The sequence below is a fragment of the Paenibacillus sp. PsM32 genome (assembly GCF_030433815.1).
Classification (GTDB): domain Bacteria; phylum Bacillota; class Bacilli; order Paenibacillales; family Paenibacillaceae; genus Saccharibacillus; species Saccharibacillus kyungheensis.
The window spans coordinates 1-115,343 of sequence record NZ_JARUWY010000012.1; the positions used below are offsets into that span (position 1 = coordinate 1).

Consider the following 115,343-nt stretch of genomic DNA (forward strand, 5'->3'; position numbering starts at 1 on the left):
AAGTAACAAGTAACAAGTAACAAGTAACAAGTAACAAGTAACAAGTAACAAGTAAGCAAAAGCACTAAGCTACCATCATCTCTAAAATCCCTACCCTGCCCACTCCCACCCAAGATTTGAGGGTTTATCTCTGATCATTTAAAATGTAAATTGATATCCTACGCCAGCGGAGGGAATCGTTATTCTGAAAGAGCGAAGCGCTCGCCTTTAGAACGTAATCCCCACCGCAAAGCGGTCAATCAAGGGATTCCGTTCTACCAGCGACGACAAGAATAACAATTGCCGCAGCGCCAGTATCTCAAAACAGTACAAATGTACCTCTTTACCCACAAATCCGCCCAATTTATGATAATCATTCTCAGAATTGTCCGCAAAACTATTGACCATAATTTTAAATGGATTTATACTTATTCTAAAATCAAATTAAGGGAATGATCCAAATGAAAACAATCAACTTGACGACACAGCGCAAAGCTGTATACGAAATCGTCTGCGAAGCTGCGGATCACCCGACTGCTGCTGATGTTATGAATCGGTTAGTAGAGCGTGGTCATAATTTTGCTTATGGAACCGTATATAACTCTTTACGATATTTATCAGATAAAGACTTGATTCGCGAATTGAAGTTAGGTGAAGCGGCAAGTCGCTATGACGGAAAAATGGATGATCACCAACACATTGTGTGTGAAAACTGTGGAGCTGTAGATGAAGTGATGACAGACGCACCTGTAGAATGGTATGCAGCCGTAGCCGAAGAAACGGGATATGATGTACACCATGCTCATGTCGTATTTAGAGGAGTGTGCACGGAATGTCGAAACAAATCACGAAAATAATTGATAATGATTATCATTTAGGTGCAACAGACAAATTAATGAACTGGTCTGTAGCTGAACGAAATATGCGTAATACAGCCGATCTGATTGCTCATTCTTGTCCGATTACAAGACGTGTCGTCATTATCAGTCCAGCACCGAGTCGTGTTCATGAACTAACTCGTACATTATCGGATAGCTGTTTTGATGTAATGGTATTTCATCGTTGGGAAAGTAATGGTGCAGGAGCTATCAGCGCCGATTTATTTATCTTTGATCTGATCTCTTCATCAGGTAGTCAAGATATCGAATCTGCCAAGTTGCAGTTTAATGAGAAAAATTCTCATTTACCAACTTTGTTCTTGGTACGTGAAGATATGTTGTCTACTGGTCTAAACGAATGGGCAGAAGAAGAATTGTTAGTCTGGCCTGCACGTCCGCAAGAAGGATTGTATCATGTGGAACGTGTGATTCGTGCTGGAAGTAATCGTCCTGCGGCACCTGCAACAGGAGATACGGAACATCGTACTGTTTTCAAAGACCTATGGATCGATCGGAAAAAAATGACTGTTCATCGTGCGCAACAACGAATTGAATTGACCAAAACAGAGTATGACCTCTTATTAATGTTGATCGAAGGCGAAGGCGGAGTACTGTCTCGTGAAGATTTGATGAGCGAAATTTGGGGCACTCAATTTTTCGGTGGAAGTAATGTAGTTGATGTTCATGTGAAAAGTCTACGTAAAAAAATCGGTGATAATGCTTCTGCACCGCAATATGTAGAGACCGTGCGTGGTGTAGGTTACCGATTGGCAGATTAAGCACCTCTTCATCATTTCTTCATCGAAGGCTCACAGGTAACTCATGAATGACGGTAAGTGAAGATGTTAGAATGAATCTAATCTTTGGAATGAGTCTAATTATAAATTTATTTATACATTAGATTGATGACCATTTATGATGAGAGGATGATTTCTAACGATGACAAACAACGACCACCGTCTAACGACTAACCAGGGTGCACCTGTAGGGGACAATCAGAATTCCCGTACTGCAGGTCGTAGAGGACCTACTTTATTAGAAGATTATCATTTGCTAGAAAAAATCGCTCACTTTGACCGTGAACGTATTCCAGAACGTGTGGTTCATGCTCGTGGAGCAGGCGCTCATGGAGTATTTCGTGTCGATCAAAGTATGAAAGAATACACCAAAGCTAACTTTTTACAAGAAGTAGGCACAGAAACACCTGTTTTTGTCCGCTTTTCGACGGTTATTCATGGTGTAGGTTCACCAGAGACAGCACGCGATCCGCGCGGTTTTGCTGTTAAGTTTTATACGAATGAAGGCAACTACGATATCGTAGGTAACCATTTGCCTGTATTTTTTATCCGTGATGCGATCAAATTCCCGGATATGGTACATTCACTCAAACCTGATCCGCAGACCAATTTACAGACACCTGCACGTTATTGGGACTTTATGACACTCACTCCAGAATCTACGCATATGATGACCTGGTTATTTTCAGATCATGGCACACCGGCAAATTATCGTGAAATGGATGGATTCAGTGTTCATGCGTTCAAATGGATTAATGCTGAAGGTAAAGTTACTTATATCAAATACAAATGGGAAAGTGTACAAGGCGTGCGTACATTCTCTGCTGATGATGCTGAAAAGCAACAAGGTAAAGATTTCAATCATGCGACACGTGATCTATTCGAGCATATCGAAAAAGGTGAATTCCCGGAATGGACATTGAAAGTCCAATTTATCCAACCCGAACATATAGACAATTATGCGTTTGATCCGTTAGATCCGACTAAAGTATGGCCAGAAGATCAATTTCCTTTCCATACGGTTGGCACAATGACACTCAATCGCAATCCAGATAACTTTTTTGCAGAAGTAGAGCAATCTGCGTTTTCACCAAGTGCTCTAGTGCCTGGTATTGAACCTTCTGAAGATAAATTGCTTCAAGGACGTCTGTTCTCTTACCCAGATACACAACGTCACCGTCTAGGAACGAATTATTTACAAATTCCGATCAACTGTCCGTATGCGCCTGTTCGTAATCAACAACGAGATGGACAGATGAATACCAAGCAAGATACATCAACCTACAATTACGAGCCAAACAGCTATACCGATGGCCCTACAGAAGATCCGCATTATCGGGATTCTGAAGTGGAATTGGAACAAGGACATGTAACCCGTCAAAAAATAGCCAAAACCGATGATTTTGCTCAAGCTGGAGAACAATATCGTTCATATAATGCTCAAGAAAAAGAGAATTTATTGCAAAATTTGGTTAATGATTTAAAAGAGGTTAAAAAAGATACTCAATTGCTTGCGATCTGTAACTTTATCCGTGCTGACCGTGAATATGGTATGCGTCTAGCGCAAGGATTAGGGATCGATATCAGTGAATTTATGGGGCAAATGAGATCATAACAATCTCTTGCAACAGATGTATACAGGATTGACTTGAGATATTCAGCGTTCCGCTTTATATTAAAGGGGTATTGTTAGTTAGAGTAAAGCAGAACGCTTTTATATATAAGCTGTTGGTAGAGACCTTAATCGATCTCAGATAAAGATAGCTTAGTACAATAAGGTCACTATTGACCGCTGTTATGACGCAAAGGAGCGCTACACACTTTTTAGTTGTGCGCTCCTTTGTATACTCTAAAAAAGGGGTGATAAAGGTAGAAGTGGTCTGTTTAGATGAATAGCGTGCAGGAAGATCAACAGATAGGTGCTTACTATTCCAAAAGGTTGAAGGAGATGTGAGTCATGAGAAAATCATGGAGCGTTGGCATGATAGGTGTGTTGTTAGTCTTTGTAGTCGGAACGTCCAGTTCGTTCGTTGCACCTGCATTTGCGGCCACTGAAAACGGATCTTATACTGTTGTTACTCCTGATATTTTAACCAAGCGACCAACCACAGACATTTTACCTGCCGATTTCCCTATTCCCGATGATGCTGTTATCGACACTTCCCAACAAACGTATATTGATGGACAACAAAATATGGTGCTTGTATTTCACACCAAAAGCAGTATGGAGACGCTAGCCAAAACGTATAATGAATATTTCCGCATTATCAATATGGATCAAGCCATTCAGACCTTAAATGAACAACAATTGAGTGTAAAAGGAACCGATCCGGCAACAACCCAACAATGGTCATTAACAGGTGCTCCTACAGCTTCTAAAGATACCGTAGAAGTGACTGTACAAGTCGTTAAAGTTCAGTGAAAATAAGTAGTTAACCGAAAAAGAGAACGATAGGAATGAATATATACCCATGAATAAGATCATATAAAAAAGCCTGAATAGACAATATATTCAGGCTTTTTGGTATATTTATGATTAGTGCTATTTAATATGTTATTTTTTATTATACTGTGCGAGATTGATCAATTCATCAAGTACCATAGATTGCTGAATAACAACAGGATGGTTTAATCCATATTCTTTTTGTAGATCATAGAGCAATGTATGTACTCTTTCTAAAACTGGATTTAAAGTAAGTTATCGTTCCAAGAATATCGCCTCCTAATAGTAATTTGATTATAAAAGGTAATTCTTTATATTGGAAAATTATTTTTAGAAATAAAATTTATACTAGTTAAATTATTTAACTCAATTTTAAAAGTTATCTTCTATAAAATATTTTTTAAAAAAACCGATATAAAACTTTTAAGCAGATTTTAAAAATAATAATTTACATAGGAGATAATAATGAGAATAGTGCAAGAATTATTAAAATTTACAGATAGTGAGTCATTTAGAATACTTATAAGTGTTGTATTCTTAAGCGGTATGTATTTAATTGGAGTCGTTTATTTAGTATTGAGTGTGAAAAAAGATAGTGCTGATTCCAAATTCATGAAAATGTTTGGAATTTTGACTGTATTAGGATTATCAGTATTCGTAAATAATATAATTATATATGTGTTGACAATAATGATATTAAGCACTCTAATTACTACTACTAATTATCTAGAAAACATTTTAAAATTCACGCTCAATAGTAGATTAGTTAATTTATTTCCAGGTAATGAGGCAAAAAGGTCTAAGAAGAATTTGGATGAAGTAGAAAGGGTATCTGCAACAGAAACAGATATTATGATACCTGATCCAAATATAGGAAGTGAATTTAATTCTTCAGAAACTCCTATAGATGAATTATTAAGTTATTCTATGAGCATTGAAAGTTTAATAATAGACAATTTAAAAAATGAAATAGATCAACTTAAATTTGAAAGTATTCAAGAGAACTTAGTTTTAACCAGAACAAAAAAGAAAGAATTTTTGTTAGATGCTATTTTAGAATATAGTCATCAAGTTGTCATTGTGGAAGTACAACCATTTATTAGTTATAATTTGATCCATAAATCAATTGAGCAGGTAAAAGAGCAAAATTCTTTGTATAGAAAGTATTTAAAAGAAAATAAAATTCAGAAAAAAGTAAAAAATTTGTTATGTACTTTAGATACTAATGAAATCTCTGGAAATAATATTGCTGGAGTTTTAATTCTAAAATATAATTTATTAAGTAATTCTTTTTCAAATTTTGAAGAGATTATTAGAGAATTGGAATCTAATGAGTAAAATTTATTGGATATTCACAATACTTTATTTTTCTTTGTGGTGTAAGTTATTGAGTATATTTCCTTTAGTTTTTTTGTTGGTTTTTATAAATTTTATTTTTAAAAGATCAATAGAGGAAAATATTAATGAATATTTTTATTATTTAATTCCTTTAATTATAGGCATGTGTTTAATATATAAATTTAAGAAAAAATGGAATTTAGATTTTGTTAATCATGAGAACATTTTATTATTTGATCAGCATCCATCTTTAAAAATAAAAATATCAAATTTAATCAATGAATTAAATATTAAACAAAATATTAGGTTTTATTTGAGTGACTCGAATAATATTAATGCCAATGTCATAAGTAATAAAAAATTCGCTATCATTACTATAAGTAAAGGAACTTTTAAATTAAAAGAAGACGAAATTATATCTTTATTATTACATGAGTTTTTTCATGTAAAACATTGGACAATTCATTTTATAAACTTCCAACTAACAGATATATTAAATAATATAGATTTTCGGCTAAACTTATTTTACACCAAACGAAAAAAAAATATATTTTATATGTACATTCAACTCATGGGTTTTATAGGTATTATTAGATTTTTTATAAAAACTATGTTAATGATGGTGAGTATTTTTTCTGTTATATTTAGAATATTTATTGATGAATTAATGGCAGATAAATTTTCTATAGATTGGAGCAAAAGCCAAAAAATTATAGAAGTAATCAAAAAAAGTGATAATACAAATGTACAGGCGAAAAAATTATCAAATAATTTAATGTACAGCAAGCATTTGGATATAGAAATTCGAGATATAATTTTAAAGCAATATTATTATCATAAATATATTAAACCAAAATGGAAATTGAAAAAATTATATATTTACTTTTCGATTTTTCTTTTTAGTCTTTTTTGTGTTTATGTAATTCCTAAATTAAATAAAATATTAAAAGAATTACCTCAATATTCAACTGCATGGTTAAAAAAACAGTGGTTTCTTCTATTTGATAATAATCTAACTTTAGCAAAGGAAGTTCTTTTTTTAATAATATGGTGTACAGTTTTTATTTTTCTTGTAATAAGAATCATAAAACTTTTTTTGAATGGTGCTACTTGGAAACTAAAACTAAATTCTATATTATATCTAATGGTAATTAATCTTTTTGCACCCATGGCATTAAGTTTTGTGATTTCGCTCCCCGAAGACTATTGGTTAATTAATTCTTTGATTTCTATTACGATTCTTATGATTTTGAGTATTATAATTAAGTTTTTTTGAAAAAAATAGTAATATTCACTTCAAGTTTCTAATTCTAGAAACTTGAAGTGAATATTAAACTTAATTATCCTCCTCCATGGCTTGTAAATGGGAATATAGGTTGAAGTGAAATATTAGAAGGTTGTGAATTGAAAATTAAAATTAATGCTAGACTACTTAAAAAAAGAATTATACTAAATTTTCGTTTCATACTTATACACCTCATTAATCATAGTTTGGTAGGTTTTTTTTGTATCGTTAGTAGCATTAATTCTAAATTTTTCAAATAAACCTACGCATTTAATTATACATGTCTTATTATTAATGAGATATGCTTGTTTTAGACTTTCTAATAGCTTATTGAAACCATTATCGTACGATCCACTTCTTAAATAGTAAAGAGCAAGTTCATATAAAAATCGAGAGTATCTTTCTAAATTAGTTTGGTGAGTATATATGTCTATACTTTTTGTTTTTTTCTCTAAATTTGAGATTTCATTTTTAAATTTTAAAATGATATCTTTAATATTAAAATTAAATCGGTTAGATGCTTCTACAACATTTAGTAAGAAGACCATTATTTCATCTTCTTCATTTTCTATCGACTTTAAGTAAGTATCTATTACGCTTATATCTCCAGAGAGCAACTTATATACATAATTATTGGATTCAGCCCATGATTTAAAATTATTTTTCCACAATAACGTATTTGGATCATTTTCTTGTACCCAACTTAAGTTAGAATACAAATCAGTATATTTTAATGCTTTTTTGTAATCACGATGCCATTCATCACATGAACTTCCTAGAAGTAAATAAGCATAAGAGATATAAAAAAACCATGGTCTTTTAGGTTTTTTATTAGTTATAGATTTTCCTTGTTGTTTTAATTCATACTGAATTTCTGCTTTATGTAACATTATTTGAGATGTTTTCTCTACTTTATCCCACCTCTGTAAAGAACGATACATATTAGCGAGTTCTTTCAGTGCATCCAGTTGATCCACTTCATCCAACCGTTCTACAAAAGGCTCAAATCGAATCGCTAATTGATAATTCTCTTCTTGATCGTCTCCTTGCTTTGCGATAAACAATCTATATTGACATATTGCTAATCGTTCAGAATGTTGTTTGTTTTCGCTCATAGATACGCTCTCATACAATATTGCAGAAGCTGATTTTTTATCACGATAGAAGAGTTCTTCTGCTAGGTCAAACATTAATGAAGCATACATTAGTTGATCTGCTAATAAAGACACAACTTGCTCAATACAATTCAATTTATGAAGTTCAGCACAACGAACCAGAAAAGGCTTAATTCTCCTCCAGTCAGGGGAAGCTTCATTTAAGTATTCCTCGATATATTGTTCATATAGTGAACCTTCTTCTAATTGCATAATGGAAGTGCAATTATCTATTTGTTCGGTGCTAAGTACTCTACTTCCACTAATGGCTGAACTGATAATACCTACATTCATTCCTACTTTTTTTGCAAATTTGCTCATTGTTATATTCTCATCTTTTATAAATTGAGTTAATTGATCTCTAATTGAAATGACTTCTTGCACTCAGACCACTCCCTAATTGAAATCCGCACTAAAACTACTTTATGTAAACAACTATTATATTGATACCTAAAAGTGAATATTCTAATTATAAAAATATACCTTGTTTTAAATGAAAGATCAATTACCTGTTTTATAAATTAATGGATTAAATTTCAAATTGATTCTAAAGGCTAATATTTAGATGATGATACATAAAAATAACTTTTTTAAGTATAACATTTTATTTATAGGACACATGAATTAAAAATGTATAAAAAAGGATTTAGGACTTTATTATTCTAAAAAATAGTGTGTATAATTAGTCGCGTAAGGAAAAGTGAAGTGAAAAAGGAGGTCTAATTATAAGTGCTTTGAATGATTTGTAATACTAAAAAAAGTTATGCTAGATTGCATTAATACATTTTTTATCATTTTAATAGTTGATTAATCGTAAAAGTCATTTCTATTAAATAAGCTAAATATGCATCATAAAAATCTAAACTAGATATTTATAGGAGGAACAAGAATGTTAAAGAAATTATCTATTTCATTAGTTAGCCTTTCCTTAGTATTGAGTATACTCACAAATTCATATATCTTTGCTGAAGCAACCAATGAACAAGTTCCAATGGAGTCTTTAGGTCAAGCTATTCAGGAATATAATATTGAAAACCAAAAAACTTTTGAAAATGAGTCAGAAGATTTGAAAGAGCGTGTACTTAGTCATCCAGAAGATCCTATCTTAGCTGAAGCCGCTCAGTATTTAGATATTGAGCCAGAAGTTAAAGAAAATACAACTTTGGATTATTTTAGCACAGAAATTGTTTTATTTGACTCTTCTGGAAAAGGAGTTTCACTAGAGAGTTATGTAGATCAATTGGATGCAAAAGCTTCTACAAATAAATCTATTGCTCCATCTTCAGCGGAACAAGCTATTTCGCCACAAGCACAAGGTGGAGTTGTTTTTACAAATGAATTGACTGGAAATTTAAACAATCGCAATATTGTGCATACTGTTAAATATGTAAGCGATATTGGAAGTGTTCCAGATAAAGTGTCTGTGGACAATTATTTGTTTAAAAGCACAAGTCGTAATGGAACATATACAAAAGCAAGCTATAAGTATAATAATGCAATGAAAAAAGGGAGCACTTTAGTTAATTCATTACGTGCAGAGACTAAGTATTGGAAAGGTAATTTAATAGCAAGTATCTATGATAATGGCGTAAAAGCTGGAGGGATTAATAGAGATACAGGTATTATTCTGTACAATAATGCTGCATTACCTTATTATAAATATGTGGATACATTCTCAGGAAAAGTAAATATTGAACCTGCTTCAACTACTTGGCAAAAAGTTAGTAATCCAGTAACTTGGGATAATGATAAAAGAGGTGCTTATATTTCGTGGTACATTTCGACATATGGTAATCCGAATATTACTTGGGGCGGATATGATATTCACCATATTAAACCAAGAGAATATGGTGGTAGCAATGCTAATTCGAACTTAATGCCTGTACCACGTAATCTTCATAATTCGCTTATTTCTCCATGGTGGGCAAGTTATAACAAGGGGTGAATCTAAATGGCTTCTGATATTGTGAAGCATTTTGAGACTTTAAAAACGCAATTAAAAGATGGGAAAACAGTGAAGTACTATAACCATGCTAAATTATATGAAGCAGAATGCATCTTTCGAGAACCTGCTACTCAACAACAAATTGATGATTTTAAAAAGAGAACAAACTGGAACTTACCTAAGCAATATGAAGAACTATTACTATATACTAATGGAGTGGTTTTATTTCGAGATGAATATGGAGCAGGTTTTGAAATATCAGGTCTAGACGAAATTGAATTAGATCATTTTGATCCTATGCCATCCAATTGGATACCTGTAGTAGCTTGCGTTAGTATAGGCGATTATATTTTCTTTGATTCAGATCAGGTGGAGTCTGGTAGTAATTATTTAATATGGCACAATCATGAGCAATACTATGATGAGCCGACTCTACGATTTACAATAGATTTTGCAACATGGTTAGAGCGTTTGATTATTACTAGAGGCGCTTGGTTTTGGGAATGGAAAAATTAATGAAACTAAAACAGGCAACTTTCCTTTTAAAAAGGAGATTGCCTGTTTTTTATTTTATAACTAATTTAAAATTTTAAAAAATACTTATCTATTTACTTCTCTGACCAAGTAAGTGTTAATTGAACAACATCTTTGCCGGCTTGAGGGCTGCCGATTAGAGACCAGACTTGCTTGGTTTTGGGATCGGTTCCTTGAATAATAAGATTTTTTTCATCAATAGTGGAACCTGCATTAGTTAAGGATTTGGCATCGAAATATTGTTTGTAGGTTTGAGACAATGTTTCCATACTTCCTTTGGTTGTGAACATGAGCAATACTGATTTTTTACCATCGTTTTCTTCTTGATGAGAGGTAGAGATCACCGCATCATCGGGAATAGGAAAATCGGTTGGTAAATACGTAGGGCGTTTTTCTACGCTATCCGCAGCAATGGGGCCTTTTTCTTCGATCGAACCTGTACTGGTTGTTGCCGACTCGCTATTTTCTGTTTCTGGTTCGGTCGTTCCAGTGGAAGAGTCTGTAGCCGCAGAAGACTCTGTCGAAGTATCCGATGATTCGGTATCTGTTGTAGCAGGGGTTGTAGGTGTTGCTTCATTTGTGTTATCTGTCGTCGTATTCGTTTCTTGATCGGTTTCATTGGAAGGATTAGCAGGTGCTGATGCGCTACTACATGCACTCAGGACAGCGATAAACAATATGCCACATAGCAATAGACTGTATACTTTTTTCATCCATGATTCCTCCTGTTTCTGAATAAGATAAGTTGCCAATAAACTATAGTGATTGATACACATCCAGCTTGTTGTTTCATCTAAATTATAACATGACTGTAACACTAAGGCATATTTAGACAATAAGCTGAAAATAACGATATCAATAAGTTACTCTTTTTTCAAAAAATAGCTTCGCAAAATGATATTATTCTGGTATTATTTGTATAATGTATCCTCATATATCGTAATTGAAGAAAAAAGAATCATTTCTACTTTAAAGGGAGAAATTTGACGAGTGCTTGGGATATACACTACTATATGTAGTGTGAGGTGGCATAAGCATATGAAAATACAAAACTTTAAAGTAGGCGCAACAGGGATGGATCGCTTTTTTGGTCCGCTGGAAGCTCAAGTGATGAATATTCTGTGGGATATGGATCACCCGATGACGATCAAAGAAGTCCTTTCTTCGCTCCAAACAACCAAATCACTTAGCTTCAATACGATTATGACAGTGATGAATCGATTGGTTGAAAAAGGAGCATTAACGAAAACAGGCGAAAGTCGTAGTTTTCATTACACTCCTACAGAAAGTCGGGAGCAATTTTTGAACAATCAGTCCAGGGAATTGACGCATGAATTGATGGAAGAATTCGGGTCACTCGCCGTAAATCATATGGTAGATGTGCTGGAGGAAGTAGATCCTCAACTTATTCGCGCCTTGGAGGATAAAATCAAACAATGGAAAAAAGAAACGTAACTAACTGGGAACGTCGTTCAAGAACACTGTTTCGTATAAGTTTCGGTCTCTCGTTATTTACGATAGGGCTTATGTTTATTTATGCGTTGCATACGATATTCGGTTGGAATATTCCTTTTGATCTGCTACGCATCTGTAACCGTTGGATGGAAGCTCAAGGATGGTTTTCGGTAGCCCATTTACTAAGAGGTCTGGTTCTGTGTACATTTGTACTGTATATCGGTTATGGATTAGATCAGTGGGCAGGGTCTTATCGGGCTTATCGTTATTTTCGCTCGTTACAAGATGTGCAGCAATCGGCGCAATATAATGCTATCTATAGTAAAAACAAAGAATTATTGATGATTATTCGTTGTTCGCAACCTGTTGCATTAACTATGGGTATTTTTCGCCGCCGAATTATTTTATCAGATGGACTACTGCGGATGTTGGATAAACATGAGCAAGAAGCGGTTGTACATCATGAGATGTTCCATTATCAGCAACGTGATCCGTTAACTACATTTTTGTTAGGGCAGTTTGCACTTGCGTTGTGGTTTTTACCGATTTTGAAAAATATCACGTTGCATTACAAAATATCGCGCGAAATTCTAGCAGATAGTTATGCAGTCCATCGCTTAGGAACTCCTGTTGGTTTGGGCGGTGCTCTACTGAAACTAATTCATCGTCAGCATTCTCGTTCCCCTCAACCTTTTCGAATGATCTATTCTTCTTTTGCCGAAACGTCACTCAATTATCGTATTCATCGCATTATTGAACCGGATCAAGAGAAATCTCTGCGGTTGCCGGTATGGCCTGTGCTACTTTCATTAGTTGTGCTAACAGCACTTAGCATTTTGTTATTATGGTCACTTATATGATTATTGTATAAGCGACTATTTTTATAACTATACACTACAGTATGTAGTGAAGATTACATGAGATGAACAAAAAAAGGAGGAGTAATCATGTTGCTTAAACGTAATGTGGAATTAGGATTGTTTATTGTTCGCGTATTAACAGGGGTTATCTTTTTATTGCATGGGTTTTCCAAATTTCAAGGTGGTATTGGTGGCACAACAGGATTTTTCCAAAGTATCGGATTACCCGGGTTTTTGGCTCCGGTCGTAGCTATTATAGAAATTTTGGGAGGATTACTATTGATTCTGGGTCTACTTACTCGTATTGCAGGTGCGGCTTTGACAGTGATTATGATTGGAGTGTTATTGACTGCCAAAGCAGGTCAGCCATTTATGATGGGTACAGAGTTCGATTATTTGCTTTTATTCACTTCGCTTCAATTGGCATTGACAGGTAGTGCTCTATTATCTGTGGATAGTCTGCTTTTCAAAAATAAATACAATAGCCGACTTGCTGAAAACTAAGTAATACACAATATATTTGTATGAAATGAATACGAAACAAACAAAAACCGACAAAATATCTTTGAGATATTGTCGGTTTTTTGCGTTACATCTACAAAACTAACATGGTTTAGGCGATATATACATTACTAGCAAATTGTAGATGATGAGCAACAGACATCAAAATCATCTGTATTCATTTATAGAAAGAGTGGGGTTTATGAAAAAAAGGATGAAATTGCCTAAACCAAGCAAAAAAACAACTACATCATCTTCTTTTCGGTGGTCTATACGTAATCAATTAATTGTAGCATTTGCTTTAATTTTGCTAGGGCCAAGTTTAGTGATTGGTGTAAGTATGTACGATAAAGCAAAAGAAGAAGTACAAGATCATTTGATTGCCAGTGCAACCCAAAGTGTACAAACAGCTAATCTATTTATCAGCAATGCCATTGCGACCAAAATGCATGATGCTGAATATTTATCAAGTGTATTTAACAGTTCGATGATCGATGGCCGATTGAGTCCAGAAATCGTTCCCAAATTAGCACAATATCTTGGTGAACATCCTGAAGCTATCGATACATTTGTCGGTACACCGGATGGAACGATGATTCGCGGCGTACCTAAAGAAAATGAGAATGGCTATGATCCGCGTGAACGGGATTGGTATAAATTAGCTCAAGCTTCTCCCGGTCAAACGATTATGACACCTGTTGTGATCAACTCAAGCAAACTTCCCGTAGTGATTCTGGCGCATACTTTACCAGATAATTCGGGGGTATTAGGTATTTCATTAAATCTAGAAAGTATTTCTAAATTAGCAGATATTAATGTAGGTAGCGAAGGCTATGTTGTTATTTTAGATACAGAAAAGAAATATATTGTGACACGTAATGGTGTGACAGGTGAGGTAGCAGCAGGGGAATATCTGGATACAATGTATTCCAAAGACAATGGCACGATTGATTATACATTTAAAGGCGAGCCGAAAAAGATGGTCTTTCTCACGAACAAAGAAACAGGCTGGAAAATCGCAGGTACGATGTATACAAGCGAAATTGCTGAAGCTGTTCAACCGATTCGTAATCAAGCTTTAGTGATTATTATTATCGCTATTGTGATAGCAGCGATCATTGTAGCTTTTTGTATCAATATGATTATGAAACCTTTACTGAGTCTACGCAAAACGACTCAACAAATCAGTGAGGGCGATCTGACGATCCAGATTGATCAGCGTAAAAATAATGAGATCGGTGATCTAGCGCGTGACTTTACGATAATGGTCGCTAGTCTGCGTGAGATGATTGAGAAAGTAAGAGATACGACAGACAATGTATCTTCCGCTTCGGAAGAACTAGCAGCTGGAGCAGAAGAAACCAGTCGTTCTGTTGAACATGTAACTATGGGGATTCAAGAGGTCTCTACAGGCAGTGAACGTCAAGTAACAGGAGTTGCAGTAGGCGCAGATGCAATCCATCGTATGTCTGAACGTGTGTCTGAGATTTCCGGTCACGTAGCTGAAGTAAGCCAAAGTATGAGCGATGCAGCCACAGCTTCTGCTAAAGGAAATGAATCGGTTATTAATGTAACTCAACAGATTTTTGAAATTCAATTAACTGTTGATCGATTAAGCGAAATTATTGCAAGTCTAAATACGCAATCTAGTGAAATTGGTGGGATTGTTGATTTGATCCGTAATATTGCCAAACAGACTAATTTGCTAGCGTTAAATGCTTCGATTGAAGCGGCAAGAGCAGGCGAACATGGTAAAGGATTTGCTGTCGTTGCCGATGAAGTGCGTAAGCTTGCATCTGAATCGGGTGAATCGGCAGAGCGTATCGGTAACCTTATTACAGGTATGCAAGGCATCGTAGCTCAATCGCTAGAAGTTATGGATCAGGCGAAAGAGAATGTAAACGGAGGTATTCTAGCTGTTGATACATCTGGACGTTCATTCTCTAGAATTAACCGCGCTATCAAAGCAGTCTCTCGCAAAATGAACGATGTAACCGGAACGACAGATCATTTAAATAATGATGCAGATGCAGTAGTAGAAGCGATTGAAGATATCGCTAGCATTTCTGAACAAGCGGCAAGCAATACTGAGACGATTTCAGCAGCAGCCGAAGAACAACTCGCTTCAATGCAAGAAGTATCCAGTGCAGCTACCGATTTAACTCGTCTTGCAGAACAGTTACAACAATTGGTATCTCGTTTTAAAGTATAAAAAGTAATAAAGAAAAGTTTCAACACATCAACCGTTGTCCCATATATATTGAGACAACGGTTTTTATTATTTTATATTTTACATTATATTAGTAAGTTTGTTACAATAATTCAGTAAATACATTATCAAAGTACAGCAGATCGACTACCCAGGGAGGAAAAAATATGTTTACAGTATATCCATCAGCAGAGCGGTTTAGCTTTGATCGAGGTTGGCTACAAGGCAGTCATAGCTTTTCATTTAGTGAATATCAAGATCCGAATAATGTGAGCTTTGGACCTCTTCGTGTCTTTAATGATGATGTGATTGCTCCTTCACGTGGATTCGGTGCTCATCCCCATAGCGATATGGAAATTGTCTCGATTATACTGGAAGGTCAACTTCGTCATGAAGACAATCTGGGAAATGTAGCGGTTAGTTCTTTTGGCGGTGTACAGCGGATGTCTGCAGGTACAGGGGTTGTGCATACAGAGCATAATGCTTCTGACGAGACCCATTGTAATCTATTGCAGTTATGGTTTGAACCGGAAGCGCGCGGGTTGAAGCCTTCTTATATGAGTTCATCGTATAATCCTGCTTCTTTAAATGGTCAATTGTTACCGATTGTGAGTCGTCAGGGTGGCGAGAATCAAGCGACGATTCATCAAGATATGACTATTTATCTTAGTCGCCTCGAAAAAGGGCAAGAGATCAAATTTGTTCAGCATCCAGATCGCCGTACGTATGTATTTGTAATTCAAGGCAGTCTGACGATGAACCAAAAGCATCTGCTTTCCAAGCGTGATGCTGTACGAATCGAACAAGAAACTCATTTGCAGATGACAGCAGAAGAACCGGTCTTTTTCTTGCTGATCGACTTGCCTTAGGAGGAATAGTGCTGATGAAAGAAACCGTTATGGTTAAGCATGCAGTGACAGGCCTTGAATTATTAAATAACAATAAACATTCATTTACCTATGAATTAATCGATTTACCCGCAGGCGGATTCCGAATGACTTTGGTCGGCGCACCTGAAGAGATCGTACAAAATATTCTTACTTTGCAAAATGAACTTAATCTATTTCGCTTTGAATTACCTGAAGATGCTCCTCAGATCAAACACTGGTATTATGTCAAAGAACATGGTGTACAGTATCAAGCAGACCAACAACAATTGATAATTGAAGCATCATCAGAGATTGTCTATCTACCGTCAGAGTATTTAGAATAGTTGTGACGAACAGTCTTTTTAAATGATTTGTAAGACCTCATTGTGCTATGCTCTATATAGCTATTTTGAGGTCTTTAGTCTACTTATGGTTTAAATGATGGTATACCAATCATTTCTACACAGGGAGGAAACAGCATGCAAATCACTAAAGGACAAAAAGTTGATATTACCAAAGGTCGTACGTTATCGCAGATTGCGATCGGATTGAACTGGGAAACGGCTACAGCAAATTTGGATATTAATGCTTCTGCTTTTTTACTCAATAATGCTGGAATTTGTACGCAAGACGAAGATATGATCTTTTATAATCAGCAAAGTAGTCGACAACAAGCGGTTACTCATTCTGATCAAAGCCCTCAAGATCGGGAAATCATTCAGATCAATCCGAGTAAGATTCCATCTGATATTTCCAAAATTGCCATCACATTAACGATTCATGAAGAAGGCAATCATAATCATTCATTTCAAGACGTACAGCAAGTGAATTGTCGTATTTATGATCCGTTGACCAATGAAGAACTGATTACGTTCTCTTTTGGTGAAGGGTTAAGTAGCGAGACAGCGATTGTGGTAGGCGAAATATATTTACATAATGAAGAATGGAAATTTAATGCGATTAGTAGCGGATTTAACGGCGGATTATCTGCATTAGTACAGAATTTTGGGCTGTCTGTAGACGATGATGTTGCTCCATCGGCTCCTGCTGTAGAAGTAACTCCACCAACTCCGCCTGTAACTGTTGCTCCGGTATCATTAATGAAGATTGAACTGAAAAAGAAAGAAAGTATCAATATCCAAAAATCTCCGACAATTACAGCTACACTTGAATGGGAGACGAAAAAAGATCTAGATCTATACTGCTTTTATGTTACGCAAGCCAATCAAGTAGGTAAAGTCTATTATCGCAATCTAGGCTCTATTCATGAAACACCTTATATTACGCTGGATGGAGATGCGTTAACACATGGTAAAGAAACGATTCAAATTCATCGACCAGATGCTTTGAAATATGTACTATTTGCCGCATATAGTGCAGTAAGCAATGGAACAGGTAGCTTTAAATCAATGAAAGTACGTGCAGTGGTCGACAACCATCAAGGACAAGTGATTACTTCTCCACTTCATGAAAAGAATAATTATGCATATTGGGTAGCGATTGCTCATATTGATTTTACCGATGTAAATGCTACTCGTATCAGTCATGTCGAACAGTATTCAGGTAGAGGTGTAGAAGCAAGTCCCTGGTTGTACGAAGACGGCACATTCAAAATGGATGCAGGTCCGGAAGAATTTAAAGATTGAAGATTATCCATAAAAGAATAGATAGCTATCATCTATCCTACCAATAGATACAAGATTGGAGCTGACCTATGAATATCCTTATCACTGGAGCCGCTGGTAAAATTGGAAGTGAACTGACCGCTTATTTACAAGATAAGTTTCAACTACGGCTTGCAGATATGCATACTGATCGATTACAGAGTTATCAGCAGACCAAGCATGAGATCATCACCCTCAATATCACTGATCCCGAAGCTTGTCAGCAAGCCTGTGAAGGCATCGACATCGTAATTCATCTAGCAGGAGATCCTTTGCCAGATGCAGGATTTTACGAATCGTTGTTAGATAATAATATCAAAGGAACTTTTAATATTTTCCGAGCTGCCCAAGATCAAGGTGTACAGCGAGTGATTTTAGCAAGCAGTGCACAGACGATAGAAGGGTATCCAATCGATGCTCAAATTTATCCTGATATGCCGACAAGACCACGGAATCTGTATGGAGTGAGCAAGTGCTTTGGAGAATCGTTAGCTTCGTATTTTGCATATACCGAAGGACTACAGAGTATAGCGATTCGTATTGGCGCGTATGATGATTTTAAGGCAGAAGGGCCGACACTTGAAGCACGTGATATGAGCGCATATCTCAGTCCAGCAGATATGTGTGATCTATTTTATAAGTCGATCATTGCTAACGATCTTGAGCCTTTTACTATTCTTCATGGAATATCAGATAATCGGTTTAAGCGTCTTTCTTTGGATGATACGAAAAAGAAAGTGGGCTATGATCCCAAGTCGGATGCATTCGCTCTAAGTAACATTTCGTTGTATGATAGCCCGCGTTAATATCAAATACATGAACCTCTGCGTCTATTTATCGTTTCTCTTTTCTCATACTTAAATACCTATCGAATGTAATTAAATATATTTATTTGTCGGATTTTTGCAAGAAAAGGGTAATCATACATAGGAAGCGGAATTTCTGTCAACACTCTATGTAAAGGAGATTACTTGTCTTATGAAAGTACAACCTGATCGCAAAACTTACATCAAGCAAGCTATTTTAATTGGAGATTATCATCAGGAAGCACCATATCATCCTCTAGAACCAATTGAAAAAGAGATTCGTAAGCTGATGCCTGAAGGCTGGGAATTACATGTAACTGATGACTACGATATGTTCACTGCTGAACGTTTGGAAGCGTACGATCTGTGTATTTCGTATACAGATACGTTTGACAAAAAGTTCAGTGTTGAACATACCGCAGGCATTATCTCATATGTTGTGAATGGTGGCGGGTTACTAATCATTCATGCAGGCGTATCGATGCAAGAACAGCGACATGAAATGAAGTTATTAATGGGAGCTGTCTACCGTGGGCATACTGATTATCAGCAATTAAATATGTGTGTATCTTCTCCAAGTCATCCGATTATGAAAGGTATTTCTTCATTTTCGATGGATGAAGAGCCATATGAATTTTCATTGCTATCAGCGGCAGAACGTACCATACTGATGGAGTATAATCTAGATGGAACTACATGGCCGGCGGCATGGTGTTCTGAGTATGGATTAGGTCGAATTGTGTATTTGATGCCAGGTCATCATGCGGCTTCTTTTGACTATCCTGAATATCGCAAAATTGTAGTGCAAAGCATGTTATGGGGCGCTGGTCTGGATGCTGAAAATTAGAAGATATTCTTACAGATCTGTAGAGCATCCTATCTAGCCATATCAATCATATTGGATATACAGAAATTAGGCATATCTGCTTTTAGACGTTATACTAATAACAGATCGACAAAGACATGGGCATGTTGCCATGAGTCGGTCATGAAGAAGTGACCGGACTATGGCAATGTGCAGGGCTTCTGTTAGGTAAAGAATACTTAGTGTAGATGAATGGAAGTATACAACAGGAGGAATGAAAATGAGCGATTTATTTAAACGAGCAGTTTCGCTAGGTCTTGGACTTACGATTGTCAGCAAAGAAAAAGTAGAAAAAACGGTAGAAGATTTGGTGAAGCGTGGAGAATTGGCTCCTTCTGAATCGCGTGCATTGGTAAACAAACTTATGGATCGTGGCGAAGAAGAACAGAACCAAGTGAAAACATGGATTCGTGGACAAGTTCAGAAAGTGCTAACTGAACTGGAAGTGCCAACCAAAGAAACCACAGAACAATTGAATGAGCGGATCACGGTTCTCGAGAAGCGTCTTGCCGAACTGGAATCACCGCAACAACCGGAATAAGATGGCTCTTCATATCCGGCATGCCGGAAGGTATAGAGAAATAGCCATGGCGCTCATGCGTCATGGCTTTGGTTATATGGTCGAGGAACTCGGATTACACCAGATGCTAGCGATTCCGCTTCGACTGGCACGTCGTGAAGTACACGGTATTCGCACGCTAGGAGAACGTATCCGTCTGGTACTCGAAGAATTAGGCCCTACTTTTGTAAAGTTAGGTCAGCTTGCTAGTACACGTTCTGATCTTTTGCCTGAAAATATTATTAAAGAATTAACGAAGTTACAAGAACAAGTCCCTCCATTTCCTGCAACTGAAGCACGCAAAATTATAGAATTAGAACTAGGTTTGCCGATTGAAGAAGTGTTCGAGTCGTTTGAAGATGTGCCTGTAGCAGCAGCATCGATCGGACAGGTACATCTGGGCACTTTACATTCTGGAGAAAAAGTAGCGATCAAAGTGCAACGTCCTGGCGTATCACGTATCGTTAATCGTGATCTGGAAATTTTGCGTGATCTAACAGGGTTGATCAAAAAGCATATGGAATGGGCTTCTCAATATCAGCTGGAAGAAATCGTTGAAGAATTTGCCAAGTCGATGCGCGAAGAATTAGATTACAGTGTCGAAGGACGTAATATGGAGCGGATTGCAAGTCAATTTGAACGTGATCGGAATATCCATATCCCTGTAACGTACTGGAATTATACGTCTGCTCGCGTGTTGACGATGGAGTATATCGACGGGATTGCTTTAGGGAAACGAGAAGAGATTATAGAGCAAGGACTAGACTTGGGAAGTGTGGCGCAACATCTGGTTGATTCGATGTTGCAGCAGATTTTTATCGATGGTTTTTTCCATGCCGATCCGCATCCAGGTAATCTACTGGCTTTGCGTGATGGACGTATTGCTTTTCTTGATTTTGGACTGATGGGGCGACTGAGTAGTGAAATGAAAAGTCATCTGACAGCACTTATTATAGCGTTGTTACGTAAAAACACAGATAGTATGATCCGTGCGGTCATGAGATTAGGTTTTGTACCGGAAGATGTGAATATGTCTGCACTACGTAGCGATTTTGAGCGTATGCGAGAGCAGTATTATGATGTTCCTTTTTCCCGTATTAATCTAGGCAGTGCATTGAATGAAATGTTTGATGTGGTGCGTCGTTACCGGATCGGGATACCGCCGGACTTGACGTTGTTGGGCAAATCATTGATCACACTTGAAGGTGTAATTGAACGTTTAGATCCATCGCTGAGTATTTTGAGTATGGCAGAGCCTTTTGGACGCAAGTTGTTACGAGATAAATATGCGCCTAATAAAGTTCGCCAACGCATTACAGATGGAGCATTACATGCTGTTGAAATGCTAACTGATCTACCGAGGCAAGCATCCGAATTATCCCGTATGATTCGCACCGGTAAAATGAGAATAGAAGTCAGCGTGCCTGAAGTTAAAGATATGATGCAAAAAATGGATCAGATCAGTAACCGATTGGCTTTTAGTATAGTATTGCTGGCTTTTAGTATTATTATGGTCGGTCTTATTGTCGGTTCATCATTACGAGATCAGACACCGATTCTATGGGGATTCCCTGTAGTCGAGATTGGTTTTGTGATCGCTACATTGATGGTGATTTGGCTATTTTATGCTATTTTCAAATCAGGTCGATTTTAGAAAAAACGTTATATTTGGAGATTTACAGATTTCAAATGATATGGTATTCTTTCTGAGTCGATATACTTATACAGATATAACTTAATACCTATTTGTTCGTAAAGCATACGGGCTATTCCTTTTTCAAGGGAGTAGTCCGTTTTTTGTTTGTATATTTTATATGTAGCTGTATATGAAGGTGTTTTATTTTCCAAATTCAGCTATAAAGATTAGGTCTTGGAAGAAAGTGAATTATCTTTTATAATGAATTTTGTAGTTCTTAAGATACATATTAGTCTATAGTGCCTATATTTTATTCAGGGGGAAAGAAAATGAAAAAGAAAATGATGACTGTACTTGCGGCAACGATATTATTTACAGGAGTAGGCGTAACTGTACCTCAAGTGGATGCAGCGACCAATAAACCACAAATCGAAGTGTTGTTAGATGCACGCAAAATGGCATTTCCTGATGCCAAACCTTTTCAAGATGATAGCAATGCGGTGATGGTGCCTATTCGATTTGTATCTGAAAAATTGGGCGCTAAAGTGGGATGGAGTAAAGCTGGTGGGAAACAGATTGTTACTTTAAAAACTGATAAGCATACTGTCTCTATGACAGTCGGATCAGCTACAGCAGTAGTAGATGGTGAAAGTAAGACGTATGATAGCAAGATCATTTTGAAACAAAGTCGCACGTTTGTACCGCTACGTCTTGTTAGTGAAGGATTAGGACAGACAGTGAATTGGGATCAGATTAGTAAATGGGTTTGGATTGGGAGTAAGAAACCTTTAACAATAGAAGAACTTGGATTACCAAAAACTACAATTGATCCATACAAACCATTCTTTTCCTCAAATCCAAAACTGATGACAAATACTTTTAATAAACCATACAAATATGCTGTCAAAATTAAATCGAATGACTTTCCGCTTCTAATGGCAGGTTATATCTATGGTGTAGACCTTTATACTTTTAACGATAATAGTGCCTATAGTGGATTTACATACATTCGCGTAAGAACTTATGGTAACGTATCTCCTAATCTTTATTTGCTAACCAATAAAGGGGATGTACGGTACAGATATAAACGTAATGAGTTGACGCAAAAAAATAGTGATGGAACTATTTATAATTATTATGGGGTTTATGCTAAGGGTGATGAAGTAGCTGAAAATATTAAAGATAAAAAACAATTATCTATTCAAGATATCAAATATATTGGATTTGATGGTTCTGCTAAAGAAGAAGATGTCTCATTAGTACTAATGGATAATCCGTGGAGAAGATAAAATGATTTGGAATGAAATATCTACAAAAAATAGACGTTACTTTGCATACTGCCTTCTAATCCTCATTATGTTTAATATCATATTTTCAGTAGATTTAGGCTCCAAAAAAGCTATGGCAGCAGATGCTGTAACTCCTTTAAATTTTTATAAAGATACATCTGAAAACACTACTGAAGCTAACTACCGATACTTTGTGGGTATGATGTATTACGATATGTGGAAGGGGTCAACTTGGGTTCATGATAAGGCTCCGTATAGAGGTGATGACGGATTAGCTGAACAAGATTATCGGTTTACCTTTCCTAATCGCACAATAAAAAGCATAGAAGTGAGTCTATATAAATATAATTCCCAAAATGCAATTTATTTTGAAGCATCTAGAACTGAGAAACCTCCTGAAGGATCAACTCTCTGGCCGAATTATAGCAGAGCGATTTCAGATGAAACACCTGACAAAGCACTTAATTATACTAAAAATGGAATAGGAACAGATACTGCAATAATACCTGTTGATGTGAATATTAAACTTAACGCACCTAAAGCCGAAAATATTACTTATAGTTGTACGAACCAATGCGGTCCTGATACGGAAGGTTATCGTATTTATATTCCTGTTCTCTTTAAAATTGAGTTAAATGCAAATCTAAACGTATACTACAAAACCAAAGATGGTAAATCTCTTAACGATATTTTTCCTCCTCGTATCGAAGAGATGAAGCCAGGTACAGAGTATGTTTTTACCCATCCAGAGAATCCAGAATACAAATATGTTGGATATAAAAAGAGTACGACTGGCGAAGATCCTGCAGGGGGGATAATAACAGGAGATCCGCCCAAGTTTAAATACTCTGGCTCTTTTGAGAAGTATATTGCTTATCAGTATTATGATGTAATCTCAGATCCATGTGAGCTTGATCCTGATGCAGATGAGTGTACCGTTCCAACTGAGCCTCCCAAAGAAGACAGTCTTTGCGAATATACAATCTTGCCACCCACTGTGAAAACCACAACAAATAAATCACTATTAGATCCACAAGCACAAGGTCATATCCTAGCAGATGACAATACTAATGATCGTCACTTTGATGCGACTCGCGCAATACCCACTTCTGAGCATTTATATGCCAATGCATGGGGATATAATTATTTGTTCCAGCATGCCTTTGATAATATGGATGGACAAGTAGAATACAAATGCAAAGTCAAAGTAGTATATAAGCTCAAGTGGAAAGAAAAGCGTGGAAGTGGAGATAACGAACGTTGGGTTTCTAAATCAGATACAGATACGAAGACTTACAATTTTTCGTATACAAGAGACTATGATTACTGGAAGATCAAAGTACTTGAAGTACTCGGTCTAGATCAAGCTACAATGTCTAACTATGCTCTACCTGGTGGAAAAGTATCTATACCTACGACTGGTTATACTCCACCTAATGTAGAACTAGAACACAGCGATAAAGTAGAAGACCATGTTAAGCCTGATGATGATATTCCGGTGAAATATTCTCCACCAACATTAGATGGTGGTAAACAAGGTCGTCCAAGAACACCGAATGATGAATCCAAATTAAAGAACATTGCAGAAGGTAACACAGATGATGCGGAAGTCAAAAATGATACTATTCAGTTTTCTTTTGAAGGAAAAGATACGGAAGTGATGAATGGAGAATGGATTCTAAAAACAGCTCCTACACCCAAAGAAATCCCAGTACCCCGTCAAATTCGCTCATTCAAAGATTCTAGCGAAAAAGTGTTATATGTAGGGTCTCAGCTTATTAGCCCTAAGCTTATTAACAAAGCCAATACAATAGCAACAGGAACAATCTATTACAAGATGTTAGAGCAACATGTGCAAGGTAGTGGAGATCAGAATTTTCCGATTACAGGCATCAATACCGTAACCGTACATACACCTGTTGTAAATTACTCTCTTGTCTCGGACGACCAGAAGCATAATCAGAAAACAACACCTGACCTATACAGTTCAGCTTTGATCTTAGATCGTCCTTTTTCTGTACGGATTCCAACAACAGGACAGCATATTACTTATCCTGGTTATGGTCATCGAGATTATGCGAAGTATGTCCGTACCAAGCAAGTACAATTTCCTTTTGATGTGTATAACAAGGAACAGACGACATTTATTCCGAAAAATACATGGATTGATGTACCAGTGACACAACTTGATACCTTTTTCTTTTTGCCGGTATGGGTAGATGAAGGAAAATACCAGATTCTATTTCGTACGATTTCTGAAAATGCACCAACTTCTTTTACAGTACAACATAATGCGAATGTGACTTTGGACAATCATGTAGCTGTTGAAAGTGTACCTGTCGATGTGATTGGAAGAGTGTATGATTTTCATATTACAGATGTTGCCGATTATAACTGGCAGATTGTGTTCCGTCCATGGGAAAATATCGATGTACCTGATCAAGCTTCGTATTGGGTAGGAGCCAATGGAATAGATGGCGCACCCCGTGGAAATGCTACGCCTTATGTACTTCCTGTTCGTCAGGGTAGCCATCCGTTTTATCGTAATCTAGCGGTGAAAACAGGTTACCATTTCAAATTCGATCTCAAAACTAAAGGCAATATGTTTGGAGCACAAGACAGTATACGTATTACACCGACCTTTAGTTATGTTCCGCGTGAAGGTGGAACCCCTTTTCCAGTTGATTTGTATTATTCGACAGCTACTGAGAATCTAATAAAGATCGGTTCACCGCAAGATAAAGTACAGCGCTATACTATTTTGAACGATCCTTTGCGAAATGTACCTGACGATGAATTAAAAAATACAGCACTGTATATGTATGATCTGTTGCTACAACAAACTCATTTTTCTCAACAGAATAAGCCGATGCAGAGCAATACTAGTGTGGCAAGCAAATCTACAGCTATCTCTGCAAATGCAGCCGATTCTGCTATCTGGAAAGTCATTCTAGAACGTGCAGCCGCTTCGCTCTGGCAAAATCTGACGGGCATCTCCTGGGAAATTACAGCAGAACAATTACAATCTATAGCACAAAAAATGGACAATGCTAATGAAGCTTCTTCTTTCAATGGATTTTCTACGATAGCTTCATCCGCTTCACCAGTAGAAAATAAAATAATATCACCCAACAATGCCGAAGAAGCTATTCAGATGTTCCAAAAGGTTAGTCGTACGCGCAAAGTCAATGTAGGCACATTTACTCAACTATTGTTGACTCAACCACTACGTACTCTAATCGGTCCACAGACTAATTTGCCAGAAGGAAATGACACGATGCGTTCATTAGCAGCGGTGCAGAAATGGTACGGGGAATATAGCCTACCTGCGGATGTTCTAGTCGTCAAACAAGGTACAGCTTTAGAACAATTTACAGGCTCAACGAATACAAATCGAAAAGACCCTTCCACAGATGCTAATATCCATTCGAATCCAGCTTATAGTAGCGCGAAAGGATTAGACGAGCATTCATCCGTTTTTCTGAAAGATGGATATATTATTGTTAACTTTAATATAGAAACGATTCAGAATAATGATTTGGAGAAGCCACATTTGCAATATATCAATGCTCCACTGATGAATCAATGGCAACTGGAAGGATTTCAAAAGCACGTTGTAGATCCATGGGGATTTGAGTTTCAATTAAAAGATGGAGACGTATTATTTTATCATGCGAATAAAGGAAGTCGAAGTGATTTCCAATCTTCGGTGACCCATTAATCTATCCAGCTACAGATGAACCTCTATCAATATATTTTAAATTCAGCAAAAAAAGATGTAGGTTTTATAGAAAAAATTTTGTATAATAAAAATCTATCTGTACCTACGGCTCCTGTTTTCCCGCGAGAGGAAAGCAATCTACTTATTTTGAATTTAATATCATAATGAATACTGTCTGCGATATTCGTTCGGAAAGTTTTTAACGTCCGGGCAGATTCGTTATGTTCCACACAAGGAAAGAGGATGATCATGAATCTACAACAACAATGGTTTGGTAATGTTCGGGGAGACCTTCTTGCCGGTATTACTGTAGCCTTGGCTCTTATTCCCGAAGCGATCGGATTCTCGATTATTGCTGGTGTTGATCCAATGGTTGGATTATATGCTTCAATCTGTATCGCAATCGTTATCTCTATTGCAGGTGGACGCAGCGGGATGATCTCGGCGGCTACAGGCGCAATGGCAGTACTGGTAGTTGATCTTGTACGCGATCATGGTGTTGAATATTTATTCGCAGCCACGATCTTAGCAGGTATTTTTCAGGTATTACTCGGCTGGTTTAAGATCGGGCGATTTATTACCTTTATCCCCCAATCAGTGATGACTGGATTTGTTAATGCACTGGCGATTGTTATTTTTATGGCGCAATTGCCACAGTTTGTTGGGGCGAACTGGATTATGTATGCGATGGTGATAGGAACGCTGGCGATTGTCTATATTTTGCCACGCTTTACGAAAGCAGTACCTGCACCACTGGTGGCGATTATTGTGATGTCATTATTAACGTATTTCCTTCATTTGGATGTACGGACCGTAGGCGATATGGGGCAATTATCGAATCAACCGCCTGTTTTTCATTTACCAATGATCGATGTATCTTTGGATATGTTGCTGATTATTTTACCATATTCAATTTCGCTTGCTTTTGTCGGTCTATTGGAATCGCTGTTAACTGCAACGATATTAGATGAAATGACAGATAGCAAAAGCGATAAAAATCGAGAAGCTCGCGGACAAGGAATTGCTAATATCGTTAACGGATTTTTTGGCGGTATGGCAGGTTGTGCGATGATCGGACAATCGGTAATTAATATCAAATCCGGTGGACGTGGACGATTGTCTACATTAACCGCAGGGGTATTTTTATTATTCTTATTGTTAGTACTCGGTAATATTGTACGTGAAGTACCGATGGGTGCTCTGGTTGGTGTTATGGTTATGGTATCTATTGGTACCTTTAGCTGGCGCTCATTAGTGACGATTCATAAGATTCCTTTGTCAGAAGCGATTATTATGGTGACGGTAGTTGCTATTGTCGTGGCTACAGATAACCTTTCTATCGGTGTCGGCGTAGGTGTAGTCATGAGTGCATTGCTATTTGGTTGGAAAATGTCTCGTATTCATATCACTGCAACGATGGAATCAGGCAATATCATCTCTAACCCTAATCTATTGAACAAAGTAGAACAGAATACAACTTCTTCTATAGAACAGGGCACAGCACAACCAGCACAGGTGAAAGTCTATGAAGTGAGTGGACCGATGTTTTTTGGGACGATGAGTTATTTTGTAGATCAATTTGTGCCAAATGATGATCCAGAACAGATTGTGATCGACTTTACCCGTTCGCATATTTGGGATCACTCGGCTGTTATCGGGATTACCAAAGTCAAAGAAAAGTATAAAGCTATGAATAAAGAAGTGCATATTCGTGGCTTAAATGAAGAAAGTCGTCTCTTGCTTGAAAAATTAGGAACAACTGCATTGTCTTCAGGACATTGACGTAACTAGAAATAAGCGGTATATTGACGCTAGAGCAGTTTATCCAAAATGGCATACTACGGACTTTTAAATGACGTTATAGATGTAAGCATCGGTATCTACCGGTGCTTCTTTTTACGAGAGCATTTTTTGAAATGCTGCTGAATAAAGATCACAAGAATGGGTGAATAGAGTTGAAAAATTTTAATGAGTTCGGCATCTCGCCGAATGTCGTAGAGCTTATGGCTTCCAGTGGAATCACACAGCCTACCGAAGTACAGCAGATGTCGATTCCGGGATTACTTAAAGGCGGAGACGCAATCGTTCAAGCCAAAACAGGTACAGGTAAAACGTTAGCGTTTTTACTACCAATTTTTGAAAAGTTAAACTTGAACGCCGTTGGAGCACCTCAAGCGCTAATCATAGCACCAACACGTGAGTTGGCTCTACAGATTGCAACGGAAGCAAACAAATTAGCCGCTGCTTATGAAGGTGTACGTATTCTTGCTGCTTATGGTGGACAAGATGTAGAACGTCAATTACGCAAGCTTGAAGGTGGATGTCACCTTGTTGTAGGTACACCGGGTCGTCTGATTGACCATATGGGTAGAGGTACACTGGATCTAACGAAGATTCGTACACTGGTACTGGATGAAGCGGATCAAATGCTACACATGGGATTTTTACCTGATGTTGAAAAAATGATTAATGCTACTTCTCCAGCACGTCAAACGATGTTATTTTCAGCAACAATTCCTGACGGTATTCGTCGTCTATCTGCGCAATATATGCGTACACCAAAAGATATTCGTGTTGGCCCTGCTGAAAGTGTTCCTTTGAAATTGATCCGTCAATTAGTGGTAGAGTGTACTCCTCGTGGTAAGCTACCTGCATTGCGTGAATATTTGGAAAAAGAAAAACCATATCTAGCGGTGATTTTCTGTCGTACCAAAAAACGGGCGGCTGAACTGAATCAACAGCTTAAAGAACTGGGTTATTCTTCGGATGAACTTCATGGCGATTTGTCTCAAAACAAACGCGAGCAAGTCATGCGCGCGTTCCGTGAAGCGAAATTGCAATTACTGGTTGCAACTGATGTAGCGGCTCGTGGTATTGATGTAGAAGGAATAACACATGTATTCAACTACGATATTCCTCAAGATGCTGAGTATTATATTCACCGTATCGGACGTACAGGTCGTGCAGGTGAAACAGGAAAAGCGATCACATTTGTGACTCCGCATGATCGTGATGAATTACAAGCAATCGAACAAGGCACTTCACAGAAATTAGAGCGTCAAATTGCTCGCACATCGATAGAGTCAGATGATTCTGGTGAATTGCTGTCTAATGTAGAAGCCAAAGCAGGCAGACGTGCTAATCATAAATCTCGTGATCAAGATCGCAAAAAAGATGGTAAACGTGGAGATGCACGTCGTGGTGCTTATCGCGAAGAATCTTCAGGCGGTCGTGGTCGTTCTTCTTCTACTTCAGAACGTGATCGTTTTGCAAGTAAGGGTGGTACAGGTAAACGTGGAGAACGCAGAGAATCTACACCTTCTGCACGTACGACTGCTCGTCCAGAAGCAAAAGAGTCAAGTGCTCGTAGTGAACGCCCGGAACGTAGTTATGGTCGCAAAGATCAAGCACGTTCAGGTAGTGGTTCTGCTCCAAGAGCAACACGTCGCACAGACGATGCTCCTTCTTTCCGCAGAGATGCTTCTAAAGGTCGTACAATTTCGTCAGGCGATTCAGATCGTACACGCGAATACGGTGGAGCTGGAAGTAACAGCAACGCTGGTGGACGTCGTAGTGAAGGCACAGGTAGTGCTCGTGGAGAACGTACCTATGGCAAAAATGGCAGCAGTAACGGTGGACGCAACAACCGTCCTTCTACAGGCAAGCCTAGTAGCGGTGGTCGTTCTTCTGGTCGTCCGTCAGATAATGCTCGTCGTGGTGGCAAACGTTAATAGTCCTATTTTATCCCCTTTGATCGTAAAGGGGATTTTTTATGATGAGGTTTGGGACATATGTCCTTTATCTCTAAGGGAAAGATCGTTTTTAATAAGAGTACAAAGAAATGTCTAAATCATAAGGAGAATTAGCAACGATGAAAGGAATTTTATTTGCTTTATTAGGCGGAGCTTGTATCACGTTACAAGGGGTAGCGAATACACGTATCAGTCAAGATATTGGAACATGGCAAGCCGCTACGATTACGCAGTTAACAGGCTTTATTATCGCTGCCTTGATCTGGTTATTTGTACGTGATGGAAAGCTTGGCGATTATAAAAAGGTCAAACCTCTTTATTTAGCAGGTGGTGCATTTGCTGCGATTATTATTTTTACCGAAGTTACCGCTATACAGCAGATCGGGGTAACGTTAACGATTTCGGCGCTATTGATTGCTCAGTTGTGTCTAACCTTTATTATTGATATTAACGGTTGGTTCGGTGTCGTGAAGCAGAAGATGAAGATGCCTCAATTTATAGGGCTGGCGATGATGATTGCAGGTGTAATTATTTTGAAATTCTGAGCAAAAAGGTGAGCAAATACGATGAACGATAATCAAGATCAAGCGCAGGTTGAGTATTACTGGAAGTTGCACGATTTGGGAGCCCATTTTCCTCAAGTTTTATTTCCATATCTATCGGTATTCCGCTTGGAACAAGGAGATATTTTGTGCACGCAAGGTGATGATATTGAGCATCTGGACATATTGGTTCATGGGAAGATCAAAATTTATACGACTTCACAAGAAGGCAAAACATTAATTCTATGCTTCAAAACCCCGCTTGAATTTATAGGTGATGTCGAATATATCAATGGCAACGATAAAGTGATTAATACGGTTGAAGCAGTATCTTCGGTACACTTTCTGCGTATTCATCGTAAATGGTTAGTTCAATATGGTAGTGATCATGTACCTTTACTGCAATTTTTGCTACAAATGATGACCCGTAAATTTTATAGCAGTTCTAACTATTCTCGCTTTAATCTCATGTATCCGGTAGAAATTCGGTTAGCCAGTTATATGTTGTCTGTAGCTTGTGATGAAGATCCAGCAGATGGTTATGAAGAATTGCGTATTTCCAGTCTGGTCGATGTAGCCAATCTGATCGGTACCAGTTATCGACATCTCAATCGTGTGATTCAGAAATTAGCTTATGATGGATTGGTCAAGCGCACGTCAGAGTATCTAATCATTCAGAATCGAGCAGGGTTAGAATCATTAGCAGGGCATAATATTTATGAGTAATTATAGATTAAACAGGTAGGAGCAGTGACATGATATTATTTGGTATTGTTTTGGCGGCGATTGCAGGAGCATTGGTAAGTATGCAGACTGTATTTAATAATAAAGTCAATGAACGAACAGGTTCATGGACAACAACGATGTTAGTCCTATTTATGGGATTTGTGGCATCGTTACTAGCAAGTCTGATCTTTGAAGGGAAAAATACATTTACTCTTCAACATGTGCAATTATGGTACTGGTTCAGCGGCATGATCGGTGTCGGTGTTGTGTTCTGTCTGGTGCAAGGAATGAGACGATTAGGCCCTACATATGCGATCTCGATCGTACTCACAGCACAGCTTGGAACCGCACTATTGTGGGATTCGCTGGGCTGGTTAGGATTAGAAAAGATTCCTTTTACACCGGCGAAATTGATCGGGGTTCTAGTTATTATTTGTGGAATACTTGTATTCAAATTCGGTGGACGTAAAGAAAGCAAAGTGAAATCAACCGTAACGGACTAAGATGTATAATCTACAGATCAATCACTCAATAAGAAATGGATAACACAATGACGATTCAAAAATTCCAAACATATATCGATCTTACTGTTGCTAATTGGGAGCAGACTTCTTTAGCAAATACTCTTCAAGAGATTGTACGTAGTCAGAAGCAGTATGAACATGATTATGTAGAAGTGCATCAAGTCGTAAAAGTATCAAAATCTAAACAAAAATCTAACTTTTTGATTATTATCAATATCACTCGGAATACAGAGAATCCTGGTGAATTAGTAGATACCAATCGTTAACTGAAAATATAAAGCTACAAAACAAACAGCCTAAAATCATAAAAAACAAAGAATAACCCGCTAGAGTATTCACACGCTAGAGGTTTATTCTTTATTGTATTTTACAATAGACTGTTATTCGATCAGCTACTGTGATCTATAAATGTGACAATCCAAGAACCATATACGCTTATTGAAGTGAAAATGATCCACTTAACTCCACTACACCACTCGATTGAACTGACTTTGGTACAGATCATGATAGAATCCACCTGCTTGAAGTAGTTCATCATGAGTTCCACGCTCTACCACTTCACCACTCTGGATGACCAGAATCTGATCAGCTTCACGAATCGTACTCAGCCTGTGAGCAATAATAAAGCTAGTACGTCCTTGCATCAATTGCTTCATCGCTGTCTGAATATACATTTCTGTACGTGTGTCCACACTACTGGTTGCTTCATCCAGAATAAGCACCGAGGGATTCGCAAGAATCGCGCGGGCTATCGTTAGCAATTGGCGTTGCCCTTGACTCAGATTGCTTCCGTCTGCGGAGAGAATCGAATCATAGCCTTCTGGTAATTTGTGAATAAAGGAATGGGCATTCGCCAGCTTGGCGGCTTCTTCAATCTCTTGATCGGTGGCTTCCAACCGTCCATAACGAATATTATCGCGTACTGTACCGGAAAATAAATAAGCATCTTGCAACACAATCCCGATCCGGCTACGCAAATTTTCTTTATCCAGTAGACGAATATCTTCACCATCGATCGTAATTGTACCGCTATCAATTTCGTAGAAACGAGTGAGCAAATTAATAATCGTTGTTTTACCTGCTCCAGTAGGACCAACAAGAGCAATCGTCTGCCCGGGCTTAGCGGTTAGCGATACGTCTCGCAAAATGGGTGAGCCTGCTTTGTAGCTAAATTGAACATGGTCAAAGATCACTTCACCATGCACTTGAGCAGGCAATTGGTGTACAGCTGTTTTCTCATCATCCGTACTTTCAGGACGCTCGTCCAGTACTTCAAATACACGTTCGGCTCCTGCAATAGCAGATTGCAGGAGATTGAATTGATTTGCCAGTTCATTGATCGGTCGACTGAATTGCTTGGAATAACTAAGAAAACTGACGATTACCCCTACACTGGTCATTCCTTGTAAAAATAGCCATCCACCCGACAAAGCAATCAACGCATAACTAATATTGTTCACCAGATTCATGACCGGTCCAATATTGCCTGACCAGCTCTGTGCGCGAATACTAGCATGCAGTAAGCGGTGATTAATATCGTTAAATTCAGCAAGGCTACGAGATTCTTGAACATAGGCTTTGACAACCTTTTGACCGGATACCGTTTCTTCGATATATCCATTGAGTCCGCCTAATTCTTTTTGTTGCGCTCCAAAATAGCGACGGGTATGACGGGTGATCAATCGTGTGAGCCAGAACATAATCGGTACAGTCACGAGTGTAACCAGTGTTAACCAAATATTGAGCACTAACATAATAGTCAGCGTACCGACCAGAGTAAAAGCACTGGTCATGATCTGTACAACACTTTGATTGAGTGTGGTCGTTACATTTTCTATATCATTGGTAGAGCGACTCATCAGATCACCACTGCTATGTGTATCGAAAAAGCGCAATGGCAAGTCATGTAGATGTTTGAATAGATCACGTCTAATCTGAAATACTGTCTGTTGTGAGACAGCAGTCATAATATACGCTTGTACCCAACTGGTCAGACTAGCGACTACATATAGAGCGAGTAACCATACACAAAGCTGAGCTAAACCTGCATAATTACCTGTTAAAATGTAGCGATCAAAAGCGACTGTTCCCAGCAAATAGGGAGTAATCAGATTGAATGCTGTCCCGAGTAACGTCAATAGAAATACAAGCAAAAGACCTTTGCGTTGTTGACGTAAATAATCCCAGAGACGGCGTACTGTTCCTTTGGCATTTTTGGCTTTGACAGGAGCGCTATTTGATCGCCCGGCTCTACCGGGCATCATCGGATTACCCATGAGCTTCAACCTCCTGTCCTAATTGCGAACGATATATTTCTTGATAGGCTGTACTATGCTTGATCAAGTAAGCATGATCGCCACGATCAATAATTTGACCATCTTCCATAATCAATATCAGGTCAGCATCCAGTACAGAAGTGATACGCTGAGCAATAATCAAGCGTGTACTGGCAGATAATCGTTCTTCAAGCGCTTTTTGGATCAATGCTTCTGTACGCAGATCGACAGCGCTGGTGCTATCATCCATGATAAGAAGTGGAGGCTGAATCAGTAAGGCACGTGCGATAGATAGACGCTGTTTTTGACCTCCTGATAAATTAACTCCCCGTTGTCCGAGTAACGTATTATAACCTTCAGGCAGTTTTTCTATAAACTCATGAGCTTGCGCCGCTTTAGCAGCCGATTCTACTTCTTCTTGTGATGCATTTGGTCTACCGTAACGAATATTATCACGGATACTACCGCTAAATAATAATGCTTGTTGCAACACGATTCCGATAGAACTGCGTAGTTGATCTAGATCCCATTGTTGTACATCTACATCATTGACCAATACAGCTCCACTGGTGACATCATACATCCGCGGAATCAGATGAACCAGACTGGACTTGCCTGCACCGGTAGCTCCTAGAATCGCAATCGTCTGTCCTGCTGTAGCAACAAAGCTAATCTGATCCAATACCGCAGGAGAATGAGCATCATAAGCAAAAGAAACATTTTGAAATTCAAGTCGTCCTTTTTGATGTGGATCAGGTGTGATCGGTTGAGCAGGCGCACTAATATCAGGTTCGGTATGCAATACTTCATTGATCCGTTCTGCTGAAGCAGTAGCACGAGACACAGACATCAGAGTCATACTCAACATCATAAGAGACATGAGTACCTGTGTTGCATAGTTGATAAAAGCGATCAGATCACCTACAGGCAAAGCACCTGTTTTGGTGAGTCCACCCCCGAACCAGAGCACAGCTACAATACAGACATCCATAATTAACATCATAATTGGCCCGATTAGAGCAACTACTCGATTCGCTTTGATCGCGATATTCGTATAATCTTGATTGACGACATCATATCGTTTATTTTCATGAATAGCCCGTACAAAAGCTTTGATCACCCGAATCCCTGCTAGATTCTCTTGAGTCACTGTATTGACCTGATCTAACTCTGCTTGTACCCGGCTGAAAATAGGAAAAGCTGTCCGCATAATCCATATCAATGTCACCAGCAAAATAGGCATAGCAATCAACAAAATAATCGCTAATTTAACACTAATCGTAAATGCCATAATCAGACTACCGATAGATAATAGAGGGGAACGCACTAACATACGCAAAGCCATTAACACTAAATTCTGCAATTGCACAACATCATTTGTCAGTCGTGTAATTAAAGAACCCGAAGAAAAGCGATCTAGATTGTGAAAAGAAAAGCGCTGAATATGCTGGAACAACTCTGCCCGAATATCTGCACCAAAATGTTGAGAAGCGATACTGGCATAGATGGTACAGCCGATCCCGCCTAACATCCCGATCAAAGCGAGCCCAATCATCAGTAATCCGGTCTGCTGAATATGACCGAGATCGCCTTTCATAATTCCTTGATCGACAATACTAGCGACTAATTTGGGTTGCATTAAGTCCATGATCACTTCGACCATCATTAACAAAGGAGCCAGTAATGCGGCAGTACGATAAGGCTTTAAATATTTTAGCAAAGCAATCATAGATGCACCTTCTATCTTCAAATATGTAAGCGTTAAACACACATATGTTTATGTTAACGTATATTCAGATTATTCGTAAAGCATCGATTAGACAGCAGTATAATTTCGATCAAGATTAGTATAAGATGATGAAGAAAATAAAATTTGAAATGATGAGATCACAATACACTCATTAACATATAGAAATAAGTAGGTATTTGAAGGAGGACTATCGATGAGTCAAGAACAGATGGAACGATTAAAAACATTATTGCCTGATTGGTTAGAAACTAGCCGTCTGCATACCAGTCAGGGAAAGGTAGCTTCTTATATTCCAGAGCTTGCCAAATCTTCACAAGATGCTTTAGGTATTTTTATCGCCGATTCACAAGGAAAAGTGATCTCAGCAGGAGATTGTGGTATTCCTTTTACCATGCAAAGTATATCCAAAGTATTTACTCTAATACTGGCACTGATGGATCATGGAGAAGAAGCTGTATTTTTTAATGTAGGAAAAGAACCGACAGGCGATGATTTTGATTCGATGATCAAATTAGAATTGGTAGAGCCAGGAATTCCGTTTAATCCGTTGATTAATGCAGGAGCGATCACTGTATCTTCATTGATTTCAGGTGAGAATCCGCAAGAAAAGTCAGAGCGTGTGCTTCAATTTTTCCGCAAGCTCGCAGCGAATGATAAAATCGATTACAATTTGGCAGTCTATGAATCAGAGACAGAATCCGGTCATTTGAATCGTTCTCTGGCTTATTTTCTCAAGCAAAATGGGATTATTAAAGATCCGGTAGATGATGTATTGGAAGTGTATTTCCGTCATTGTTCGATTGAAGTGAATTGTGCAGATCTGGCGCGGATGGCGCTTGTACTTGCTTTTGACGGTGTAGATCCTTGTTCTGGTGAAGAATTGATTCCACGTCGTTATGTACAGATAGCCAAAACATTTATGATTACATGCGGGATGTACAATGCTTCTGGAGAATTTGCGATCGATGTCGGTCTGCCTGCTAAAAGTGGAGTGTCAGGTGGAATCTTGACGATGGTTCCCGGACAGTATGGCATCGGATTGGTAGGGCCTTCATTGAACAAAAGAGGCAATAGTATCGCAGGTGTGCATTTGTTAGAGCGTCTATCTAAAGAGTTCGATTGGAGCTTATTTTAAGGTGACATTTTGGCATAAAATGAAGTACATTTAGACTTTGTGAATAGTATTTAGCTAAAAAAGAATAATAGTCAAAAGTTAAAAACGTCTAAATTCTCTAAAAATAGAGGAATTTAGACGTTTTTTTGTGATAAGTGTTGACAAATGATAATGATTATCAGTATCTTTAAACATATGCAATTATAGCTTTTATAACAACGACTATAAATGAAAACATAGATTTTGATGTAGAAAGAGGCTTGCTTATGAATCGCAGCAATGTTGTGAAAGGCAGACAGACCTCACCTAAAGAGCAGATATGGTCGCGTCCTTACACAGCAATTTCGATCATCATCGGTGGGCTTGTCCTGTTGATATTAGGTTGTGCATTTTCAATTGCAAAAGGAAGTAAAGATATTCCGCTTGAAGAAGTCTGGCAAGCGTTAGTGGCTTTTAATCCTTCAAATAGTGATCATCAAATCATTTGGGAACTTCGCTTACCACGTACGATTGCAGGTGCACTGGTGGGAGCGGCTTTTGCTGTATCCGGCGCATTGATGCAAGGAATGACACGCAACCCAATCGCAGACCCGGGGTTACTCGGGGTTAATGCAGGAGCAGGATTTGTATTAGCACTTTGTTTTGCTTTTTTTCCAGGGCTGTCATTTAATCAATTAATTCTGTTCTCTTTTGCAGGAGCAGCGCTTGGTGTAGGGCTGGTCTATGGAATCGGTTCACTTGCCAAAGGTGGACTGAGTCCGGTACGTCTGGCATTAGCAGGATCAGCAGTTGCAGCTTTATTAGTCGCATTATCAGAAGGGATTGCGTTGTATTTTCGAATCTCACAAGATATAGCGTTCTGGTATGCCGGTGGTGTCGCAGGGGTTACATGGTCGCAAGTAGATATATTATGGCCGTGGATTCTGTTAGCGCTAATTGGTTCTTTATTCCTTTCTCGTTCGATAACGATTCTCAGTCTGGGTGATGATGTCGCTTCTGGATTGGGACAACGTACAGCATTAGTACGCTTAGGCGCTGTACTGGCTGTCATGGTGTTAGCAGGAGCTTCGGTATCGACAGTGGGAGCTGTAGGCTTTCTAGGTCTAATGATCCCGCATGCGGCGCGTGCGATGGTAGGCGTCGATTATAAATGGGTGATTCCTACGTCTGCGATTCTAGGAGCATTGTTGATGGTATTTGCAGATACGATAGGACGATTAAGTAATCCTCCTCATGAAACACCGGTTAGTGCGCTTATTGCTGTAATCGGTGTGCCTTACTTCTTCTATATTATTCGGAAGAAAGTGAGGGATAATCTGTGAATCAAGCGATGTTTCACCGGAAGCGTACGATACGCACAACCATTACATTAATTGTGTTAGCACTGATTGCTTTTGGCGTTTTGTTGCTAAGCATGAATACAGGATTTAGTAAAATGTCTCCACTGGAAGTATTAAGTACTTTATTTGGAGGCGGAACACCGAAGCAACATTTGATTTTATTTGAATTTCGATTGCCCCGAATTGTGATTGCTTTGTTAGTAGGAATTGGCCTAGCGATAGCAGGAGCTATTCTGCAAGGGGTATCTCGCAATGGACTCGCCGATCCGGGGATTCTTGGTATTAACTCGGGAGCAGGATTAGCGGTCGTATTATATGTAGTTACGAATCCGCAACGTGAATCTACTTCACCGATGTTATTGCCTTTTCTAGCGTTAATCGGAGCCTTTGCAGCGGCGATTATTATTTATCTGATGGCATACAAACGTCATAAAGGAATATCGTCTGCACGTCTGGTGTTATCAGGGATAGCACTTGCCGCAGGAATTAATGCATTAATGATCGTACTTACGATTCGATTAGATCCGAATGAATTTAACTTTATTGCTACATGGCAAGCTGGAAGTATCTGGGGCAGTAGCTGGAAATTCGTGATTGCTTTATTACCATGGTTAATCGTACTTATTCCGATAGCATTGTGGAAAGCAAGACAATTGGACGTGTTCTCTTTGGGAGATGAGACAGCTACAGGGCTGGGCTCACATCTGAATATACAAAGAATGATATTGTTAGTCGTTGCGGTAGCGATTAGCGCCGCTTGTGTAGCAGTGAGTGGAGGGATTGGATTTATTGGTCTACTTGGTCCGCATATTGCTCGTCGTCTGGTCGGGCCTCGTTATGAGCATGTGATTCCGGTATCTGCATTGATCGGCGCTGTACTTTTGCTAACAGCAGATATGGTTGGTCGATCACTATTGCAAAATTCTGAAATTCCCGCAGGGGTAATGGTCGCTATTATTGGTGCACCATACTTCTTATACTTATTAGCACGTTCCAAAGCATAACAGTAAATGATATGCGCAGTACTACCAAGCAAAATATAAAATGAACAAGTTGTGTCGCTGTTGCTAATGATGAATGGTAATCGTTCAATATGAGATTGAAAATACAGAGTGAAGTCAGGTGTATCATACATCGGGTTCACTGAAAAGGGTGGATAACAATGGTTCGTTTAATGACGTCTAAGCTTGATATTGCATATGAAGATCGTTTGATTGTACAAGACTTGAGTGTACAGATTCCTCAAGGACAGATTACAGCATTAGTCGGAGCCAATGGTTCAGGCAAATCAACGATACTGAAAACGATGGCACGTATTATGCAACCCAAATCGGGAGCAGTATTACTGGACGGCAAATCGATCCACAAACAATCTACTCGTGAAATTGCCAAGCAATTAGCCATTTTGCCTCAGAATCCGACAGCACCTGAAGGATTAACTGTCACTGAATTGGTATCGTATGGACGTTTTCCTTATCAAAAAGGATTCGGTTCGATGAAAGCAGAAGATAAAGCGATGGTAGAATGGGCTATCGAAGCGACAGGTATGGTCGATTTCTATGATCGTCCTATCGATCAACTATCCGGTGGTCAGCGTCAACGTGCCTGGATTGCAATGGCACTTGCGCAAGATACCGAGATTTTATTTTTGGATGAACCGACGACCTTTTTAGATATGGCGCATCAATTAGAAGTACTGCAATTGTTAGAAAAGCTAAATGCTGACTCTCAACGTACGATTGTAATGGTTGTGCATGATCTGAACCATGCGTCCCGTTATGCTCATCATATGATTGCGATCAAAAATGGTAAAGCAGTAGCAGAAGGAACACCAGTAGAAGTGGTTTCTTGTGATGTGCTTCGTAACGTATTTGGTATCGAAGCGGATATCGTTACAGATCCGCGCAGTGGAGTGCCTTTGTGTCTGCCTTATGCGCTGGAAGGTCATATTGCTGAAGCGGTACAAAAAGAACAACAAGTGAGCGAAGTTCGTCATCAACATGCCATGCGTATAGCACACAACTAATATAAAATAATCATAGATATCCCGAATCGGTAGTTTTCTTCTATAGGAGAAAACTGCCGATTTTTTATGCAAAATAAAAAAGCAAAATCGTATAAAAATGATTTTGCTTTTACACTAGAAATGATCGAAAGACGAATTTGCAAAATAATATCTACGATCTCTTTAAGGCCACAACTGCTGATGTGTCCATTGCCCATCATGGAGAATATACTGATAACGTGTATGTTTGCGATCAGGATCGGCTTGCCAGAATTCGATCTCTTGAGCATGAACAGCAAATAGTCGCCAGTTCGGTGTCACGACATCAGGATCTTGTTCGATCTTTTGTTCTTGCATAGCAACCGAGCGTTCCAATTCTTCTTCGCTTGCTAAAGGTTGGCTCTGGCGTTCTGTCATTGCAACAGCACGTGCGATAGGGGAACGTCTTCTCAAATCGATAGCTCCTGCTTCAAGCCCCATATCTTCCGCTATACCTCGAATACGAATCTGTCTGCCTAACTCCGGCCAGTAGAATGTTAGTGCTACCTTTGGATTATGCTGGATATGTTGACCTTTCTGACTTTCCAATCCAGTAGCAAAATAAAAAGAATCGTCTTTAGCTTCTTTGATAATCAATACGCGTGCATCTGGAAAACCATCCGAATCGACAGTAGAAATAGTCATCGCATGCGGTTCTTTAACCTTCATTTCAATAGCTAATTTCATCCAATCTAAAAAGAGATCTGTCGGACGATCCGGTAGAGATTGAGTATCCCATGTAGGGAAAGGGCCAGATAAAGCTTTCAAACCACGCAAGATATTGCTTGATTGTGCACTCATATTACTAACCACCTCTATATCTAATTTGTTCTCACTATAACATAACCAATGTATAGCAAATAAACCCGATAATCAAAAATGACGCACTAGAAACATATCTATATATAACTTTATAAAACTTTGTGAAAATATGAACAAATTGCGAACTTATCGTAAATCTCTTGTAATGTGATAAAAATCACAATATAATAGCAATACAAGGTGAATTAATTCACAAATTAAACAAATCGAAAAAAGACCATATTAAAAAATAGAACAGTCAGCTAGAAGATGGACAGATAGAGAAACCACACACTTCTCTTACTCCTAACATCTTAATTCACCTGAATGTGACTTGTCGGATAGTTAGCACAGACTGTACACCATTGGATAAGAAGAATTTACAATAATAAAAATACAGATTTATCAGGAGGAAGAAACCATGAAAGTAGCTGTTATAGGATGTACTCACGCAGGAACTGCCGCTGTTGTTAATACCGCTAAATTATACCCGGATGCTGAGATCACTGTGTATGAACGTAACGATAATATCTCATTTCTATCTTGCGGGATTGCGTTATATGTAGGTGGCGTTGTTAATGATCCAGACGGATTATTTTACTCTTCTCCAGATCAATTAGCTGCTCTAGGAGTAACGACTAAAATGTTGCATGAAGTGACAGCGATAGATACAGATAACAAAACATTGAAAGCTCGTGACCTGACTACAGGTATTGAACTTACAGATACGTATGACAAATTAATTATGACGACAGGTTCTTGGCCGATCGTTCCTAAATTTGAAGGGATCGAACTGGATAACATTTTACTTTGCAAAAACTATAATCACTCGAATACGATTATCGAAAAAGCACAACATGCTAAAAACATCGTCGTTGTCGGTGCAGGTTATATCGGTGTTGAACTGGTAGAAGCATTCCAAATGAATGGCAAACAAGTCACTTTGATCGATGCTGAAGAACGTATTTTGAGCAAATATCTTGATCCTGAATTTACAGATCGTACCGAAGAGTCTCTACAAGAACATGGCATTGAACTTGCGCTATCTGAGAAAGTGGTAAAATTCACAGGTGAAGATGGAAAAGTCACAACAGTCGTTACTGACAAAGCGACACATGAAGCAGATATGGTGATCTTATGTATCGGATTCCGTCCAAATACTGAATTGCTTAAAGGACAAGTCGATATGTTAGTCAATGGTGCAATCTTAGTCGATAAATATATGCAAACAAGCAAAAAAGATGTATTCGCTGCTGGAGATAGCTGTGCGATCTTCTACAATCCTACAGGTAAACACGCCTATATTCCTTTAGCTACCAATGCAGTACGTATGGGTACACTGGTTGCTCGTAATTTAGTTCAACCGACCAATGAATATATGGGAACCCAAGGAACATCTGGTATCAAAATTTACGAAGATAATATTGCAGGCACAGGGATGACCGAGACAGCCGCTCGTGAAGCAGGCTTGAATGTAGAAACAAGCACCATGCACGATCACTACCGTCCAGAATTTATGCCGACACATGAGACGGTAACGTTGAAAGTAGTCTTTGAAAAAGAAACACGCCGTATCTTAGGTGCACAATTGATGTCTAAAGTCGACTTAACTCAATCGATCAATACGATCTCTGTCTGTATCCAAAATCAAATGACAGTCGATCAATTAGCCTTTATCGACTTCTTCTTCCAACCACATTACAACAAACCGTGGAACTACTTGAATACAGTAGGGTTGCAAGCATTAGCACCAATTCAGACGCAACAAGAAGTTCACGCTTAATTAAATAAGAACAAAGTAAATGTGTATCATGGCAAGCTCCTATTTATCATTATAAAAGTCTACCCCTAAACAAAGCCTGTACAGTTCCCCCACTGTGCAGGTTTTTATGCTTAATTTCACAAAACTTTTTGCAAAGTGACATTTGTTACTTTTTTCACAAAGTAGTTGTATTAAAATTGAAATATGAAAAGGTAATTTAATTATGCGGAAATAGATGCTTATAAGGGGGATGCAACACATGGCTTATTATAAACCACAACAGATTGCAATGAATACGATTGAGACTGGAATTATCAAAGCCAAGTCGACATGGATACAGATGTTAGTACTTGGTTTTTTGGGTGGAGCTTTTATTGCATTAGGATTTTTGTTAGATATTCGAGTGATCGCCAATACACCTGAATCCTGGGGAAGTTTTGCTAACTTTATCGGAGCGGCATTGTTCCCTGTAGGATTGATTCTGGTACTTGTAGCTGGTGGAGAATTGTTGACCGGTAATATGATGGCTGTTCCATTAGCACGGATGGCGAAGCGGATCAGTACGATAGAAGTTGCCCGTAATTTACTAGCTATTACAGTAGCCAATCTATTAGGTGCTTTATTTGTCGCTTACTTCTTCGGGCATGTAGTAGGGTTAACCGAGACAGGTCCTTACTTAACCAAAACGGTAGAAATGGCAGGGCACAAGTTAGAAGGAAGCTTTGCACAAATGTTCTTATCCGGGATCGGTTGTAACTGGTTGGTGGCTCTGGCTGTCTGGTTATCCTATAGCGCAGACAGTATCAGTGGTAAAATACTAGGAATCTGGTTCCCAACGATGGCATTTGTCGCTATCGGATTTCAGCACGTTGTCGCTAATATGTTTTTGATTCCAGCAGCAATCTTTGCAGGATATTATTCTTGGGATATGTATCTTATGAACTTTATTCCAGTATGGCTAGGTAATCTAACTGGTGGAGCGGTTTTCGTAGCAGGAATTTATTTCACAGCTTATATCAAAAAAGAAAACCAACTAACACCTGCCGGTTCAGGACATGCTCAACATAACGAATCTACTGTTTCAACAATGCCAGCAGTATCGGCTACATCAGCATTACCTTTACAACATAGCGATCAAGCGCATTGATATAGCAAAATAAAAAAAGGTCTCCCTCTTATGGAAGACCTTTTTTTGATTTTCAAATATTAAATTTACTCATACAAAATCTTAAATGAAAAAACTTCATTTTTTATTAAAATAAAATACAATAAAACCTAACAGAAAAATAGAAGTAACCACGATCACTGGTTTGATTCTCAAGGAACTTTCATTGTTTATAGGTAGATTTGTGACTCCTCCACCTGAAACTGGTTCATTAGATATAGCAGCTATTTTTGATCTCTGTTCTTGCGATGAAATAATCTTTGCAATAAAATCCTCAGAGTTAAAGACATCAAAAGCATTCATATTATTAAGCATACTATCTTTTAAAAGTGCTACTTTTTCTACTGCATCTTTTTTAGTAATTAGTGCAACGATCTGATTAGCTCCATCGTACAAAACTTTACTATCTTTATTATAACCAATTAAGCTTTTAGCTTTTTTAATTTGATTAGCAAAATCAGTATCTGTAGAAAATTGAGTAATTTCATTATAATCAGGTGCACGATCTGCAAAAGCAATAGCCTTGCTTACATTATTACTTTCAATCACAAATAAATATCCATTAAACTGTAAAAAATTATCTAATGACGATGATTTATTATAAACATCATTTTTTACTTGATTAGCCGTATTAATCATATAGACAGAATATCCATCACCTAATTCTGTCTTTTGGTCTGTTCCCTTATTTACGATACCATTGTTTTTAGAGTTTTTTGTAAGTATATCTAGCTCAGTCTTTTGATTTTTTAAATCCTCTTTAATAGCTCCTTCGATGCTAGAAGGTATTGAAGACGCAAATGCTGATATAGGTATTAACAACAAAATCATTGTTAATAATATAGCTTTCTTAAACATGTATGTTCCTCCTCTTTTATTTATTTTACATATATTGAATCTATGGATCTGTCCCAATGGAAAAAAAGAGTTATTTACAAAATCGTTATAAAGGTTCTTTATAATATGTTTATTATAAGTCGATTGTTTTAAATACATAATTAGAAAAATTACTGTATACTTACACTTTTAACGAATATAATCTAAGATTTGTTCCACTACCATCTCCGAAAGAGCAGGTGATATTTTTGCATATTCAAGAACTATCCCTAGATCACAATGTACCGCAGATTGGAGTATTTTTAGATCAGCACAATATGAATAATGATCTTCATATCCCTGATTATGAAAGTATTCCTTTCTCACTGGCTGCTTATGAAGGGGAACAATACATCGGTGGAGTGACAGGGGCTATGGCATGGGGGTTACTCTATATTCGATATCTGGCGGTTGATCCTGCATATAGAGGTCAGGGCGTTGGAGCGAAGTTATTACAAGCGATTGAAGATCAAGCAAGACAACAGGGCGCTATGATAAGTGAATTGACGACGATGAGTTGGCAAGCTCCGCATTTTTATATGAAATATGGATATGTGATCTTTGGAGAAATAAAAGATATTCCGATCAAAGGACAATCGAAAATATACTTGCAAAAATATTTATAAATAAGTATTACAAATGGAAAAATATTATATATTTATAAATATGTAATATATTAATGTTGATATTGGGTAATAGAGAGAGAACGTGAATCTCATACTGATTGATCAGGAGCGTAAAAATGAATAACCGGAGCAAGTGGAGTATACGTTACCAGGAATTAGAAGTTGAAAATATTCATTTGAAATCTTTAATAGATGAACATCTTGAATATCGCAACCTTGCTGAACAAACGTTACGACACAATGCTGAATTTCTTGCGATGTTGAGTCATGAGATTCGCACGTCGATGAATGCTATTTTGTCATTGACTGCACTACTCGAACAGACTTCGGTCAATACAGAACAGCGCTATTATTTGGATTTAATGAATACTAGCAATGTCACATTAATATCTTTAGTGAACAATATATTGGATTTGAGTAAAATGGAAGCAGGTAAGATGCAACTGGATAATGATCCTTTTGATCTGATTAATGTTATAGAAGATTTGCTCTATTCTGTTTCTCCGCGTGCTTTTCAAAAAGAGGTTGAAGTGATTCTTGCTATTGAATCGGAGATTCCTTTATTTGTGATGGGGGATGCGCTTAAAGTAAGACAAATGATTATGAATCTGGTGCAAAATTCGATTAAATTCACACATCAAGGCGAGATACAGATATCATTACTAATGCTTGAATCTGCTGTAGAACTGGCTTCAGTACAAATCATTATTCGTGATACAGGGATTGGAATGTCGGCAACACAGTTATCTCATCTTTTTCATAATTATAGTCAGGTTCATGAGTCGGATGATCATCATTACGGCGGAACAGGGTTAGGATTAGCTATTACAAAGCAGTTGATTGAATTAATGAATGGAAAGATCGAAGTAAAAAGTGAAGTGGGTATAGGAACAGAGATAAGTATCGTATTCAATTTTAAAAAATATATGGAGGTGCCTGCCATCCCATTCAAAAAAGATCTATTATCACTGATGAATGTGATGGTACTGGATCAAAATAAGACCAGTAGTCAATTAATCTGTAATCTACTGATAGAATGGGGAGCTAGCGTAACGTATCGATTGGAGATGAATGATGAATTTTTTGAAGAAATTCAAGAGAGTACGTATGACCTGATTCTAATCGATCTGCGTACGATCAACCTACATTTGTGGGAACGCGAAAAAGCAAATTTGAAAAAACAACCATTGGCTGTATTGGCTCCTCTGGGCGATAAAGTGGAAGGTGAATTTAAAGATATGTTTAAAGCGGTAATCACTAAGCCTATTCGCAAGCTTCACTTACTCAATGGTGTATTAGCTGTAGAGATCGATTAACATAAAAAAAACTGCTGTACGATTCATCTTAACTGAATACGTATAGCAGTTTTTTTGTACTTTTATTTTTTGGCTTTCGCAAGAATCGTATTTAACAAATGTAGTTTACGGATCGGTTTGGTAATAATCGTCTGAAATAAAGCTCTAAATTCACCTTCTATTTTGTTGCCAAGTGGGGCAAGCAAAAATAGCGGTTTATCTTGTAACATCTCTTGGTGATGTTCCCACGCTTCCATATCAATACTATCCAGATCCAGTAGACAGACATCGAAATGTTCATGTTGAATCGTATTAAAAAACACATCGTTCATTTCTGAGATCACACTAACATCTGCGCCCCAATCAGACAACATCATCGAAATTAACTCCAGGCTAGTTGTATTATTGTCTATTAATAAGATGCGTACATCTTTAAGTACATCCTTTTCAAAAGGAATAGAAGGCAGATCAGTATATCGTTCAAATTCAATACTGACACTAAATTCAGAACCGACATCTTTTTTGCTAGTGACTTCCACTGTACCTTTCATCAATTCGACAAGGCTTTTAGTAATCGCAAGCCCTAGCCCTGTACCTCCGTATTGATGATGTTCGTTATTATGATGAACCTGTACATAATTTTCAAATAATTGCGTTAGTTGCTCCTCAGACATCCCGATCCCTGTATCACGAATAGAAATTTTAACAGTAAGATTTTGCTCATCTTCTACCGGAGAAAGCAATAATAGCGATACCAGTATTTCACCTTCGTGTGTGAATTTAACTGCATTTTGTAATAAATTCATAATCACTTGCCTGATTTTGAGTGCATCCCCGATCACAAACAAAGGAATATCTGACTCAATATCAAGAATCACTTCTACATTGTTTTTGAACGCTTTGGGAGATAGGGCATAGACCAGATCTTCAATCGTATTTATCAAGTCAAAAGGATGTTTTTCGATCATCATATGACCGGATTCTAATTTGCTGATATCTAGCAAATTATCGACAAGAGCCATTAGTGCATCACTACTGGATTCCAAAATATTAACATAATGTTGTTGATCTTCTTCTAAGGTAGTTTGTTTTAATAAATCGGTCATGGTGACAATGCCGTTCATAGGTGTTCTGATTTCATGACTAAGCATAGCGATAAATTCTGTTTTCTGTTTTAACGCTTGCTCCGAAAGAACGATCACTTGTTGCTGGTTATACGATTGCAAACGTAACTTGATAACTTCTAATTCTAATTCTCGTTGCTGTTTAATCGTTTCTATTGTGTCTTTCATACGCAACACCTCGATTGGCTTAGATTCATAATAGAATCGAAATATAGTCTTATCTATTTTATCATCTGTTATATACGTTATTGTTAACTAATTTATTATAAACTAATTTAATGAATCATATCCATATTTGAAAAAACAGACAATAAGCCGAAAAAAGGCACTCTAGTCAGAATCAACAAGAGTGCCTTTTATAAGATTAGACTATTTTATACGAAAGGTATAAAAGGAAAGCAGTAATTACATTGATTTCGTTAATGTAATTTCACCAGTAGATTTATTCCATTTAACATCCCAACCTAGCAATTCAGTGATGGAGCGTAAAGGAACCATTGTTCTACCGTTGCTATCTACCATAGATACTGCTTCGATTTTTTGAGTTTTACCGTTAACATCAACAGTGTTTTTACCAACCCAGAATTTCATTGTATCTTTACCAGCCATTACTGTAACTTGACCAGCAGATTTATCCCAAGCTACTTTAGCGCCAATACCTTCTGCAAGGTAACGCAATGGAATGTACGTTGTACCGTTTTTCACCATAGGCATTGTATCCATTGTTGTCATTTTGTCGCCAACTTTAAGTTGTTTGCTGTTTAATTTCATCCATACTGTCATCATAGAAGCATCTTTAGCAGGTGTTGCTGGTTTAGCTGGCATAGGTTTAGCAGCAGTCATTTTGAATTTATCAGGGTATTGTTTTACAATTGCGCCACCCAAAGCTTCGCCGATACCGAACATTGTTTTGAATCCTTCACGATCTGCTTTGTATGCAGCTTCATATTTCTTAGCAGCATAGTTATCGATAACCATTTGAACTTGACCTTCATGAGCGACTAATGCTTTTTTAGCAGCAGCTGCAGGCAAGTTGTTTGCTGTTGCTGTACCTAAGAAAGTAGAGAATTCTGTGGTGAAATCACTAATACGATCTTTTACAGCTTGTAGAGATGTTTTGTCACCTTTTTTCAATGCTGTTACATAATCACTTTGTGCTTTGATGTGGTTGGTTACCCAGATTTTTTCGAACTGGTTACCACCTTCTGCACCATAGATCGAAGTGATTGCTTTTTTGAATGCTGCTGTGTTGCTAGCTTCTGCTTTGATCAATGCTGCAGAATCTTTATCTTCGCCATTGTATTGTTTTTGCATTTGCAATACAGACAATGCAAAGTGTTCTGCTGCTAATTGGTTTAGTGCAGAGCGTAGGTCAGCCGCAGGTGTATCTACAGAACCGTTGTTGAATTTAGCAGGGTTTTGAGCAACGATTGCTCCTGATAGCGCTTTACTTACTGTGAACATTGTAGCGAAACCTTCACGATATTCTGTGTAAGCACCTGTGTAATCGCCAGCTACATATTTTTCAAATACGTCTTGTACTTGATCTTCATGTAGACGAAGAGCTTGAGCAGCCGCTTTTTGTGGCAATTTGCCTTCTGTAGCTGTTGCTAGGAATTTGGAGAACTCATCTACAAAGCTTTGTACTTGAGCTTCTGCTTTTTTGATAGCTGCTTTGTTGTCCATTTTAGTTGCTTTTACTAAGTTGTCTGTGTATTTGTTGTGAGCACGGAAAATTCGTTCAAATTCAGCCGCGCCTGCTTTACCGTAAATTGCTTCGATAGCAGGTTGCATATCTAGCGCATTTTGATCCAATGCATCGTATGCTTGTTTAGCATCAGGTGCACCTTCATATGCTTTAGTCATTGCAACAACAGCTAATGCGAAATGCTCGGAAAGTAAGTAATCAAGTCCTGCACGAAGGTCAGCAGCTTTTGTGCTAACTGTAGGAGTCGCTGTTGTTGGTGTTGCTGCGAATGCTCCTGTTGTTGGAAGAAGTAAAGAAAGACTTAATGCGGGTACAATTAGTTTTTGAATTTTCATAAGTAAGCTCCCTTTGTATTTACATTTTTTTGTGTGTATCAAATGTTGCCGTCCATACACAGATGAACGAAAGATAATTGGTTTTGGATCACTTTATTTATTTTTTTATTTCAAAAGCGAGGCTGAAGCGAAGTCATATCATGCTCTCATTGCAGTCATGACGACTGTTTCTTTATCATACGTTCCTGACCTTGCTACCCGATCACCAGCCCCACTGTAGTAGAATAATGGACTTACCTTTTTTCACTTGCATACTCACGAATAATGTATAAACACATTTCTCAGAAATTAAACTAAGTGTCTTATATAATTTTAAAGAATAACGGAAATAGAAGAAAAGAGAATAAAAAAAGTGCCCTTACGATAAGGGCACTTTCATCATTTATATGTATGATGTAGGACATATAATAGGTCAAAACAAATGAAATCCGCCATAGTGCGGTTCGGGGGAACGAAACCGTAATATGGCGGATTCCGGGAGTGGTCCATGATATAGCAGAAGTGAGAACGAAGGGGACATCATTCTCGCCAATTGCCGTTACTTATTGTTAAACACGGACACAAATATTGAAACAGGTCATTTACAAATTTTTTTTAATCTTTACAACCCGGGAACATACCGGTCGAAATCGCTATGCGATTCCAGTTATTGATGGTGTTAATCGCTACAATAATATCCATATATTGTTTCTCGCTAAAGTGCTGTAACACCTCATTGTATACAGCTTGAGGCACTCCTTGAACTGTAATTTCAGTTACCACTTCAGTAAGATGAAGAACTGCTTTTTCAGCGTCTGTATAATATGGGCATTCTCTCCATACACTGGTCAAAGCGATCCGTTCTTCCGATTCACCCATTTTACGCAAATCGCGTGTATGAGCATCCAGACAGAACGCACATCCATTGATTTGTGAAGCGCGAATTTTGATCAATTCATATAGAACAGGGTCAAGATCCTGTTCTTTGATAAATTTCTCCATTTGCCCCATAAGGGAATAGACTTTCGGGTGTACTTTGTAATAATCCATACGTGTTTGCATTGGTTATCCTCCTGAAATATAAAATAGTCACAAGCTTGATAGAAGCTTATATAGACTAGACAAATGAGGAAACCGATTTGTGACAAGCTTAGCTAATTTTGTCTGGATTCGAAATCATAAAGATATGATCGACTTGTCCTGATGCATTATATCTAAAGGAATAAACGGCTACCGTTACCCCTTCACGCTGAAGTTGTAGACCTATTTCACCATTGATCGATATGATCGACCATTCTCCTGTCAGTGACCCTTTAGCAGCAATACCATTGAAGAACGAAATCACACGTCGACGATCGAAAATAGGACGTAAAGCCGATTTAACTTTACCACCGCCATCTGTGTAAAGACGCATATCCTGTTGAAGTAATTCCAATAAAGAAGAAAAGTTACCTGTCTGAGTAGCTTGCAAAAAAGCACGCGTAAATGCTAATTTGTGCTCAGAGGCAATCGATTCAGACGCTTGCGCTTCTTGTAGCTTGGGCACAGCACGACTGAATATTTTGCGGCAAGTAGCTTCTGAGCGATTCATCCATAGGGCAATCTCTCGATAAGAAAAATCAAAGGATTGTCGCAATACAAAAATCGCACGCTCTACAGGTGTCAATTGATCGAGCAATACCATCACTGCATAACTAATATCATCGGTTAGTATAATAGAAGTATCTGCACTTTCTGTTAACTCTGATGTACGTGAAGATACTGAAGATGAAGACCATTCGTTCACATGAGGTTCAGGCAACCATACCCCCGGATACTCTACACGTTTGATTCGTGCCGATTCCAGTACATTCAAGCTTCGATTGACTGTCGACTGAATCAGATAAGCACGAATATTATTAACTTGCTCATGATTCCAGTTGCTAGTACTAAGATAGATAAAAAGGTCTTGTACAATATCTTCAGCTTCGGTACGCATCCCTGTAATGCGATAAGCGACAGCAGTCAGTAATGAACGATATTCTACATATAAGTGTTCGATATGGTTACTAAATAAAGAAGTCATAGTGGAAATCTATCTCCTTATTAATATCAGTAATACGATAGGAATAATCGATGTACAGCGTTACATGGTACACTTGCTGAATTTCTATCCTCTATATCATACTAGAAATATTGTGCTTATTCTGTGCGTGATCAACAAGAAAGGAACTCTCATCTTATGAATTGGCTTAGATCGTATCCACGCGAAATACAAGTTTTTTTACTGGCTAGCCTGATCAGTGCAGCAGGTGGATCATTAATGTGGCCCCTAACTACACTTTATGTCTATCAGGAGCTCGGTCGCACGATGACTGATGCAGGTTTTGTAGTTCTTTTGCAATCACTAGGTGGTATCGGTGGGCAATTGCTTGGAGGTACATTATATCATCGTCTAGGTGTCAAAAAGTTAATCGTAGGTTCATTGTCATTAAATGCATTGTGTTTGTTTGCATTGCCTTTTGTTAGTCAGAACTGGCATCTGTATATGATTACGATGATATTTGTAGGATTATTTAATGCGATGTCGTTACCAGCTATTCAAGCATTTATAGGCTTTCGCTTTGCAGATCGCCGCGGACAATTATTCAATATTGTATATGTTGCTAACAATATTGGTGTAGCACTAGGAACCGCTCTATGCGGAGTGCTAGCAGATATTTCGTATCATTTAACATTTGTACTTAACGGGGTAAGTTGTGCATTGTTTGCCGGTTTCTTTTTTGTATATTTGACCAAAATCGGCGAAGGCGAACGTACTCATGTACAGGAAGAAGATGTACATAATCCGGGTCGACCACAAGTCCATACAGAAAAGCGTCCATTATGGTTACTATCTCAAGTAAGAGTCTACTTATATATGGGAATTGGTTCGTTGTTTCTATGGTTAGGTAATTCAATCTGGAATACAGGCGTATCTCCTTTTATCGTCAGTTCAGGTATGTTAATTAGTTATTATAGTCTGTTATGGACATTAAACGGTGTATTGATCTTCGCAGGTCAACCGTTCGTGAATTTTATCCGCCGCGTAGCTGCTCGGACGGCTGAAGCTCAAATGACTGCCAGTGCTCTTTTTTATTTGTTTGGCTATATTGTTATTTTAGGATTTCATAATTATCCGGCGATGATTGTAGCGATGATTCTGATTACATTTGGAGAGATGTTGTTATCTCCAGCTATTCCTTCGTATGTCTCTGAAAAAACCGGATTGTATGCTCCATTCTATCTAGGAGTAGCCGGAGGAATAGGTGCAGTCGGACGGGTCATCGGGCCCTATATTATGGGCGTATTTTATGATGCTGGTGGGCTTCATCCTGTAGCATGGGTCGCTGTACTAGCAGGTATTCTTTCTTTAGCATTCTTTATGCTTCATCATTATGTACAAAGAAAAGCAGTATCACTTCCTCAGTCTTCTAGCTAATACTTGAGTGTAAAACGAATGATATACTATACTCAAAGGATAAAGACCAAATAGATAAGAGAAGGTGCGTATACATGTCGGTTCAGCCTGTTGATCAGATAGTGACTCGATTGTCGATTATGAATGATGCTCAATATTTAATAGAAATTGATCATTTGGTATGGAATGATAATAACACTCCATGTGTACTACAATACGGATCACGTCAGCAATATTTGCAAGATCATCCACCGGGTACGCAACTGGTTGCTATATTAGGAGAACAGATCTGCGGATATGTAGGTTTTCAACATCCTACGTATGTTTCTACCAATCAACATGTATACGATATTCATATTGCGATTCACCCTGATTATCAAGGCAAAGGAATAGGGCGCAAATTGATCGAATCATTAGGTGAATTTGCTCGGTCACAACAAATACGTAAATTAACGCTTCGTGTGCTTTCAACTAACAAAGAAGCCTTCCAATTCTACAAAAAGCTAGGCTTTGTAGAAAACGGAAGACTTCCTGAAGAGTTCTATATTAACGGGCAATATGTGGATGATATCTTGATGACTTACTGGCTGTAGGAAGTCTGACCATAGACACTCTTTGTAATGAGATCGGTCAATTCTGCTTTTTGTGCCCGGTATGTATCCGGTGACAATAATCCTTTATTTAATCGTTCATTTAACATCTCTGTCATCTGTGCAACCTGCAAGTCGATTACGGCTTGTGGGTTTTTGTTATGTCGACGTGCTGTTTCAGCAAGTGATCTGCCTTCATATAAATCTTCATAGACATCCTCATCCGACGAAGCGCCAAGTGTACTCAGGAATGCATCCTGCTGCTCACTCGTCAACGAAGAACCAGACGCACTCGATGGCGCTTGAGCATTTGCTTCTTCCCCTAGCAACATGCTACTGATCGCAAGTCCTAGAAGCAACGTACTGATCATCGCTTTACGTGAACGGTGGTTTTTTTTCGTGCTTTTCATCATGGATACCTCATTTCATACTATTGTTAAAAGTAGAGCATTACCCTTTAACGTAATGTGCTCTATCGTTATCTTAAACAGCTTGCCTTAAAAGAAACTTAAAGGAACGTAAAGGTAAGCTAAAACCTCTCTTTTTTGTTTCAACCCTGTGTCAGATTCTTTACATATTTAGTACCAGTATTTTCTATTGGTGAGTCTTTATGGTTAAATTTTAATCCGGTATATCCGATAATAGAAAGTAGAGTAACTAGGCAAAGGGGGTTTATTTGTGAATCGTATGTTGAAGTATCAGATTCTTTTCAAACTTCAATTACAAGAAAAATTGCAGAAGATGCTAGAACCTAATGCGCAGATTCCAGAGCAGGAATTGTATCGGCTAGCACATTCGATCAAAGGAACAGCAGGCACGATAGAGTTGCCAGAATGGTACTCCGAAGCTTTGCGTTTACTGACCACATTCAAAGAAGACGGTCAACGTGTATTTGACCATGAGCAGATGGTTATTATATTAGAACCATTATATGAGCTTATCCAGCAGTCAGATGTGGAGCCTGAAGTTAAAGAGACTGCACCGATCGAGAAGATACCTTTTACAATAACATCCCCTATAAATACGACTAAAGCTCGAACCGTCTTAATTATTGATGATGATATCGGGCTCCTTACTTTATTAAAAGATGAACTGGTCAGTCAAAATTTCACAGTGTTAGCAACGACAGAGCCTGAACAAGGTTTGGCGTTGTTTTATGATAAACGTCCTGATTGTGTTGTGTTGGATTTGGTATTGCCTGGCATGAACGGATTTGAGCTGTTAGCACAGATTCAAGATTTGTGTGAACGTCATTTTATTCCTGTTATGATCATCAGTGCTTCAGGCAACAAAGAAACCCGGATGCATGGTTATGCGATGGGAGCGGAAGACTTTATGATTAAGCCTTTCGATATGGACGAATTTTCTTTGCATGTGCGCCGTTTGACCAGCAAAAGAATCAAGCTGACAGAATTGCTGTTATTAGATAGTGTAACCGGGGCATACAGTATGCCTTTTCTAGAACGTGAATTAGAACGATATCAAGAACAAACGCGAGTACATGAGACAGAAGTATCGTTAATCGTCATCGATCTGCAAGGTCTGCGAAATTACAACAAAACGTATAATTTTGCGAAAGGGGATCAATTATTACGTCAAGTCTCGGATACGATTAAATTGTCTTTGCGTGTAGAAGATATATGGGCACACGAACGTGCAGGGAGATTTTATTTGCTACAACCAGGTAGCGCTCCCGCTCAAAGCAGTGCTTTTATTGATCGTATTCTTTATTCGCCACAAGTCGCATCTTTGATTCCAGCAGGAATGATGCGTATTCGCTATGGCGTGGTGCCTGTCTTTGCTACAACCGATCAATCGCAACTATTTGATCAGGTGAATCAGCAATTGTTGCATTTAAATACAGCGTTGGAGCAAGGCAAATCGGTATCTTCTATACCGTTACAGACGCCATCCAGAATGAGTAGATCTATAGATGCTAAGCCTGTTGTTGCCCATCCTGTTATACCTGAACCTACTATAAGTAATCCACCTGTACCGACGGTATCTGTTAACGAGCCATTGCGATTAGCGATTGTGGATGATGATCCATTAATACGTAATATTTTGGAACGACAAATGTTCGATCTAGAACAAGAGTATTTACTGGATATTCGTGTGTATACAGATGGCAAAGAATTTTTGAATGATCCGTGGCATGATGAATCTGCTCAATATTTATTGATTTTGGATCGAATGATGCCACGTATTAATGGAATGGAAGTTCTTTCCCGTCTACGTGGTGAAGAAGGTTCAAAATATACGGTACTGATGTTAACGGGAGTCGACGATGAACAAGGTATTACAGAAGCGATACGTGCTGGAGCAGATGATTATATGACCAAGCCATTTAGTATGATGGAATTGGAAGCTCGTGTACGACGCTTACTGAACAAAGTAGGGGTAGCGTTATGAGTATTGATAATATACTGGTAACGATCTGGTGGGCAACTGTCGGAGTAGTGTCATTGATTATCGTACTGTTACTGTATCTGATGTTTCGTAAATATCAACGCAATCGGCGTTTGCAAGCGATAGACCGTTTAACCGAGCAACTTGCCAAAGCCGATTCTGCGCTGAATCAATATATTGCAACAGGAGAACGTTCTCGTAGAATGCTGGCTAAAAATAGTTTGGAACAAAAAGCGATAGAAGAAATGTTAATTCATCGCTTATCACTAAGTCGCTCCAAAAATGAAACCCAGCGGATCAAAGAACTAAGTGAGTATTATTTTGCAGAATCGTATGCTAATGATTTGCGTAGCTCGCGTTGGAGTACTCGTATCAATGCTTTACTTTATATTGAGCAATTTCAGATGATGAGTCTTCACTCGGAGCTTTTACAAGCGTTACAGCGCAAACATTGTACAGGTGATGAGCGCTTTTTGATTTTGCGGATTCTGGCTGTATTTCAAGCTCCTGAGATTATGGATGAACTGGAATCAGCAGCTATCCAATACTCAGACATTCAATTATTGCAGTTGGTGTTGTTAATCAAAGGCGAGCTGTTAGATCAATTGCTACAACAGTTCGATAAATACAGTCCCAAATTACGCTATATCATTATAGATAGTCTGCGGATTAACAATATTCGTACGCAAGAAGTACTGCAATTGTTAGAGCAATGTATGTATTCTAATGATAAAGAAATGCGTATTCGTGCGATGAAAGCACTTGCTAATTTTGGTTATATGAGCCCTGAAGCGGCTAATCGGATGGAACAAGCATTAACTGAACAACAATCTGTATCATGGCAAGAACGATTGATGAGAGTGAAAGTAATCAATAGTACGCGTGATGAACGCTTTTTGCCGTATCTGGAGCAGTTGGTGAGTGATGATTCATACGAAGTTCGTCTGCAATCGGCGCAAGCTTTGCTTCGTTATCGTCAAGGTGTAGCGATATTGGAACAAATAGCGACCAATCACCCTGACCGATTTGCAAAAGAGATGGCACAAGAGATATTGGAAAGGAGAAATTATGAGCGGAATGTGGGCTGACCTCGGATTAGTTGTTTACCATATCATTGCTGTGATCACGATATTATACGTCGCTTTTTCAACCGGAGCGTATTTGTTAATGTATTTCGCGGCTGCCAAAGATTTGCGCAAAGACAAAGATGTGAGCGGACTTCAATATAGCAAAGCACTCGAAAACGAATTAGCTCCTTTATCGATTCTTGTTCCTGCTTACAATGAAGGTGGTAATATCGTATCCAGTGCTCGTTCACTGCTGAGTATCAATTACAAGCAATTTGAAGTTATCGTAATCAATGATGGTTCCAAAGATGATACTGCGCAACGGATGATTGATGAATTTGATATGTCGCCCATTTCCAATCGTGTTCCTTTTTCAGCATTAGGCAAGTCTACAGCACCGATTCGCAATATTTATCGCTCTTTACAGCATCCCAATCTAGTACTGGTGGATAAAGAAAACGGTGGGAAAGCGGATGCGCTTAATGCAGGCATTAACGTTTCACGTTATCCTTATTTTGCTTCCCTTGATGGAGATACTGTACTGGATACTGATGCTTTTATCAAAGTGATGAAGCCTATTATGGAAGCGAAGCCTGGTGAAGAGATTATAGCTACTGGTGGTAGTGTAGGGATTGCCAACGGAAGTATTGTTGATACAGGTTATCTGAGCAGTGAAAATGTACTGCTATCTCGTAATCCATATGTTGTAATGCAAGTTATCGAGTATTTGCGCGGTTTCTTGATGGGACGAATCGGTCTGAGTAGCTTCAATATGTTGATCCTTGTATCCGGTGCATTTGGTGTATTCAAAAAAAGCTGGGTGATCGAAGTGGGCGGGTATGAGACAGAGACGATTGGTGAAGATATGGAACTGATTGTTCGTCTACATCGTCTATTGCGGAAAAAGAAAAGCAAAGGTCGGATTATCTATATTCCAGAACCTGTCTGCTGGACAGAAGCACCGGAAAGTCGCAAAATCTTACGTCGGCAACGGATTCGCTGGCAACGTGGATTGTTCGAAAGTCTATGGCGGAACAAAGACATGCTGTTTAATCCGCGCTATGGACGCATCGGCTTCGCCGCTATGCCATTATTTATGTTCGTAGAGCTGTTTGGCCCTGTAGTTGAATTGATCGGCTTAATTATGATTGTATTAGGTCTCGTTCTCAAAGCAGGCGCAGGCTGGGAAATCAGTGCATCACTGACATTGATGATGATTTTGTATGGTTCGTTACTGTCGACAGGGGCAGTATTATTCGAAGAGTGGCGATTCCATCATTATAATCGCATAGCAGATGTATTCCGGCTGGTGCTTCATGCGTTATCCGAATCATTCTGGTATCGTCCGATGCTAACCGTCTGGAGAGTGATCGGGCTAGCTCAAGCGATTCGTGGTAAAAAAGCCCAGTGGGGTGAAATGACACGTGTAAATGTCATCGGTGGCAGTTCAGATACGATCAAAATGCGACCGGAAAGCCCGCTTATTCAACCTAAAAAATAAACGAATACTCGTTATACCATAAAAAGCTACTTCACCTGCAAGATTGCAAAAGTGAAGTAGCTTTTTGTCATGAAATGATCTTAATGTATTGGACAAAAGAAAAAGAGTAGAGCGATTAGCGTTTTAACTTCCATTCTTGTTGAAGCATTCCGTACACTGCATGATCTACATAACCAATCGGTAACAATTCAGCTTCCCGAATAATACCTTCCAAAATAAAGCCCAGACGCTGAGGAACCGCGCGACTGCGATGATTACCGGTAGCACAGCGAATCTCAACCCGGTGCAGATTCAGTTCAATTAGTGCATAGTCGATTAATACACGAAGCGCAGAAGTAACCAACCCTTTGCCTTCATAATGAGAACCGAGCCAGTACCCTATACCGACTGAACGATGATTCCAATTGATCTCATGAAATCCGATAATACCAGCCAGTTGACCTTTGTACCAGATGCCAGCATTAAAAGCGCCATTTTCCATCGCCTGAGTCATCGAAGAACGTACATATTCTTCACTAGCCGCTACTGAATTGGTCGCGTCGACCCATGCTAACCATTGACGCAAAGAAGAACGGGATTGATCGATAAGCTGATAAATAGGACGAGCATGACTGGGTTCAAGTGGCCTTAATTCGATTTCTTCATCCAATTTATATGTAAACATCAAAGTATACCCTCTTTCTTAATCGAATATGAAATGAAGTGCACCGGATAAAATGTATAGATTAGAGTAGTTCATGAGTTAACGACGTGGACGAAGAGGAGGGTGTTGTTCCAGAGCATAGATATCTTCTTCCAGTCCAGCCATACGTTCATTTAACGTGGTACGACAATCAGCCAAAGCTTGATTATAAATAAGAGGTCCTGCCGATTGCAAAAAGAAATCAAGTACCGAATCAGCAGCCAAATCGCCTATACTTTCGCCACGCTCCATTTCAAAAAAATGCTGGATTTGCGCAATCATATGCTCACGCTGTTCTTTCGGTAGCGTCAATGGTTTCATGCGTCATTACTCCTTTGTACACGTTTATACTACATGCTACCGTATTCAACCTCTAGCGTCAAAGCCAATTAGCATCAAAATACGATCGCTCGAACAGGACAAAGGTCTCTATCCAAATCGTCATATCCTTGTCTAACTTGCCAGAACAGTTATAATGGAAGTATTGGATTATTCCTGTAAAACAAACTGAACGATGAAAGGTTGATTGACGTGGAGCATACAAATACCCCGCCTAATTTTATAAAAACAGTAATTGCGGAAGACCTACAGTCCGGTAAAGTTAAAAAGGTCGTTACCCGTTTCCCACCAGAACCGAATGGTTATCTCCATATTGGTCATGCCAAAGCAATCTGGATTAACTTTGAACTGGCGAAAGAATTCGGTGGTAGTACGAACTTACGCTTTGATGATACGAATCCGGCAAAAGAAGATGTAGAATACGTAAAATCGATCGAAGAAGATGTAAAATGGTTAGGTTATGAATGGACAGGCAAATATTTTGCTTCCGATTACTTCGATACGATGTATGAAAAAGCAGAGCTGTTAATTCAAAAACGACTTGCTTATGTGGATGATCAATCTGCTGATCAAATTCGTGAAATGCGTGGAACACTAACCGAGCCGGGTACTAACAGCCCTTATCGTGAACGTAGTATTGAAGAAAACTTAGATCTATTCCGCCGTATGCGTGCAGGTGAATTCGGTAATGGTGAACGTGTATTGCGTGCCAAAATAGATATGGCTTCGCCTAATATCAATCTGCGTGATCCGGTAATCTACCGTATTGCTCATCTAGAGCATCACAATACAGGTGACAAATGGTGCATTTATCCCATGTATACTTTTGCTCATCCATTAGAAGATGCGATTGAACATGTGACACATTCACTGTGTTCGATTGAATTTGAAGACCAACGTCCATTTTATGATTGGGTGATTCGTGAGTGTGAAGTGGAAGCAGAACCTCATCAATACGAATTCGGTCGCTTGAACCTGGCACAGACGTTAACCAGTAAACGTAAGCTAAAACAATTGGTAGACGAGAATATTGTAGATGGTTGGGACGATCCACGTATGCCGACGATCTCAGGATTACGTCGTCGTGGATATACACCGGAAGGTATTCGCTCGTTTGTCTATGAGACGGGTATTTCCAAAAGCTCGGGTACAATCGATCTACAAACCCTAGATCATTTTGTACGTGAAGACTTAAAATTGCGTGTTCCTCGTACAATGGGTGTGTTACGTCCGCTTAAAGTGGTGATTACGAACTATCCTGAAGGACAAGTTGAAATGTTAGATGCAGAAAATAACACAGAAAATGAAGAAATGGGTATTCGCCAAATTCCATTTTCACGTGAAATTTATATCGAGCAAGATGACTTTATGGAGAATCCACCGAATAAATATTTCCGTCTATTCCCGGGCAATGAAGTTCGTTTAAAACATGCTTACTTTATCAAATGTAACGATGTGATCAAAGATGAAGAAGGCAATGTAACAGAAATTCATTGTACGTATGATGTAGAAACGAAAAGCGGTAGCGGATTTACAGGACGTAAAGTCAAAGGAACGATTCACTGGGTTGAAGCAAGCCAAGCGGTTCCAGCGGAATTCCGTCTCTATGAGCCATTGATTACGGCTGAAGAAGCAGATGCAGAATTAACCGATGAGAACGAAGAGACTGCTGAAAAGACGTTTTTGGATTATTTGAATCCAAAATCACTTGAAGTGGTGCATGGATTTGTAGAGCCTGGATTGAAAGATTCAAAAGGTTATGATCGTTACCAATTTTTCCGTCATGGTTATTTCAGTGCTGATCCGAAATATACGATGCCAGGTGACCCGGTATTTAACCTTGTTGTATCGATGAAGAGTTCATTCAAATTACCAAAAGCGTAAAATCATATCCCTTTTTACCAGATAAAACATGAACAACTATGATCAAAAAAACCGCCTGTTCTCTATACGTGAGAAGGGCGGTTTTTATTTGAGCTATTATCAGACTATATAATATTGGATATGATGCAAACGATAAAGTTGGGATACTGTATACATACTGCATAACTTATTCAAGTCTACCAAATGTATTAATACTGCTCGTCCTCTTCTTCCATCCGATATTGCGTGCGCTTCACATTCAGCCACATCGACGCAAATCCTATCGCTCCAACAAAGGAGAGAGCAACACCGGCTAGATACATCTGTTCTGAACCGAAATTTTGAAATAACCATCCGCCTAGAAAACCAGCAATTACACCGGACACTCCGCTCCATGTCATCGTATAGATCGCTTGCCCGGAACTACGAAATGCTTTGGGGACAAACATCATGGTAAGCTGTGTACCGACATAGAAATAACCACCGAATGTAACCGCATGAAGCAATTGAATTGCGATAATTTCCCAGGGGCTGGTCGCTTCAGCCATCAAAAACCAGCGTAACGTAAACAGCAGACTCACAATCGCTAACCAACCGATCATAAATGAAATATTGCGCTTGAGATAACGATCAAATAACAAAAACAAAGCCGCTTCAAAAATAGAAGAAGCAAATACCGCCCAGCCGACCATCGATTTGGTTCCGCCCAGTTCAACAATATACAGCGATACAAATGTACTGTTCATCGCATTCGGGATCGCAACCAGAATACCAAAGACAATAAAGCCGACAAAATATAAATTACCGAGTAATTTCTTCATCGCATAGCGGTTCATCGTTGCTGATCCACCGGGTAATTTGGTCTGTGGTGGTAATAGCAAAATGATACCGATTGCAATAAGCAGCAACACTGTAAATACCGTACCGATTTGAGAGACTCCTAATCGATCGATAACAGGCCCTGCGGCAACAGCAGTTAATGCCCAACCTAGTGAACCGTATAGACGAAACCCACCGAACTTTTTGGGTGTACCATCAATATAACTAAGAATGAGTGTATTACTTTGTGCCAACATCGGTGTCTGGAAAAAGAAAAATACCGTCATCACAATATAGATAATCGTATAATTGTGCACATGAAAAACAAGCTGAACCATTAGCAACGTACCCAGCATCATAATCAGCAGTACAAATCGTACATTTTGTAGACGATCACTATAAAATCCCCAAAATGGATTAGCAAGTAACGAGATTAGCGGGCCAATAGCCATCAGAGCACCAATCTCACTCTGGCTCATCCCGATATCTTGCAGGTATAATTGAAAAAAGCTTGTGAAAATAACCAGTGTTCCATATATAAAAAAGGTAAACCATCGCAATGGTGTAAAAGTAGTGTTGTTTATATTCGGATGCAAAGCCAGCCAATCCTTTCATCAGACATTTCATTCACTGTAGCATGTGTTGAAAAGGGATACAAACCAATTTTGTTTATTTTTGGAGTAGAAAGGATAATTGATCATGCGATCCTCTTTGAAATATACAGGTATTATTTTAGCAGGCGGTCAATCTAGCCGTATGGGTCAGAATAAAGCGTTATTAACTATTGCTGATCATACCATTATTGAACGTGTAGCCAAAGCGTTACAGCCAGTAGTCTCTTCATTATGGATTGCAGGGAATCATACGGCGGATTATTCATTTTTGAATATCCGTAGTGTGCCTGATCATTTTCCCGGACAAGGGCCGCTTGCCGGTCTACATGCAGCACTATCACAGATTAGAAGCGAGTGGTATGTAGTCAGTGCTTGTGATTTACCTTTTGCCAGTACTGTATTGATGCAACAGCTTATAGAACATACCGATATCAAAGGGATACAGGCGATTATTCCGATGCAAGCCGGGCGTATTCACCCCTTATATGCTGTCTATCATCATAGTGTATTGCCATCACTGCAACTAGCGTTAGAACATAACCAATTACGTGTACGAGATTGGTTAGATCAGCAACAGGTACATTACGTAGAGATCGAATCATTATACCAGACACAGAGCAAGTTACAGTCTTCTTTTCAAAGTATATCGGAGTATAGCTTATATAATATGAATGATCCACAGTCGTATGAGCAGGTTTTGCGTATTTTGAAGCAATATCCTTCTTTATTGTAGCCAGTCTGTGGCATAAGTCCTTTTGAAAGCGTGACAAACATGACTATTTTATGAACGTATGCGTAATTTACCCCTAATTCGTAGAAAATAGAGTACAATGAAGACATAACATAAAGTCAAGTGATGAACTACAACGTATACGTTTACTAACGATCAAACCTATATATTGCTTCAAACCTTTGATGTCGGAATTCAATTATTTAAATATGTGAATATTATCACAAGGAGTGATGTAAGATGACTATGTATACAGAACTGGAAACGCATCAATCTCGCCAAGAATGGTTGTACAGTCGTGTAATGACGTATCGTCTGCTTAGTGAAATGTTAGAGCGCAAACCCACATTGTCCAAGTTGATCGAATGGAAAAAAGAAGCTTCCAAAATCAACCGTCTATTTACCAATAACTATGCTTTGCTGAATACGCTAGAAAATACGATGTTAAACGATATTATGCAATATGCTCGTCAAGAATGTGCAGAATACAGCCAGTTGTTCGAGCAAGATCAACAGGTCAGTTATCCACCTCAAGCTTCGTATTATGTGACAAATGAGCAAGGACGTACCGCTTATGAAGCTGTAGTTAATGCAGTATATGCACGTGCAGGAATTGCTTTCAAAAAAATGGATCACGAAACAGATGATCATATCGGTATTGAGTTAGAATTTATGGCATTATTAGCTGAACGTTCTGCGGAGACAGATATGCATTCGTCTAACCGTAAAATGATCGCTCAAATGCAAATTGAATTTTTGGAACATTATTTAATTCCATGGGTTCCTTCATTCTGTGCTGAGCTTGGTAAAACGACATGCAGTCCATTGTATCGTGAATGGGCTCAGATGTTACCAACGTATTTGCAAAATGATTTGCAAGAACTTCAAAAGATTGTTACTCGCTTAACGTAAAGAGTAATCCCTATTTCATGAAGAGTGTCATCTGAAATAGGGATTTTTTTATCTTATACAGAAACAAGTAATTTTTTTCCAATTAGATGTGTCAAATGAGTTGCTGTGGTCTAATGATTGATAAGGGAGGTTTACTGCCTTGAATAAATATCATTGCCTCAAACAATGTATTGTCGTAAAAGCAGTAGACAGAAAAGCGGAATTTCCATCGCTCGATTGGGCGCGTCAGTATGCGTTAAAAGAATTAGTGCCACAAGAAATTAATTTTGTGGTGAGCGATGGGGATACAGGTCATATTTATATGGATGTTCGATTTGGTTCGCACACCAAAATCCCCTGAGTGTATCATGACTCAGGGGTTATTTTTATGTGCTGAAGGATATGTTGTACGTCTTGTAGATCTACTTTGCCAGCGATCGGTTGAAGGGCACATGCACTTCCGCAAGCAGCGCCATATCGAAGCATCTCAGCCAGTTCTGCTCCGCGATAAGCGGCTGTTACCATACCTGCTGCCATCGCATCTCCACTACCAAGCGCACTTACAATATCAAGCTGTGGCACATGCAGTCGATAACGTGTAGAGCCTTGAGCGGCTATCGCGCCATGTTTGCCTAAAGAGATTGTAGCCATTTGCACTCCATGATCCAGCATAGCGGTTAATACATCGTCTAAGGTCTGGTCAGAATAGTGATCAGCCGTAGGAATGCCCGCCCATGCGCAAGCTTCATCTTCATTAGGCTTCACCAGATCAGGAGAAGCTTGTAAACCGTAACGTAATGCTTCTCCACTTGCATCCAGTGCTGTTTGGGCACCTTGAGCTTTGGCGATCTGAATCAGTGTAGCATACAGATCAGCAGGGCAACCTTCAGGAATACTGCCGGAAAATAATACCCATGCTGACGTACGGGCCGCTTTTTCAATCTGCTGTTCCAAAAGGATCAAAGATTCAGGGGTGACATACGAAGAAGCTTGCTCGATCAATTCTGTCTGTGTACCTTGTTGTTGATCCAGTACAGTGATTGCGAGCCTTGTCTCGCCTTGGACTTCGATAAATTCACAGCTTACGCCTTCTTGTTGCAACAGAGATTGCATTTTCTGTCCATTGTAGCCTGCCATAAACCCTGTCGCTGTCACTGATTCACCAAGAGTATGAATCACACGTGCAGCATTGATCCCTTTGCCACCAGGAACAGTAATCCCCGGTAAGCGGTGCACCTGATCCATATGAAAAGCAGGAGCACGATAAATAATATCTAGTGCTGTATTTAACGTAACTGTTGTAATCAAATATGATTCACCTCTTACGCAATCAATTTAAGTCCTATCGCTGACGCAATAATCATCGCGATAAATAAAATCCGCAGTCCACTTTTGGCTTCGCCGTACATAAACATGCCGACTAATGTACCGCCGACTGTACCGATTCCTGTCCAGATCGCATAAGCCGTTCCCATCGGAATACCGTTCATAGCAATCGTTAGACAAGAGAAGCTACCTGCAAATGTCAAAATCATTAAAAGATAATTGAGCAAAGACTTATGACGAACAATACGATTCATCATAATTACACCAACCACTTCAAATCCACCAGCCACTACCAATGCAATCCAAGACATTATGCTTCACCTGCTTTCACTGTAGCAGAATGAGCTTCTTCTTTAGCACCATTATCAGTGACTAATTTCAATCCAGCGACACCGATCATCAATACAAGAATCAAGATCACTTTGAGCCAGTGGAAAGGTTCACCGAAAATAATCATTTCCGCAGCGACTGTTCCAGCTGTACCAATTCCAGTAAAGACGGCATAGACTGTACCGACAGGTAAGCGAGTAGAGGCTTTGATAATAAGATAAAAGCTGATCGCTATACCTACAGCGGTAAGTAGCCATTCAAAGGGAGTTGCAGCGTGTTTTAGTCCGGATACCCAGACCACTTCGATACATCCTCCTATTAATACGTATAACCAATTGCGATTCATAATTATTCCAATCTCCTTTGTTGCTCGTTAAGCAATTTCAATTAAGTCGTTGTTGCCGATAGCGTGATTCCGCGCCAGTAAATAGGAAAAATCACATTTAACCGTTGCACCGATCGAGAAGGTTCACTATACAACATATCGATCATCACTCCATCGACTACAGTCATATATCCTTTGGCAGCTTCAGTTGTAGATACTACCAATTGCAGATGATGTTGATCTACGTGCACATCCAATAATCGCAACAGCCTTGCTTCCAAATCATCAATTAGCGCATACACCAGAGGGATAATTTCTTTTTCGGAAGCCGAATGTGGAAAAAAACACATCCGCATAACGAATTTGATCATCGCATCATCTGAATACTGTTGTTGCAAAAAGGCGATCAATTGATACAACCGATCTTGTAACGGGATATCAACATGATGAATCATATAACGAATAATTCGTCGCTTAAATTCACGAAAAGTCTGACGAAGTACATTCAAAAACAAATCTTCTTTGCTTTTAAAATGAGCATAGATCGAAGGTTTTTTGATCCCTGCTTCACTAGCGATATCAGCCAAAGAAGTGCCTTCATATCCATGTTGTGCAAACTGAGAAAGAGCTATCATTAATAACTGTGGCTTTGTCGTCATACAGACACCTTCCTAACGGTCGTTAGGTAATATTATTATCTTTTAAATAATGTTTGTCAAGAAAGATGAATAAAGTGTAATTCCTGGCAAAGCAAGATATAGTTATAACGAAGTTATGCGACATACTGTGGTGAAGTTACGTACATACTTTGAAGAGAAAGACAGGAGTTGATGATATTGCGTAAAAGTGTGCTAGGGGTACTGATTATCATTATGTTATTTGGTCTGTATTATGTAGGGTTTGATCTACTGGGCCCAACAACAGGTACGATCATTAGTATATTTTCCACACTCAGTGTTATATCGATCGGATTTATTATTTTTATAGATAATCGTCAGCCAGCGGTCACAATGGCATGGATTTTGCTGTTGGCTTTGTTGCCGGTCGTAGGCGTCTTTTTCTACTTCTGGTTTGGACAAAATGTATTCAAGCGTCATAAGTATGAAAAGAAAGCTAAGCGAGATCGGCAAGTGTATCAGATGATTGAAAATGCAGGGATGCAGACTGCACTTGATCTATCGTCGTTACGTGAAGATCATCAGCGCTTATTGCAATTGTCTCAACGATTAGCGGTTACACCTGTTTCACAAGCGACCGAGACGACTATTTTGACCAATGGTGGACAGACATTTACCGCCTTGTTAGAAGCTTTAGAAGAAGCTGAACATCATATTCATATGGAATATTATATTTATCGTGCAGATGATATTGGCACACGTATTCAGCAGATCCTTATTGAAAAAGCACAGGCCGGTATAGAAGTTCGTTTTATGGTGGACGCTGTAGGAAGTATGCAGTTACCTCGTTTGTTTCTACAAGAGATGAGAGAAGCAGGAGTACAAGTCGGTATATTTGGCGAAGCGCGTATTTTATTATTATCCAGTCAGGTGAATTATCGGAATCACCGCAAAATTGTAGTGATCGATGGCAATATTGGATTTATCGGGGGGCTTAATGTAGGCGATGAATATCTAAGTCGCAGTCAGACGTATGGATTCTGGCGGGATACTCATATGCAGATCAGAGGCGAAGGCGTACGTACGTTGCAGATTATCTTTTTACAAGATTGGCTGCATGTGACAGGAGAGACTTGTCTGGATCAAGTATACTTTTCTCCGCGATTAATCGCTTCTCAACATGGAGCAGTCCAGATGATTGCAAGTGGGCCGGATAATGATCTACGTGTGCTCAAACATGTCTTTTTTTCCATGATTACCTCGGCGAAGCGATCGGTCTGGTTAGCGACTCCGTATTTTATACCGGATGAAAGTATACTGACAGCATTGCGGATGGCGGCATTATCTGGATTAGATGTACGTATACTTTTCCCAGGTAAGCCGGATAAACGACTTCCTTTTTATGCGTCTCATTCGTATTTTGTGACTTTGCTCGAAGCAGGTGTACGCATCTATGAATATGAAAAAGGATTTTTACATTCCAAATTGCTCATTGTAGACGGGGAGATTGCTACGATTGGAACAGCGAATATGGATATGCGTAGTTTTCATCTGAATTTTGAAGTGAATGCTTTACTTGTAGAAACAGAAAGTGTTCATCAGATGGTACGAGATTTTGAACGTGATCTGAATTCTGCGAGCTTAATTATTCAAGATCGATTTGCCCGTCGTAAAGTAGTGCAACGTCTAGTAGAATCGGCAGCCCGATTGATTTCTCCGATGTTGTAAAATAAATAAAGATAGACACTACCGATTTATCGCATAAAAAAAGCTGACCTTAGAAATAAAGGTCAGCTTTTCGCTATTGTGGTAAGTACAACTATTCTTCCAGTGCTGTCTTGATCAGACCACTTACAGAAGGGCTGTATAATAATCCGATATGAGCCATGCCGAAGACACGAATATTGTTCGCTCCGTCTAGCATAGATAATTGGTTCGCTACGATCTGGTCATTAATCGTATAGATCGAAGTGACTTTGATTCCGTCAGGTGCTCTGTTAGTTGTTAAGCGGTTAGCACCACCGATAGTTACTAATTTGTCTACTTTTGAAAGACCACCGTTGTTCAAAATATAATACAGACTGTTAGCACCGCCCATACTATGAGCGACAATATTTACTTTTTGGCTACCTGTTTGAGCTAGAACTTCATCGACTTTGCGACTGATTGTAGCTGCATTAAGCAGTTGGTTACCGCTTTTACTAGGAAGTTCAATCGCATATAATTCGTTAGAAGCCCATCCTTGACGACTTAGGTAGCTTTCTATGTAGGTAAAGTTACTAGCTGTTCCCCCAAGACCATGAACAAAAATAACTGGTGTACGTGTTGTAGCCGCTTTTGCTTGCTGAGGTGCAAATACTCCTACACTACATGCAAATACTAGCAATACAGTTAGCATCAAACGAAAAGATGAACTCACTTTTTTCATAACCAATCTCCCTTTTGTGTTAGAATTGAATACATAAATTTACCAAAATATGAATTATTATATAACGAAAAAAAGGACTTGTAAACCCTTTTTGATATTTTTGACTTTAGGTATCGTAAAAAAGAACGATACTTCCTTAGCGATAAAGTTCGCCAACAGGAATGTATCGTTCTTTTATTTTATACATATTTTATTCTATATCAGATCGATAATAGAACGGATTAGAATGTTGTGAATCCTAGAATTAATTGCAGACGATAAGCGATATCTTTCAGCCATGTGCTATCTTCTTGATAGGCGCTTAACGGCAATGTATATTCTTCTCCTTTATTATTCCACAGCATCGTAAAGTATTTGTTAACGCTGGTCATTAACTTATTATCGCCCGGTGCAGAGATCCAGAAATCATTCTCTAGATTATAATCTTTAAGATTACGCGGCGTAAAGTTAGAAGAACCACCGATAATCAGATCATTACCTGATGCTTTATCGATATACATCATTTTGGTATGGTACTGCTCATCCGTTGTGTTATACCAGCGTACATCGATTTTGCCGCTTGAAGCATTTTTGAGTTCGGCAGCTACAGGACGATTCGGGATACCGATTTTATCCTGTCCAAAAGCGTTCTGGTTCGGATCGAGAATCAGTTGGATTTTGACACCGCGTTTGGATGCTTCCATCAGTCTGCTGGTGACATCTTTATCCGCCAGGTAGAACATTCCCATCCAGAGTGTATCGCCTTGCTTCGTATCATCAATCGCTTCAAGCAAGCGATCAAACACTTTACCTTCAGTAATATAACGAAGCTGGATTTCTCCTTTAGGTTTTGTCGCATTACTTGCAGGTTCTTTATACGTAGGCAATTGCACTGAACTGCCAGATAGATCAATAACCGCTTGTTCGGATTTTAAAATATCACCGATAATTGGCCCTTGCACTTCAAAAGCAACATTGGAATGATAAGCACTCGCATCATGCACATTACCTGTTGAGACAAGTGCGCTATTTTCAGTAGCGACCACTTTACGATGATTGGCTTTGACATTAATCAGTTTCAGATACGAACGGAACGTGACATCAGGACCATCGGTAGCCATCATATTCGGAACCCAGCCTTTGCCTGCTTGTCCGAACCATTGGAAAAAGGTACGCCAGATCGCCGAGTATACCGGAGTCGAATCGCGCAATGGATCAACATCTGTCAGCACGACATCAATACCATTCTGTTTAAGCTTTTCCAGTAACCCATTGGGTCCAGAATTATAATTGGTATTCACTTCATCTGTAATAAACACCACTTTGAGATCAGGCACTGCTTTTTTGCGTTCAATTAATTTATCAGCTAATCCTTCACTCAATTTAGGATACTTTTGCCCTTTATGTACATAATCGTTAAATAAGAATATATCAATAATCACATATTGTTGAGCGGAATCGATCATTTTAAGTATTCTGTCATAAATTTGTCGTTTTTGTGTAAATCGATCTCCTGTTCCGGGTGCAGGATAGGTCAGATCATAATAAAAGTTAACATGATCGACAGTGTAAAGAGGACTCTCATACGATACCCCGGGAGGTAACGGTTTATTTGTCTGATAGATCATAACGGCGATAAGCCAGACTATCAGTAGTCCGAGGACATAACGAACCCAATGGGAACGTTGAAATCGACGGGATGATTTACGCTGTGCAGCATGAATCGGTGATTTATTATTTGAAAAAGAACTCATCTCTTTTGATCCCCTTCCGAAAGCGCAATTCATACACTTCCACCTATTCATTAACAACAAAACATTAATTTTGACGCAGGTTTAGTTGCAAACAGGGGTTCGGAAGTTTATATATTAATTATAGTAAAAGAATTTATACAACTTAATGTACTTATGAAATTCATTTTAACAAAGGGGACTGTGATGAAAGCCAATCATTCAAATCGAAAAGCAATTGTTATTGGAGCAGGCCCGGGTGGACTTGCAGCAGGAATGTTACTTGCTAGTCAGGGATATGAAGTGAGTATGTACGAGAAACAATCTGTTGTTGGAGGGCGGTCTTCGCAATTGACGTTGGGGGAATATCGTTTTGATCGTGGAGCGACATTTTTAATGATGCCTCATTTGATTGAAGAGTTATTCAGCGTAGCCAAACGTTCATTATATGATTACGTAGAAATGCAAGAATTAACACCGATGTACAGCTTGCATTTTGGTGATACAGTATTCCAACCTTCTCGTGATCGTGAAGATACGGCAGCGCAGATAGCGACACTTTTCCCCGGTGATGAAGCAGGGTATTATCGTTATCTGGAAGAAGAAGATGTGAAGCTGGAAAAAGTCATGCCACTACTGCGCAGACCTTTTTCCAATCTGACCGACTATATGCGTGCAGATGTTTTTCGTGCTTTACCGAAGCTTCATCTCAATGATACGGTATATGGACGGTTATCCAAATATTTCAAAGACGAGCGCTTAAAAATGTCTTTTGCTTTTCAAGCGAAATATTTAGGCATGTCGGCTTGGGATTGTCCGGGTACATTTACGATATTGTCGTATTTAGAACATCGTTACGGGCTATTTCATCCCAAAGGCGGAATCAACGCTATATTCGAAAGTATGGCTAAAGTAATCTCTGAGCATGGAGGTCACGTACATACAGGTATAGGCGTGAAGCAAGTAATTACCGAAGGACGTACAGCCAAGGGGGTTGTACTGGACAACGGGGAGACTGTATATGCAGATCATATCGTGATCAATGCTGATTTTTCGACAGCGATGAATCAGTTATTTGCACCCGGTGTATTGCAGAAATATGCTCCAGATAAGTTAGCAGCTAAAAAGTATTCTTGTTCTGCGGCTATGCTTTATCTAGGTGTTGATGGAGCTGTAGACTTACCACATCATTCAGTTCATTTCTCGGAAGATTATCATCGCAATGTGGATGAGATTATGAAGCAAAAAACATTGTCTGAAGATCCATCGATCTATGTTCATAACCCATCAGTACTTGATCCTACATTAGCTCCTGCTGGCAAATCAGCATTATATATTTTGATGCCAACACCGAACTTAACTGGTGAGACCGATTGGGAAGATAAGCGTGAACAGGTGAAAGAACAGATGTTATCACGGGCAGAAATGATTCCACAATTAGCGGACTTGCGCGAACGAATCGAAGAGATGAGCTTTTTCACACCGCTAGATTGGGAACAGCAGTTAGATGTATATCAAGGGGCTACGTTTAATCTAACCCATCATTTGGATCAGATGATGACATTCCGTCCGCATAATCGTTTTGAAGAATTAGACGGTGTATGGTTGGTCGGCGGAGGAACTCATCCGGGTAGTGGCTTACCGACTATTTTCGAATCTGCACGTATCAGTACCAGTATGATCTTCAAGCAAGATGGCATCGTTATCACAGATGATATTCATGCCGATCAAGTAATGACAGAGGTTACTCATTCATGAAGCGTCATGTAGCGATAGTAGGCAGTGGTATAGGTGGCTTAACAACGGCTTTGCTGCTTAGTAAGCAAGGTGTGAAAGTAACGATATTTGAAAAAAGTAATACTGTAGGCGGTCGAATTGCTTTTGAATACGAAGGCGATGAACGGATCGATCAAGGGCCAACAATTGTACTGCTACCTGAAATGCTTCATGGTATTATGGAAGAAGCAGGTGTATCTCGTGATAAAATTCCATTGATTGAATGTGATCCACTTTATCGTGTTCATTATCCAGATGGCAAAGTACTCACTAAGCACCGTAAGTCCGAGATTCAGGCAGAAGAAGTAGAACGCGTTTTTCCAGGGCAAGGAGCTAATTTTAGTCGCTTTATGCGCGAGATGAGTCCATTGTTTGCTAGAGGACAAGCTTCATTTCTAGAACGTGATTTTCCGAACTGGAAACATTTTTTCACACCGGACAATTTATCGTTAATGCTTAATCTGCGTGCTTACCGCAATCTAAGTAGCGCTGCTGGATTGTATTTCAAAAATAATCAATTACGTGAAGCTTATTCCTTACAAAGTCTGTATATTGGCGGTATTCCTGAAAAATCACCGGGACTGTATACGATGCTTCCTTATGCTGAACATGCTTTTGGCATATGGATGATCGAAGGTGGATACGGTAGATTACCTGAGATTTTGGCGCAAGAATTGGCAGAGCGTGGGATTGAGATTCAATTGAACCGCACTGTAGAAAAGCTAGAAATCCAGAATGGAGTCTGTCTGGGTGTTCAAGTTGATGGAGAACGACACCATTTCGATGCAGTACTGTATAATGGAGACTTCCCTAATATTTCAGCATTAATGGACAAAGAACTAACCAAACCCCGTCGTACACCGTACCAACCTTCTTCTGGTTGTGTATTGATCTATGCGGGAACCAATCGTAGATGGGATGATATGCTAACCCATCAATTCTTTTTACCACCAAGTCTCAATGATAGTCTTAGACAAGCGTTTAGTCAGCGAAAGTTGCCAGAAGATCCTGCTTTTTATGTATTTAATCCGGTAGCTGTTGATCCAGATGCAGCGGCAGAAGGACAAAGTGTATTGTACTTTTTGATTCCGGTGACAGATGAAGCGGGGATAGATTGGGAACGAGATACACCTCGTCTTGTTGAGCATGTATTAGAAGCAGCAGAACGGCGTGGATTTCCAGAGCTTCGTTCTTCTATCAAATGGACCAAAGTACGTACACCCGCAGATGCACTGCGTAGCGGATTGTATGGAGGCGGAAGTTTTGGGATTGCTCCAGTCATTGGACAGTCCGGTGTATATCGTCCACAGCCCAAGCCTTTTCCACATATTCGAGGATTGTATGCAGCAGGCGCTTCGGTTCATCCGGGCGGCGGCGTACCGATTGTTATGCAAGGAGCAAGGATGGCTGCACATCAAATGTTAAAGGAGTTGGGAATTTGAAATCCATCCGAAAGGCTGATTTGCAAAATTGTGAGGAAATGATTCGTCATGGATCGTCATCGTTTTATTACGCATTTAGCTGGCTCCCAAGTCCGCAAAAAGAAGCTGTTCATGTGATTTATGCTTTTTGTCGAATGATTGATGATAGTGTAGACGAACCTGAACAATCGTTATACAGTATTCACGAACTGCAAGCTTTATTCAATAAGCTAGAGTCAGCAGAAGGACACTTTATTTGGCCTTCTTTGCGTTGGTTATTTATTGAGTTTCCCGGATTATCCAAAGAACCGTTTCGTCGTCAAATGGATGGTCAAACGTATGACCTAACATTTACCCGCTATTCTACAATGCGTGAATTAGAGCATTATTGTTATCTGGTAGCAGGAACAGTAGGCGAGATGTTATTGCCTGTGCTCAAAGGTGAACATAGCGAGGAGATTCGTCATTCAGGTATCGCACTTGGCAAAGGAATGCAGATTGTCAATATTATGCGTGATATCGGGGAAGACGGTAGACGGGGTAGACGTTATATTCCGCTTGAATTGTTACAACGTCATCATTACACAGAAGAGGAACTTGAAGCAGGTGTGATCGATGATCGTTTTCGTGCTTTGATGGATGAATTGCGCTTTTTGGCAGAGCAATGGTTTGCAACCGGTCTTGGCGATCTGGCAGCTTATCCTCAGACCAGCGCATTTACTGTCGAGTTAGCAGCGACTTTTTATGCCGGTATTATGGATGTTATTGTGGAAAATAAATACGATGTATTCACTCAACGTGCGTATGTTACAGATGAACAAAAGCGTGATATGTTAATCGGGATTGCAATGAGACATGGATTTACGACAGAGATGCTCAAGCGATCAGTGGTTTCTTAATATGGGATGGTTATTTTGGATCTGGTATGGTATCGGAGCTGTGTTGCTATTAACAGTAGACGTACCAAAAGTATTAGATTTTTCAAATGGACTTTTTCTCGTCTTTTATGCATTATATGCGCTCTATTTAATTCATAGGGCCGAACTTTATAAAAGGATGTCCGACCAGTCAGTCAGTAGTTCTACTACACCTCTGTGGTCACGCCTTATCCTATCTGGCGTGATCATCTGGTTCGGTGGTATGGCATTAGAGTGGATTGGAGTACATAGTGGTTGGCCATTTGGAGAATACGAGTATACATCGCTTCTAGGCGCTCTTATATATGGTGTACCCTGGACGCTAGGATTTGCATGGATTGGTGTTGTAGCAGGAGGCGTATTGTTAAGCAGTTCTGCCAAGCACGCATCTGCTCATACTTCCGCTCTATCGAATAAAGGTAGCTATCTATTAGTGCGTGCTTGCAAAGTAGGGGTCTGGATTATTGTACTGGATCTTGTTCTTGATCCAGTAGCACATGCACGTAGATTCTGGCACTGGGAACAAACAGGCGGATTTTACGGTGTACCGTGGAGTAATTTTGTTGCATGGTTCGTTGTAGGTGGTCTGTTGTCGATGGTGTTACCGCGATTGATACTGAGCGTACGAATTTTGCGTCATGCGACTTTTCTGTATCAAGGAATGTTGTTATTGTTCGGTTTGCTAGCTTGGCAAGCTGATATTGACGGTTCGATGATCGTTGCATTGATCGGTATATTATTGGCAGAAGGGAATTATCGTTATGATACCCGCAGGTAAATCTTCTTCTTTTCAAATGGTATTTCGCAAGTATAACGAATGGTATCTGATTCGGCGTCAGTTCCATTCATTTACGATGACCGGTTCGTTTGATGCTTTGCCACCTGAGCAATCGGTTATTTATATTATGAATCATAGTTCATGGTGGGATGGATTACTTGTCTATCATGCGTGTAATCGTACATCAATCGGTGATCATTATATGATGATGGAAGAGCGACAATTGAAGCGATATGATTTTTTTCGCAAAGTAGGCGCATTTTCAATCCAAAAAGACAGTCCCGGTGATGTTCGCCAAAGTATGCGTTATGCTGCTGGTTTGCTTGCACAAAGCAAGCGAATATGGTTGTTCCCACAAGGAGAACTTCGTCATTTGGAGACACGTCCATTGATTTTTCGTCCGGGGATTGGATTATTATTGCGCCAAGCCCCACCGGAGACTGCTGTGATTCCAGTGACGCTACATTATGGGCTGTATCAACAAGCTCGTCTGCAAGCCTCTTTGCGAATTGGCGAACCGGTGATCCGTAACTGGAAACAGATCGGTTCTAATGATTGTGCAGAAATGCTAGAGACGATCCTGACCGCTCAACTGGATCAACAGCGTCAACAATTACTATTGTCCAAAGATGGCTATTTATCTGAAGAAATTCACCTTATTCCACCTAAACGCACCACAGACGAAAAGTTCGATCAATATCGCAAAATAAGAAAAAGGTGAAATCATGCTGTGGATACTACAGATCATCGCGTTCTGGCTTTTGATTCAGCTTGTATTTACGATTTGGAATCTTTCTCGTATGCCTAGATTAGGCACATCGTTATCTAACAAAAGCAGTTATTATCAACCTTCTGCTTCTACAGATCGTTCACCAGCAGATATGTATCGTTCAACGAATCCTCATGCCAAGCCTTTGTTATCTATTATGGTACCAGCGCGCAATGAAGAGATTAATATTCGTGAATGTTTGGTATCTATATCGAACTGTCGTACCGATTCGATAGAGATTGAAATATTAGTGATGAATGATCATTCAGAAGACCGTACAGTCGCTGAGATTGAGAGAGTAATGCAGCAAGATCAGCGAGTGCGGCTTTTTCATAGCAACCCTTTACCTGAAGGATGGATGGGGAAATCGTATGCTTGTCATCAATTAGTCGAACATGCTCAAGGGGAGTGGTGGTTATTTATTGATGCTGATGTGCGATTAGAAGTAGAAGGATTAGAAGCAGCAATGGTAACGGCTCGTTCTCAGGGAAAAGGTCTTATCAGTGGATTTCCACGTATGGAGACAGGGACATGGTTAGAACGAATAGTCGTACCCATGATGTCTTTTGTGATAGCTTATCATTTGCCTATTATGATGGTTCGTCGTAGTCGTAGTCGGTTGTTTTTGGCAGTGACCGGGGCATGGTTAATGATCCATCCTGATAGTTATGCTCGTTCAGGTGGGCATGAAGGCATTTACAATCAGATTGTAGAAGATATGGAACTGGCTCGTGCTGTTAAGCGGATCGGAGATCCTGTAACATTGGCAAATATACAGCATTATACATCTGCACGAATGTACCATAATGCCGCTCAAGTATGGGAAGGATATAAGAAAAATATTTTTGTTGGTGCAGGGCGTAGTGCTTGGTTAGCGGTCGGTATTTCTGTGTATTATGGGCTGTTATTTATTTTGCCCGTACTTACATTGATCTATAGTCTTGTGGCTGTAGATACGATGCTTATAGCCTGGTCATTACTAAGTATATTGATCGGAATAATGACCAAAAGTATTATTGATGTTTATCATGGTAAGCCTTTCTGGATGGGAGTCTATATGCCTGTTAGTGCGGCTTGTCTGATCGGCATTATGCTTGATTCATGGCGTGCAGGAGCCAATGGAACAGGTTACAATTGGAAAGGAAGGAATTATGGATGAGTGATCGCAAAGCGCTGATTATCGGTGCAGGATTCGGCGGATTATCGTGCGCGATTGGTCTAGCTTCACGCGGATATGATGTGACAATCTTAGAGAAGCAATTGACGGTTGGTGGCAAATTACAGCATATTGAAAAAGCAGGTTATCAATTCGACCGTGGACCAAGCACGATTACAATGCCCCATGTATTCCGAAGTGTATTTGAACAAGCAGGACGACAGATCGAAGATTATGTAGAATTGTATGATCTGGAACCGCGTACACGTAATGTTTTTGCAGATGGTTCAGTGGTCGATCTTAGTCGTCATGCAGAAGCGACAGCGGCTCAGATTGCACTGTATAGCCCTGAAGATGCGCTTCAATATCCACGCTTTCTAGCGGAAGCGAAGCAGATGTATATTGAAGCGAACGATCAATTTCTCAATACTTTATTATTGTCATGGCGTGATAAAATAAAGCCTTCCATGGGCAAAAGCTTACTTCGTGTACATCCATTAACTACATTGCAATCGTTATTGCGCAAATATTTCCGACATCCTAATACATTGATGTTATTCGGACGGTACGCAACTTATGTTGGTGCTTCACCTTATCAAGCACCAGCTATTTTTGCGATGCTTAGTCATGTAGAAGCAGAACTTGGTGTATATGGAGTGCGCGGTGGTACATATCAGTTAATACGTGGACTAGAAAAGCTAGCGCTTGAACTGGGTGTGACGATACGGACAGGTATAGAAGTCTCACGCGTTTTGGTACAATCAGGCAAAGCGATTGGAGTCGAAAGTAGCATAGGAGATTATCTGGCACCGATCGTGATTATTAATGGCGATGTGTTAAGTATGAGTCAAATGCTATTAGATGAAAGTGAACGTCCTTCACTGACCAATAAGCAAATTGATCGCTATGAACCTTCGTTATCCGGTTTTGTCACACTGGCAGGAGTACCTCGTGAGTATGATCAATTGCTTCATCATACCGTATTTTTTCCAGAACAATACGAGCCTGAATTTCAAGCGATTTTCGGGCAAAAGCGTCCGCCTGCTTTACCAACATTATATATCTGTTATTCTGGTTATTCGGAAGCAACTATGGCTCCACCACAAAGCAGTAATTTGTTTATTTTAGCGAATGCTCCCTATTTGTCAGATCAATGGGATTGGGAACTACAACGTCAAGCATACGGGCATAAAATAGCTTCATTACTGGAACAATATGGACTGGAAGATATCTCGCAGGGCCCTGTATGGGAGCATTATACACCTGCTGATATTCAGCAAGACACGTATGCACATCAAGGATCGATTTATGGTATTTCGTCCAATTCAGTCAAGCAGACTTTTTTCCGTCCGGGTAATCGCAGTCGTGATGTACAAGGATTGTGGTATGTGGGCGGGACGACTCATCCCGGCGGAGGAACACCAATTGTCACATTATCAGGTCAACTGGTTGCCAAACATATTGCAAATCAACATTGGAATTGAAAGGAGGACGCACAATGAACTCTAAAGAAATCATACCCGAAGGACAGATCGCAGATCGTAAAAGTGCTCATGTCCGTCTTTGTCTGGAAGAAGATGTAGCAGGAGAAGGCGTGACTTCTGGTTTTGAAAATTATCATTTTCGCCATCAAGCATTACCTGAGCTCGATTTTGCTCAAATTTCACTGCATACCTCTTTTCTTAATCAACCTGTCGCTACACCGTTACTCATCAGTTCGATGACAGGTGGAAGCCAAGCAACAGGCGATATTAACAAACGATTAGCCACAGTAGCAGAGCAACGTGGTTGGGCAATGGGACTCGGTTCTGTACGAGCTGCTATTGAGCATGATGAGTTAGCCGCTACATTCAATGTGCGTCAACAAGCGCCGACTATTCCGATTATAGCGAATCTAGGAGCAGTACAGTTGAATTACGGATTTGGGATTGATCAATGTCGACGTGCAGTTGATCTTGCCGAAGCCAGTGCATTGGTGCTTCATTTGAACAGTTTGCAGGAAGTCTTTCAGCCTGAAGGTAATGTGAATTTTGCAGGATTGTTAATACAGATTGAACAGATGGCTAAACAGTTAGAAGTACCGATCGGGATCAAAGAAGTCGGTTGGGGTATTGATGGTGAGACAGCACGCTTGCTAGTAGATGCAGGGGCATCTTTTATTGATGTGGCAGGTGCAGGTGGAACGTCATGGAGTCAGGTGGAGAAGTTCCGCAGTATTGATCCTGTACGCCGCGCAGCCGCAGAAGCTTTTGCAGGTTGGGGAACACCGACAGCAGAGTGTATTGTCGATGTGCGTCAAGCGTTACCCGATATGACAGTCATCGGTAGTGGTGGACTCAAAAATGGAGTCGATGCCGCCAAAGCGATTGCTTTAGGAGCAGACTTTGCCGGATTCGGAAGATCATTATTAGGAGCGGCTGTAGAATCGACAGAAGCGTTGGAACAAGTGCTTGCACAGGTAGAGTTTGAATTATCTGCGGCTATGCTAGGTGTGGGAGCAGGAGATATCGCTGCACTACAATCGACAACACGCTTGCGTTCAAGATTTTAAGTACTAGACTGATTTACTCGGAATTGTTAATTTCTTTACGATGACATACAATTCGATCTTGTTCACCTCTCTATCTCTTGTTAGAAATTAAAATAAATAGTAATCCTTTGTGGCAGAAAGGAGCAGAATATGGCTGTATCTGAAGCAGAACAAGCACGTCAACAAACCATTCAAACCATTGCAGAACGTTATCAACCTCTTTTTAAATATTTGAAAAGCAAAAAATGTCTTCGCCAGAAAAGTGGCGATTTTACATTTGATATTTCATTTACAGGCTCCAAGTATGGCGAATTACGTGTGTTTGTAAGTGTAGAGACCTCTATAGCTCCTCCAGATGCCAATTGTATTTTTATCAGTCCGATTGTGAATTTGACGCGTAAATACAAAAAGATAGATAGTTATCATGTCATAACTACCAGCGAGCGAGAACGGGTGATTGAAGAAATTTGTCGGTATATCGATGAGTTTGTTTTGCCGTTTTTTGCACGTTTTGAGAATATTGAAGTTCTTTCACAAGAAGTCTCCAAGCAAGGATTTTTACCTCATCGCAAAAATTGGGATCGGTTCAGTCTGACCACCAAGCGCTTTTTAGAATTATATCCTCCTTCTCCTTCATCGTAGTCAGGTATACGGTACAATTTGAAATCCAAAAGTAAGTGGATTTCTATGTTCATTGTTGAAATATGTCATGAAATTTTCAGAAAATAGGAGAAAATAACTACTTTTTTTGCGGATTCTATTCATAACTTACATCTTTTGTACGATATATATGTAGTTAGACATCGTGAGGACTACAGATATAGGTATGAGGGGGCACCATCAATGAAAAGAGGTAAAAACGTTAAGTTAGGGTTACGCTTAAAATTGTATCTTATGATTATCTTGCCATTGATTGTAGTGGCTGTAGTAACATTGTTTATTACGCAAATATTAATTAAAGATGCTTCTTTATCTACAATGCAATACAACAATCAAAAGCTAGCTGAAAATACGATTGCTAATCTTAATATAGCTGATATTCAAAAGCTAGGCAGTAGTAATAATCCAGAGCAGCTTAAAGAATATCGTGATCTTCGTAGCCAGCTTACAATGTTACGTCAGGAAACCGGATCATTATATATTTATTTGTTTAACTATGTAGACGGAAAATGGTTTTACACAGTAGATGGAGCAGCATGGGATGATGAAGACTATAGCAAATACGGAGACGAATTTGAATTTAGTTCGGGGATTGCTCCAGAAGTATTATCTCATCAAATGGTTACGACAGATGTAGCGACCGATCCGACATGGGGCGAATTATTTTCAACCTTTGCTCCGATCAAAGATCAAAGCGGTCAGACTATAGGATACTTAGGAATTGATATTTCAGCGAATGCAGTAAATGCGGTCTATTCCAATACATTAAAACAAGCCTATCAAATGGTGATTCCTGTATTTGCAATCGTGTTATTGATCTCAATTTTGTGTGCGATGGCATTTATTCGCCGGATGTTACGTCAAGTTGGCGAGATTCAATCCAGTATGGAACAGGTGACTAAAGGTGATCTTACTGTTAGCTCCAAACGGATAACAGGCGATCAATTAGGAGATATCAGTGACTTGAATAATGCAATGGTCGCTCATATTACCGATATGATTACGAATATTCAGCAAGGTTCACATACATTGCAAGAATCATCACAATACATTTCCAAAGTCTCTACAGGTACATTACGCCAGACAGAAGAATTATCACGTGCGATTCATGAGATTGCTACAGGTTCTACACAACAAGCAGAGCAGACCGAAGAAGCGGTACAGCATTCAGAGCGATTAGGGCAGATTATTGATGAAGTGCGAAGTTATGTAGAGCGCTTCGGAGATACGGCTCGCCAGCTTACTCAAGTGCGTGAACAAGTGACACACGAACATCAACGACTGCTAGAACAAGGCAAGCAAAATGTACAACAAATGGAGCAGATGCAGTTAATGTCTCGTGCTCTAGCAGAGCAATCTCAAGAAGCAGCTAACGTTAGTGGACAAGTACAAAGTATTGTCAAACAAACGCAAATTCTAGCGCTTAATGCTTCGATTGAAGCTTCTCGTGCAGGTGAAGCTGGTAAAGGATTTGCAGTAGTAGCAAGTGAAATGCGTAGTCTAGCACAACAGTCGGAAGATTCGATTCGTGAAATAGATACGATTTTAGGTAGCTTTGTTGAGCAAATCGGTGGTATGGGTCACCGCTTCGATCTCACGATGAAGTCTGTTAATCAACAAGAATCACAAATTGAAGAATGTATGCAGACTTTTGAACAGGTGAGTCAAGTATCAGATGAAGTACAAGGATTGGCTGTTAATCTAGCAGAACGCACTGCACATATGCAGAATTTACGCCATGAAGTAGAAGAACAGCTTAGTTATATCGCTTCGGCTACGGAAGAAACGTCTGCGATGACAGAAGAAGTATCTGCTAGTGCGCAAGAACAAGAACAGTCTGTCACTGAATTATCAACAATCTCTCAAAATCTAACAACACTGTCCAGTCAACTTCAATCTTTGACGAATAAATTTATTGTATAGTTGTTTGCCACACCGCAGGTTCTCATATATAATGAGTGTGGAAATTCATGTTCGTTTATTTATAAATTCAGATCAATAGGAGTTGTCATATAAATGGCTTTGAAAGCAGGTATTGTCGGATTGCCGAACGTTGGTAAATCTACTCTTTTTAATGCAATTACACAAGCAGGTGCAGAATCTGCGAACTATCCTTTCTGCACGATCGATCCTAACGTAGGTATTGTAGAAGTTCCAGATGAGCGTCTAGACAAATTGACAGAATTGGTTGTACCTAAGAAAACGGTACCGACTGCTTTTGAATTTGTAGATATCGCAGGTTTGGTACGTGGAGCAAGTAAAGGCGAAGGATTGGGTAACAAATTTTTGGCTCATATCCGTGAAGTAGATGCAATTGTGCATGTAGTTCGTTGTTTTGAAGATGAAAATATTACACACGTTGATGGCAAAATCGATCCAATCAGCGATATCCAGACGATTAATCTGGAATTGATTTTGGCTGACTTGGATAGTGTAGAGAAACGCATCGAGCGCTCTCGCAAAAACATCAAAGGCGGTAACAAACAAATCGCTCAAGAAGTAGAAGTATTAGAGCGTATCAAAGAATCGTTGTATAACGATATGCCAGCTCGTAGTATTGAGCTAAGCGAAGACGAGCGTCTATTGGTTCGTGATCTTCATTTGCTCACAATGAAGCCTGTATTGTATGCGGCTAATGTGAGTGAAGATGGCGTAACAGAAGCAGATAGTAATCCGTATGTGCTGAAAGTAAAAGAATTTGCCGAAGCTGAAAATGCAATGGTTGTACCGATCAGTGCAAAAGTAGAAGCAGATATCTCTGAACTGGAAGAAGAAGACAAAGCGATGTTCTTAGAAGAGCTAGGTCTAGCTGAATCCGGTCTTAACCGTCTGATCAAAGCAGCTTACCAATTGCTAGGTCTATACACGTACTTTACAGCAGGTGTACAAGAAGTACGCGCTTGGACAATCCGCAAAGGAACCAAAGCTCCTGGAGCAGCAGGTGTAATTCATACTGACTTTGAACGCGGATTTATCCGTGCAGAAGTAGTGGGCTATGAAGATCTTGTGAATGCTGGTTCTATGAACGGTGCTAAAGAACGCGGACAATTGCGTTTGGAAGGTAAAGAATATTTGGTTAAAGATGGCGATGTTATGCATTTCCGCTTTAACGTATAAGATTAATCTTTTCATCAGATTTGCTTTCAATATAAATGACCAGCCTTTGAGGTTGCTCATACACAAAGAGTCTCGTTTTTCCTAGAGGAATACGAGACTCTTTTTTTGTTGATTTAAGGTTGACGTAGAAAAGGAAGATAAGGCTCTGGGTAAGATGACAGATCGCCATGAAATTCATATGCTACAAAAGCCGGATGATCTCGATGTGGGAATCCTGTGAATGTGGGATCTTCCCATATTTTGGCATCTAAGGCATAGAGCAATGTACCAATGAACCGTTGAATAATACTATACGAACGAGTTTTCGAATATCGATTGAATTGCCGATTTATCCCGTACCCTATCACTAGCATGGTTCCTAAAGACGTGTATTTTTGAAAGTCTAATCCACCTGCTAAAATGGCAAGTTGCTTGATTTCACTTAATGGTATAGCTGTAAAAAAGAAATCTTCTTCAGGTTTTTGAATGCCGACAATCAATTCTACAGGTGTAACTGCATAAAAATATAATTCTTTTTTGGGATCAGTAACCAGTTTTAAAGTTTCGTTTACATGTATATTTATTTTTGAAGATTCAAAGTTACTTTCTATATCCCAAATCTCCTCTTCAGGTAAAATAATATTGTGTCTGCTTAACTTATTAATCATTTTCATTTTTTGCTCATTAAATCTACTGTCTTTTTTCTGTTTGAAAAAATGTAAAATAAAAATACTTACAGCAAGAATAAGTAAAATCCAAATATTATACATTTGATTCAGCAATAGAGCTATCAAAAAGAGTCCCAGTGACACTTGAAAAAATAAGATTCTAGCATTAATTTGTTTAGGTGTACGTCTATAATAGATGAATTTTTTACCTGTACGATATGGATTAGCTACAACAGTATGTAAATAATTCTCTCTAAACGCTACAACCATTAATACCCAAGTAATCGACATTAGTATGAGGAGACGATAATCTTGTTCGCTCATAGTAATGTAAACCATAAATGTAACTACAACAAAAACAAATAAATGAGTAAGATATAATTTGACTCGACTCCAAAATAATTTCCTATACAAATTCAAAATAATCCTCCTAACAAAGTTTAGTATGTATTTCACTTTTTATTATCGGTAGATGTTCATTAAATGTATAGTGAATATCTATTCCAAATAAAACGTCATAAAAAAGCACCCATTCCGCAGAATGAGCGCTTCTTTAACCTATTGATTTCATATATTGATAAGTACAGACGTTATCCTAAAATCTTAACGGTTCAACATTTTCATACTTTCAGGTGCATAACGTTCACCGACAGCAGAACCTTTAGGAGCCGCTTCATCAATATTTTTCAATTCATCATCTGTTAATTTCACTTGTGTTGCACCGATATTTTCTAACAAATATTTTGTTCTTTTTGTACCTGGAATTGGAGCGATATCTTCACCTTGAGCGAGTAACCATGCGAGTGCCAGTTGAGAAGGTGAACAATCTTTTGTTTTGGCAATCTCTTGGATTCGTTTGACTAGATCTAGATTCTTCTGGAAATTCTCGCCTTGAAAACGTGGAGAATAACGACGGTAATCATCTTCTGCCAAATCTTCAAATGATGTAATCTGTCCTGTCAAAAAGCCACGTCCCAAAGGACTATAAGGAACAAATCCAATCCCTAGTTCACGACAAGTGGGCAAAATCTCATCTTCTACATCACGACTCCAGAGGGAATATTCGGTTTGCAACGCAGAGATCGGATGCGTCTGATGCGCACGACGAATCGTATCCGCTCCGGCTTCAGATAAACCAAGATAGCGAACTTTACCAGCTTGTACAAGATCACTCATTGCGCCAACGGTTTCTTCGATCGGTACATCTGGATCGACACGATGCTGATAATAAAGATCGATCGTATCAAGACCAAGACGTTTGAGACTGTTATCACAAGCTTCTTTTACATATTCAGGACGACCACTAATCCCGACATACGAACCATCTTCATTGCGGACATTACCGAATTTGGTTGCTAGGATGACTTGATCTCGATTTTGTTGCATAAAAGGACCAATCAATTTCTCATTTGCCCCTACACCGTACATATCTGCTGTATCAAAAAAGGTAACTCCATTATCAAGTGCGACTTGCAAGGTGTGTAGTGCTTCTTTTTCATCGATCTCACCGTAAAATTCGGACATACCCATACAACCTAGACCCAGTGTCGAGACTTGCAATCCTTGTGAACCTAATTTTCGTTGATCCATGAATACAGCTCCTTGTGATCAATAGAGTAACGATCTTTGTTTATCATAATCGATAAAAGAACGCCCTTTAGTATTTACCCATGTTTATGCTCGAACGCCTACACCGATAATCTGTTAAGCACATATAAAATGTGTATGTTGTGACATATAACTTTCTTTATTATAGTCTTATTGATCTGAAGTATTCAAATCAGCCGATAATCGCTAAAAAAAAGTACAGTGGCGCCGTAATTAAGGATATGAAATGGTTACTTCTTGTGCTATAATTAAGAGTCGTAACCACTAATATTTCCCAATATTATGTGTGCGATGAGAATGAATGATGATGTTTGTTTTGATGATGGTCTATGTAAAGTGAAACTGCGAACTTAGCAGATTGAATAAAAGAAGAGGTGGATTTCCGTGTTAGATCGTTTACAAGCATTAGCGGACCGCTATGATAAATTGAGCGAGTTATTGTGTGACCCTGACGTAGCAAGTGATTCCAAGCGTTTGAGAGACTTATCCAAAGAGCAATCTGATCTACAACCAACCTATGAAGCATATATCGAATACCGTAAAGTTACCGAAGAATTAGATGCGGCTAAAGTCATGCAAGGCGAGAAGTTGGATGATGAGATGCGTGAAATGGTGAAAATGGAGATTGATGAACTTTCAGCTCGCAAAGATGAGTTAGAAGCTCAAATTCATATTTTACTATTACCTAAAGATCCTAACGATGATAAAAACGTAATTGTTGAGATCCGCGGAGCAGCAGGTGGAGATGAAGCGGCTTTATTTGCAGCCGACCTTTACCGTATGTACACTCGTTATGCAGATACTCAAGGCTGGCGTGTTGAAATGATGGATGCGAGTACGAGTGATCTAGGTGGATTCAAAGAAGTTACGTTCTTGATCAATGGACGCGGTGCATACAGCAAGCTGAAATTCGAAAGTGGTGCACATCGTGTACAACGTATTCCTACAACTGAATCCGGTGGACGTATCCATACATCGACTTCTACTGTAGCTGTTATGCCAGAAGCAGAAGAATTAGAAATTGAAATTCATGATCGTGATATTCGTGTAGATACGTTCTGTTCAAGTGGAGCAGGTGGACAGTCTGTAAATACGACGAAATCGGCTGTACGTGTAACGCATATGCCTACAGGAATTATGGCGACTTGTCAGGATGGTAAGTCTCAGAACTCCAACAAAGATAAAGCATTGCAAGTACTTCGTGCGCGTATCTCGGATATGATGCGTCAAGAAGAAGAAGCAAAATATGCAGGCGAGCGTAAAAGTAAAGTAGGTACAGGCGATCGTAGCGAACGTATCCGTACGTACAATTTCCCACAAAGTCGTGTAACCGATCACCGTATCGGTCTAACGATGCACCGTCTGGATCAAATTATGAATGGTGAGATTGAAGATATCGTATCTGCATTGACGTTAGCAGAACAAGCAGATTTGATGGAAAAAGAGGCATAATCTATTGGTACAACAGACAGAACAATTTACGATGAAGCCAGAACAAAGTATACGGGAAGCCTATGTTGAGGCTTCTTCTTTTTTAAGCGCTCATCACGTAATGGAACCTGAATCGAACAGTCGTCTTTTGTTAGAATGGGTGCTTGGATTAGAAGGCTCTGCTTTTTATATGGCGATGTTTGAACCTTTTCCGTATGATAAGCAATCCCTATGGCAAGAAGTCATTATGCGTAAAGTGTCAGGAGAACCGGCACAATATATTATCGGTGAGCAAGAATTTTATGGGGAACGCTTTATCGTGACTCCTGCTGTATTGATCCCTCGTCCTGAGACTGAATTATTAGTCGAAGCCATTGTAAAGATCGGTCAACGATTGATGGTAGAACGTGAAGATCAATCGCCTGTTGTATGTGCAGATATCGGCACTGGCAGTGGAGCGATAGCATTAACGATTGCGCGTATGTGTCCGACATGGCAAGTGTGGGCAAGTGATATTTCACCTGATGCACTGGCAGTCGCCAAGCAAAATAGTATTCAACAACAGACACCGATCTCATGGCATGAAGGTAATTTGTTAGAGCCTTTTGCCGGTCAGCATATTGATATTTTGGTATCTAATCCGCCGTATATTCCAGATGCCGATATTTTGGCATTGCAACCGGAAGTGAAAGATTATGAGCCAATGACTGCACTTGCAGGAGGACCGGATGGATTAGGGCCTTATCGCATGATGATGACGCAATTAGCTTTGTTACCTGCTTTGCCCAAAGTGATTGGTTTTGAGCTAGGAATTGGACAAGCACAGGATGTAGCAGATATGGTTAGAGTAGCAGGTTATGAACATATTGAGATTATTGCTGACCTTGCAGGTATTGAACGGCATGTCATAGGTATAAAAGAAAGTTAAGGTTGAACCGGAAAAGGGGGCAGACATGATCGCCAAGCTTAAAAGAATAGATTGGAATTTATTTACCATTCTGCTAGTTATGATGGGAGTCAGTATTGCTGTAATTTACAGTGCTACTCATAGTACGCCCAAGTTTGCCAATTCGACAGAGCGGATGATTTTTTACTATATTGCAGGATTTGTAGTCTTTTTTGTAATGTCGATGGTTAATTACCGGTTCTGGCTCAAATATTCTCTTTATATTTATGGCGCAGGGTTAGCATTACTATTGCTCGTTATGGTTATAGGACAGACGCTCAATAATGCGCAAGGTTGGCTTAGTATAGGCGGTCTTAGTTTGCAACCAGCCGAGTTATTCAAAATGGTATTGATTTTATTTCTAGCGACATTGCTTGCTCGTAAAGAACAATTGAAATTGTTATTCTGGCGTGATGTTACACCGCTAGTGGCTATTACATTTATTCCTTTTGCTTTAGTAATGGCTCAAAATGATCTGGGTAATGCGCTCAGTTATCTGATTATTATGATGGCACTACTTTGGATCGGTAATATTAAATACACTCAAGCTATTTTATTTACTTCTTTAGCAATAGTTATGGTGATTGTTGGAATTCGTAGTTATGTGGCATATCACGATAACATCAAAACCTATCTAAAGCATATCCATCGTGATCACTGGATGGAACGTCTTGATCCCTGGTTAATGCCTGATCAAGCGACAGAGAAAGCGATCTACCATACACGTAATGCGAAGCTTGCTATTGCATCCGGTGGACTTAGTGGAGAAGGCTATATGAAAGGAACATCGGTTCAATCCGATCGTGTTCCATTAACGTATTCTGATTCTATTTTTGTAGTGGTTGCAGAAGAGTTTGGATTTATAGGAGCAGCTATTTTACTCTTGCTGTATTTCACCTTAATTCATCGCTTAATTCTCGTATCGTTAGAATGCCGGGAACGAGCAGGGCCGTATATTATTATCGGAATAGTAGCGATGTTGCTGTATCAGATTTTTGAAAATATCGGTATGTTTATCGGAATTATGCCATTGACCGGTATTACATTGCCATTTATCAGTTTTGGTGGTACATCATTGGTGATGAATATGGCATGTATGGGCTTGGTCATGAGTATACGAATTCACAATCAAGAAGATAACGATGAAGTTTCGGTTAATGTCACTCAGCGTTATGCATTGAATAAATAATGTAAATGTAATGAGCAAGGAGGCATGAGATGATGAACAACCAGACAGAGAATAGCAGTGACAAGCCTCAAGCTGTTCAAGCTAATTCTCTGTGTACATGTTGGGATGTGCGTCATTCAGAGCATATAAAACAACAATTAAGCGAAGCCGGACAGATTTTGGCAAATGGCGGTATTGTCGCTTTTCCTACAGAAACAGTATATGGACTTGGAGCAGATGCCCGCAATACACATGCGGTAGCATCTGTTTTTACTGCCAAAGGAAGACCGTCAGATAATCCGTTAATTGTGCATATTTCGCATATGGATCAATTGGGATCGTTGGTGTCTGAGATTCGACCGTTGGAACAGACATTGATGGATCATTTCTGGCCTGGACCGTTAACATTAGTAATGCCTGTACGCCCTGATACAGTTTCTCCATTAGTAACAGCAGGATTAAATACAGTTGCAATTCGTATGCCAGATCATCCTATAGCTTTAGGATTGATTAGCGCTTCTGGGTGTCCTCTGGCGGCTCCGAGTGCGAATCAGTCCGGTCGTCCTAGTCCAACTACAGCAGCTCATGTGATCGAAGATTTGTCTGCTGTGATTGATGGAGTGGTCGATGGCGGTAGTGCAGGGATTGGCGTAGAATCGACTGTTATTCAGGTACAAAACGATCATACAATTATGATTCTTCGTCCGGGTGGTATAACAGAAGAACAATTATCCTCATTTGCCACTCAAGTGATACGCGATCCTGCGCTACAAGATTCTTCTCTTGAACTAACCCCGCGTTCACCAGGGATGAAATATACACATTATGCTCCTCAAGGATCAATGACAATTGTGATGGGAGAGCACGATGAAGTAGTCAATCAATATATACAGCAACAGATTGTACAAGCTCAAGCACGTGGTGAGAAAACAGGTGTACTTGTATTTGATGAAACGAATATCAATAGTGCGAATACAGTAGTATTATCGCTGGGAAGTCGGCATTCGCTTGCCGAAGCGGCGAACCGATTGTATGCGGCTTTGCGTATATTAGATAGCGAAGGTGTTACATTTATTATGGCGCAAGGTTGTGATCAGCAGGGGGTAGGAGTAGCGGTAATGAACCGTTTATCCAAAGCTGCAGGCGGTCAGATTATTTATGTATGAAAATAGTGAATACATGCGTCAAATTTGGTATAATGATTGATACGGAATGATTATCTTTCCGGTAATCTAAGTCTCACATTATAATGATACGGGAGGTACAGAGAATGCATCACATATTGTTCGTTTGTACCGGTAACACCTGTCGAAGCCCTATGGCGGAAGGTTTTATGCGTAAGCTTGCGAGTGAGCGCGGTGTCGATGTGGAGGTTCGTTCAGCCGGTGTAGCTGCTGTAGATGGAATGTCTGTATCCCGTCATGCCGACGCGGTTCTCAAAGATCATAATATACATGAACAATTATTATCTTCCTCTTTGACTGGTGCAACAATTCATTGGGCAGATCTTATACTCACATTAACAGGGAGTCACAAGCAACATGTGATTCGCAATTTTCCAGAGTCGGCAGGCAAAGTGTACACGTTGAAGGAATATGCTGAAAATGATCACAAAGTGCTACGCGATCTCAAAGAACTGGATAGCTTATATGCAACGATTGAAATGAATCGTTCATTGGGCGAAGAAGTCAATCCAGCAGATCGTCAGCGGTTGATCGAGATTCAACAGCGGATTCCAAGCTTCGATATTGTTGATCCTTTTGGTGGTAGTCGTGATGATTATGAAGTGGCAGCAGCCGATATTCGTAATGCTTTAGAAAAGTTACTCGACAAAATTCAAGCGTACCGGACACAATAAGATAGACGTTAATTTTAGAATAGATATTGATTTTACGAAAAACATGTCTTATGATGTAACTCATAAGAGAGATCCGATGTAACTGGCGACGAGAGTGGAGATGAACCACGATGGAGCATCGGAACATACGGCCGGTCGCCTGGGCAAAAGAGCAGACGTGCGATATTTTTCGCGCACGTTGTGCTCTTTTTTTGTTCTTACAACTTTATATCTTCCACTTCAATCTTATTGTCGCAGTCAGCCCTATGCTTACGCTATAATAAAAAACGAGTGCATTGTACACGTACCTTTTGCAGATAGTGAATAAGCTAAGAAAGCACAAGGAGGATTGAACGATGAGTAATCAGGAAAAATTACAACAGATTCGTCTGGATGCAGCAGCGATCGTACGCGAACTGGCAGAAGAAGCTGGACTAGGTAGTAACAAGTTACTGGTCATCGGTGGAAGTACAAGTGAAATCGCAGGCAAGCATATCGGAACGGCAGGTACATTGGATGTAGCGGAAGCGCTGGTAGAAGGCATTCGCGAAGTTCAAGCAGAATATGGATTCCGTTTGGCTTTTCAATGTTGCGAGCATTTGAATCGAGCACTGGTTATGGAACAAGATACATTAGATCATTACAATTATAACGAAGTAGCGGCAGTACCGATCCCCAAAGCTGGTGGATCGATGGCAACGTATGCGTATCAGACATTTGTTCATCCGTGTTTGGCAGAACAGATTGAAGCTCATGCAGGTATTGATTTTGGGGAGACCCTTATCGGTATGCATTTAAAACGAATAGCTGTTCCTTATCGACCTTCGATTCGGTTTGTAGGCGAAGCTAGAGTGAATGCCGCTCGTACACGTCCTCCTTTAATTGGTGGGGAACGAGCAGTCTACACACCGATGGTTCATGCGGATCGATAAGATCTAATAAGTGATCTATCCTTTTAAATAAGTAATCCAAATGCAGTTATCTAACCGATCTCTAGGAGGAATTATACAATGATGGAGCAATTAAGAAAGAATGATCCGGCAGTACTGGAAGCAATGGGACTTGAACTGAAGCGCCAACGTGATAATATCGAATTGATCGCTTCTGAGAACATCGTTAGTGAAGCTGTTATCGAAGCTTTGGGTTCTGTATTGACGAACAAATATGCAGAAGGTTATCCAGGCAAACGCTACTATGGTGGTTGTGAACATGTGGATGTCGTTGAAGATATCGCTCGTGATCGTGCGAAGCAATTATTCGGTGCAGAACATGTTAACGTACAGCCTCACTCTGGTGCACAAGCGAATATGGCGGTTTACCTGGCAGCCCTCAAACCAGGGGATACTGTTCTAGGGATGAACCTTGCACATGGTGGACATTTAACACATGGTAGCCCTGTAAATGCTTCTGGATTGTTATATAACTTTGTAGCTTATGGCGTACAAGAAGATACATTTTTGATCGATTATGATGAAGTTCGCAAAGCAGCATTCAAACACCGTCCTCGTATGATCGTAGCTGGAGCAAGTGCATACCCGCGTACGATTGATTTTGAAAAATTAGCTTCGATTGCAAATGATGTAGGTGCTCTATTCATGGTGGATATGGCGCATATTGCAGGTCTGGTTGCAGCTGGAGAACATCCAAGCCCTGTACCACATGCTCATTTTGTAACGACTACAACACACAAAACACTTCGTGGACCTCGTGGTGGTATGATTATGTGTACCAAAGCGTGGGCACAAGCGATAGATAAAGCTGTATTCCCGGGTTCACAAGGTGGCCCATTAATGCACGTGATTGCTTCCAAAGCAGTAGCATTTGGAGAAGCATTAGATCCTTCTTTCAAAACGTATGCTCAAAATGTAGTCAAAAATGCAAAAGTGCTTGCACAAACATTGGTAGACGAAGGATTGACTATCGTGTCTGGCGGTACAGATAATCACTTAATGCTTGTAGATACACGCAGCGTGAATATCACAGGTAAAGAAGCAGAACATGTTCTGGATTCTGTAGGCATCACAACGAACAAAAATGCGATTCCTTTCGATCCAACAAGTCCATTTATTACAAGTGGTATCCGTCTAGGAACACCAGCAGCAACTTCACGTGGTATGGATGAAGCAGCTATGGTGAAGATCGGTCAGATTATTGCGATGACTCTCAAATCTCCTAAAGATGAAGCTGTTCTTGCCCAAGCAAGTGCACAAGTAGCTGAACTTACAAGTCAATTTCCTTTGTACCAACAAATGAATTATTAATTTAAAAGTGAATAAACAGTGACTTAACATCGTTAACTTGTATTTTACCGGCAGAAATTCTTATTTCTGTCGGTTTTTCATTATTTTTTTAAAAAAATTTGAAAGATTTACTCCCATTTAAGCAATTTACCATTATAATAGAAAAGACTGGGTGGAAATGATGTAGAATTTGTTTTTATCTGGTAATTGTAAGCGTTATATTGATAAATTCATTATGTTTAATATATTTTGCTATGTGAAAAATCATATGTATTTGAAGCAGTCTGAGGGATGCTTAAAGTGCTCATTCTTAAAAAGAAATAATTCGACAGGATATCGGATGAAATTGCCCACAGGGAATGATATAATAGACGAGGTTTATGGGGCGACATAGTATTCCCCTAATCCTTTTGCTTTGTGGAATGGCCACAAAACCTGATGTGACAGCAAATAGGATGTAGCTAATGTTTATTATTGAAAAGTACCGGAGGGAAAAACCATGGCAAAATTAGTAATATGCGATCATCCTTTAATTCAACACAAATTAACATTTATTCGTGATGTACAGACCAACACGAAAGATTTCCGCGAGCTTGTTGACGAAGTAGCAACATTAATGGCTTACGAAATCACACGTGATATTCCACTTGAATCAATTCCGGTAGAAACACCTGTAATCAAAACAGAAGGCAAAGTCATTTCTGGACGTATGCTTGGATTAATTCCTATTTTACGTGCAGGCTTGGGTATGCTAGATGGCGTACTTAAATTATTGCCAGCTGCTAAAGTTGGACATGTAGGATTGTTCCGCGATCCAGAAACATTCCAACCGGTTGAATATTATGTGAAGCTTCCTACCGATGTACAAGAACGTGAATTGATCGTGATTGATCCGATGTTAGCAACAGGCGGTTCTGCTATTGCTGCGATCGATGTTCTGAAAAAGCGTGGATGCACTCAGATCAAAATGATGAATCTAATCGCTGCTCCTGAAGGAGTAAAAGCTGTTCAAGATGCTCACCCGGATGTAGACATTTATGTGGCTGCATTAGATGAGAAATTGGATGAGCATGGATATATCGTACCTGGACTCGGCGATGCCGGCGACCGTTTGTACGGAACCAAGTAAAGCGAGGTAATCCCAGACTTATGAAAAAAATTAAAGTAATGACAATTTTCGGTGTACGTCCTGAAGCAATCAAAATGGCTCCATTGATTCTGGAATTGCAAAAGCATCCTGAACATATTGAGTCAATCGTTTGCGTAACTGCGCAACATCGTCAAATGTTGGATCAAGTGCTTGAAGTGTTCAATATCACTCCAGATTATGATCTGGATGTTATGAAAGATCGTCAAACTTTGAACGAGATTTCAATGCGTGTACTTAGTGGTCTTGAGCCAGTATTGCAAGAAGTTAAGCCTGATATTGTATTGGTTCATGGAGATACATTGACGACTTTCCTTGCAAGTTATGCTTCATTTATGCAACAGATCAATGTCGGTCACGTAGAAGCAGGATTACGTACGTGGAACAAACTTTCACCGTATCCTGAAGAAATGAATCGTCAATTGACAGGCGTACTTGCAGACTTGCACTTTGCACCTACAAGTTGGTCAGCAGGCAATTTATTGAAAGAAAATAAACTGCCGTCAAGCGTGTATATCACAGGCAACACTGTTACAGATGTGTTTCAATATACTGTACAGCCTGATTATCATCATCCTGTTTTGGAATGGGCAGCAGGGAAACGTCTGATCTTGATGACTGCACATCGTCGTGAATCTCAAGGCGAACCACATCGTAATATTTTCCGCGCGGTCAAGCGTATTGCTGACGAATTTGAAGATATTGCGATTGTGTATCCAGTTCATCCAAGCCCGGCTGTAAAAGAACCTGCTCATGAAATATTAGGCAATCATCCGCGCATTCAGTTGATCGATCCTCTGGATGTTGTCGATTTGCATAATTTTTATCCGCATACTCATCTGATCTTAACGGATTCAGGTGGACTTCAGGAAGAAGCACCTTCATTCGGTGTTCCTGTACTGGTGCTACGTGATACAACAGAGCGTCCAGAAGGAATAGAAGCAGGTACACTTGAAATGGTGGGTACAGATGAAGAGAAGATCTATGAGCGTGCACATGCATTGCTGAGTGACTCTGAACTGTATGCGTCGATGAGTGAAGCTTCCAACCCTTATGGTGATGGTCAGGCATCGCCACGGATTGTCAATGCGATTTTGCATCATTATGGTATTTTAGAGGATCGTCCTGAAGAGTTTCACACAACGTTCAAAAAAGGTCCCACAGCCGTATTGTGAAAAATGATTTCACAGTATACAGTGGTACTGTAGGGTTAGTGTGATAAAACGCTTCATATCAACGATGTTCTGTGAAAGTCTTGCGTTAATGTGTTAAAGGAAGATGGTTTGACAAAGGCTTAGTCGATTCAGTACAATGAACTGGGATTCCGAGGGTGGAGTGTAGGATGGCAGATGAACCCAAATCAAGCAATTCGAGTTCGAACCCCTGGAAAGCGGTTGGACTTGTTAGTGTGATTGGAATAGATTTAGCTGTATGTACACTCGCCGGATTCTGGTTCGGTTCTTGGCTTGATCAAGTATGGCATAGCGCAGGAATAGGAACCGGACTCGGAGTACTTGCAGGTATGATTCTAGGTATTTTCGGTATTGTTCTTATTATTAAGAAAATAGTGGGGGAAACGAATGAATGAAATACCAAGTTACATTTATTGGCTGACCCGGACTACCTTTGTTTTTCTAGCTCTTTGCTTTTTAGCGGTTGCATTCCTGCCTCAATCTCGTCCGATTGCTTTTGGGATGATTATTGGTTCGGCAGTCAGTTATATCAACACCAAATATTTAGCTAAAAAAGTAAGTATGATGACTGAAGCAGCAGCTACAGGTAGAAGAGGACCGAAGGGTTTAGGGTTTGCACAACGTGCAGCAATTTCGATCGGAGCGGTAGTACTTGCTATTGAGTTCCCGCATTTGTTTGAAATTCATGCCCTAGCTGGCAGTTTGGTGTTCGCACCATTCGCGCTAATTGTTATCGGTTATTTCCTTTCTCGCCATGAGCGTGATAACTCCGATAATGAAAGGGGTGAGAAAAATGCATGAATCACCGATGATAAAAGTCGGGGGCATCGATTTTGATTTATCTATCATTATTGCGTTGATTGTTAGTTGTGCTGTAGTGTTTATTTTAGTGAAGCTAGCAACACGTAATCTTTCGGTAGAAAATCCAGGCAAGTTGCAAAACTTTATGGAATGGGTCGTAGAATTCGTTCAAGGACTAATTTCGAGTACGATGGACTACAAAAAAGGAAAGCCTTTTCTTTCTCTCGGTTTGACTTTGATTATGTTCATCTTTGTTAGCAATATGCTTGGGCTTCCATTTGGTTTAGTGTTCGATTACACAAGCGTAGAAAAAGCTACTGCTTTTGGTCAACCATTAACATCTGTAGTGGACGGACTGGCAAAAGGAAGTCATGGTGTGGAAGTCGCTTGGTGGAAATCACCTACAGCTGATGCTGGAGCAGCGATGGGTCTGGCACTAATCGTATTCGTTCTTGTCCATTACTTAGGGATGGTCAGAAATACGAAGTCATACTTCAAACACTATTTCAAACCGTTCTTTTTCTTTTTCCCTATCAATTTGATCGAACAATTCTCCAAACTGTTGACACACGGTATGCGGCTATTCGGTAATATTTTTGCCGGCGAAGTTCTTATTGCTGTATTGCTTAAAATGTCAGGCGTCTGGTACGGAGCTATCGCTTCTGTTGTAGGTCTTATTGTATGGCAAGGATTTAGTATCTTTGTTGGCTCTATCCAAGCCTTTGTCTTCACGATCCTGGCTATGGTATACATATCACAGTCACTAGAGACGGAAGAAGATCACTAAAATACTATCGGCAATTTTCGGCAACTTTTGAATAGTTGGTATCATCAGTCACTGTGTAAGGGTTCAAAGTTCGGAAGTAGGATAACCTTCATACCGGGCTCAATATAAATTTACTATCTCACATATCTTTAAGGAGGATTTTTAAATGGGAGCATTAGCATTTCTAGCAGCTGCTATCGCAGTAGGTTTGGGCGCATTGGGCGCAGGTATTGGTAACGGTCTTATCGTAAGTAAAACGGTTGAAGGTATCGCTCGTCAACCAGAAGCAAAAGCAACATTGCAAACAGTTATGTTTATCGGTGTAGGTTTGGTAGAAGCATTGCCAATCATCGGTGTAGTATTGGCGTTCATTTTCTACGCAGCAGCGTAAATCAAGCACACACATTGGCGGGGAAGGCCACAGCCATCCGCGCCTTCTTTTTAGCGTGCAGGGTACCTGAGAATTATTTAGATGTTTTGAGGAAGGAGTGAGCTGATTTGCATTTTGTATGGAGCAGTCTTGTAGTTACAATTATTGCTTTCCTGATTTTATATTGGTTATTAAGCCGTTATGCATTCGGTCCATTATTCTCTGTTATGGAGAAAAGACGTGAGCTGGTTAAACAGCAAATGGATGAAGCTGCATTAACACGCAGTCAAGCAGCTCAATATGTCGAAGACCAAAAAGCTGCACTTCAACAAGCACGTAAGGACGCTCAAGATATTATTGAGCAATCTCGTCAGACGAGCAATCGTCAAGCTGAACAATTAATTACTCAAGCTAAAGAGGAAACGACGCGTCTTAAAGAAGAAGCGGCTCGTGAAATCGAAAGCGAGAAAAATAAAGCTGTTGCTGCACTTCGCAGTGAAATCGGCGCCGTCTCTGTACAGATCGCTTCTAAAGTACTGGAAAGAGAAGTGGATGCCAAAGCTCAAGATCAGTTGGTTGACAACTATCTGAAAGAAGTAGGGATTAGACAATGAGCCGCGATACAGTAGTATCTACGCGTTATGCCAAAGCCCTTTTCGAATCTGCAACTGAACATGGTACTGTAGAAGAGACGGAACAAGAACTAAAAGCAATCGTTGAAGCTTTTGCACATGATGCAGATCTTCGCAATTTTATAGCCACACCAAATGTATCTTTTGAAGACAAACGTCGCGTGATTGAAACTGCTTTTGCAGGTAAAGTATCACAACCGCTGGTTCATACGATTACATTGTTGATCGAGCGTGGACGATATGGCATATTTGGCGAGTTATTGAATAGTTATACTGCAATTGTAAGTAGAACGCTTAAAGTAGTCGATGCTTTTGTATACACACCTTATCCTTTAGATGAGCGTGAACAAGCAGAAGTGACGGCTAGATTCGGACAACTATCAGGCAAACGGATTCGTGTACAAAATATTGTAGACAAAACTCTTCTTGGCGGACTTAAAGTCGTCATCGGAGACATGCTGTACGATGGAAGTCTTTCAGGCAAGTTAAATCGTCTGGAAAAGTCTTTTCAAAGACAAGCACAGTAGATAGGGGGGACTGACTTGAGTATCAGACCTGAAGAAATCAGTACGTTGATTAAAAGTCAAATCGAGCAATACAAAAACGATATTGAAGTCGTTGAAGTTGGAACAGTTATCCAAGTAAGTGATGGTATTGCCCGTGTATACGGTTTGCAAAATGCAATGTCAGGCGAACTTCTTGAGTTCTCTAACGGCGTAATGGGTATGGCTTTGAACTTGGAATCCAATAATGTCGGTGTTGTTATCCTTGGGGAGTATTCACAAATTCGTGAAGGCGATCAAGTAAAACGCACAGGACGTATTATGGAAGTTCCAGTAGGGGAAGCTCTTCTAGGTCGCGTTGTCGATCCTTTGGGTCAACCTGTAGATGGTAAAGGTCCTATTGCTGCAACAGAATTCCGTCCTGTTGAAGGCGGAGCACCTGGTGTTATTGACCGTAAATCGGTTCATGAGCCTATGCAAACAGGTATCAAAGCGATCGACGCTATGGTTCCTATCGGTCGTGGTCAACGTGAGTTGATTATCGGTGACCGTCAAACAGGTAAAACAGCGATTGCTATCGATGCAATCATTAACCAAAAAGGTCAAAACGTAAAATGTATTTATGTAGCGATTGGTCAAAAACAATCAACTGTTGCTCAAGTTGTAGAAACACTTCGTCGTCATGGCGCATTGGAGTACACTATTATCGTAACAGCTGCTGCTTCTGATCCTTCACCACTTCTATACATCGCTCCATATGCAGGTTGTGCAATGGGTGAATACTTTATGTATAAAGGCGAGCATGCTTTGATTATTTATGATGATTTGTCCAAACAAGCGGCAGCTTATCGTGAATTGTCCTTGCTACTTCGTCGTCCACCGGGTCGTGAAGCATTCCCAGGTGACGTGTTCTATCTTCACTCCCGTTTGCTAGAGCGTGCGGCTAAGCTTAGTGATGCAAAAGGTGGCGGTTCTTTAACAGCATTGCCATTTATTGAAACGCAAGCTTCTGACGTATCTGCTTATATTCCTACAAACGTAATCTCGATTACAGATGGACAAATTTTCTTGGAAGCTGATCTGTTCTATGCAGGTCAACGTCCAGCGATTAACGTTGGTATTTCGGTATCTCGTGTTGGTGGTTCTGCTCAGATTAAAGCAATGAAAAAAGTTGCAGGTACACTGCGTCTAGATCTTGCTCAATATCGTGAGCTTCAAGCGTTCTCCCAGTTCGGATCTGACCTTGATAAATCAACAATGTCTCGTCTAAATCGTGGTGCACGTATGATGGAAATTCTAAAACAAGGCGTTAACCAACCATTGTTAGTAGAACAACAGGTAGTGAGCTTGTATACAGCAGTTAAAGGTCATTTAGATGATATTCCGGTTGCAGATGTACGCCGCTTTGAGTCTGAATTCCTTGCTTATATGACAAGCAGCCAGGATGCTGTTTTACAATCGATTCGTGATACAAAAGATTTGACTGCTGATAATGAAAAAGCATTGGTAGATGCAATCAATACCTTCAAAAAAGGTTTTGCTACCTCCAACTAATTTCATTTGATCGAAAATAGATGTTCTGCAATGAAGTTGCTACAGCTCCGATAGCCAATCTGTCGGACTGTGGTCAACCATGATTCAGGAAACAACTTTGAACTTGTTTTCAGAGGGTTAAGGTGGTGAAATCATATGGCTAAAGGTATGCGCGAGATCAAACGTCAGATTAAAAGCGTAGAAAATACAAAACAAATCACCAAAGCAATGGAAATGGTTGCGGCTTCCAAACTTCGTAAAGCACAAGAGAAGGCACAAGCAGCACGCCCATATTCCGATAAATTGCGTGAAGTGGTTGCGAGTATTGCTTCTGGAACAAGAGGCGTATATCATCCGATGTTGGAGAAGCGTCCTGTTAAACGGATTGCTTATCTCGTAGTGACTTCCGACCGTGGACTTGCGGGTGGTTATAATGCCAACATGCTCAAATATGTTAGCAATCAGATCAAGGAAAATCATACATCGACAGATCAGTACGAATTGTTCATCATCGGACGAAAAGGACGCGATTATTTCCGTCGCCGCAATCTTCCTATTACAGAAGAAGTGACAGAATTGACCGACTTTCCGACCTATGCCGATATCAAATCTCTAGCCTACGAGGCTGTTAAAGGATATGAAGAAGGCAGATACGATGAGCTTTACTTATGTTATAACCAGTTTATCAATGCATTAACACAAGTTCCAAGTTCAACTCGTTTGTTGCCAATGGAATCTGTAGAAGTTGCAGAAGAAGATAAACTCAAAGCAAGCTATGAATACGAGCCTTCAGCAGAAGGTGTATTGGAAGTTCTTTTGCCAAAATATGCACAAACACTGATCTACAACGCTTTGCTTGAAGGTAAAGCTAGTGAACAGGGTGCTCGAATGACAGCCATGGGTAGCGCAACGAAGAACGCATCTCAAATGATCAAAGATTTAACACTTGTCTATAACCGTGCTCGTCAAGCATCGATTACACAAGAGATCACTGAGATCGTCGCTGGGGCTAACGCACAAGGCTAATACGGCTTATTAATATAATTATGTACAAGCAAGTGCAATAGCATTGCTTGATGACATCGCTGCATACAGCAAGTCAGTAGGAGGGAAAACGATAATGAACAAAGGTCGCGTTGTAAGTGTAATGGGACCGGTTGTAGACGTAGAATTCGAACGTGGTCAACTTCCGGAAATCCTACACGCGCTCAAAGTCGAAACTACGCTAGATAACGGTAACAAAATCGACTTGACGCTTGAAGTATCGAATCATCTGGGGGATAATCTTGTCCGTTGTATCGCAATGTCTTCCACAGATGGTCTAGTACGTGGACTAGACGCTCTTGATCTAGGTGCTCCTATTTCAGTACCTGTAGGTAACGTAACGTTAGGTCGTGTATTTAACGTATTAGGTCAACCTATCGATGAAGCTGGTGATGTTGTAGCTGAAATCAAAAACCCGATTCACCGTCAAGCTCCTAAATTTGACGAATTGTCTACACAAGCTGAAATTCTTGAAACAGGAATCAAAGTTATCGATTTGCTAGCTCCTTATGCTAAAGGTGGTAAAATCGGTCTGTTTGGTGGTGCTGGTGTAGGTAAAACAGTAACTATTCAAGAATTGATCAATAATATCGCGCAAGAACATGGTGGTATTTCTGTATTTGCTGGTGTTGGTGAACGTACTCGTGAAGGTAATGACCTTTATCACGAGATGAGAGAATCAGGCGTTATCAACAAAACAGCAATGGTATTCGGACAAATGAATGAGCCTCCTGGTGCACGTCTTCGTGTAGCTTTGACAGGTTTGACAATGGCTGAGTATTTCCGTGATGAAGAAGGAAAAGACGTATTGTTGTTCGTTGATAACATTTTCCGCTTTACACAAGCAGGTTCTGAAGTATCTGCATTGCTAGGACGTATGCCATCTGCGGTAGGTTACCAGCCTACACTTGCAACAGAGATGGGTCAATTGCAAGAGCGTATCACTTCTACTAAAAAAGGTTCAGTTACGTCGATTCAAGCGATCTATGTACCAGCGGATGATTATACCGATCCGGCTCCTGCGACTACATTTGCTCACTTGGATGCAACAACGAACTTGGAACGTAAAATCTCTGAAATGGGTATTTTCCCAGCAGTAGATCCACTTGCTTCCAGTTCACGTATCTTGAATCCTGAAATTGTTGGAGAAGAACATTACAATATCGCTCAAGGTGTTAAGCAAATCTTAGCACGTTACCGTGAGCTACAAGATATTATTGCAATTCTGGGTATGGATGAATTGAGTGAAGAAGATAAGTTGACTGTATCGCGTGCGCGTAAAATTCAACGTTTCTTGTCTCAACCGTTCCATGTTGCTGAACAGTTTACTGGAATCAAAGGACGTTATGTACCTGTTAAAGAAACAGTACGTAGCTTCAAAGAGATTTTAGATGGCAAACATGATGATCTTCCAGAAGCAGCATTCCTCTTTGTAGGCACGATTGAAGAAGCAGTGGAAAAAGCAAAAACACTGTAAATTATATGCCTGCAAAACGTGAGGAGGGATGAAAGTGAGCACGTTTCTATTGGAAATTGTAACACCTGAACGTCTGGTGTTTTCCGAACAGGTGGATCAATTACGAGCCACAGGTGTAGAAGGTCAACTTGGGATTCTAGCAGGTCACATTCCGATGGTTACTCCACTAGAAGTCGCTCCATTGGTGTACAAAGTCAATGGGAAAGAAACAGTGGTAGCTATTCAGAGTGGATTTCTAGAAGTCCGTGCTGATAAAGTAGTAGTGTTGGCAGATAGTGCAGAATTGCCGAACAATATTGATATTGAACGTGCAAGAGCAGCAAAAGAACGTGCTGAGCGCCGTCTCAACAACAAGTCGACTCAAGATCACATTGACTTCCGCCGGGCTGAACTTGCTTTACAACGAGCAATGAATCGTCTTAAAGTATCTTCAGCTGGTGAGAACCGTTAAATGTATATAACCGGGCCGCTATATAGGGTCCGGTTTTTATTTTTTAATTTGTCTATAAAAATGGCTTGTGCTATTATAGGTGAGTTCGTTTTGATCATATAATAGAGATTCACAGATTTGAGAATGATTGTCTTTTGAGAAATGTTAGGTCTTTAGGCGTATCCCTAGTATTTTTATTTCAGTAAGATTTATTTATTTGCTGAGAAAAATGCTTTAAAAATGCAGTTATTTTCTGAAATAACACCAATATGACAAGAAAATGCTGATTTTTGTAAATTTGGGACTAGATTCTTTAACGCTGTGCAAGTATTATAGAATAGTCCGTATAAAAGGATGATTAATGAGTAAGCAATAAAGGAGGGAGCTATTTCAAAAATGAGTACGGTAGATACAGTGTCCGCTGTCGGTGTGAACGGTTTACTATCCATATTCATATCGCTCCTTTGTATTGGTCTGTCCTGGTGGGCATTGCAAAATTTAAAACTTGATTTACTGATTCGTTATCCCAAAAGTGCTGCCGGCAAATTGCTCCATTTGTTATTGTCGATTGTACTCGGGCATTTCGTATCCAACTTCCTGCTGGATTATATCCGCTGGACACAGTCTATCCGATTTATGTTTTGAATGTGAACAGTGTGGTTATAAGTGTGTTAGACTATTTTTTTGAAACCAAACAGTTGTATGATTCTCACCTACTACATTAAAAACTAAAATTTATGCAATAGGGTATTGTACAATCACACGAATCTGAAAGATGAATTAGATTAAATAACAGACAGATACCATGGTCTGTATGCAACTATGTTCAGCTTGATCTGATTCGTCATTGTGTAATGCCGGATAAGCAAAATGACGCGCGGAGGGAACCCTAATGAGCAAATTTATCGTCCGCGGTGGCAAGCGATTAACAGGAAGTGTTAAAGTTAGCGGAGCTAAGAATTCTGTTCTTCCAATTATTGCTGCCTCACTACTTGGAGAAAATGGTGTAAGTGTTATTCATGACGCACCTTCTCTTGACGATGTAATGACGATTAGTAAGGTATTAGAATCGCTAGGAGCGGTTGTTACATACCAAGATGAGACTATTCAGGTCAATGCAGAAGAATTAACTTCTTGTGAAGCACCGTATGAATGGGTAAGCAAAATGCGTGCCTCTTTCTTGGTTATGGGTCCATTGTTGACTCGCTTGGGTAAAACTCGTATTTCTTTACCTGGTGGTTGTGCAATTGGTACACGACCTATTGATCAGCATCTTAAAGGCTTTGAAGCTATGGGTGCAGAGATTAATTTGGGGCAAGGCTACATCGAAGCAAAATGTGATGGTAGACTTCGTGGAGCGAAGATTTATCTAGACGTAGCTAGCGTAGGCGCTACTGAAAACATTATGATGGCAGCTACTCTTGCAGAAGGTACTACAACGATTGAGAATGCAGCTAAAGAACCTGAAATTGTAGACTTGGCTAACTACCTTAACAGTATGGGTGCTATAGTTCGCGGAGCAGGTACAGGTGTTATTCGCATTGAAGGTGTAGAATCTCTTAACGGTACAGAACACACAGTTATACCTGATCGTATTGAGGCAGGTACATATATGGTTGCCGCAGCTATCACTGGTGGTAACGTGTACGTGGAAGGTGCTATCGCTGATCATTTGGGTCCTGTTATTTCTAAAATGGAAGAGATGGGTATTACGATCATTCCAGACGAAAATGGAGTGCAGGTTATTGCAGATAAGCCACTTCGTGCTGTCGACTTAAAAACTTTACCTTACCCTGGTTTCCCAACAGATATGCAAGCACAGATGATGGCGTTAATGCTTGCTTCTGAAGGAACTAGTATTATTAGCGAAACTGTATTTGAAAATCGTTTTATGCATGTCGATGAGTTTAACCTGATGAACGCGGGGATTCGTATTGAAGGTAGAACATCGATCGTAACAGGTGGAGCAAGTCTAGTGGGCGCGAAAGTATGCTCAACAGATTTGCGCGCAGGAGCTGCATTGATTTGTGCAGGTTTGATCTCTGAAGGAACAACAGAAGTTAGTGGAACGCACCATATCGATCGTGGATATGTGCATTTGGCTGAGAAGTTGTCTGGATTGGGAGCAGATATCTGGCGCTTGGAAGAAGCAGAACCTTCTCAAGAACCTACACCTGCGGTAGAAGAACAAATGGCTGCTTTTTCTGACAAAACAGAAAAAGTAAACACAGCTACTTTGAACGTTCAACCAACACTTGCTTAAAAACAGTATATGAATTTAATGTATCTATAGGCGAACATTAGATCGCTTTTGATATCGTAATTCACGTATATTAAAGAGTCAGACTGATTATAGTCTGGCTCTTTTGGTATATATGACAGTTTCTTTTCCAAAAATGACGAACAATGGCGTTGAATACCCTTGGTAATTATGCTAATTTTAATAAGTCAGCCTTTTGCATTCATTTTATAGTGGGCCCATATACATACTTTTTTCGCTGAACTGATCGTTGCCGGAGAACGTTTATTCGTTAACATATCATACATAACCAGTGAATAGGCTCTCAGATGATGTAAAAGCATAAAATAACGGACGGTGCTTTGTTACCGGAAATACGAACTTTTGGAGGCTCTTGATATGTTCAGCAAGGATATTGGAATCGATTTAGGTACAGCAAATGTTTTGATTCATGTAAAAGGAAAAGGTGTCGTGTTGGACGAACCTTCAGTAGTCGCTATAGAAACAACAACCAAACGTGTACTTGCTGTCGGTGAAGAAGCAAGACGTATGATCGGTCGGGCACCGGAAAATATTGTCGTTATTCGTCCACTTCGTGATGGAGTTATTGCAGATTTTGAAGTGACCGAAACGATGCTTAAACACTTTATTAATAAAGTAGGCGCTCGTAGCTGGTATAGCCATCCTCGTATTTTGATCTGTGCACCTACCAATATCACTTCTGTTGAGCAAAAGTCGATTCGTGAAGCAGCAGAACGCAGTGGTGCCAAAGAAGTGTTTTTAGAAGCAGAACCCAAAGCAGCAGCGATCGGAGCAGGTATGAATATTTTCGAACCAAGTGGTAATATGGTTATTGATATTGGTGGAGGTACAACCGATATCGCTGTATTGTCTATGGGTGATATTGTAACTTCAGCTTCACTAAAAGTTGCTGGAGACAAATTCGATGAATCGGTCATTAGACATATCAAAAATAAATATAAATTGCTGATCGGTGAACGTACAGCAGAAGATATCAAAATTAATATTGCGACAGTACGCCCGGGTGGTGTGCAAAGAGAAATGGATATTCGTGGTCGTGATATCGTAAGCGGATTGCCTAAAACAATCACAATTTCATCAGGTGAAGTACAAGAAGCATTATCCGATACAATTTTGTCGATTGTAGCAGCAGCCAAAACTGTGTTAGAGCAGACGCCTCCAGAATTATCCGCAGATATTATTGATCGCGGTGTTATTTTGACAGGTGGCGGAGCGATGTTAGACGGGTTAGAAGAATTATTATCGCAAGAATTACATGTGCCTGTACTGGTTGCAGAAGATCCTATGCACTGTGTTGTTAAAGGAACAGGAATTATGTTAAATAATTTGGACAAAGTCTCTAAAAAAAAGTTCTAGTCTAACCGATATATAAGAGTAGAATGTAATGATGAGACGGAAACTTGGATATAAACCATCAGAATCACCCATATATTGAACACGAAAGGAGTGTCCGGTAATGTTAAGAGGTCTATATACGGCTGCTTCAGGTATGATCACTCAGCAACGTCGCCATGATACCGTGACGCAAAATATAGCAAACGTAAATACCCCTGGATACAAGCAAGTAGAGAGTATTGAACGTTCTTTTCCAGAAATGCTGATCTCGCTAAATAATGGAGATCAAGGAGCAAGCAACCAAAACATTGGTCGTTTGAACACAGGCGTACTGGCAGAAGAAAGTATCTCTATGAATGTACAAGGTGATATGCGTCAGACGAATTCGGCAGACGACTTTGCTTTGGTGTCAGAGATTAATCTGGCAGACCCGACAACCCGGCAGAACATTCCTTTCGATGCTTCTGGTAAATATGTAGCAGAAAACGGTACTGTGACGTATCGTCCACAAGCTTTTTTTACAGCAACTAGCAAAACAGGTGAGACTGGTTATACGCGTGACGGTAATTTTCAATTGAATGCAGCAGGACAACTATTGACATCTACAGGTAATCAGGTATTAGGCGCAACAGGGAATCCGATTACACTACGTGGTTCGATCGATGATTATAATTTTGATTCAAGAGGAAATATCACAACCAAATTGAATGGTGCTACAGTAGGACGCTTAGGAATTTCTGTAGTGAATCTACCGGGTCAGATGACTCGTGCAGGTGATGGATTATTTCGTGTAACAGATCCAGCTACAGCAGGTGTGAGACAATTGCAAGCAGGCGATAATGTAGAAGTTCGTCAAGGTTATTTGGAAGGTTCTACAGTAGATGCAGCCGCTTCAATGGTTGATTTAACAGCAGCACTTCGTGCTTATGAAGCCAATCAGAAGATCGTACAATTTTATGATAAAAGCTTAGACAAAACAGTCAATGACGTAGGTCGTGTATAATATAGCAGTATAGATGGTTAGCAAAGGAGGAGAATAATGAATAATTCGATGATCAGTGCAATGGTGGCGATGAGCGGTATCCAGCAAAAACTGGGTGTGGTATCTGACAACATTGCGAATGCCGATACCGTTGGATATAAAGGAAAGCAAGCTACATTTGAAGATGTATTTACCGCTGTCAAACAGCAACCAGGTGCAGCGTCTGCTTTGCCAGGTCGTGTAACAGGTGCTGGGTACAATCTTGGGTTTGGTGCTCGTATGGGCGATGTGACGATGAATACAGCTCAAGGTGAAATGCAGACGACTAATAATCCAACCGATTTGGCTATTCAAGGTGACGGTATGTTTGCAGTGAGTGCCGATGGTAAGCAAGGTTGGACACGTGAAGGTTCTTTCCACTTCGTACCGTCAGCAACCGATCCGACCAAAGCATTTATGGCAACCGATCAAGGCTATTTACTTATGGGGAAAAATGCTAGAGGTGTATCTGCTCCTCTAGAAGTTCCAGCCAAAACCAATATCCAGATCGATGACAAAGGTGTTGTTCGTTCTACAAATAGCGCAGGCAAAATTACAGTCCTTCCACAAACGGTTCAAGTAGATCGTGTCATTCATCCAGAAGGTCTTACACAAATGGATGGGAACTTATTCATGTTACCTACCGGAGCGAACTTGAATGATGTTGTAGGCACGATGTCACCAACAACTCAAATCCGTCAGGGATTTTTGGAAGGTTCTAATGTCGATTTGAGTGCAGAAATGTCTGAATTGATTACAGTGCAACGTGCATATCAGCTGGCAGCACGTACGTTATCTTCTAGTGATAATATGATGAGTATTACCAATAGTATTCGTGGCTAGTAGACGCGCAGCCGTACAAGAAGCGGCTAAAGCTCAAGGGAAAGCAACTCCTAACAAAAAAATTGTGAGAAAACCTGCTGCACCTGAGAGAAAAGAGCCGGAGAAGAAGCCAGCCACTCGATCTTCTTCGGCAGGTATCAAAACACTACGTGTACTATTAGTGATCGTTGGATTTGTTGTTGCTTTGATAGCAGGCTTAGCAGTAGGTTATGCTATGATTGGCAAACAAAATATATCGGATGTATTATATCCAGAAACATGGGCGCATATTTTTCAACTTGTTTTTGCACCATGACCTTTAAAGACTCCTGCTGATGCAGGAGTTTTATTTTTGTTGTCGAAACCGTTATAATGATGTGGAATGCTTAAAATGACTAAAAAATGCTTACATATTATATGGGACAATGCAGGGGAACCAATCTTTTCTGAACAGATGCGCATGATATGTAGAGAAGCAACTGTAAAGAGAGAATAGAAGTGAACCTATACTGTTGAAAATGAGAGGGGTTTTGGTTGTGTTAGATGTACAACAAATTCAGGAGATTATACCGCATCGTCCTCCTTTTTTACTGGTAGATCGCATACTGGAATTGGAAGTCGGTAAACGTGCAGTAGGGATCAAAAATGTAACGATCAATGAACCTTTTTTCGTAGGACATTTTCCGGGTTATCCGGTAATGCCAGGTGTGCTGATTGTTGAAGCGTTAGCTCAAGTAGGTGCAGTAGCTATTTTACAAATGGAAGCTAACCGTAATAAACTAGCTATGTTTGCAGGGATCGATGGTGTTCGTTTCCGTGGACAGGTTGTGCCTGGAGATACCCTTCAATTAGAAGTAGAAATTACCCGCATGAAAGCTTCCATTGGTAAAGGTCAGGCCAAAGCAACGGTTAATGGTACAGTCGTTGCTGAAGGCGAAATCATGTTTGCACTGACTGATCCGAATAAAGAATAATTGATCAGATTGAATATCAAATGAATGTATTTTTTTATAAACCATATATAGAGAAGGGATGGATATTATGACAACACTTAGTGAACAAGCTCAACGCAATCTAGATCAATGGTTAAATGATGAATCGATCGATGCAGCAACCAAAGAGGAATTGCAAGGGCTCCAAGGACAAGACAAAGAATTAGAAGATCGCTTTTACCGTGATTTGGAATTCGGTACAGGTGGATTACGTGGAGTGATTGGTGCAGGCAGTAATCGTATGAACTCTTATACGGTAGGTAGAGCAACACAAGGATTAGCAGAATATATTGTATCTGCTCATTCTGGAGAAGGTAAACCATCTGTTGTGATCGCTCATGATTCCCGCCACTTTTCACCAGAGTTTTCATTAGAAGCAGCTTTGGTACTTGCTGGAAACGGAATCGTAGCTAAGTTATTCCCTTCGCTTCGTTCAACACCAGAACTTTCCTTTGCAGTACGTAATCTAAAAGCAACCGGTGGTATTGTGATTACAGCAAGTCATAATCCGCCTGAATATAATGGATACAAAGTGTATAACAATAGTGGTGGACAATTGGTTCCTCATGAAGCAGAACAAGTGATTAGCAATATCCGTGAAGTTTCTTCTTTTGCAGCGATCAAACGTATTAGCCGCGAAGAAGCAGAGCAACAAGGATTGCTAGTATGGTTAGGCAAAGAGGAAGATGAAGACTTTATCCAAGCAGTTACGGATATTAGTGTGAATCGTGAATTGTTACAAGGCGAAGCAGGTAAAGCTTTGAAAATCGTCTATACCCCTTTGCATGGAGCAGGTAATCTGCCAGTACGTGCAGGATTGGAACGTCTTGGATTTACGAACGTTTCTATCGTGTCCGAGCAAGAAGCACCAGATGGTAACTTTACAACGGTGAAGTCTCCTAACCCTGAAGAACGTGAAGCTTTTACACTAGCGATTAAGCTTGGTGAAGAAGTAGATGCTGATATTCTAATCGGTACTGATCCAGATAGTGACCGTATGGGTGCTGTTGTAAAAGATCCTACTGGTAAATACTTTGTACTTACGGGTAACCAATCTGGTGCTATTATGATCCATTATTATTTGAGCCAGCTTCAAGAGCAAGGCAAACTTCCTTCTAATGGCGCAGTCATCAAGACTATTGTAACCAGCGAAATGGGAGCAGTCATTGCTGAACATTATGGAGCAACAGTATTCAACACATTGACTGGTTTCAAATATATCGGTGAAAAAATGAACCAGTTTGAACAAAGTGGCGAGCATACGTATCTGTTTGGTTATGAAGAGAGTTATGGTTATTTAGCAGGAAACTATGCTCGTGACAAAGATGCAGTAGTTGCAGCATTGTTAATTAGCGAAGCCGCTGCTTATTACAAACAACAAGGCAAAACGCTATATGATGTTTTGCAAGAGTTGTATGAACAGTTTGGACATTTCCAAGAAAGTCTGGAATCACGTACGCTTAAAGGAAAAGATGGAGTAGCACAGATTCAAGGAATCATGGAATCATGGCGTACAGAAAGCCCTGCTGACATTGCAGGTGTTAAAGTAAGCGAAGCCTTAGATTACTCTAAAGGTCTAGACGGTCTTCCAAAAGAAAACGTATTGAAATTCTTATTGGAAGATGGATCATGGTTCTGCTTGCGTCCATCCGGTACAGAACCAAAAATCAAAGTATATTTTGCTGTTCGTGGCGATTCAGGCGCAGATGCAACAGATCGTATTCAAAAGTTAACGGCTGCTGTAATGCAACGTGTTGATGGTTAATAGTCAATTTATTTTACGAAAATCGTAGATTGTCATCAATTTTTAGTAGGATAGACGCTGTAGGCAGTATATAATAGATCAGATGAATGAAGGGTTCCGCTGTGAAGCTTAGTCTTAGCAGCGGAACCATTCGTTATGTTCTTCTTTGGGCGACTGCTTGAGGATGATATAACGAACTTACTAAGGAGGTACTTGAGTGGTTCAGAAATGGCAGCATTGGAATAATTCTTCTGTGAAATGGTTATGGATATTGGTGATTATTGGTTTGGTGGCTTCATTGCCTATCGCTTTTGATCGTACCAAAACCGAGTCAACGTCCAAAAATGTGGAGTTTGTTTTTAATTATCGTAATCTGATCGATATTGCATCGTATCAGCCTCATCCCCAGGATTATATCAAGCAACAGCTTTTATTGCTTAAGGATGCAGGCGTAGGTTCTGTAGCTGTATACCAAAGTAATTTAAGTGAATTGCAAAAATCACAACGTCTTAATGTGTATAATTCTGTGGATGTGGCTAATCTCCAAAATCAGGTGATTCCACAAAATGAAAATTTTACATATGTCCAATTTACAAGTGAAGAAAATGCGCAATTATTAGAGCCGGTTCTTCAGCGTGTATACAATTCATTGGGCATTGCTGTCGTACCCTGGAGCTTTAAAGGATTACCTGGTGTTATTATTCAGACTTCTACGGATGAAGCTGGACTAAAACCGCTCGATCCTGATCCGATTACAATGCGGATGCTTCATAATATGGGATTCCAGATTGTTCCTCGTTTGAATGATTCGTTACCATATGATCAGACGCGTATGAATGGATTGCTAAGTCAATTTGCTGAGTACGGGGTCAAAACGATTCTTTTTGATGGTGAATCTGTTACTGGTTTTAATGACGATATTGAGAAGAAAAGTATCGCTAACTTTGCGGCATTGTTAAATCAATATCATATCGGTATCGCTGCGATTGAAAACTTAAAAAAACCACAAACGGGTTTTAGTAAATTAGCATATCTTATGCATTATAATGTTGTTCGTTTGTATTCATTAAGCGAATCTGATTCTAAGCTTGATCCGTATACAGTAGCTGATCGTTTTGCACTAGCTGCAAAAGATCGTAATATTCGGATGATGTATATCAATTTGGCAGTATCTCGTGATACCGCTAAAGCTCAAATGACCAACTCTATTGATAATGTTATTAAAAGTTTGCAAACAGAAGGACAGGCTATTCAGAATATCGAAAGTCATGGTTTCAAAATTGGACCTGCGTCTGCTATGGATGTTAGTCATTCTGCTTTCAACAAATACTTCAAATTGATTGTCTTGATTGGAGCTATTGCTTACATTGCTTTGTTAGTGTCTTATTTTGTACGTCGTTTAACATTAATTGTGTTCGTGCTTGGATTGATCGGAAGTGCAGGAATGATTCTTATTCATCAGGCACTTATTTTAGAGCAAGGTATCGCTTTACTTGCAGCTATTAGTGCACCGACGATTGCAATGATCTATGCGGTACGTAAAGTCGATCGCTTGTACGAAACAAGACATCAATTATCAGCAAGTCAACGTGTCATTCAAGCGGTTATTTTATTTATTCGTACATCGCTTTGGTCGTTAACAGGGGCGTTATTCATTATTGGGCTTCTGAATGATATTACGTATCAACTGGTGATTAATCAATTCCGCGGTGTAAGTTTACTCCACTTTGCACCTATTGCTTTGATCGCGGTATATATCGCTTTCTACCGTGGCAAACAAAGTTTTGGTATAGGTGGTATCCGCAAAGTATTAACCACTCCAATTACTTTAACTTGGATTATTGTATTAGGAATTGTAGGGATTGTAGGAATGTATTATCTTTCTCGTACAGGAAATGCAGGAACAGTAACACCACTTGAAATGCACTTCCGTAATGCACTGGAAAGCTTGCTGGGCGTTCGTCCACGTAACAAAGAATTTTTGATGGCACATCCATTATTTATTGTAGGTGTATTTATTGCAGCTAAATACCGTCATGCGATTTA

The 115,343-nt window shown here is 39.6% G+C and carries 107 protein-coding genes and 1 riboswitch (1 of these 108 running past the window's edge); of the genes, 84 read left to right on the forward strand and 23 right to left on the reverse strand.

Annotated elements, in window-relative coordinates; genetic code table 11:
- Nucleotides 1–440 precede the first annotated feature (440 nt).
- From QCD85_RS19190 to QCD85_RS19205, 4 genes are all read left to right on the forward strand, one after another.
- Complete coding sequence (locus tag QCD85_RS19190; RefSeq protein WP_069327730.1) at nt 441–836, forward strand: Fur family transcriptional regulator; 396 nt, start codon at nt 441–443, stop codon at nt 834–836.
- Nucleotides 812–1,636, forward strand: coding sequence for a winged helix-turn-helix transcriptional regulator (locus tag QCD85_RS19195; protein ID WP_273613855.1), 825 nt, complete (start codon nt 812–814; stop codon nt 1,634–1,636). Before QCD85_RS19190 ends, QCD85_RS19195 begins: the two co-directional genes overlap by 25 nt.
- A gap of 160 nt (nt 1,637–1,796) precedes the next feature.
- A complete protein-coding gene (locus QCD85_RS19200; RefSeq protein ID WP_273613854.1) occupies nt 1,797–3,269 on the forward strand; it encodes a catalase in 1,473 nt (490 codons plus the stop codon).
- 342 nt (nt 3,270–3,611) lie between these two features.
- A complete protein-coding gene (locus QCD85_RS19205; RefSeq protein WP_301263599.1) occupies nt 3,612–4,076 on the forward strand; it encodes a hypothetical protein in 465 nt (154 codons plus the stop codon).
- 132 nt (nt 4,077–4,208) lie between these two features.
- On the opposite strand, the gene QCD85_RS19210 is transcribed toward QCD85_RS19205, so the two are convergent.
- Nucleotides 4,209–4,316, reverse strand: a complete 108-nt coding sequence (locus QCD85_RS19210; protein WP_301263600.1) for an aspartyl-phosphate phosphatase Spo0E family protein — start codon at nt 4,314–4,316, stop codon at nt 4,209–4,211.
- A 246-nt stretch (nt 4,317–4,562) separates the two neighbouring features.
- Between QCD85_RS19210 and QCD85_RS19215 the strand changes: the two genes are divergently transcribed.
- Together QCD85_RS19215 and QCD85_RS19220 are read left to right on the forward strand one after the other, a co-directional pair.
- Nucleotides 4,563–5,435 carry a hypothetical protein gene (locus QCD85_RS19215; RefSeq protein WP_301263601.1) on the forward strand — a complete coding sequence of 291 codons (873 nt, stop codon included), beginning with the start codon at nt 4,563–4,565 and terminating at the stop codon, nt 5,433–5,435.
- Nucleotides 5,436–5,484: 49 nt separating this feature from the next.
- Entirely contained in the window at nt 5,485–6,711 is a 1,227-nt protein-coding gene (locus tag QCD85_RS19220) for a M48 family metalloprotease (protein ID WP_301263602.1), read from the forward strand.
- A 173-nt stretch (nt 6,712–6,884) separates the two neighbouring features.
- Here QCD85_RS19220 and QCD85_RS19225 read toward each other — a convergent pair whose 3' ends face one another.
- Nucleotides 6,885–8,258, reverse strand: coding sequence for a transcriptional regulator (locus tag QCD85_RS19225; RefSeq protein ID WP_301263603.1), 1,374 nt, complete (start codon nt 8,256–8,258; stop codon nt 6,885–6,887).
- A 505-nt stretch (nt 8,259–8,763) separates the two neighbouring features.
- On the opposite strand from QCD85_RS19225, the gene QCD85_RS19230 reads away from it, so the two are divergent.
- The gene (locus tag QCD85_RS19230) at nt 8,764–9,819 is read left to right on the forward strand and encodes an HNH endonuclease signature motif containing protein (RefSeq protein WP_301263604.1); all 1,056 of its coding nucleotides are present in this window, start codon (nt 8,764–8,766) and stop codon (nt 9,817–9,819) included.
- Nucleotides 9,820–9,825: 6 nt separating this feature from the next.
- Nucleotides 9,826–10,335, forward strand: coding sequence for an SMI1/KNR4 family protein (locus QCD85_RS19235; protein ID WP_301263605.1), 510 nt, complete (start codon nt 9,826–9,828; stop codon nt 10,333–10,335).
- A gap of 92 nt (nt 10,336–10,427) precedes the next feature.
- On the opposite strand, the gene QCD85_RS19240 is transcribed toward QCD85_RS19235, so the two are convergent.
- Nucleotides 10,428–11,066: a hypothetical protein gene (locus QCD85_RS19240; protein ID WP_301263606.1), complete on the reverse strand. Its 639-nt coding sequence runs from the start codon at nt 11,064–11,066 to the stop codon at nt 10,428–10,430.
- Nucleotides 11,067–11,391: 325 nt separating this feature from the next.
- On the opposite strand from QCD85_RS19240, the gene QCD85_RS19245 reads away from it, so the two are divergent.
- The 19 genes from QCD85_RS19245 (at nt 11,392) to QCD85_RS19335 (ending at nt 32,597) form a co-directional block, all read left to right on the forward strand.
- Nucleotides 11,392–11,808 carry a BlaI/MecI/CopY family transcriptional regulator gene (locus QCD85_RS19245; protein WP_204826187.1) on the forward strand — a complete coding sequence of 139 codons (417 nt, stop codon included), beginning with the start codon at nt 11,392–11,394 and terminating at the stop codon, nt 11,806–11,808.
- Nucleotides 11,790–12,668, forward strand: coding sequence for a M56 family metallopeptidase (locus QCD85_RS19250; protein ID WP_301263607.1), 879 nt, complete (start codon nt 11,790–11,792; stop codon nt 12,666–12,668). The genes QCD85_RS19245 and QCD85_RS19250 overlap by 19 nt, the downstream gene beginning before the upstream one ends.
- An 87-nt stretch (nt 12,669–12,755) precedes the next feature.
- Nucleotides 12,756–13,172, forward strand: coding sequence for a DoxX family protein (locus QCD85_RS19255; RefSeq protein ID WP_301263608.1), 417 nt, complete (start codon nt 12,756–12,758; stop codon nt 13,170–13,172).
- A 199-nt stretch (nt 13,173–13,371) separates the two neighbouring features.
- A complete protein-coding gene (locus tag QCD85_RS19260) occupies nt 13,372–15,381 on the forward strand; it encodes a methyl-accepting chemotaxis protein (protein ID WP_301263609.1) in 2,010 nt (669 codons plus the stop codon).
- Between the two features lie 164 nt (nt 15,382–15,545).
- The gene (locus QCD85_RS19265) at nt 15,546–16,247 is read left to right on the forward strand and encodes a pirin family protein (protein WP_301263610.1); all 702 of its coding nucleotides are present in this window, start codon (nt 15,546–15,548) and stop codon (nt 16,245–16,247) included.
- Nucleotides 16,248–16,261: 14 nt separating this feature from the next.
- Nucleotides 16,262–16,591: a hypothetical protein gene (locus tag QCD85_RS19270; RefSeq protein WP_301263611.1), complete on the forward strand. Its 330-nt coding sequence runs from the start codon at nt 16,262–16,264 to the stop codon at nt 16,589–16,591.
- A gap of 135 nt (nt 16,592–16,726) precedes the next feature.
- The gene (locus QCD85_RS19275; protein ID WP_301263612.1) at nt 16,727–17,893 is read left to right on the forward strand and encodes a TerD family protein; all 1,167 of its coding nucleotides are present in this window, start codon (nt 16,727–16,729) and stop codon (nt 17,891–17,893) included.
- Nucleotides 17,894–17,961: 68 nt separating this feature from the next.
- Nucleotides 17,962–18,717, forward strand: coding sequence for an NAD-dependent epimerase/dehydratase family protein (locus QCD85_RS19280; RefSeq protein ID WP_301263613.1), 756 nt, complete (start codon nt 17,962–17,964; stop codon nt 18,715–18,717).
- A gap of 172 nt (nt 18,718–18,889) precedes the next feature.
- Nucleotides 18,890–19,564 (forward strand): ThuA domain-containing protein, encoded by a 675-nt coding sequence (locus QCD85_RS19285; RefSeq protein WP_273613843.1) that lies wholly within the window; start codon nt 18,890–18,892, stop codon nt 19,562–19,564.
- A 238-nt stretch (nt 19,565–19,802) separates the two neighbouring features.
- On the forward strand, nt 19,803–20,123 hold the full coding sequence (locus QCD85_RS19290) for a phasin family protein (protein ID WP_273613842.1): 321 nt from the start codon (nt 19,803–19,805) through the stop codon (nt 20,121–20,123).
- A gap of 1 nt (nt 20,124) precedes the next feature.
- Nucleotides 20,125–21,795, forward strand: coding sequence for an ABC1 kinase family protein (locus QCD85_RS19295; RefSeq protein ID WP_273616369.1), 1,671 nt, complete (start codon nt 20,125–20,127; stop codon nt 21,793–21,795).
- Nucleotides 21,796–22,106: 311 nt separating this feature from the next.
- The gene (locus tag QCD85_RS19300) at nt 22,107–23,066 is read left to right on the forward strand and encodes a copper amine oxidase N-terminal domain-containing protein (protein ID WP_273613841.1); all 960 of its coding nucleotides are present in this window, start codon (nt 22,107–22,109) and stop codon (nt 23,064–23,066) included.
- A 1-nt stretch (nt 23,067) separates the two neighbouring features.
- A complete protein-coding gene (locus QCD85_RS19305; RefSeq protein ID WP_301263614.1) occupies nt 23,068–26,787 on the forward strand; it encodes a DUF5704 domain-containing protein in 3,720 nt (1,239 codons plus the stop codon).
- Nucleotides 26,788–27,036: 249 nt separating this feature from the next.
- Nucleotides 27,037–28,569: a SulP family inorganic anion transporter gene (locus tag QCD85_RS19310; RefSeq protein ID WP_301263615.1), complete on the forward strand. Its 1,533-nt coding sequence runs from the start codon at nt 27,037–27,039 to the stop codon at nt 28,567–28,569.
- 173 nt (nt 28,570–28,742) lie between these two features.
- The gene (locus QCD85_RS19315) at nt 28,743–30,518 is read left to right on the forward strand and encodes a DEAD/DEAH box helicase (RefSeq protein WP_301263616.1); all 1,776 of its coding nucleotides are present in this window, start codon (nt 28,743–28,745) and stop codon (nt 30,516–30,518) included.
- A 140-nt stretch (nt 30,519–30,658) separates the two neighbouring features.
- The gene (locus QCD85_RS19320; RefSeq protein WP_273613837.1) at nt 30,659–31,084 is read left to right on the forward strand and encodes a DMT family transporter; all 426 of its coding nucleotides are present in this window, start codon (nt 30,659–30,661) and stop codon (nt 31,082–31,084) included.
- 21 nt (nt 31,085–31,105) lie between these two features.
- Nucleotides 31,106–31,807: a Crp/Fnr family transcriptional regulator gene (locus tag QCD85_RS19325; RefSeq protein ID WP_301263617.1), complete on the forward strand. Its 702-nt coding sequence runs from the start codon at nt 31,106–31,108 to the stop codon at nt 31,805–31,807.
- A 32-nt stretch (nt 31,808–31,839) separates the two neighbouring features.
- Nucleotides 31,840–32,310 carry a DMT family transporter gene (locus QCD85_RS19330; RefSeq protein WP_301263667.1) on the forward strand — a complete coding sequence of 157 codons (471 nt, stop codon included), beginning with the start codon at nt 31,840–31,842 and terminating at the stop codon, nt 32,308–32,310.
- A gap of 47 nt (nt 32,311–32,357) precedes the next feature.
- A complete protein-coding gene (locus QCD85_RS19335) occupies nt 32,358–32,597 on the forward strand; it encodes a hypothetical protein (protein WP_301263618.1) in 240 nt (79 codons plus the stop codon).
- 201 nt (nt 32,598–32,798) lie between these two features.
- Here the strand turns inward: QCD85_RS19335 and QCD85_RS19340 are convergent, their stop codons facing one another.
- On the reverse strand, nt 32,799–34,607 hold the full coding sequence (locus tag QCD85_RS19340) for an ABC transporter ATP-binding protein (protein ID WP_301263619.1): 1,809 nt from the start codon (nt 34,605–34,607) through the stop codon (nt 32,799–32,801).
- The gene (locus tag QCD85_RS19345; protein ID WP_301263620.1) at nt 34,600–36,336 is read right to left on the reverse strand and encodes an ABC transporter ATP-binding protein; all 1,737 of its coding nucleotides are present in this window, start codon (nt 36,334–36,336) and stop codon (nt 34,600–34,602) included. The genes QCD85_RS19340 and QCD85_RS19345 overlap by 8 nt, the downstream gene beginning before the upstream one ends.
- A 214-nt stretch (nt 36,337–36,550) precedes the next feature.
- On the opposite strand from QCD85_RS19345, the gene glsA reads away from it, so the two are divergent.
- From glsA to QCD85_RS19365, 4 genes are all read left to right on the forward strand, one after another.
- Nucleotides 36,551–37,492 carry a glutaminase A gene (gene glsA, locus QCD85_RS19350; RefSeq protein ID WP_204826224.1) on the forward strand — a complete coding sequence of 314 codons (942 nt, stop codon included), beginning with the start codon at nt 36,551–36,553 and terminating at the stop codon, nt 37,490–37,492.
- A gap of 245 nt (nt 37,493–37,737) precedes the next feature.
- Nucleotides 37,738–38,793: a FecCD family ABC transporter permease gene (locus QCD85_RS19355; protein ID WP_273613833.1), complete on the forward strand. Its 1,056-nt coding sequence runs from the start codon at nt 37,738–37,740 to the stop codon at nt 38,791–38,793.
- Between the two features lie 8 nt (nt 38,794–38,801).
- On the forward strand, nt 38,802–39,815 hold the full coding sequence (locus QCD85_RS19360) for a FecCD family ABC transporter permease (RefSeq protein WP_373462052.1): 1,014 nt from the start codon (nt 38,802–38,804) through the stop codon (nt 39,813–39,815).
- Nucleotides 39,816–39,973: 158 nt separating this feature from the next.
- Nucleotides 39,974–40,837, forward strand: a complete 864-nt coding sequence (locus QCD85_RS19365) for an ABC transporter ATP-binding protein (RefSeq protein WP_273613831.1) — start codon at nt 39,974–39,976, stop codon at nt 40,835–40,837.
- Between the two features lie 162 nt (nt 40,838–40,999).
- Here QCD85_RS19365 and QCD85_RS19370 read toward each other — a convergent pair whose 3' ends face one another.
- Nucleotides 41,000–41,656 carry a pyridoxine/pyridoxamine 5'-phosphate oxidase gene (locus QCD85_RS19370; RefSeq protein WP_301263621.1) on the reverse strand — a complete coding sequence of 219 codons (657 nt, stop codon included), beginning with the start codon at nt 41,654–41,656 and terminating at the stop codon, nt 41,000–41,002.
- A gap of 421 nt (nt 41,657–42,077) precedes the next feature.
- Between QCD85_RS19370 and QCD85_RS19375 the strand changes: the two genes are divergently transcribed.
- Together QCD85_RS19375 and QCD85_RS19380 are read left to right on the forward strand one after the other, a co-directional pair.
- Nucleotides 42,078–43,439: an FAD-dependent oxidoreductase gene (locus tag QCD85_RS19375; RefSeq protein ID WP_301263622.1), complete on the forward strand. Its 1,362-nt coding sequence runs from the start codon at nt 42,078–42,080 to the stop codon at nt 43,437–43,439.
- Between the two features lie 238 nt (nt 43,440–43,677).
- Nucleotides 43,678–44,565: a formate/nitrite transporter family protein gene (locus tag QCD85_RS19380; protein WP_301263623.1), complete on the forward strand. Its 888-nt coding sequence runs from the start codon at nt 43,678–43,680 to the stop codon at nt 44,563–44,565.
- Between the two features lie 96 nt (nt 44,566–44,661).
- On the opposite strand, the gene QCD85_RS19385 is transcribed toward QCD85_RS19380, so the two are convergent.
- A complete protein-coding gene (locus QCD85_RS19385) occupies nt 44,662–45,441 on the reverse strand; it encodes a hypothetical protein (protein WP_301263624.1) in 780 nt (259 codons plus the stop codon).
- 227 nt (nt 45,442–45,668) lie between these two features.
- Here QCD85_RS19385 and QCD85_RS19390 point away from each other — a divergent pair, with 227 nt between their 5' ends.
- The gene (locus tag QCD85_RS19390) at nt 45,669–46,085 is read left to right on the forward strand and encodes a GNAT family N-acetyltransferase (protein ID WP_301263625.1); all 417 of its coding nucleotides are present in this window, start codon (nt 45,669–45,671) and stop codon (nt 46,083–46,085) included.
- Between the two features lie 116 nt (nt 46,086–46,201).
- The gene (locus QCD85_RS19395; protein WP_301263626.1) at nt 46,202–47,401 is read left to right on the forward strand and encodes a sensor histidine kinase; all 1,200 of its coding nucleotides are present in this window, start codon (nt 46,202–46,204) and stop codon (nt 47,399–47,401) included.
- A gap of 62 nt (nt 47,402–47,463) precedes the next feature.
- On the opposite strand, the gene QCD85_RS19400 is transcribed toward QCD85_RS19395, so the two are convergent.
- The 4 genes from QCD85_RS19400 to QCD85_RS19415 all read right to left on the reverse strand — a co-directional run bounded on the left by QCD85_RS19400 (nt 47,464) and on the right by QCD85_RS19415 (nt 52,591).
- Nucleotides 47,464–48,672: an ATP-binding response regulator gene (locus QCD85_RS19400; RefSeq protein ID WP_301263627.1), complete on the reverse strand. Its 1,209-nt coding sequence runs from the start codon at nt 48,670–48,672 to the stop codon at nt 47,464–47,466.
- A 237-nt stretch (nt 48,673–48,909) separates the two neighbouring features.
- Nucleotides 48,910–50,547, reverse strand: a complete 1,638-nt coding sequence (locus QCD85_RS19405; protein ID WP_273613824.1) for a copper amine oxidase N-terminal domain-containing protein — start codon at nt 50,545–50,547, stop codon at nt 48,910–48,912.
- Between the two features lie 594 nt (nt 50,548–51,141).
- Nucleotides 51,142–51,588, reverse strand: coding sequence for a carboxymuconolactone decarboxylase family protein (locus QCD85_RS19410; protein ID WP_273613823.1), 447 nt, complete (start codon nt 51,586–51,588; stop codon nt 51,142–51,144).
- A gap of 88 nt (nt 51,589–51,676) precedes the next feature.
- Nucleotides 51,677–52,591 (reverse strand): sigma-70 family RNA polymerase sigma factor, encoded by a 915-nt coding sequence (locus QCD85_RS19415; protein WP_301263628.1) that lies wholly within the window; start codon nt 52,589–52,591, stop codon nt 51,677–51,679.
- Between the two features lie 156 nt (nt 52,592–52,747).
- On the opposite strand from QCD85_RS19415, the gene QCD85_RS19420 reads away from it, so the two are divergent.
- Nucleotides 52,748–53,986 (forward strand): MFS transporter, encoded by a 1,239-nt coding sequence (locus QCD85_RS19420; protein WP_301263629.1) that lies wholly within the window; start codon nt 52,748–52,750, stop codon nt 53,984–53,986.
- 74 nt (nt 53,987–54,060) lie between these two features.
- Nucleotides 54,061–54,558, forward strand: coding sequence for a GNAT family N-acetyltransferase (locus tag QCD85_RS19425; protein WP_301263630.1), 498 nt, complete (start codon nt 54,061–54,063; stop codon nt 54,556–54,558).
- On the opposite strand, the gene QCD85_RS19430 is transcribed toward QCD85_RS19425, so the two are convergent.
- Nucleotides 54,546–54,965, reverse strand: a complete 420-nt coding sequence (locus tag QCD85_RS19430; RefSeq protein WP_301263631.1) for a hypothetical protein — start codon at nt 54,963–54,965, stop codon at nt 54,546–54,548. The two genes, QCD85_RS19425 and QCD85_RS19430, sit on opposite strands and share 13 nt — an antisense overlap.
- Before the next feature lie 277 nt (nt 54,966–55,242).
- Between QCD85_RS19430 and QCD85_RS19435 the strand changes: the two genes are divergently transcribed.
- From QCD85_RS19435 to QCD85_RS19445, 3 genes are read left to right on the forward strand one after another with little or no spacing between them, the layout of a single operon-like run.
- Nucleotides 55,243–56,967: a response regulator gene (locus QCD85_RS19435; RefSeq protein ID WP_301263668.1), complete on the forward strand. Its 1,725-nt coding sequence runs from the start codon at nt 55,243–55,245 to the stop codon at nt 56,965–56,967.
- On the forward strand, nt 56,964–58,052 hold the full coding sequence (locus QCD85_RS19440; protein ID WP_301263632.1) for a HEAT repeat domain-containing protein: 1,089 nt from the start codon (nt 56,964–56,966) through the stop codon (nt 58,050–58,052). The genes QCD85_RS19435 and QCD85_RS19440 overlap by 4 nt, the downstream gene beginning before the upstream one ends.
- Nucleotides 58,033–59,532 (forward strand): glycosyltransferase family 2 protein, encoded by a 1,500-nt coding sequence (locus tag QCD85_RS19445; protein ID WP_273613817.1) that lies wholly within the window; start codon nt 58,033–58,035, stop codon nt 59,530–59,532. Before QCD85_RS19440 ends, QCD85_RS19445 begins: the two co-directional genes overlap by 20 nt.
- Before the next feature lie 115 nt (nt 59,533–59,647).
- Here QCD85_RS19445 and QCD85_RS19450 read toward each other — a convergent pair whose 3' ends face one another.
- Together QCD85_RS19450 and QCD85_RS19455 are read right to left on the reverse strand one after the other, a co-directional pair.
- Nucleotides 59,648–60,196, reverse strand: a complete 549-nt coding sequence (locus QCD85_RS19450; protein WP_273613816.1) for a GNAT family N-acetyltransferase — start codon at nt 60,194–60,196, stop codon at nt 59,648–59,650.
- A gap of 78 nt (nt 60,197–60,274) precedes the next feature.
- A complete protein-coding gene (locus QCD85_RS19455; protein WP_273613815.1) occupies nt 60,275–60,535 on the reverse strand; it encodes a DUF2164 domain-containing protein in 261 nt (86 codons plus the stop codon).
- A gap of 210 nt (nt 60,536–60,745) precedes the next feature.
- Between QCD85_RS19455 and QCD85_RS19460 the strand changes: the two genes are divergently transcribed.
- Nucleotides 60,746–62,437 carry a glutamine--tRNA ligase/YqeY domain fusion protein gene (locus QCD85_RS19460; protein WP_301263633.1) on the forward strand — a complete coding sequence of 564 codons (1,692 nt, stop codon included), beginning with the start codon at nt 60,746–60,748 and terminating at the stop codon, nt 62,435–62,437.
- Nucleotides 62,438–62,625: 188 nt separating this feature from the next.
- Here the strand turns inward: QCD85_RS19460 and QCD85_RS19465 are convergent, their stop codons facing one another.
- The gene (locus tag QCD85_RS19465) at nt 62,626–63,831 is read right to left on the reverse strand and encodes an MFS transporter (RefSeq protein ID WP_274171723.1); all 1,206 of its coding nucleotides are present in this window, start codon (nt 63,829–63,831) and stop codon (nt 62,626–62,628) included.
- Nucleotides 63,832–63,934: 103 nt separating this feature from the next.
- On the opposite strand from QCD85_RS19465, the gene mobA reads away from it, so the two are divergent.
- The 3 genes from mobA to QCD85_RS19480 all read left to right on the forward strand — a co-directional run bounded on the left by mobA (nt 63,935) and on the right by QCD85_RS19480 (nt 65,831).
- On the forward strand, nt 63,935–64,582 hold the full coding sequence (gene mobA / locus QCD85_RS19470) for a molybdenum cofactor guanylyltransferase (protein ID WP_301263634.1): 648 nt from the start codon (nt 63,935–63,937) through the stop codon (nt 64,580–64,582).
- Nucleotides 64,583–64,819: 237 nt separating this feature from the next.
- Nucleotides 64,820–65,491 carry a TorD/DmsD family molecular chaperone gene (locus QCD85_RS19475; protein WP_273613811.1) on the forward strand — a complete coding sequence of 224 codons (672 nt, stop codon included), beginning with the start codon at nt 64,820–64,822 and terminating at the stop codon, nt 65,489–65,491.
- A 139-nt stretch (nt 65,492–65,630) separates the two neighbouring features.
- A complete protein-coding gene (locus tag QCD85_RS19480) occupies nt 65,631–65,831 on the forward strand; it encodes a hypothetical protein (RefSeq protein ID WP_273613810.1) in 201 nt (66 codons plus the stop codon).
- Nucleotides 65,832–65,836: 5 nt separating this feature from the next.
- Here QCD85_RS19480 and QCD85_RS19485 read toward each other — a convergent pair whose 3' ends face one another.
- The 4 genes from QCD85_RS19485 to QCD85_RS19500 are packed head-to-tail and all read right to left on the reverse strand — an operon-like array spanning nt 65,837 to nt 68,110.
- Complete coding sequence (locus QCD85_RS19485) at nt 65,837–66,778, reverse strand: 1-phosphofructokinase family hexose kinase (RefSeq protein WP_301263635.1); 942 nt, start codon at nt 66,776–66,778, stop codon at nt 65,837–65,839.
- Nucleotides 66,779–66,792: 14 nt separating this feature from the next.
- Nucleotides 66,793–67,107 carry a DMT family transporter gene (locus QCD85_RS19490; protein WP_274171726.1) on the reverse strand — a complete coding sequence of 105 codons (315 nt, stop codon included), beginning with the start codon at nt 67,105–67,107 and terminating at the stop codon, nt 66,793–66,795.
- Complete coding sequence (locus QCD85_RS19495) at nt 67,107–67,472, reverse strand: DMT family transporter (protein WP_273613807.1); 366 nt, start codon at nt 67,470–67,472, stop codon at nt 67,107–67,109. The genes QCD85_RS19490 and QCD85_RS19495 overlap by 1 nt, the downstream gene beginning before the upstream one ends.
- A gap of 41 nt (nt 67,473–67,513) precedes the next feature.
- A complete protein-coding gene (locus tag QCD85_RS19500; RefSeq protein WP_301263636.1) occupies nt 67,514–68,110 on the reverse strand; it encodes a TetR/AcrR family transcriptional regulator in 597 nt (198 codons plus the stop codon).
- 177 nt (nt 68,111–68,287) lie between these two features.
- Between QCD85_RS19500 and cls the strand changes: the two genes are divergently transcribed.
- The gene (gene cls, locus QCD85_RS19505) at nt 68,288–69,796 is read left to right on the forward strand and encodes a cardiolipin synthase (protein WP_274171729.1); all 1,509 of its coding nucleotides are present in this window, start codon (nt 68,288–68,290) and stop codon (nt 69,794–69,796) included.
- Between the two features lie 91 nt (nt 69,797–69,887).
- Here cls and QCD85_RS19510 read toward each other — a convergent pair whose 3' ends face one another.
- Together QCD85_RS19510 and QCD85_RS19515 are read right to left on the reverse strand one after the other, a co-directional pair.
- On the reverse strand, nt 69,888–70,496 hold the full coding sequence (locus tag QCD85_RS19510) for an esterase/lipase family protein (RefSeq protein ID WP_273613804.1): 609 nt from the start codon (nt 70,494–70,496) through the stop codon (nt 69,888–69,890).
- A gap of 221 nt (nt 70,497–70,717) precedes the next feature.
- Nucleotides 70,718–72,229 (reverse strand): phospholipase D family protein, encoded by a 1,512-nt coding sequence (locus tag QCD85_RS19515; RefSeq protein WP_273613803.1) that lies wholly within the window; start codon nt 72,227–72,229, stop codon nt 70,718–70,720.
- A 183-nt stretch (nt 72,230–72,412) separates the two neighbouring features.
- Between QCD85_RS19515 and QCD85_RS19520 the strand changes: the two genes are divergently transcribed.
- The 11 genes from QCD85_RS19520 to ychF all read left to right on the forward strand — a co-directional run bounded on the left by QCD85_RS19520 (nt 72,413) and on the right by ychF (nt 85,329).
- A complete protein-coding gene (locus tag QCD85_RS19520; protein ID WP_301263637.1) occupies nt 72,413–73,963 on the forward strand; it encodes a phytoene desaturase family protein in 1,551 nt (516 codons plus the stop codon).
- Nucleotides 73,960–75,423, forward strand: a complete 1,464-nt coding sequence (locus QCD85_RS19525) for a phytoene desaturase family protein (protein WP_301263638.1) — start codon at nt 73,960–73,962, stop codon at nt 75,421–75,423. Before QCD85_RS19520 ends, QCD85_RS19525 begins: the two co-directional genes overlap by 4 nt.
- Nucleotides 75,420–76,301, forward strand: coding sequence for a phytoene/squalene synthase family protein (locus tag QCD85_RS19530; protein ID WP_301263639.1), 882 nt, complete (start codon nt 75,420–75,422; stop codon nt 76,299–76,301). Before QCD85_RS19525 ends, QCD85_RS19530 begins: the two co-directional genes overlap by 4 nt.
- 1 nt (nt 76,302) lies before the next feature.
- Entirely contained in the window at nt 76,303–77,097 is a 795-nt protein-coding gene (locus tag QCD85_RS19535) for a carotenoid biosynthesis protein (protein ID WP_301263640.1), read from the forward strand.
- Nucleotides 77,081–77,818: a lysophospholipid acyltransferase family protein gene (locus QCD85_RS19540; RefSeq protein ID WP_301263641.1), complete on the forward strand. Its 738-nt coding sequence runs from the start codon at nt 77,081–77,083 to the stop codon at nt 77,816–77,818. Before QCD85_RS19535 ends, QCD85_RS19540 begins: the two co-directional genes overlap by 17 nt.
- Before the next feature lie 4 nt (nt 77,819–77,822).
- Complete coding sequence (locus QCD85_RS19545) at nt 77,823–79,025, forward strand: glycosyltransferase (protein WP_301263642.1); 1,203 nt, start codon at nt 77,823–77,825, stop codon at nt 79,023–79,025.
- The gene (locus tag QCD85_RS19550) at nt 79,022–80,506 is read left to right on the forward strand and encodes a phytoene desaturase family protein (protein ID WP_301263643.1); all 1,485 of its coding nucleotides are present in this window, start codon (nt 79,022–79,024) and stop codon (nt 80,504–80,506) included. The genes QCD85_RS19545 and QCD85_RS19550 overlap by 4 nt, the downstream gene beginning before the upstream one ends.
- Before the next feature lie 14 nt (nt 80,507–80,520).
- Nucleotides 80,521–81,573 (forward strand): type 2 isopentenyl-diphosphate Delta-isomerase, encoded by a 1,053-nt coding sequence (gene fni / locus QCD85_RS19555; protein WP_274171736.1) that lies wholly within the window; start codon nt 80,521–80,523, stop codon nt 81,571–81,573.
- 129 nt (nt 81,574–81,702) lie between these two features.
- The gene (locus QCD85_RS19560; RefSeq protein WP_301263644.1) at nt 81,703–82,194 is read left to right on the forward strand and encodes a hypothetical protein; all 492 of its coding nucleotides are present in this window, start codon (nt 81,703–81,705) and stop codon (nt 82,192–82,194) included.
- A gap of 201 nt (nt 82,195–82,395) precedes the next feature.
- Entirely contained in the window at nt 82,396–84,135 is a 1,740-nt protein-coding gene (locus QCD85_RS19565; RefSeq protein WP_301263645.1) for a methyl-accepting chemotaxis protein, read from the forward strand.
- A 93-nt stretch (nt 84,136–84,228) separates the two neighbouring features.
- Entirely contained in the window at nt 84,229–85,329 is a 1,101-nt protein-coding gene (gene ychF / locus QCD85_RS19570) for a redox-regulated ATPase YchF (protein WP_273613792.1), read from the forward strand.
- Nucleotides 85,330–85,442: 113 nt separating this feature from the next.
- Here ychF and QCD85_RS19575 read toward each other — a convergent pair whose 3' ends face one another.
- Both QCD85_RS19575 and QCD85_RS19580 read right to left on the reverse strand, forming a co-directional pair.
- Nucleotides 85,443–86,300 carry a hypothetical protein gene (locus tag QCD85_RS19575; protein ID WP_301263646.1) on the reverse strand — a complete coding sequence of 286 codons (858 nt, stop codon included), beginning with the start codon at nt 86,298–86,300 and terminating at the stop codon, nt 85,443–85,445.
- A 279-nt stretch (nt 86,301–86,579) separates the two neighbouring features.
- Nucleotides 86,580–87,566 (reverse strand): aldo/keto reductase, encoded by a 987-nt coding sequence (locus tag QCD85_RS19580; protein WP_301263647.1) that lies wholly within the window; start codon nt 87,564–87,566, stop codon nt 86,580–86,582.
- A 402-nt stretch (nt 87,567–87,968) separates the two neighbouring features.
- On the opposite strand from QCD85_RS19580, the gene prfA reads away from it, so the two are divergent.
- The 28 genes from prfA to QCD85_RS19720 all read left to right on the forward strand — a co-directional run.
- The gene (gene prfA / locus QCD85_RS19585) at nt 87,969–89,036 is read left to right on the forward strand and encodes a peptide chain release factor 1 (RefSeq protein ID WP_273613789.1); all 1,068 of its coding nucleotides are present in this window, start codon (nt 87,969–87,971) and stop codon (nt 89,034–89,036) included.
- A 31-nt stretch (nt 89,037–89,067) separates the two neighbouring features.
- The gene (gene prmC, locus QCD85_RS19590) at nt 89,068–89,943 is read left to right on the forward strand and encodes a peptide chain release factor N(5)-glutamine methyltransferase (protein WP_301263669.1); all 876 of its coding nucleotides are present in this window, start codon (nt 89,068–89,070) and stop codon (nt 89,941–89,943) included.
- 25 nt (nt 89,944–89,968) lie between these two features.
- Complete coding sequence (locus QCD85_RS19595; RefSeq protein WP_301263648.1) at nt 89,969–91,150, forward strand: FtsW/RodA/SpoVE family cell cycle protein; 1,182 nt, start codon at nt 89,969–89,971, stop codon at nt 91,148–91,150.
- Nucleotides 91,151–91,182: 32 nt separating this feature from the next.
- A complete protein-coding gene (locus tag QCD85_RS19600; RefSeq protein WP_301263649.1) occupies nt 91,183–92,295 on the forward strand; it encodes an L-threonylcarbamoyladenylate synthase in 1,113 nt (370 codons plus the stop codon).
- Nucleotides 92,296–92,399: 104 nt separating this feature from the next.
- Nucleotides 92,400–92,987 carry a low molecular weight protein arginine phosphatase gene (locus tag QCD85_RS19605; RefSeq protein ID WP_204826270.1) on the forward strand — a complete coding sequence of 196 codons (588 nt, stop codon included), beginning with the start codon at nt 92,400–92,402 and terminating at the stop codon, nt 92,985–92,987.
- Between the two features lie 68 nt (nt 92,988–93,055).
- A riboswitch (ZMP/ZTP riboswitch) is annotated at nt 93,056–93,139 on the forward strand.
- 183 nt (nt 93,140–93,322) lie between these two features.
- Nucleotides 93,323–93,898, forward strand: a complete 576-nt coding sequence (locus QCD85_RS19610) for a TIGR01440 family protein (RefSeq protein ID WP_273613786.1) — start codon at nt 93,323–93,325, stop codon at nt 93,896–93,898.
- Nucleotides 93,899–93,976: 78 nt separating this feature from the next.
- Nucleotides 93,977–95,227, forward strand: a complete 1,251-nt coding sequence (gene glyA / locus QCD85_RS19615) for a serine hydroxymethyltransferase (protein ID WP_273613785.1) — start codon at nt 93,977–93,979, stop codon at nt 95,225–95,227.
- 478 nt (nt 95,228–95,705) lie between these two features.
- Nucleotides 95,706–96,335, forward strand: coding sequence for a uracil phosphoribosyltransferase (gene upp / locus QCD85_RS19620; RefSeq protein ID WP_069328681.1), 630 nt, complete (start codon nt 95,706–95,708; stop codon nt 96,333–96,335).
- 20 nt (nt 96,336–96,355) lie between these two features.
- On the forward strand, nt 96,356–97,528 hold the full coding sequence (gene wecB, locus QCD85_RS19625) for a non-hydrolyzing UDP-N-acetylglucosamine 2-epimerase (RefSeq protein WP_301263650.1): 1,173 nt from the start codon (nt 96,356–96,358) through the stop codon (nt 97,526–97,528).
- A gap of 167 nt (nt 97,529–97,695) precedes the next feature.
- The gene (locus QCD85_RS19630; protein ID WP_273613783.1) at nt 97,696–97,941 is read left to right on the forward strand and encodes an AtpZ/AtpI family protein; all 246 of its coding nucleotides are present in this window, start codon (nt 97,696–97,698) and stop codon (nt 97,939–97,941) included.
- Nucleotides 97,934–98,347, forward strand: a complete 414-nt coding sequence (locus QCD85_RS19635; RefSeq protein WP_273613782.1) for an ATP synthase subunit I — start codon at nt 97,934–97,936, stop codon at nt 98,345–98,347. The genes QCD85_RS19630 and QCD85_RS19635 overlap by 8 nt, the downstream gene beginning before the upstream one ends.
- On the forward strand, nt 98,340–99,134 hold the full coding sequence (gene atpB, locus QCD85_RS19640; protein ID WP_204826276.1) for a F0F1 ATP synthase subunit A: 795 nt from the start codon (nt 98,340–98,342) through the stop codon (nt 99,132–99,134). The genes QCD85_RS19635 and atpB overlap by 8 nt, the downstream gene beginning before the upstream one ends.
- A 145-nt stretch (nt 99,135–99,279) precedes the next feature.
- A complete protein-coding gene (gene atpE, locus QCD85_RS19645; RefSeq protein ID WP_069328676.1) occupies nt 99,280–99,504 on the forward strand; it encodes a F0F1 ATP synthase subunit C in 225 nt (74 codons plus the stop codon).
- 107 nt (nt 99,505–99,611) lie between these two features.
- Entirely contained in the window at nt 99,612–100,097 is a 486-nt protein-coding gene (gene atpF, locus QCD85_RS19650; RefSeq protein ID WP_069328675.1) for a F0F1 ATP synthase subunit B, read from the forward strand.
- Nucleotides 100,094–100,642, forward strand: coding sequence for a F0F1 ATP synthase subunit delta (locus QCD85_RS19655; protein WP_273613781.1), 549 nt, complete (start codon nt 100,094–100,096; stop codon nt 100,640–100,642). The genes atpF and QCD85_RS19655 overlap by 4 nt, the downstream gene beginning before the upstream one ends.
- A gap of 15 nt (nt 100,643–100,657) precedes the next feature.
- The gene (gene atpA / locus QCD85_RS19660) at nt 100,658–102,172 is read left to right on the forward strand and encodes a F0F1 ATP synthase subunit alpha (RefSeq protein WP_273613780.1); all 1,515 of its coding nucleotides are present in this window, start codon (nt 100,658–100,660) and stop codon (nt 102,170–102,172) included.
- Nucleotides 102,173–102,307: 135 nt separating this feature from the next.
- A complete protein-coding gene (gene atpG / locus QCD85_RS19665; RefSeq protein WP_273613779.1) occupies nt 102,308–103,177 on the forward strand; it encodes an ATP synthase F1 subunit gamma in 870 nt (289 codons plus the stop codon).
- Nucleotides 103,178–103,271: 94 nt separating this feature from the next.
- Nucleotides 103,272–104,672, forward strand: a complete 1,401-nt coding sequence (gene atpD, locus QCD85_RS19670; protein WP_204826280.1) for a F0F1 ATP synthase subunit beta — start codon at nt 103,272–103,274, stop codon at nt 104,670–104,672.
- A gap of 34 nt (nt 104,673–104,706) precedes the next feature.
- Nucleotides 104,707–105,123 carry a F0F1 ATP synthase subunit epsilon gene (locus tag QCD85_RS19675; protein WP_204826281.1) on the forward strand — a complete coding sequence of 139 codons (417 nt, stop codon included), beginning with the start codon at nt 104,707–104,709 and terminating at the stop codon, nt 105,121–105,123.
- Between the two features lie 375 nt (nt 105,124–105,498).
- A complete protein-coding gene (locus QCD85_RS19680) occupies nt 105,499–105,747 on the forward strand; it encodes a DUF1146 family protein (RefSeq protein WP_204826282.1) in 249 nt (82 codons plus the stop codon).
- Nucleotides 105,748–105,994: 247 nt separating this feature from the next.
- Nucleotides 105,995–107,365, forward strand: a complete 1,371-nt coding sequence (gene murA, locus QCD85_RS19685) for a UDP-N-acetylglucosamine 1-carboxyvinyltransferase (protein ID WP_274171744.1) — start codon at nt 105,995–105,997, stop codon at nt 107,363–107,365.
- Between the two features lie 375 nt (nt 107,366–107,740).
- A complete protein-coding gene (mreB, locus tag QCD85_RS19690) occupies nt 107,741–108,739 on the forward strand; it encodes a rod shape-determining protein MreB (RefSeq protein ID WP_273613777.1) in 999 nt (332 codons plus the stop codon).
- Nucleotides 108,740–108,839: 100 nt separating this feature from the next.
- A complete protein-coding gene (locus QCD85_RS19695) occupies nt 108,840–109,721 on the forward strand; it encodes a flagellar hook-basal body protein (protein ID WP_273613776.1) in 882 nt (293 codons plus the stop codon).
- A 36-nt stretch (nt 109,722–109,757) separates the two neighbouring features.
- Nucleotides 109,758–110,582: a flagellar hook-basal body protein gene (locus QCD85_RS19700; protein ID WP_301263651.1), complete on the forward strand. Its 825-nt coding sequence runs from the start codon at nt 109,758–109,760 to the stop codon at nt 110,580–110,582.
- The gene (locus QCD85_RS19705) at nt 110,575–110,877 is read left to right on the forward strand and encodes a DNA-directed RNA polymerase subunit beta (protein ID WP_273613774.1); all 303 of its coding nucleotides are present in this window, start codon (nt 110,575–110,577) and stop codon (nt 110,875–110,877) included. The genes QCD85_RS19700 and QCD85_RS19705 overlap by 8 nt, the downstream gene beginning before the upstream one ends.
- A gap of 202 nt (nt 110,878–111,079) precedes the next feature.
- A complete protein-coding gene (fabZ, locus tag QCD85_RS19710; protein ID WP_274171745.1) occupies nt 111,080–111,535 on the forward strand; it encodes a 3-hydroxyacyl-ACP dehydratase FabZ in 456 nt (151 codons plus the stop codon).
- A 67-nt stretch (nt 111,536–111,602) separates the two neighbouring features.
- The gene (locus tag QCD85_RS19715; protein WP_274171746.1) at nt 111,603–113,318 is read left to right on the forward strand and encodes a phospho-sugar mutase; all 1,716 of its coding nucleotides are present in this window, start codon (nt 111,603–111,605) and stop codon (nt 113,316–113,318) included.
- 196 nt (nt 113,319–113,514) lie between these two features.
- On the forward strand, nt 113,515–115,343 hold the 5' portion of the coding sequence (locus QCD85_RS19720) for a DUF5693 family protein (protein WP_301263652.1). 199 nt of this gene lie beyond the right edge of the window; 1,829 of the gene's 2,028 nt are visible here — the first part of the coding sequence; the start codon lies at nt 113,515–113,517; its stop codon lies off the right edge, out of view.

What these genes read in the sequence shown, in the direction of transcription:
- QCD85_RS19680 (WP_204826282.1), top strand. Translation starts at nt 105,499, where the DNA reads ATGAGTACGGTAGATACAGTGTCCGCTGTCGGTGTGAACGGTTTACTA.
- prmC (WP_301263669.1), top strand. Translation starts at nt 89,068, where the DNA reads ATGAAGCCAGAACAAAGTATACGGGAAGCCTATGTTGAGGCTTCTTCT.
- QCD85_RS19500 (WP_301263636.1), bottom strand. Translation starts at nt 68,110, where the DNA reads ATGACGACAAAGCCACAGTTATTAATGATAGCTCTTTCTCAGTTTGCA.
- QCD85_RS19255 (WP_301263608.1), top strand. Translation starts at nt 12,756, where the DNA reads ATGTTGCTTAAACGTAATGTGGAATTAGGATTGTTTATTGTTCGCGTA.
- QCD85_RS19415 (WP_301263628.1), bottom strand. Translation starts at nt 52,591, where the DNA reads ATGACTTCTTTATTTAGTAACCATATCGAACACTTATATGTAGAATAT.
- QCD85_RS19320 (WP_273613837.1), top strand. Translation starts at nt 30,659, where the DNA reads ATGAAAGGAATTTTATTTGCTTTATTAGGCGGAGCTTGTATCACGTTA.
- QCD85_RS19630 (WP_273613783.1), top strand. Translation starts at nt 97,696, where the DNA reads ATGGCAGATGAACCCAAATCAAGCAATTCGAGTTCGAACCCCTGGAAA.
- QCD85_RS19400 (WP_301263627.1), bottom strand. Translation starts at nt 48,672, where the DNA reads ATGAAAGACACAATAGAAACGATTAAACAGCAACGAGAATTAGAATTA.
- atpE (WP_069328676.1), top strand. Translation starts at nt 99,280, where the DNA reads ATGGGAGCATTAGCATTTCTAGCAGCTGCTATCGCAGTAGGTTTGGGC.
- QCD85_RS19340 (WP_301263619.1), bottom strand. Translation starts at nt 34,607, where the DNA reads ATGGGTAATCCGATGATGCCCGGTAGAGCCGGGCGATCAAATAGCGCT.
- QCD85_RS19200 (WP_273613854.1), top strand. Translation starts at nt 1,797, where the DNA reads ATGACAAACAACGACCACCGTCTAACGACTAACCAGGGTGCACCTGTA.
- QCD85_RS19450 (WP_273613816.1), bottom strand. Translation starts at nt 60,196, where the DNA reads ATGTTTACATATAAATTGGATGAAGAAATCGAATTAAGGCCACTTGAA.
- QCD85_RS19325 (WP_301263617.1), top strand. Translation starts at nt 31,106, where the DNA reads ATGAACGATAATCAAGATCAAGCGCAGGTTGAGTATTACTGGAAGTTG.
- QCD85_RS19355 (WP_273613833.1), top strand. Translation starts at nt 37,738, where the DNA reads ATGAATCGCAGCAATGTTGTGAAAGGCAGACAGACCTCACCTAAAGAG.
- QCD85_RS19240 (WP_301263606.1), bottom strand. Translation starts at nt 11,066, where the DNA reads ATGAAAAAAGTATACAGTCTATTGCTATGTGGCATATTGTTTATCGCT.
- QCD85_RS19430 (WP_301263631.1), bottom strand. Translation starts at nt 54,965, where the DNA reads ATGAAAAGCACGAAAAAAAACCACCGTTCACGTAAAGCGATGATCAGT.
- QCD85_RS19440 (WP_301263632.1), top strand. Translation starts at nt 56,964, where the DNA reads ATGAGTATTGATAATATACTGGTAACGATCTGGTGGGCAACTGTCGGA.
- QCD85_RS19695 (WP_273613776.1), top strand. Translation starts at nt 108,840, where the DNA reads ATGTTAAGAGGTCTATATACGGCTGCTTCAGGTATGATCACTCAGCAA.
- QCD85_RS19270 (WP_301263611.1), top strand. Translation starts at nt 16,262, where the DNA reads ATGAAAGAAACCGTTATGGTTAAGCATGCAGTGACAGGCCTTGAATTA.
- QCD85_RS19385 (WP_301263624.1), bottom strand. Translation starts at nt 45,441, where the DNA reads ATGTTTAAGAAAGCTATATTATTAACAATGATTTTGTTGTTAATACCT.
- QCD85_RS19445 (WP_273613817.1), top strand. Translation starts at nt 58,033, where the DNA reads ATGAGCGGAATGTGGGCTGACCTCGGATTAGTTGTTTACCATATCATT.
- atpB (WP_204826276.1), top strand. Translation starts at nt 98,340, where the DNA reads ATGCATGAATCACCGATGATAAAAGTCGGGGGCATCGATTTTGATTTA.
- QCD85_RS19305 (WP_301263614.1), top strand. Translation starts at nt 23,068, where the DNA reads ATGATTTGGAATGAAATATCTACAAAAAATAGACGTTACTTTGCATAC.
- fni (WP_274171736.1), top strand. Translation starts at nt 80,521, where the DNA reads ATGAACTCTAAAGAAATCATACCCGAAGGACAGATCGCAGATCGTAAA.
- QCD85_RS19360 (WP_373462052.1), top strand. Translation starts at nt 38,802, where the DNA reads ATGTTTCACCGGAAGCGTACGATACGCACAACCATTACATTAATTGTG.
- QCD85_RS19295 (WP_273616369.1), top strand. Translation starts at nt 20,125, where the DNA reads ATGGCTCTTCATATCCGGCATGCCGGAAGGTATAGAGAAATAGCCATG.
- upp (WP_069328681.1), top strand. Translation starts at nt 95,706, where the DNA reads ATGGCAAAATTAGTAATATGCGATCATCCTTTAATTCAACACAAATTA.
- QCD85_RS19435 (WP_301263668.1), top strand. Translation starts at nt 55,243, where the DNA reads ATGTTGAAGTATCAGATTCTTTTCAAACTTCAATTACAAGAAAAATTG.
- mreB (WP_273613777.1), top strand. Translation starts at nt 107,741, where the DNA reads ATGTTCAGCAAGGATATTGGAATCGATTTAGGTACAGCAAATGTTTTG.
- QCD85_RS19455 (WP_273613815.1), bottom strand. Translation starts at nt 60,535, where the DNA reads ATGAAACCATTGACGCTACCGAAAGAACAGCGTGAGCATATGATTGCG.
- QCD85_RS19375 (WP_301263622.1), top strand. Translation starts at nt 42,078, where the DNA reads ATGAAAGTAGCTGTTATAGGATGTACTCACGCAGGAACTGCCGCTGTT.
- QCD85_RS19655 (WP_273613781.1), top strand. Translation starts at nt 100,094, where the DNA reads ATGAGCCGCGATACAGTAGTATCTACGCGTTATGCCAAAGCCCTTTTC.
- glyA (WP_273613785.1), top strand. Translation starts at nt 93,977, where the DNA reads ATGATGGAGCAATTAAGAAAGAATGATCCGGCAGTACTGGAAGCAATG.
- QCD85_RS19365 (WP_273613831.1), top strand. Translation starts at nt 39,974, where the DNA reads ATGGTTCGTTTAATGACGTCTAAGCTTGATATTGCATATGAAGATCGT.
- QCD85_RS19380 (WP_301263623.1), top strand. Translation starts at nt 43,678, where the DNA reads ATGGCTTATTATAAACCACAACAGATTGCAATGAATACGATTGAGACT.
- QCD85_RS19420 (WP_301263629.1), top strand. Translation starts at nt 52,748, where the DNA reads ATGAATTGGCTTAGATCGTATCCACGCGAAATACAAGTTTTTTTACTG.
- QCD85_RS19545 (WP_301263642.1), top strand. Translation starts at nt 77,823, where the DNA reads ATGCTGTGGATACTACAGATCATCGCGTTCTGGCTTTTGATTCAGCTT.
- QCD85_RS19520 (WP_301263637.1), top strand. Translation starts at nt 72,413, where the DNA reads ATGAAAGCCAATCATTCAAATCGAAAAGCAATTGTTATTGGAGCAGGC.
- QCD85_RS19575 (WP_301263646.1), bottom strand. Translation starts at nt 86,300, where the DNA reads ATGAGCGAACAAGATTATCGTCTCCTCATACTAATGTCGATTACTTGG.
- ychF (WP_273613792.1), top strand. Translation starts at nt 84,229, where the DNA reads ATGGCTTTGAAAGCAGGTATTGTCGGATTGCCGAACGTTGGTAAATCT.
- QCD85_RS19715 (WP_274171746.1), top strand. Translation starts at nt 111,603, where the DNA reads ATGACAACACTTAGTGAACAAGCTCAACGCAATCTAGATCAATGGTTA.
- QCD85_RS19425 (WP_301263630.1), top strand. Translation starts at nt 54,061, where the DNA reads ATGTCGGTTCAGCCTGTTGATCAGATAGTGACTCGATTGTCGATTATG.
- QCD85_RS19610 (WP_273613786.1), top strand. Translation starts at nt 93,323, where the DNA reads ATGAGTAATCAGGAAAAATTACAACAGATTCGTCTGGATGCAGCAGCG.
- QCD85_RS19540 (WP_301263641.1), top strand. Translation starts at nt 77,081, where the DNA reads ATGATACCCGCAGGTAAATCTTCTTCTTTTCAAATGGTATTTCGCAAG.
- QCD85_RS19335 (WP_301263618.1), top strand. Translation starts at nt 32,358, where the DNA reads ATGACGATTCAAAAATTCCAAACATATATCGATCTTACTGTTGCTAAT.
- QCD85_RS19605 (WP_204826270.1), top strand. Translation starts at nt 92,400, where the DNA reads ATGCATCACATATTGTTCGTTTGTACCGGTAACACCTGTCGAAGCCCT.
- QCD85_RS19490 (WP_274171726.1), bottom strand. Translation starts at nt 67,107, where the DNA reads ATGTCTTGGATTGCATTGGTAGTGGCTGGTGGATTTGAAGTGGTTGGT.
- QCD85_RS19205 (WP_301263599.1), top strand. Translation starts at nt 3,612, where the DNA reads ATGAGAAAATCATGGAGCGTTGGCATGATAGGTGTGTTGTTAGTCTTT.
- QCD85_RS19285 (WP_273613843.1), top strand. Translation starts at nt 18,890, where the DNA reads ATGAAAGTACAACCTGATCGCAAAACTTACATCAAGCAAGCTATTTTA.
- atpD (WP_204826280.1), top strand. Translation starts at nt 103,272, where the DNA reads ATGAACAAAGGTCGCGTTGTAAGTGTAATGGGACCGGTTGTAGACGTA.
- fabZ (WP_274171745.1), top strand. Translation starts at nt 111,080, where the DNA reads ATGAGAGGGGTTTTGGTTGTGTTAGATGTACAACAAATTCAGGAGATT.
- QCD85_RS19290 (WP_273613842.1), top strand. Translation starts at nt 19,803, where the DNA reads ATGAGCGATTTATTTAAACGAGCAGTTTCGCTAGGTCTTGGACTTACG.
- QCD85_RS19560 (WP_301263644.1), top strand. Translation starts at nt 81,703, where the DNA reads ATGGCTGTATCTGAAGCAGAACAAGCACGTCAACAAACCATTCAAACC.
- QCD85_RS19230 (WP_301263604.1), top strand. Translation starts at nt 8,764, where the DNA reads ATGTTAAAGAAATTATCTATTTCATTAGTTAGCCTTTCCTTAGTATTG.
- QCD85_RS19580 (WP_301263647.1), bottom strand. Translation starts at nt 87,566, where the DNA reads ATGGATCAACGAAAATTAGGTTCACAAGGATTGCAAGTCTCGACACTG.
- QCD85_RS19550 (WP_301263643.1), top strand. Translation starts at nt 79,022, where the DNA reads ATGAGTGATCGCAAAGCGCTGATTATCGGTGCAGGATTCGGCGGATTA.
- QCD85_RS19525 (WP_301263638.1), top strand. Translation starts at nt 73,960, where the DNA reads ATGAAGCGTCATGTAGCGATAGTAGGCAGTGGTATAGGTGGCTTAACA.
- QCD85_RS19235 (WP_301263605.1), top strand. Translation starts at nt 9,826, where the DNA reads ATGGCTTCTGATATTGTGAAGCATTTTGAGACTTTAAAAACGCAATTA.
- QCD85_RS19245 (WP_204826187.1), top strand. Translation starts at nt 11,392, where the DNA reads ATGAAAATACAAAACTTTAAAGTAGGCGCAACAGGGATGGATCGCTTT.
- QCD85_RS19370 (WP_301263621.1), bottom strand. Translation starts at nt 41,656, where the DNA reads ATGAGTGCACAATCAAGCAATATCTTGCGTGGTTTGAAAGCTTTATCT.
- QCD85_RS19345 (WP_301263620.1), bottom strand. Translation starts at nt 36,336, where the DNA reads ATGATTGCTTTGCTAAAATATTTAAAGCCTTATCGTACTGCCGCATTA.
- QCD85_RS19275 (WP_301263612.1), top strand. Translation starts at nt 16,727, where the DNA reads ATGCAAATCACTAAAGGACAAAAAGTTGATATTACCAAAGGTCGTACG.
- QCD85_RS19565 (WP_301263645.1), top strand. Translation starts at nt 82,396, where the DNA reads ATGAAAAGAGGTAAAAACGTTAAGTTAGGGTTACGCTTAAAATTGTAT.
- QCD85_RS19405 (WP_273613824.1), bottom strand. Translation starts at nt 50,547, where the DNA reads ATGAAAATTCAAAAACTAATTGTACCCGCATTAAGTCTTTCTTTACTT.
- atpG (WP_273613779.1), top strand. Translation starts at nt 102,308, where the DNA reads ATGGCTAAAGGTATGCGCGAGATCAAACGTCAGATTAAAAGCGTAGAA.
- QCD85_RS19250 (WP_301263607.1), top strand. Translation starts at nt 11,790, where the DNA reads ATGGAAAAAAGAAACGTAACTAACTGGGAACGTCGTTCAAGAACACTG.
- wecB (WP_301263650.1), top strand. Translation starts at nt 96,356, where the DNA reads ATGAAAAAAATTAAAGTAATGACAATTTTCGGTGTACGTCCTGAAGCA.
- QCD85_RS19600 (WP_301263649.1), top strand. Translation starts at nt 91,183, where the DNA reads ATGAACAACCAGACAGAGAATAGCAGTGACAAGCCTCAAGCTGTTCAA.
- QCD85_RS19410 (WP_273613823.1), bottom strand. Translation starts at nt 51,588, where the DNA reads ATGCAAACACGTATGGATTATTACAAAGTACACCCGAAAGTCTATTCC.
- QCD85_RS19515 (WP_273613803.1), bottom strand. Translation starts at nt 72,229, where the DNA reads ATGAGTTCTTTTTCAAATAATAAATCACCGATTCATGCTGCACAGCGT.
- QCD85_RS19260 (WP_301263609.1), top strand. Translation starts at nt 13,372, where the DNA reads ATGAAAAAAAGGATGAAATTGCCTAAACCAAGCAAAAAAACAACTACA.
- QCD85_RS19495 (WP_273613807.1), bottom strand. Translation starts at nt 67,472, where the DNA reads ATGAATCGCAATTGGTTATACGTATTAATAGGAGGATGTATCGAAGTG.
- QCD85_RS19265 (WP_301263610.1), top strand. Translation starts at nt 15,546, where the DNA reads ATGTTTACAGTATATCCATCAGCAGAGCGGTTTAGCTTTGATCGAGGT.
- QCD85_RS19635 (WP_273613782.1), top strand. Translation starts at nt 97,934, where the DNA reads ATGAATGAAATACCAAGTTACATTTATTGGCTGACCCGGACTACCTTT.
- murA (WP_274171744.1), top strand. Translation starts at nt 105,995, where the DNA reads ATGAGCAAATTTATCGTCCGCGGTGGCAAGCGATTAACAGGAAGTGTT.
- QCD85_RS19475 (WP_273613811.1), top strand. Translation starts at nt 64,820, where the DNA reads ATGACTATGTATACAGAACTGGAAACGCATCAATCTCGCCAAGAATGG.
- QCD85_RS19190 (WP_069327730.1), top strand. Translation starts at nt 441, where the DNA reads ATGAAAACAATCAACTTGACGACACAGCGCAAAGCTGTATACGAAATC.
- QCD85_RS19195 (WP_273613855.1), top strand. Translation starts at nt 812, where the DNA reads ATGTCGAAACAAATCACGAAAATAATTGATAATGATTATCATTTAGGT.
- QCD85_RS19300 (WP_273613841.1), top strand. Translation starts at nt 22,107, where the DNA reads ATGAAAAAGAAAATGATGACTGTACTTGCGGCAACGATATTATTTACA.
- mobA (WP_301263634.1), top strand. Translation starts at nt 63,935, where the DNA reads ATGCGATCCTCTTTGAAATATACAGGTATTATTTTAGCAGGCGGTCAA.
- QCD85_RS19595 (WP_301263648.1), top strand. Translation starts at nt 89,969, where the DNA reads ATGATCGCCAAGCTTAAAAGAATAGATTGGAATTTATTTACCATTCTG.
- QCD85_RS19280 (WP_301263613.1), top strand. Translation starts at nt 17,962, where the DNA reads ATGAATATCCTTATCACTGGAGCCGCTGGTAAAATTGGAAGTGAACTG.
- QCD85_RS19310 (WP_301263615.1), top strand. Translation starts at nt 27,037, where the DNA reads ATGAATCTACAACAACAATGGTTTGGTAATGTTCGGGGAGACCTTCTT.
- glsA (WP_204826224.1), top strand. Translation starts at nt 36,551, where the DNA reads ATGAGTCAAGAACAGATGGAACGATTAAAAACATTATTGCCTGATTGG.
- QCD85_RS19395 (WP_301263626.1), top strand. Translation starts at nt 46,202, where the DNA reads ATGAATAACCGGAGCAAGTGGAGTATACGTTACCAGGAATTAGAAGTT.
- QCD85_RS19535 (WP_301263640.1), top strand. Translation starts at nt 76,303, where the DNA reads ATGGGATGGTTATTTTGGATCTGGTATGGTATCGGAGCTGTGTTGCTA.
- QCD85_RS19510 (WP_273613804.1), bottom strand. Translation starts at nt 70,496, where the DNA reads ATGAAAAAAGTGAGTTCATCTTTTCGTTTGATGCTAACTGTATTGCTA.
- QCD85_RS19215 (WP_301263601.1), top strand. Translation starts at nt 4,563, where the DNA reads ATGAGAATAGTGCAAGAATTATTAAAATTTACAGATAGTGAGTCATTT.
- QCD85_RS19700 (WP_301263651.1), top strand. Translation starts at nt 109,758, where the DNA reads ATGAATAATTCGATGATCAGTGCAATGGTGGCGATGAGCGGTATCCAG.